This window comes from Bartonella sp. A05, from assembly GCF_026930145.1.
Lineage (GTDB): Bacteria > Pseudomonadota > Alphaproteobacteria > Rhizobiales > Rhizobiaceae > Bartonella.
On sequence record NZ_JANHOJ010000001.1, the window covers coordinates 115,344 to 230,686 of the forward strand.

Sequence of the window (115,343 nt, forward strand, 5' to 3'; positions counted from 1 at the left end):
ACTGATTTTGTAATCAAGCACCTTCTTTATGGTGCACTTCTTTTATCAAAATCTAGGAGCTTACATTTTGCATAAAATGAATAACCTCAGCCAAAAATGCAACTCAACTTTAATTTCAGTTGTCAAGTTGCCTAAAAAACTTCAATCACTCGCCTCCCCTCACTAACAGTGTGGAAACAATGCTTTGAAGCTTCCTTAGCGTTTGCTAAAAACTCATTGGACCTCGCGATAACCTTGGCCAATTTGTTCTTTTCTTAGGTCTATGATGTGGTTTCTTCTCATGTGAGTGCGTAGTATGTGGTCTCTCATGTAAGTGCGTATGTGAGGGCGTATGTGACTTACCCAAATAGTTTAACGCGCTAAACCGTGACCATAAGCCATGCCCCCTAGCAGTATAAAAAGACCTTACTTGAACAACATCCTTCAAAAAACCATCCACCTGTCCGCTTGAGCGAAGATTTACAGAAGAAACTAAGGAAACAATACTTTGCATCACTTCTTTAAGTGTCACAAAACCAGAACCCTGAGCAGAAGAAACTGAAAACAAAGCAAAAGCAGATGCTGCAAAAAAACATTTTACGTTCATAACTTAACCTCCATATTAAATATCCAAAATGTGTTTTATTGATATACTTCATTGTAACTCTCTTTTCAAGTATCTATGGTAAAAATGATAAAATGATAAAATGATAAAAAGAACAAAGGCTCCATCAACGACAGAGCCTTTTAACAATTTAATCTCACATATAAATGGGAACTTTTAAGCTATAATAACGTGGAAATTATTTGTTTTATAACCAATCTCAAACTTATTCCTGGAAAATTCTTTGATCAAAATCCGTATAATATATTACATTATGTACACAAACGAACATGATCAATTATTGCATTCAGCATTAAACCACAGATATATAGTCAACCTGTCTCTTTGTTTATTTGTCAAATGAGCAATATACTAAGTTTCACTTAATCAAAAGTGAAATAATACCTTGAAAGGGCGCATGCCCCAAAGATTATGCTATCAGCAAAACCACATTATACCTAAGTGCTTGTCTGTCCATTTCTCTAAACATCATATCTCACTTCCATATCGCCAACTGGAATCCTGACAGCATGAAGACGCTTAGGCTTTTTAGGCTTTAATGAGCGCAACAATGGCCCCATTTTTCTACTTCATCCCCTGCTTTGCCCTTTTAACTCAACGAAAATGAAGACAGACGAAGCCACAAAGCTGCATACTTATAAATGCACTGCCCTATGCAATCTTCAAATTAAAGCGCATCATTCATAAATGAATTGCACCATAAATTGCTATGAGAGCAATAGATGATGAAACCATAAATAAAGAAAAAATATCTATGATATAAACCTTCTATTCTACAGCACCAATCATTTTCCCTGTTTTCAGATGAAAAACAAACCTTCAAGCTCAGCTATGGGCAAAAATATCAACCTCCGGCCATCCCAAAAGATCAAGTTTTGCCCTCATAGGCAAAAATTGAAAACATGCCTTTGCAACATGTTCCCGCTCTTCGCGCCTTAGACGTTCTTCCAACACATCTTTTAATCGATGTAGATATAAAACATCAGATGCTGCATATTCAATTTGTGCACGCGATAAAGTTTCTGCAGCCCAATCCGATGACTGTTGCTGTTTAGAAATATTAATATTCAGCAATTCGCTACAAATTTCTTTCAATCCATGACGATCTGTATATGTGCGCGTGAGTTTTGATGCAATCTTTGTACAAAAGACAGATTCTGGCATAACACCAAATGTATGGGCTAAAATAGCAAGATCAAAACGCCCAAAATGAAATATTTTGGTGATTGCTTGATCTTCAAGCAATTTAACCAAATTGGGAGCGCTGTTTTGTCCTTTGGCAATCTGTATAATGTCAGCAGAACCATCTCCAGAAGAAAGCTGAACCACACATAAGCGATCACGGTATGGTTGCAATCCCAAAGTTTCGGTATCAACCGCAACAGCCTCGACACAATAACTGTCCAAATTCGGTAAATCACCTTGGTGCACACGAATTTCTGTCATCTATCCTCCTATTTGCTAAGGTTGCAAGAATACGCGCCCAAGAGCGCTGTCCCTTGTGAAACGATTTTAGATTATATTTTTCATTAGGAGAATGGATACGGTCATCAGCTAATGCAAATCCAACCAAAACAGTTTCCATATCAAGAATCGACTTAAAATCTCCAACAACTGGGATTGAACCACCCATAGCAGTTAATAAAGCAGGCCTTCCCCATTCCTGTGATAATGCATCCTTCGCTGCCTCAATGAAAGGAGAATCATAAGAAACCTGAATAGCTGGAGAAGCGCCATATTCCTTAAAGTCAACTGTACAGTCAGCGGGAATAAAACGACGCACATAATTGCGAAAAACTTGACGTATTTTTTCTGGGTTTTGTTTATGAACCAAACGAAAAGAAACTTTTGCACATGCTTGAGAAGCTATAACTGTTTTAAACCCCTCACCCTCATAACCACCACTAATACCATTAATTTCTGCTGTAGGACGTGCCCACACTTGTTCTAAAACACTACGTCCCTTTTCGCCAGCAGCAATGGAAAGACCAACGGGGTTGAGAAATATATCAGCATTGCAATTAAGTTCATTCCAGGCTTGCAAAACCTGTGGAGGCGTTTCTTCTACACCATCATAGAATCCAGGCAATGTTATTCGACCATTTTCATCATGAAGACCTGCCAAAATTTGAGCTAAAATACGAATGGGATTGGCTGCTGCTCCTCCAAAATAACCAGAGTGTAAATCACAATTAGCTGCCGTGATTATGATCTCTTCTCCCAAAAGCCCCCGAAGACCAATAGCTATCGACGGTGTATCCGCATCCCACATGGATGTATCGCAAACCAACGCACAATCAGCTTTAAGTTCAGAAACATTTTCTTTTAAAAAAGGAACAAGAGAAGAAGAGCCACTTTCTTCTTCACCCTCAAATAAAACAGTCACTTTAATAGGAAGTTGACCTGTCTCTTTTTTAAACGCACGGCATGCTTCAAGAAAAGTCATAAGCTGACCTTTATCATCTGAAGCACCACGGGCACAAATGACCTTTTCTCCATCCCGCTCTTTTAAAGAAGGCTCAAACGGCCCATCTTCCCATAAATTCAGTGGATCAACGGGCTGAACATCATAATGCCCATAAAACAATACGTGCAGACAATCATCGGAAGGTCCTGGATGATGTCCAACAACCATCGGATGACCAGGCGTATCGCGGCGCGAAGCTTCAAAGCCAATAGTTCTCAAATCTTCCACGATCCAATCAGCTGTTCTACGGCATGCATCCTTATAAACTGGATCTGTAGAAATGGATTCAAAACGCAAGAGAGAAAAAAGACGTTCAAGGCTCTTTTCTATATTCTCATCAATATGTGTGAGCACTTTATTTAGCATAAAAACCTCTCCATCTTCGTGCACTCCAGATACGACTTTAAGCCTGTTGTAAAATTTTGCAAGACGTCTCTCTTCATTTTTGACACTGTGGACAGTAAAAGCTTGAACGCCCAGACTGCGAAATACGTACAATCAGTGTTCCACATTGCAAGCATTCCTTGCCTTTTCGTCCATAAACCGCAAAATTGTTTTGAAAATAACCAAGAGACCCATCCGTGTGAATATAATCACGCAAAGAAGATCCACCAGAGTCTATTGCTTCAGAAATCACATCGCGTATATTTTGTGCTAAACAATCTGCTGCTTCACGTGCATGCACTTTTTTCAGTGCCAAGGTAAACGCACCACGCTGTGGGGATAGGTGGCTGCGCCAAAGTGCTTCACAAACATAAATATTCCCAAGACCTGCAACGATAGACTGATCAAGCAAAGCCGCTTTAAGAGGTGCTTTCTTATTCATAAAAGCCTTTTGTAAATAAGCACCAGAAAGCGCATTCCCCGTAGGCTCAAGACCAAGCTTCTTTAACATTGGATGCTCATAAAGCCTCGCTGCTTCCACCAAAAGCATAAATCCAAAACGACGAATATCGTTATAAATGAGACGATAAATTTTACTGTCCTTAGCTTGAATATCCATTACAAAATGATCATGCGCCACCAATTTTCCCGTAGAACAATGCTCATCTCTTAAAAAATCATTCTCTACACGCCATGATCCCGACATACCCAAATGACTTAAAATTGTTTCATTTTGAGACAGATGGAACAATAAATATTTCGCCCGCCGACCAAGCTCTATAATCGTCTTACCCACAAGACGCTCGGAAAATGCTTCCGGAAAAGGAAACCGCAAATCTTTACGATTGAGTGTAACAGATATAATTTTTGCGCCAGTCACAACCGGTTCAAGTCCGCGACGGACAGTTTCTACTTCAGGAAGTTCAGGCATACATCTTTTTAATCATTACGCATTTTCAAACAAAGTTCTGTTGCACAAATCAACGATATTAAGCCCACTCACCTTGCCGAAACACAGGAATTCTCGTGCCAGTTTGCGTAATACCATCTATGTTTATTTCACTTGATCCAATCATCCAGTCAATATGAATCACACTTTTATTGCCACCACGCGCCGCAATCTCCTCAGCAGTGAGCGATGCCCCACTCAGAAAACACTTGGAATAACACTGCCCTAAAGCAATATGACATGCAGCATTTTCATCAAATAATGTATTATAAAAAAGTAAACCACTCTTAGAAATGGGGGAAGAATGTGGAACAAGAGCGACTTCGCCTAATCGACAAGCCCCCTCATCACTTTGTAAAACCTGTTGCAAAACTTGCTGACCTGTCGACGCACATGCATCAACAATACGCCCCGCTTCGAAACGTACCTCTATATTATCAATCAATGCTCCTTGATATGAAAGTGGCTTCGTCGAACGAACACAACCTTCAACCTTATAAGCATGAGGCGTCGTGAACACTTCTTCAGTCGGGATATTAGGATTACAAATAACACCGTTTTGAGCAGTTGAAGCACCTCCATGCCATTCATGCTCATCTGCCAAACCAACTGTTAAATCAGTACCTGGTCCTGTAAAGTGCAAAGCGGAAAAACGCTGCTCATTAAGCCAAGAAGACCGTTGCTTCAAAGTTGCATTATGCTCCTTCCATGCATGCACCGGATTTTCTCCTGTAACGCGTGAAGCAGCAAAAATCGCATCAGCTAATTTCTTAATCGCTTTATTAATTGGCAAATCAGGAAACATCGCTGCAGCCCATCCCACTGTTGGATAAGCAACAATCGACCAATTCATAGCAAATTTTGATATTTGCTTAAGAGCAGGCTGATAAGCCATAGAAGTCGCCTTATTTAAACGCGCTACCTTATTCAAATCTTGATTCAAAAAAAGCAAAGGATCATCACCAACGATCGCTAAACGCGCAGCCCCATTTGCAAAAGCTTTTGCCATCCCTTCATACAGCCACGAAGGCGCACAATCAAAACTGGTAGCATGCGCACTTTCAAAACGCATAAGCGACAGTACTTCATCACTCAAAAGTGGTGTAATAACACCAGCACCAGCTTTATAGGCATAATAAGCAATACGCCGGACTAAGGGTAAAGCCATCACCGGAGCAGTGAGAACAAGATCCTGCCCTTCTTGTAAATTCAGCCCTACTTTTATTGTTACTTCTGCAAGACGATCAAGCATTTCAGGCGAAATCGCCTCATGGATATCAAAAGACATGACCAATACCCTTCTTTGGCTATCAAAATATTACTGATTTTTATGCCGTGCCTCTAACATCGCAACAACTGCATTTAACTGATCCGGCAAAGGTGTAGCATACGCCACAATTGCTTTGGGTTCCTTTGTCATATTCATACGATCAGGTGCACGTGTAGGAATGGGAATCCTATCAAGTTGTGCAACAACAAAAGGTGTCGCGTTCGTTTTGTTCATCTGAGCAACTTCTATTGAATACGCATTTTGTATTTCCCCTGCCTTGGTTTCTCTACTTCCTACATCTGAATCTATAAAATTCGATCCATTGCTAGCATGTTCCTGAGCATATGCTACAACAACTGTGGTTTCCTGCATCATATCTATACGGTCAGGTGCACGTGTGGGAATGGGAACCTTATCAAGTCGCGCAATAACAAAAGGAGCAGCATTCATCTGCTTCATTTGTGCTATTTCTGTTAAAATTGGCGCATTTTGGTTTCCCTCTGCTTTTGTTCCCTCACTTTCTAAGTCTGAATCCATAAAATTCGGCACATTGCCAGAACGTTCTTGGGCAAAAGCAAAAGCAACATCATAAGGACGGTTATTCGCAGGAATCTGGCGTAAACCATCACGCCCCCGTTTCTCATAAAAAGCATTACCCCCAGCAACACGAACATAATGCATATTCTTATAAGGGAAAGATAAACCTGCAGTATGAAAAAACATAGCGTCTTTAACTTTTTTATCCCGCTCGCCGCGTAAAACAGCATCAGCGGCCTCTTTAACACGTTCAACAGATGCTGGTTCTGTCATAGGGCGCGTTAAAACACCCGGAGCAAACTGTTTGCGCTGACCAACAACACCACAAATTGTCTTTGGATAAGCAGTGGAATTAACACGGTTCATAACAACCGTTCCTACTGCAATCATTCCCTCACGACTTGAACGACTGGATTCAAAATACATAGCACGCATAAGGCATTGGCGCTCCGTCAATGGATATTCCACTGCTTTTGCTTTCTGATGATCTTCAGCCTTCTTACTACCCAAATGATTCGAGAAGCAACCCGCAATAACCAATTGAGCTACAAAAAAGCTCACAAAAACAATCCCCCGAGTTTTTTCCATCCTATGCAATGCGTTCCTATGTCTTTTCAGCATGAGAAATTCAAATGAAATTTGATTACAAATCATGTATGCATAAAAAAGAATAAAAAAGTCTTAATTAAAATACTGTTTGCATTTAATCGATATTGCTAGACATAATTGTTTAATATCAACATTCATACATTTCGATCACCAATAGAGTATTGCACCCCAAATATTGGGAAACGTTGTGTATGAAAAACAATACATCTTAGCGAATGAACAAAAAACCGTTGTCGAAGCAAAATGCAGTAAACCTCAATCTGTTTTCTTCCCATCTATTCCAACTTCATATGTAAGATCATCACGGGGGCGATCAGAAGACATATGATAACCTGTTACAATATAGTGCAACGTTTCAGCAATATTGGTAACATGATCACCAATCCGTTCGATATTCTTTGCACAAAAAAGTAAATGCGTACAAACTGTAATATTCCGCATATCTTCCATCATATAAGTCAAAAGCTCACGAAAAAGAGAGGTATACAGCGTATCAATTTCATCATCACGTTCGCGTACCGCCTCAATGCTATCCAATGATCGACTAACATGAGCATCTAATACTTCCTGTAACTGATTGAGCGCCAAAGCTGCAATTGTTTCAAGGCCACGATAACAGGCTGTATGTTGACGCGTTTCTGAAATAGCAACAGTCCGCTTAGCAATATTTTTTGCCATATCTCCAATCCGCTCAAGATCAGAAGAAATGCGAATGGCACCAACAATTTCACGCAGATCAACAGCCATCGGTTGACGTTTGCAGATAATGGTAATCGCTTTTTCATTAATATCGCGTTCTGCTTTATCCAAAAATAAATCATCAGCAATAACCATAGCTGCAAGCTGAAGGTCATCATGAACAATTGATGCCACAGAACGTTCAATCATCTTTGCCGCGTAACCACCCATTTCCGTAATCTTTGCTGCCAAATATTTCAGCTCTGCATCATAAGAACGGACCGTATGGTTCGTAGACATATCCTATACTCCTCACTTTACTTAAAAAACACTCTGTTTACTTAGCCAAAACGTCCTGTAATGTAATCTTGCGTACGTTGCTCTTTTGGTGAGGTGAACATCATTTCAGTTTCACCAACTTCTACCAAATGTCCCATATGAAACATAGCTGTATATTGAGAAACACGTGCAGCTTGTTGCATCGAATGTGTCACAATAGCAATTGTATAATTTTGTCGTAACGCATCGATAAGCTCTTCAATACGCGCTGTTGCAATCGGATCAAGAGCCGAACAGGGCTCATCCATCAAAATAACTTCAGGACTAACCGCAATAGCACGTGCAATACACAAGCGTTGTTGCTGCCCTCCTGACAAACTCGTTCCTGCTTCATGAAGGCGATCTTTAACTTCTTCAAATAACCCCGCCTGTATTAAACTCTTTTCAACCACATCACGTAATTCGGCACGCGACTTGACCAAACCGTGAATACGTGGTCCATAAGCGATATTCTCAAAAATAGACTTTGGAAAGGGATTTGGTTTTTGAAAAACCATACCAACACGCGCACGTAACTCTACAACATCAATCCGCGAGTCATAAATATTATCCTCATCTAAGGTAATAAGACCTGTTATTTGAGCACCTTCAATTGTATCATTCATACGGTTAAAACAACGCAAAAAAGTTGACTTTCCGCAACCTGAAGGGCCAATCAATGCAGTAACTTTATGTTCAGGGATATCAAGAGTAATGCCGTGAAGTACTTCCTTGCTTCCATAAGAAACCCTAACATCTTGACCACGCATTTTGATCTTCATTGCAGACTTAGCCTCCCTTTTTTGACGCAAAAACCTTACCGAAATTACCAACGCCGTTCAAATCGTCGACGCAAAAGAACAGCTGAAATATTCATGACAGCAAGAAAAATCATTAATACAATAATGGCACCCGATGTCTTTTCAACAAAAGCGCGTTCTGCTTCACCCATCCACATAAAAATCTGAACAGGCAAAGCCGTCGCCGGATCCATTGGGGTAGTGGGAATATTTACAACAAAAGCAACCATTCCAATCAAAAGCAAAGGTGCAGTTTCACCGAGCGCCTGAGCCAAACCAATAATCGTACCAGTTAAAATACCAGGCGTAGCCAAAGGAACAACATGATGGAAAACCATTTGTGTTTTCGATGCCCCTAAACCTAAAGCCGCCGCACGAATAGAAGGAGGAACAGCTCGCAAAGCAGAACGTGTAGCAATAATAATTGTTGGCAATGTCATAAGGATCAAGACAAGAGCACCAACCAAAGATGCTGAACGCGGCATCCCCCAAAAATTAATAAAAACAGCAAGCCCTAAAAGACCAAAAACAATCGAAGGAACAGCAGCAAGATTATTGATATTAATCTCAATAAAATCTGTAAACTTACTTTTACGCGCATATTCTTCAAGATAAATAGCCGTTGCAACCCCTATTGGCAGCGAACCTATCAATACAATAACCATCATATAAAAAGAACCAACCATGGCAGCACCTAATCCTGCAGTCTCAGGACGACTTGATGCACCAAACGTAAAAAGACCACAATTGAACGCTTGATAAAGCGTACCATCATCAGCCAAGCGCTTTATCCACTCTATCTGCCGATCAGAAACTTTGCGTTTTTGTTCTGCAATATGCAAATCAATCTGCCCCTTATAAGCTGAATCAATATTTGCTGCTGTTAAAACTTTTATTTTTTGCGTTGTCCCAATCAGCTTTGGATTCTTTGTCACCATATCACGCAACTGAACACGCACACCACTTGAAAACATGCGATTAACATCACGCATAGAGGTTCTATCATTGCGATCCACACCTAACTTTGTAGCCAAAGCATTGCGCACAAGAAGTGGGTAATTTGCAGTTATTAAAACCTTGGGATTAATCTCTCGTTGATGCATTGGATCAATGACTTTTTCATCCAAATAAATCGATAATGTCATTTCACTGTGAAAAAAAGCTGTATAACCTTGGCTAACTACAGACCATAAAAGAGTAACCAAAAAAAATAAGCCTATCACAATTGCAATCAGGCCATAAGCACGGAAACGAAGCTCAGCTCTATAACGGCGTTTCAATCCAATATTACGACGATGCGAAAGAGAAGCTCCATTCATTCATATTGCTCCCGATATTTACGCACTATGTAAAGAGCAAAAATATTCATTAAAAGTGTTAAAATAAAAAGTGTCATCCCCAAAGCAAAAGCTACAAGAGTTTGTAGAGAATTAAATTCAAAATCACCCGTCAATTGATTAACAATTTTAACCGTCATCGTGGTCATTGCTTCAAATGGATTCAGAGTCAAATTGGCTGAAACACCTGCCGCCAAAACCACAATCATCGTCTCCCCAATCGCACGCGATGCAGTCAACAAAAGCGCTCCTATAACACCTGGAAGTGCTGCCGGCATAATCACTTTTTTAATTGTTTCAGATCGCGTTGCTCCTAAGGCGTAAGAACCTTCGCGCAACGAACGCGGAATAGCAGTAATGACATCATCGGATAAAGATGAAACAAAAGGGATCAACATAATGCCCATCACCAAACCAGCGGTCAAAACACTTTGAGTCATAATAAAACCAACCCCACCAGAAAGAGAAATAGAGAGATCCCGCAAAAAAGGCCCAACAATCTTCAAAGCAAAAAACCCATAAACAATGGTCGGAATACCAGCAAGAACCTCCAATAATGGTTTTACAATCGAGCGTAATCGAGCAGGTGCATATTCAGCCATATAAAATGCAGAAAATAACCCGATAGGAACAGCAAAAAGCATTGCTACAAGCGCAATATAAAGCGTTCCAGCAAGTAGCGGTATAAAACCAAACTGTCCCATTTCACCATCCGAGCCACCGGATGAAAAACGAGGATCCCAAACCGTTCCCAAAAAGAAATTTGAAAATGGTACAGACTGAAAAAAACTAATGGTCTGAAATAACATGGAAATTGCAATGCCAACTGTTGTCAAAATCGCAACCGCAGATGCACAAACCAATCCAATAACGATCAAACGCTCAACTTTATCGCGTGCACGCTGGCGCGGAGCAATATGCATAATCCCAGAGATAAAGCCAAAAAACGCAATCATAAACAATAAAATATGACCAATAAATTTCAGCTTTTCAGCAGAAGTATACCATGACTGTGCTATTCTAACCACATCATTCGGTGCCTTTATAGGCAAAACAAAACCCTTCGCGAATAATTGTTTCTGCACATCCTCATAAGAAGCAGTGACAAGGGATCCTTCAAAGTGGTGAATAATTTTGACCAGACTACGAATAATTCCCAAAACAAGATCATGATTAACAATTTCCGTCATTTGCGTGAGGCATACCTCAATCTCCCGCGAGGCTCTATGCTCCAAATAAATTGCACTCCCACTATCCCAAAAAACTAAAAAAATAAGAGCTGGAAGAACAGTTATTAAAAATGTCCACCAGCCATAATAATGCGCACGAGAATGCATCTTGCATCCTGCATATTCAAAAAAGCGAGCACGCATATAAGAAATGCAAAAGCCGAAAAAACCAAAAATAAAGAGCAAAAAAAGAACAAAGGAAATGCGCATATATCTTTCAATTTTTATCACAATGCAGCCCAGAAAGTCCCTGCACCAAAGTTTCAGAAAATTATTTCAAAGTCATCACTGTACCAGCAGAAAAAGCATCACGTTGTAACTGCCGCTCACGTTCAGAAGCAGCCACCAAACCATATTCAGCCAAAGGGCCATCTGGACCAATCATTTGATCAGAAAGAAAAAAATCAACATATTCTCGCAAACCTGGAATGACATCTAAATGTGCTTTCTTAACATAGAAAAAAAGTGGACGAAAAATCAAATATTCACCACTGGAAATTGTTTCAACACTTGGATAAACACCATTAATCCACACGACCTTCAGCTTATCTGCATTATTTTCATAAAAAGACAAACTCAAAATACCAACAGCTGTTTTATGAGAGGTAAGACGAGCAAAGGTCTCAGAATAATCGCCATCAATATCAATGGCTTTCCCATCCTTACGCACAGCAATACAAGCTGCATGAATCTCCTTATCATTCATCCCTAAAGCTTGCATCGCCTCAATTGCACCACTGGCCTGACAACCCGCAACAAGCACCTTTTCTTCAAAAACTTCACGGGTTCCATGCTTTTCTCCGGGAATATACGCCGTAATTATCCAATCAGGAAGAGCATTATTAACTGCCTTCCATTTCGAAACTGTATTTGGCTGCAATTTCCCGTCAACAATAACCTGAGCAGCTAACGCCTTATAAATATCTACAATCTGTAATTTCCAATCAGGGGCATCAATATCTGTCGCGAAAACAATACTATCATACCCGATAAGCATTTCCTCAATATCTTTTACACCAGCATCAAAACAAGATTGTAATTCACTTGTCTTCATGGCCCGCGAAGCATTCACGATATCAATTGTATTATTCCCAATACCACGACAAAATTCCTTAATACCTGCGCCTGATCCACCCGATTCGATAACTGGAATCCTAAAATTAGGGTAAATGTCTCCAAATATCTCAGCAACAATTTTTTCATAAGGTAAAATGGTAGATGAGCCGGAAATTTGAATTTGATCGCGCGCATTGCTAACATCAGCGAACAACACAGCAACGAACATCAGCACTATTCTAACTGATACCAATTTGCTCAATCTAAAAACTCCCTAAATTACACCTCCCACAAATTCGCACTCATTTTTATTATTCATCATTGTGATAAGCTGAATTTGAATCCTAATTTACGTTTATAGCATGACAAAATAAAAAAGGGGGCATAAATAATTTCCATAACAAAATTATATTTTAGCTTGCCGTTTCAATAAATTTAATTCGAACGCTTGAATTCAATGATATCCCAAAACAAAGAAGCAATATCCGCCCCACCAAAACGTTTAATTTCACGAATTCCCGTAGGAGATGTAACATTAATTTCTGTTATATAATCTCCAATCACATCAATCCCCACAAGCAGCAAACCACGTTCTTTCAAAGATGGACCAATACGATTGCAAATCTCATAATCACGTTTTGTTAAATCAATATTTTCTGCTCGTCCTCCAACATGCATATTAGAACGGACATCCATTTCTGCCGGAATTCGATTAATCGCCCCCACAGGTTTACCATCAAGTAAAATAATCCGTTTATCACCTTTTCGCACTGCATCTAAATAACGCTGAACAATAAAAGGCTCGCGATAGCTTTGTACAAACATTTCCAATAGCGATGCCAAATTACGATCATCCTGTTTCAGATGAAAAATACCCATACCTCCATTGCCATAGAGTGGTTTAAGAATAATGTCCCCAAATGTCGCCCTAAAGTCTCTTACTTCTTCAAAATCTTTTGTAATTAATGTTTCTGGCATCAAATCAGAAAATTCCGTCACAAAAATCTTTTCTGGATTATTGCGTACCCATGCCGGATCATTCACAACAAGAGTCTTAGGATGAATGCGCTCTAAAAAATGTGTTGTCGTGATATAATTCATGTCGAAAGGTGGATCTTGTCGTAACAGCACGACATCCATATCCGTCAGTTCCGTACGCACAGGTTCCCCTAATTGATAATGGTGACCTTCTTCATCACGTACAGTCAATGGCTCTAGCCGCGCAATCACACAACCATATCGCATAGATAAGCAATCCGGTGTATAATGGAAAAGAGAGTGTCCACGTGTCTGTGCAGCCAAAGCAAGTGCAAACGTAGTATCTCCTTGGATCCGAAGCGTTGAAATATGATCCATCTGAATAGCAATTTTCATAAATAAAACCTCTTATCACTAAAAGCATACTGGTCTTAGAGCCACAAACTTATTAAACAATAAAGGAACTATGACAAGAGAGAGACTATGATACAAGAAGCTAATGAACCATTAAACTCGGAAGAAATCGAACGCTACGCACGTCATATTATTTTGCCCGAAATTGGTGGTATGGGACAACAAAAGCTTAAAGCTGCTCGTGTACTTGTCGTCGGCGCAGGTGGTCTTGGTTCCCCTGTTTTAACCTATCTTGCAGCAGCAGGTGTTGGGACCCTCGGAATTGTTGATGATGATATCGTTTCTCTTTCCAATTTACAACGCCAAGTCCTTCATAAAACAAGCGCGATTAACCAACGTAAAACCGTTAGCGCAGAAAACACTATAAAAGGCATTAATCCACATGTCACTGTTGAAAAACATAGTTTACATTTAGATGAAAATAATATCGATGAATTACTGAATGCCTATCATATCATTATTGATGGCAGTGATAATTTTGCTACACGCTATCTGCTTGCTGACCATGCTGCCTCCTGTGCCAAGCCTTTAATCAGCGGTGCTGTAGGACGGTTCGATGGCTCACTGACAGTGCTTATGCCTTATAAAGATAACAATCCTCATTATCGCGATTTATTTCCTAATCCACCCGACGCTGGCGTTATCCCCACATGTGCCGAAGTGGGTATCATCGGTGTTTTACCTGGTGTCATCGGTACACTGCAAGCAATGGAAGCCATTAAACTCATCACAAATGTTGGTGAGCCATTGGTGGGGAAAATACTCCTATATAACGGATTATCAGCGCAATTTAATATAATTTCCTATAAACGGCCAGCTTCCAAAGCAAATGCTGCAGCCATTAAAGTTTGCGTATAAGAATTCTTTGGGGAAGAAAAAATACGATCAGAAGAATCATACTCAACCATTTTCCCATGGTGCATAACAATCACCTCATGCGCGAGCGTCTTAATAACTTTCAAATCATGACTAATAAACAAATAACCCAAATGATATTTTTGTTGTAAATGACGTAAAAGATCAACAATCTGAGCTTGCGCACTCATATCAAGAGAAGACGTCGGTTCATCCAACATAATAAAACGTGGCTTCAGAATGATTGCACGTGCAAGAGCAATCCGCTGTCTCTGCCCGCCAGAAAACTCATGTGGATAACGATAGCGCGTAGCAGGATCAAGATCAACCTCATACAAAGCCTCAATCACACGATCATCACGTTCAGAATAAGAAAGCTGTGGCTCATGAATCGATAATCCCTCAGCAATAATTTCATTAACAGACATACGCGGAGAAAGCGAACCAAAAGGATCTTGGAAAACAATCTGGATATGACGACGCAAAGGACGCATCTGCTTAAAATTAAAATGACCAATATCAGTCCCATCAAAATAGATCTGACCTGTAGACGAAAGCATCCGTGTCAGAGCAAGCCCCAATGTTGTCTTGCCTGAACCAGATTCCCCCACAACACCAACTGTTTGCCCAGAACGAACTGTAATATTGATATCCTGAACAGCCTTCACATAATCAACTGTCCGGCGCAACAAGCCATTTTTAATTGGAAACCAAACGCTTACTTTCTGACCTTGCATCAAAACAGGCATATTACTATCAGCTTGAAGAGGATGACCTTTAAGCTCTGATGCTAACAATTTTTTTGTATAGGAATGTTGAGGATTTGTAAAAATTTCGTTTACTGAACCATTTTCAACGATTTTCCCCTTCCTCATTACATAAACACGATCCGCAATACGACGCACAATCGCTAAATCATGGGTGATAAAAAGCATTGACATATTGTAGCTCTTCTTAAGCTGCACGAACAGCTCAAGAATTTGCGCTTGAACAGTCACATCAAGTGCTGTTGTTGGCTCATCGGCAATTAATAATTGTGGGCTATTCGCAAGCGCCATCGCAATCATCACACGTTGTCGTTGGCCACCAGACAATTGATGCGGAAACGCACCCAAACGTTTTTCTGGTTCGCGAATTCCAACTTGTGTCAGCAAATCAATAACACGCACACGCAATGGTTTATCAGACACATTCGAATGCATTTTCAGAACTTCGCCTATCTGGCGTTCTACATTATGCAAAGGATTAAGAGCGGTCATCGGCTCCTGAAAAATCATGGCAATATCTTTGCCACGCACTTTACGCAAATCCTCTTCTTTCTGTTGAAGTAAATTCTGATTCTTAAAAAGAATCTCACCCGATTGATAAGATGTTTTCAAAAAAGGCAATAATTGCAAAATCGATAATGCTGTTACTGATTTTCCTGAGCCTGATTCTCCTACCAACGCAACAGTTTCTCCTTCCTCAATATCGAAAGAAATGTGTTCAAGAATATATTTTTTTTCTTCTTCCTGGCGAAATGCAACAGAAAAATCACGAACTGAAAGCAATTCTGTCATTGTAGTGTCTTTCGTGGATCAAATGCATCGCGCGCTGCCTCACCAATAAATGCAAGAAGCGACAACATAACAGCAATAACAACAAAACCTGTAATACCAATCCAAGGGGCGTTTAAATTCGAAGTAGCCTGACGCATCAACTCACCCAAAGAAGCATAACCAGGGGGAAGACCAAACCCCAAATAATCAAGCGACGTCAATAATGAAATCCCCGATGTTAATAAAAATGGCATATAGGTTAAAGCAGCAACCATAGCATTTGGCAATAAATGACGTATCATAATCGTGCTATTCGGGACACCTAAAGCACGCGCAGCACTAACATAAGTAAAATTGCGTGCACGCAAAAATTCCGCACGCACGACACCAACCAATGTCACCCATTGGAAAAGAAGCATAACTCCCAATAACATCCAAAAACCTTGTGCTAAAACAGCAGCCATAATAATAACCAAATAAAGCGATGGTACAGAAGACCATATCTCAATTAAACGCTGAAAGATCAAATCAACCCAACCACCGAAATAACCTTGAATCGCTCCCGCTGTAACACCAATAATCGTAGAAATAGCTGTCAAAAGAATGCTAAAAATGATCGATACGCGAAAACCATATAAAACCCGCGCAAAAACATCACGTGTCAGATCATCTGTTCCAAGCCAATTCCATCGGCTTATTGTACATTCTGGATCAGCACTTCCTTGCGCATAATTAACACAACGTTCCTCTTTGCTTTGAAGCCAAAAAGGAGGCGCTAAAGCGACAGTTTTATTCCCTACGATCGTATGATAAGAATAGTGCACAAGCGGCCACACTGCCCAACCATGTTTTGCAATTTCATTTTGAATCAAAGGATCGCGGAAATCTGCTATTGCAAGATTTCCCCCAAACTTTTCATCGGAATAGTCAAAAAAAACAGGAAAAAGCAATTCTCCTTTGTAAGCAGCGACAATCGGACGATCATTGGCAATAAACTCTGCTGAAAAAGAACAAAAACATAAAAACAAAAAGAGCCACAAGGACCATAACCCACGACGATTTTGTTTAAAATTACGCCAACGACGCGCATTCAATGGAGAAAGAAAAGGTTTTTTCTGAAATTGAGTGTCACACAATCTATTATGTTCTACTTTGTCCATCATAAATCCTTTTTGTCAAAATCAATACGTGGATCAACCAGCATATAAATAACATCAGAAATCAGGCTAACAATGAGACCAATCAACGAAAAAATATAAAGAGAAGCAAACACAACGGAATAATCACGATTGACAATAGACGTATAACTTAACAACCCTAAACCATTTAATGAATAGAGCATTTCAATCAACAACGATCCATTAAAGAATGATCCCATAAAAGTCGCAGGAAAACTAGCGATAACGACCAAAATTGCATTGCGAAAAACATGTCCATAAAGAACCGACCACTCGCTTAATCCCTTAGCCCGGGCTGTAATAACATATTGCTGGCGAATTTCTTCTAGAAAACAATTTTTTGTCAGTAAAGTCGTTGTAGCAAAAGCAGAAATGACCATTGCGGTCAACGGAAGAGCTAAATGATAAAAATAATCTAATATTTTACCTCCCAAGGATAATTTATCAAAATTATCGGATGTTAAATGCCCCAATGGAAACCAATCAAAAAAAGACCCTCCTGCAAAGAAAACCATTAAAAAAATACCAAAGAGAAAATTTGGAATAGCATAACCAATAACAATAACAGCACTTGTCCATGCATCAAAAGAAGACCCTTCTTTAAGAGCTTTACGTATTCCCAACGGTATAGAAATAGTATAGGAAATCAGCAATTGTAAAAAGCCAAGTGAAAGAGAGACAGGTAAAGCATTCTTGATAAGCTCAATCACTGAACGTCCTTGTATATAAGACTCCCCAAAATCAAAACGCAAATAATTACCAAGCATCGTCAAATAACGTTCCAAAGGCGGCTTATCAAAACCAAACTGTTTCTCAAGTTTGGCAATAAATTCTGGATCTAATCCTTGTGCACCACGATATTTAGAATTTCTATAGGTAGACGTCTCAACATGAGCAGCATCCATAACGACATCAGTAGGAGAACCAAGATCACTAGCTCCTGCCACACGTCCTACAGCGTCACCTCCTGTACCCTGTAATTGAGCAATAATGCTTTCAATAGGTCCACCCGGCGTAAATTGAACAATAATAAATGTTACTGTTAAAATACCAATCAGTGTCGGTATAATCAGAAAAAGACGTCGCAGGATATAGGTCACCATTTTTTGTTTTCACCTTTTGATAAAGTTACACCAAATCAATTCCCAATGATGCATTGATAACGGTATAACAAACCTATGGAATTAAAATGACCGAAACAATCTATTATACACGATCACTGTATAGTGGTACTTTCTGACATACACTAATCTTCCTCACCATCTTCATTATCAACGGGCAAAGAAACAGGATTATTAGATAAGCTACGCAAATAAAGTAAAAGATCGGCACGATCTTGATCATTTTTTAGTCCACGAAAAGACATAATGGTTCCTGGAATCGCTTTACGCGGTGATTGTATATAGCGATCCAGTGTCAAAAAATCCCATTTCTTATCAGAATTTGCACGCAACGCCCGTGAATAAGTAAAACCTTCTATAATCGCAAAAGGACGATCAACAATCTCCCAAAGCGTTGGACCAACGCGATGAGATTGATTACGCCCAGAAGTATGGCATGCCGCACACTGCTTAAAAATCTTACGTCCATTTTCAACATCGCCTTGTTGAAGACGCTTACTCAACATATGTTGTACTTCTTCAAGCGTATCACTTTCCACAGCATTAGGAGAACTTTGAAGCCGCGCAGAATTATTGTCAATAACACCACTGAGCATAATCATTCCTACAAAAACAATCACGCCTAATAGACAAGCAAAAATGAAATAGGTGAATACCGACCGCCTCATTAGAAATTCAAATGCCCTTATCCTTAATTATCGTTGCTAGTTTAAACTTTTTTCCTGTAACGTACAAAATATTATAAAACATCAAATACATAACATATCGATATACAATAGATCTTGAAAAAATATGCACGATTTTAACATAAAAATAATCATGAAAATCAATAAAATCTCTTTTCAGAAAAAACACAGCTTCATAATTCCTATACTGCAATCACAATGCATATCGAGATCCAAAAGAAAAAATTTCAATGATCCTTTCTATATTGTTTGTTTCTTAGCTTGATTTTTTATTTTAAATCGACAATATAGCGTTGGGAGGTTGGTAGTGGACGAACTACTCGCCAACCGGGTCAGGTCTGGAAGGAAGCAGCCCCAACGAGCCTAGTACGGGTCATTGTATCAACCTCCTAATCTCTTATGTAAATTATATTCCTATTTCCTTTAAGTGTAATATCTTGAAAGTGGTGCGTGGTATCTATTGAATAGGGAACAGGTATTTTTAGAATAAATACTTTATCCTCTTAAAAAAATAAATTGATTGAGAAAAAATCCTTTTATATTAAAGTGTATCCCTTTAACCTATGCTCTCTATTATTGAAATATCCCATAAAGAGCTTCAGATATTGGAAACCATTGATGAAAAATATGCCAGCAGAAACGGCCTATCGCGTTCTCGCTCGCAAATATCGGCCTCAAAATTTCTCCGACCTCATTGGTCAAAAAGCAATGGTGCGTACACTTACAAATGCCTTTGAAACAGGACGTATTGCGCAAGCATGGATATTGACAGGAATTCGCGGAGTGGGAAAAACCACAACAGCTCGTATTTTAGCACGTGCACTTAACTACAAAACACCAGACATCGATCAACCAACTACCATATTAAACACACTTGGTGAACATTGTGCGCAAATTATTTCAGGCCATCATATCGATGTCATAGAAATGGATGCTGCTTCGCATACTGGCATAGACGATATTCGTGACATCATTGAACAAATACGTTATCGTCCTGTTTCAGCACGTTATAAAGTTTATATTATTGACGAAGTTCACATGCTTTCAACACAAGCATTTAATGGTTTATTGAAAACACTTGAAGAACCACCACCACATGTAAAATTTATTTTTGCAACAACAGAAATTCGCAAAGTTCCTATTACAATCCTTTCACGCTGTCAGCGTTTTGATTTACGACGCATTGAAACAGCAATTTTAGTAGATCATTTGCGCAAAATTGCCCAACATGAAAAAGTTACAGTGGAAGATCAAGCACTATCAATGATTGCTCGTGCTGCGGAAGGATCCGCACGTGATGCACTTTCCATTTTTGATCAAGCAATCGCCCATAGCAATGGCAATGTGAGTGCCGCTGCAATGCGCACAATGCTAGGATTAGCTGATCAAACACGTATTATCGACCTCTTTGAATTTATTATGAAAGGAGACATTGTAAACGCACTGCATGAATTACGCAGCCAATATGATGCCGGCGCTGACCCCTTCGTTATATTAACAGAATTAGCTGATTTCAACCATCTTGTCACCCGATTACATGTGATACCAAAGATAACAGAAGATCTATCGCTTACAGAAAATGAACGACTACGAAGCTTAGAGTTTTCACAAAAACTTTCCATCCGCGTTCTTTCTCGAAACTGGCAAATGTTACTCAAAGGCTTACAGGAAGTTAATCAAGCGGCACGTCCTATTCAAGCTGCTGAAATGTTATTAATTCGTCTTACCCATGCTGCTGATCTACCAACACTTGATGAAGCTTTAAAAAATCTCACACAAGAAAAAGCACCTCTCACAATCGTTCAAAACCATTCTCATAACGAGAAAAAAAGTATAAATAATACAGTAACAGAGGAAGCGGTACCAGCTTATCATTCTTCACAAATTTTCAATTCACCGCAAATCCAACAAAATTTCAAAACATCCTCAGAAAATCAGTCCGGCATTTCCTTACAACCGGAAAAACCATTAAGAGTTCAAATTTCTGAGAATACAAACTCTCCTGAAACAACAAAAGATCTTGACGCTTCTCAACCTGTCGTATCCTCTGAAAATGCCGTAAATTCAACGTATGCCCCTATCCAATCAGACACGGAAACGACTCTATCAGAAACGAAAAATGCAAAACAAGAAACGTTGATCATAAATTCCTTACATGATCTTGTTAATCTCGCTGAGCAGCATCGTGATACGCATTTCAAATTACTTATCAAAGAATTTGTTCACCCTATTTCTTTTAAACCAGGGAATATCACCTTAAGACTTTCTGAAAATGCTCCACGTTTACTTGCTCACGATATCAAAAAAGTGCTGCATCAATGGATTGGAAAACAATGGATCATAAACTTTGTTAATGAAGGAGGTGGACCAACATTACAGGAAGAAAATGAATCTGTGCAGAAAACTCTTTTTTCCGATGCACAAAAAGATCCTGATATTGCAAAAATCCTTAACCACTTCCCAGGAGCAAAAATTGTCGATATTCGGCAAAATAAACAAGAGAGCGATCTTGTTTCGCATCTACATAACTTTAATAATGAAAAACAGTGTAATAATATACATGATGAATAAGGAAACTAATCCCTATGCGTGATATGATGGGTATAATGAAAAAAGCCAAAGAAATGCAAGAAAAAATGCAGAAACTTCAAGATGAAATGGCTAATCTGCAGATAACAGGAACAGCTGGAGGTGGGCTCGTTAATGTCACTTTAAATGGGAAAAATGCCATAACGGCCATCAAAATTGATCCTTCGTTATTTAAACCTGAAGAAGCTGAAATTCTTGAAGATCTCATCATGGCAGCTCATAATGAAGCCAAAGCAAAAATTGAAACAGCCATGGCAGAGAAAACGCAAAGCATGACAGCAGGTCTACCTATCCCACCAGGATTTAAACTGCCATTTTAATGGAAGAACTTTGATTTAATCTGTTGAAATAATATCATGTCTAAACACATTGCAGGCCCTGAAATTGAACGTCTCATTCAACTTTTAGCACGGATACCAGGTCTTGGCCCGCGTTCGGCACGTCGTGCTGCACTTCACCTTATCAAGAAAAAAGAAACACTGCTTGAGCCATTAGGACTTGCAATGCAGGAAGCCCTCAACAAAGTTTGCATTTGTTCTGTTTGCGGAAATGTAGATACAGTCCATCCCTGTTCAATTTGTACAGATCCTCGCCGAGATGATACAACAATTATTGTTGTTGAAGACATCTCTGATCTTTGGGCCCTCGAACGTGCAAGAACTTTGCTCGCACGTTATCATGTCTTAGGTGGACGACTATCTCCGTTAGATGGGATAGGTCCTGATGAACTCAACATTTCTTCCTTAATAAACCGTGTTAGCAATGGTTCAATTACAGAGATTATTCTTGCCGTGAATGCTACTGTTGAAGGACAAACAACGGCGCATTACATCACCGATCAACTCTCCGATTTCTCCATTAAAATTACTCGACTGGCCCACGGGGTGCCGGTAGGTGGCGAATTGGATTATCTTGATGATGGAACTTTAGCTGCAGCCTTACAAGCAAGAACTAATCTTTAAAACTCTCTTTTCTCATCTATCAGCTTTATCTTATTCATCATTTCATTTTCGTAAAGAAGTATTAAAATGCTGAATAAAAAATGATCTGTCATGATTGATTTTAGTTCTTTTTAATAAAATCAAAGTTTTTTGTAACAAGCCAATGAAAACGATAGATCTTAACCAGCAGATAAAAGAACATAAATCATTCTTCATTCTTGATAACAACTTTTATTCTCATTCCATTGTAGTATTTTATAACCTTCATCTCATATGTCACAGCTCAAAATTCGAATTTCTTTAGCGCCTTTATATTACCATATATTACTATGCATATCTGAGCTGTACCTCCATAGGATACGTTTTATAATGCTTTTGTACAGACTTTTCATGCCCTGTAAAAACGGATTGAATCACGCTTAAATATCTTAAAATAATATTTTCCTACTAATCCTTCCCTGTTTTCAAACAGTACAAATTGCAAAAATAAAATAAAAAATACAAAAAAAACACAGCCACCTTTTGTTTTTTACTTTATTCATATACGATAGTTTTATGCTTATTCTTGCCATAGACACTGCTTCAATTTATTGTGCTGTTGCACTTATTCATCATCAATCCGTTGTTTCATGCATCAGTGAGCGCATGAGCAAAGGTCATGCTGAAAAGCTTATTGGACAAATTGCAGAAGTCACCAACCAAGCCAACATCACACTAGATCAAGTTGACCGTATTGCTGTCAATATTGGACCTGGATCATTTACAGGTGTACGTGTAGGTGTTTCAACAGCCAGGGCTTTAGCGCTGGCATTGGAAATACCAGCGATTGGGGTAAGCGCACTGGAAGCATTAGCAGCACAAACAAATAAACAACATCCCACATCGACAGTTACTGTTGTTATAGAAGCTGGCAGAGGAATGTTTTATCATCAAAATTTCAATAATGATCTTACAGCTATGAGTGCACCTGGCTTAAAAACGCTTGAGCAGATCACCTCAGATCTGCCACAACAAACCATACTAACCGGCCCCGCAACCGATATCATTATGCTGCACCTTAAAAATAATAAGATAGATAAACTTATCTTCGATCAAATCCCATGCGAGGCAGCTGATATTGCAATCTATGCATATCTTGCTGCAAACAAACAAACCCAAACGCCACCCCACCCACTTTATCTCCGCGATGCCGATGCAAAGCAACAAACCAATTTTGCTTTACCACGAAAAAAATAATGACCAAACTTTCATTAATCAAAAAGCAATTTTGGATTGCGCCGCTACAAGCTGATGACAGTGCCTCCCTACATCAAATTCATTACGCGTGTTTTGTCCCATATTGGGATAAATACACATTTGATACTTTTTTTAAAGATCGCTCTATCTTTGGCTACAAAGCCTGCTTTATTGGGAAACCTCTCCAGATTGTAGGATTTTGTCTATGCCGTCTCATTCTGGATGAAGCCGAAGTCATTACCATTGCTGTTCATCCTCATTACCGTCAACAAGGCGTTGGCTATTTGCTGATGGATAGTATACTTCGCCATCTTCATCATGAACGTGCTACAAAACTATTCCTAGAAGTAGAAGAAAATAATTTTTCTGCTTTAGCTCTTTATCAGCGTTTCGAATTTAAAAAAATCTCCAAACGCACTGCCTACTATCAATCACAAAATGATCGTACAGATGCAATCATCATGCAAAAAACTTTTGAGCAAATAGATTGAGATTTGTGTAAAAAACGTCTAAAAACATTCTATGAATCAACCAGATCCTAAAAAAACGCTTTCCGTTATTCCTAAAAAGGTTTTTATCAAAACCTACGGCTGTCAAATGAATGTTTATGACAGTCAACGAATGAACGACAGTCTCAATACTCACGGTTATATTGCAACACAAACACCAGATGATGCCGATCTTATTCTTGTTAACACCTGCCACATTCGTGAAAAAGCAGCAGAAAAGCTCTATTCCGATCTTGGCCGTTTGCGAATGATTCGCCAAGAACGTGCACCTGAAAAACCTTTGATGATTGGCGTTACCGGCTGTGTCGCACAAGCTGAAGGAAATGAAATCTTACGTCGTGCACCAACGGTTGATCTCGTCATTGGGCCGCAAATGTATCATCGTTTGCCGGAATTGTTGGAACAAGCGAAACAAGGAAAAAAGATTGTCAAAACGGACTATGCCGTCGAAGATAAATTCGCTTATTTGCCTCCTCATAATAAACGTGCAGTACAAAAACGAGGCGTTAGCGCATTTTTAACAGTCCAGGAAGGTTGTGACAAATTTTGTACCTTTTGTGTTGTTCCTTACACACGGGGCGCTGAAATATCGCGATCAGTTGAACAAATTACTGATGAAGCTCTCCAACTCATTGAAGCTGGTGTTAAAGAAATTACGCTTCTTGGACAAAACGTCAATGGCTGGCACGGACAAAGTACTGACGGTAAGACATGGCGTCTTGGAGATCTGCTTTATCATCTTGCTAAGCTTGATGGCTTAAAACGCCTGCGTTATACAACCAGTCATCCGCGTGACATGGATGAAAGTCTTATCGCTGCACACCGAGATCTCGATATATTGATGCCTTATCTGCATCTCCCTGTCCAGTCAGGATCCGATCGTATTCTAAAAGCAATGAATCGCCAACATAAAAGCATTCATTATCTTCATCTCATTGAGAAAATTCGTACCGCACGGCCTGATATTGCATTCTCAGGTGATTTCATTGTAGGATTTCCGGGGGAAACTGATGAGGATTTTGAAGATACTATTAAACTAGTTGAACAAGTAGGCTACAGTTCAGCCTACTCTTTCAAATATTCACCTCGCCCTGGAACAGTTGGTGCAAAAATGAAAAATCATGTCGATGAAGTCGTAAAAAATATACGCCTTCAACGTTTACAAACACTGCTTCTTGAACAGCAAAATGCATTTTTACGCTCTAAAATTGGTCAAAAAACCGATATCCTCATCGAAAAAGCGGGGCGCCATTCTGGACAAATGGTGGGTCGTTCTCCTTGGCTCTTACCAGTCGTAGTCGATACACAAGCTTCTACTGGTGCTATGATGACAATTCATATAAAAAATGTAAGCTCAAACAGTTTCGTTGGAGAACAAGCGAACGTATAAAATAAGCGAATATATAAAAAACTCTTCAGATTTTATTCAAAGCATAAACTTTTAAGAAGCTATTTCACTTTCAAAGAAAGAGATTATATTTGAAATGTGAATTCTATAAAAAGTGAATATTGCTTTTTAAAGTTCATGCCCAAAAGTATGTCATACTCAACAATGTAGGAGAATAGGTTGAAAACCTCAACCGAGAAATCAAAACGCATCCAAAAGAAAATAAGTGCCTTGCCAGAAAATATAAACGTCTTTGAAAAAGCCGGTATATCGGATATTAATCACGTTGTTTTAACTTTTGAAAATAACGGCTATGCAAAAGCTGTGTTTGGTAAATTTGATGAAAATCTTGCTCTTATTGAACAAAAGCTCGGACTTGATATTCGTCCACGTGGCAACGAAATTGCAATCCGTGGAGAAGCCACTGCTATCAACTGTGCAGAATACATACTAAATCACCTCTATGAACGAGCAAAAACGCATCAAGAACTCACGTTATCAGATATAGAAGGTGCAATCGCTATGGCAAACTTGCCAAATGAACAGCAAAAATCAATCAATGCAACCCAATCTATAACAAAACGCGTACCAGCACAATTGAGTACCCACAAAAAAACAATACTTGCTCGTACCCCAACACAAGATGCATATATGCGAGCAATGGAACGTTCTGAACTTGTTTTTGGTGTGGGACCGGCAGGAACTGGTAAAACATATCTTGCCGTTGCTCATGCTGCAATGCTCCTAGAACGTGGTATCATAGAACGAATAATTCTCTCACGTCCTGCCGTTGAGGCCGGAGAACATCTTGGTTTCCTTCCCGGCGACCTCAAAGAAAAAGTTGCTCCTTACTTACGACCACTTTATGATGCTCTTTATGATATGATGCCCGCTGAAAAAGTGGAACGTGTTTTAACTTCTGGTGTCGTAGAAATTGCTCCTCTTGCTTTCATGCGCGGACGAACACTTACGCACTCAGCCATTATTCTTGATGAAGCACAAAATACAACACCCATGCAGATGAAAATGTTCCTCACGCGTCTTGGAGAAGGAGCACGAATGATCGTAACAGGTGATATAAGTCAAATTGATTTGCCTACAGGACAAAAATCAGGTTTAGTAGAAGCAATCCGTATTTTATCAGATATAGAGAATATTGTGATCGTTCGTTTTAATGAAAAAGATGTTGTGCGTCATCCCCTTGTTGCTGCCATTGTTCATGCTTACAATCGCGATTCAAGTAAACAAACAAAAAAATACAGCTCTAATGCTTCTCAGCAAAAAAATGAGCAAAATTCATCATGATTATTATTGATATGACCATTGAAAGTGCCGAGTGGGGAGAGGAGAAAGTGCTCTATAATATCGCTGAAAAAGCATTAACTGCAACAATTCAACACTGTTCATTAGATAATATCACAAGCGAACTGAGTTTGCTTTTTACTAATGACGAGCATATGGCACAAATTAACGCACAGTGGCGTAATAAAAACAACCCCACCAATGTTTTATCTTTTCCTGCTTTTCCTCTTAAAGCGGGACAAAACCCTAGATCTATGCTTGGCGATATCGTTATTGCACGAGAAACTGTTATGCGTGAAGCAAAGCAAGAAGGAAAATCATTTCATGATCATTTGACACATATGGTCGTCCATGGTGTCCTCCATCTTCTTGGTTATGATCATGAAACACATGAAGAAGCTCATCAAATGGAAGAGCTAGAAAAAGAAATTCTCCGAAAGCTTTCCATAAAAGACCCCTATACTGAGTTGCCTTAAAATGCTAGAAAATTCAATTAGCTTATTTATACATCTGTTATACAAAAGGAATTGAGAAGATTTTAAAATCATGACAGATAAAATTAATATACCAAATAATAGTCAAATATCTTCTAATCTGGAAGAACAGCCTTCTCAACGAGAAAATCATACAGAAAAAAACTCTTTACTGAGCCAGTTATTTTCTTTTTTACGGGGTCGCAATTCCACGTCACTGCGCGATGATCTGACTGATGCTCTCACTGCTGACAATGAGAAGGATACGGATCTCTTCTCTCCTGAAGAGCGTATCATGCTTTATAATATTTTGCGCTTGCGCGAAGCACGCGTTGATGATGTTATGATCCCACGTTCTGAAATCGAAGCATTGGAAATCAATACCCCTCTTGGAGAGGCTCTTGAATGTTTTGGAAAAATTGGTCATTCCCGTATGCCTGTTTATGCTGAAACCTTAGACGATCCCCGAGGCATGATCCATATCCGCGACATTCTCAACTATATAACACGCTTTATTACAAACTCAGCTCAAAATGAGAAAAAGTCCAATTCTCTTCAATTAAACCATACAGACTTAAATCACCCAATCGGAGAGCTGAACCTCATTCGAACAGTTCTATTCGTTCCTAGCTCCATGCTTGCAAGCAAATTATTAACACGTATGCAAACAACACGAACCCAAATGGCTTTGGTCATTGATGAATATGGTGGCACAGATGGTTTAGTCTCCATGGAAGATATTGTCGAATTGGTTGTTGGTGATATTGAAGATGAACATGACAATGACGATAATGCTATTGTATGCGAACATGATAATAAATGGCTTGTTGATGCAAAAACCGAATTGGGAGATGTAAAAAAGGCTCTTGGTCCTGATTTCATCGTAGGAGAATACGCTGATGAAGTTGATACAATTGGTGGTTTAATTGTTTCTATTCTTGATCGCATTCCTTCAAAAGGTGAAATCATTGAAGCTATTCCTGGTTTCCGATTCCGTATTTTAGAAGCCGACAAACGTCGGATTAAGCGATTACGTATTGTTCGTATCCAAGCAAACAAACAATCTCAGGAAAATGTTGTCCCCAAGGAATAACAATGTGTATTTAAAAAGGATAACATTTTTTCTGCTTTCCATATCGAGCTGGCAACGACAAGTCTGTGCGTTTTTATGTGGTGCATTGACATCCTTTGCGCTCCCACCCTTTTATCTAACGCCCATTAGTTTTTTAACTTTTCCTGTCTTCATTGTTTTATTGGATGCAATCAATGCCATTCAAAATAACAAAAAACGCCTTCTGAAAACTGCTCTGACCTGTGGAAACTTTGGCTTCGGTTATTTTGTTAGTAATCTTTGGTGGCTAAGCAATGCTTTATTGATAGAACCAAGCATTTTTGCTTGGACAATACCTTTTGCCATTTTTGGTCTTCCTGCCTATCTTGCTCTTTATTGGGCTTTTGCTGGTGTCATTGCTGGTTTGTTCTGGACAAAGGGAATCGCACGCTTTTTTGTTTTGGCTTTTGCACTAGGGTTAGCAGAATTACTGCGTGCTATTCTGTTCACAGGTTTCCCATGGAATTCTCTTGGTTACACAGCCATGCCAACTCCAATGCTCATGCAATCAGACGCTATCGTAGGGCTGTACGGCATGAATATTCTTGCTGTCTTAGTCTACAGTTTTCCCACTGTTTTATTAACAGGTGAAAAAAAGCGATTAGCACTTTTTCTTTGTCTTCTTCTTATATTTGCTCATTGCTGCTTTGGATTTTATCGTCTGAATGCAGCACAAAACATAGATGATTATCAAAAAAATCTCCATTGGGTGCGGATCATTCAACCTTCCATCCCACAAAACGAAAAATTGAGCCATGCTACACAAGAAGAAATATTTACAACCTATGTAAACCTAAGTGTAACTCCAACAACTGATCAGAATCCAGAGCCCGACTTTATCGTATGGCCTGAAGCATCAGTTCCGTACATTCTCAATAATTCCTCTGCTGTCACAATGCGCATCGCCTCTTTTCTGAAGCCTCAACAATGGGCTATTGTCGGTGCGACACGAGCCAGTAATGATTCCCCTAACGCTCCAACACAATTTTTTAATACAATTGCAGTCATTGATGCCAAGGGTAATCTTCTCAACACTTCTGATAAATTGCATCTGGTTCCTTTTGGTGAATATCTTCCCTATCAAAACTTATTGAATAAAATTGGACTGCATGCCCTTGCAGATAACATTGGTGGATATAGTGCCGAAACTGTGCGCAAGACTGTTACGATGCCAAACAAATTTTCTTATCTTCCATTGATTTGTTATGAAGTTATATTTCCCAATGAAATGACTTTTAAAGGTCCCCCACCTCAAGCAATTATTAATGTCACAAATGATGCGTGGTTTGGTATAACACCTGGACCATATCAACATTTCCAACAAGCACAACTGCGCGCCATAGAACTAGGGATTCCTGTTATCAGAGCAGCCAATAACGGAATATCAGCCGTACTTGATCCTTATGGACGCATTGTTGCCTCTCTTGAGCAAAATGCTATCGGCGTTATCGATTCGCCAATTCCATTACCAATCACATCCAGATGGAATAGTGAATATAGAATATTCTCTACTTTCATCTTATTCATTATTATGCTATCGTGCTACGTTAGTTTTGGTTCTACAAAACAACTTTAATGATTGGGTTCTCATGTACAATATCATTTTATATGTACCAGTAATATTGGGAAAAAGTTGATATATTATCTTAATTCTATGATAGACTAACCTCGCATGTACCTAATGTTAGTTTGGAAACGAAGTACTGGAAATAAAGAGTTGCATTATGACCGAGACTAGAAAAAAACCTGATCCCATAGATGTCTATGTTGGAACCCGTATTCGTTTACGTCGTAATATATTAGGTCTTACCCAAGAAAAACTAGGTGAGAAACTAGGCATTACTTTTCAGCAAGTTCAGAAATATGAAAAAGGTACAAATCGTGTTGGTGCGAGTCGCCTTCAAGCAATTGCAGAAATTATGGATGTCCCTGTTTCTTACTTTTTTGATAAAGGTATAGGAATCCAACCTATGGAAGGCTTTGCTGAAAGCGATAGCGATTTTATGGATTTTTGCTCTAGCAACGAAGGGATCCAGTTAATGCGCGCTTTTACCAATATATCCGATGCAAAAGTGCGTCGAAAAATAATTGATTTGGCAAGAGCTCTTTCTGAAGAAGATCCACTCAATAAGTTATAAAAATAAAAATTACTTTCTTTATATTATCTCATAAATCAGTGTTGACGATTTGTCGTAAGGTTGGCAAATAAAAAAGCCTTTAATATACAGTTAACAAACTGTCAGTTTTTTTGTCGATGGAGTTCTTATGCCGCATCAAGATTATTTTTTTACCAGTGAATCGGTATCTGAAGGGCATCCCGACAAAATTTGTGATCGTATTTCTGATGAAATCGTCGACATGATCTATAAAGAGGCTATGAGAACAGGTACCGATCCGTGGTTAGTGCGAATTGCTTGTGAAACTTTAGTCAGTGTCAATCGTGTTGTGATCGCTGGTGAAGTACGTGTTCCTGATACACTCTTAAAAAAAGATAAAAACGGGGAGTTAATCCATGATGAAGCTGGAGCTCCTATTATTAATCCTACGCATTTTCGCAAAGTCGCACGTCGTGCTATTCGTGCGATTGGTTATGAACAAGCAGGCTTCCATTGGAAAACTGTTAAAATTGATGTTCTTTTGCGGCCACAATCAGCTGATATCGCACAAGGCGTCGATAATGCCATGGATTGCCAAGGTGAAGAAGGCGCAGGCGATCAAGGTATCATGTTTGGATATGCCTGCCGTGAAACACCAGATCTCATGCCCGCACCAATTTATTACGCGCATAAGATTTTAAAGCTTCTTGCCGTGGCTCGTCATAAAAATGAAGGAGAGACCGGCAAACTAGGACCAGACGCCAAAAGCCAAATAACAATACGATATAAAAATGGAAAACCTATAGAAGTCACATCCATTGTTCTTTCAACGCAGCATTTAGATGAAAGTTGGGATTCGAATAAAGTACGTACAGTGGTTGAACCCTATATTCGTCAAGCTTTACAGAGTATTCCCATTTCTAATCAATGTAGTTGGTACATTAACCCAACAGGAAAATTTGTTATTGGCGGCCCTAAAAGTGATGCAGGAGTAACAGGACGAAAAATTATTGTCGATACTTATGGAGGCGCAGCACCCCACGGTGGTGGAGCTTTTTCAGGGAAAGACACGACAAAAGTTGATCGTTCTGCAGCTTATGCCGCACGTTATCTCGCTAAAAATATTGTTGCAGCGAATTTAGCAGAGCGATGCACCATTCAACTTTCTTACGCAATTGGCATTTCACAACCCTTATCTGTTTATCTGAACCTCCATGGAACAGGGAAAGTTGAAGAAAATGTTCTTGAAGCCGTAATCCGAAAAATCATGGATCTTTCACCAACAGGCATTCGAAAACATCTTGATCTCAACAAACCCATTTATACAAAAACAGCTGCTTATGGTCATTTCGGGCGTGAACCAGAACGCGATGGTTCATTTTCATGGGAAAAAACCGATCTCATCAATACGCTTAAAACAATGATAAAAATACCATGAGGAAACATAAATCGCGTATGAATGAAGCTTTTTTCGGTCGTCGACAAGGCAAACGGCTACGGGACAGCCAACTTGCGCGGATAAAAACGCTTCTTCCTACTCTCAATATTGATTTAAATAAACCTGTACCTCTAGAGCTAACATCTTTATTCACAAATAAAATCAAAGAAGTCCGACTTGAAATTGGCTTTGGTGGAGGAGAACATTTGCTCCATGAAATGGAGCGGTTTCCACAAACAGGTTTTATTGGCGTAGAGCCTTTTATCAATGGTATGGCAAAAATATTGACACACATTGAAAAACACAAACAATATCAAAATCATCTTCGTCTTTATGATGATGACGCCACACGCCTTCTTGATTGGCTTCCCCAAGCATCACTTGATGGAATAGATTTATTCTATCCTGATCCATGGCCTAAAAAAAAGCATTGGAAACGGCGCTTTATCAATGTAAAAAATCTCAACCGTTTTTCTCGCGTTCTTAAAACAGGTAAAAAATTTCGCTTTGCCAGCGATATAGATACTTATGTAAACTGGACATTATACTATTGCACACGCCATAGCGATTTTGAATGGCAAGCAGAAAATCCTAAAGATTGGAAAACCCCATATCCGCTATGGCCAAGCACCCGATATGAAGCAAAAGCTTTGCGCGAAGGCAGAATGCCCACTTATCTAACTTTTATTAAAAAATAAGGGATAAAATGCTTTTACCACAAACAACTTGAAAAACTTTGAATTTAAGAGTACAAAATAATCAAATTCTTGATCTTGTGGTGAGGAGTGGGTCGTTTGGATCCGCTCTTTTTTAATATCATAAGACCAATAAGAATAACCTGGATAAAGCATATGAACGAAACTGAAAGAATGGGTAACATTAACGAACCGCGTCTGTTTGAAGAAGATGGTATTGAAATGCGCGTCGCTACCCTTATCACACCATTGCTCAAACCCTTGGGTTTTCGTTTGGTTCGTGTAAGACTTCTTGGTTTAAATGGTTTAACGCTTCAGATTATGGTTGAACGTGCTGATGGTAGCATGACAATAGAAGATTGCGAAACTGTTAGTAAAACTATTTCGCCGCTTCTTGATGTGCAAAATGTTATTGAACGCAAATATCATTTAGAAATCTCATCCCCTGGCATTGACCGCCCACTCGTAAGGAAATCTGATTTTTTTCATTGGCAGGGGCATATTGCAAAAATTGAAACCAACACGATAATTGATGGACGCCGAAGATTTCGTGGTACAATTGCAAATATCACACAAAACGGCTTTACTTTAAATGCCGATAAAGCTGCCTATGGAGAAGCAATGCGTGTTTTTATTCCCTTTACGGACATTACCAATGCACGTCTCGTGCTTACCAATGAACTTATTCGAGACGCATTGAAAAAAACAAAGGAATTATATCAACAATCAGCCTCCAAAGATAATCTCAACATCTCAAAACCAGAAACAAACTGTAAAAATTAATATCACATAGAACCAATATCCCTCATGTGGCACAAAAAAGGAGAAAATCGATGGTAACAAGCGCTAACAGGCTTGAACTTCTGCAAATTGCAGATGCTGTTGCACGCGAAAAATCGATCGACCGTGAAATTGTCATTTCTGCAATGGCTGATGCTATTCAGAAAGCGGCGCGTTCTCGTTATGGTCAAGAAACCAATATCCGTGCTGAAATCAACTCCAAAACAGGTGAAATTAAATTACAACGTCTGCTGAAAATTGTTGATGTCGTTGAAGATTATACAACTGAAATTGCTTTATCTGACGCGTTAAAACGCCAAGCCGACTCAAAAGCAGGGGATTTTCTTGCCGACCCTTTGCCTCCCATGGACTTTGGACGCATTGCAGCGCAATCTGCCAAACAAGTTATTGTGCAAAAAGTGCGTGATGCAGAACGCGAACAACAATTCGAAGAATATAAAAATAAAATTGGTGAAATTCTTTCCGGCACAGTTAAACGTGTAGAATATGGGAATGTTATTGTTGATTTAGGACGTGGAGAAGCTATTGTACGGCGTGATGAATTAATCCCGCGTGAATCCTTCCGATATGGAGATCGTATTCGTGCTTTCGTCAGTGATGTTCATCGTGAACTAAGAGGTCCACAAATTTTCCTCTCACGGACACACCCTCAATTCATGGCAAAACTTTTTACCATGGAAGTTCCAGAAATTTACGATGGGATTATAGAAATTAAGTCCGTCGCCCGTGATCCAGGTTCACGTGCTAAAATCGCCGTTGTCTCACGGGATGGCTCGATTGATCCCGTTGGAGCATGTGTTGGAATGCGGGGAAGTCGCGTCCAAGCTGTTGTTGCAGAATTACAAGGCGAAAAAATCGATATTATTCCTTGGTCCCCAGATGCTGCAACATTTATCGTCAACGCACTACAACCTGCCGAAGTCTCTAAAGTCGTCCTCGATGAAGACGCTGAACGTATTGAAGTTGTTGTTCCTGATGACCAACTCAGTCTTGCTATTGGACGACGTGGTCAAAATGTTCGTTTAGCTTCGCAATTAACAGGGTGGAATATTGATATTTTAACAGAACAGGAGGAATCTGAAAACCGCCAAAAAGAATTTACTGAACGCAGTAAACTTTTTATGGAATCTTTAGATGTCGACGAAATGATCGGACAAGTTATGGCTTCAGAAGGGTTTGCTTCCATTGAAGAAATCGCTTATGTTGGTCTTGAGGAAATTGCTTCTATTGATGGTTTTGATCATGAAACTGCCACAGAAATACAAAATCGCGCACGCGAATATTTAGAACGTAAAGACAAAGAACTCGATGAAAAGCGTAAAAAGCTAGGTGTTTCTGATGAATTGCGTGCACTTCCTGGCATGACGAGTGCTATGTTGGTTGCTGTTGGCGAAGATGGTGTCAAAACGATAGAAGATTTTGCAGGTTATGCAGTCGACGATTTGGCTGGCTGGCGAGAACGCAAAGAAGGGCAAACACAGAATTTTCCTGGTATTCTGACTCCTTTTGATATTACACGCATTGACGCAGAAGCCATGATTCTAGCTGCACGTGTGCAAGCAGGCTGGATAGACCAAAATGATCTTATTACAGAAGATCTTGCAGAAAATGAAAAAATAGACAATTGAGATATGGGTACATTTTAAATGAATGAACGGACCTGCATTGTGACAAAAAAAACTGCATCAGCAACAACCCTGATCCGTTTTGTCATCGATCCAAACCGTCAAATTGTTCCAGATCTGAAAGCTAATTTGCCCGGACGTGGTGTATGGGTTTCTGCTTACCGAACAACCATTGAAGAAGCAATTAAACGCAAAGCTTTTAGCAAAAGTCTTAAAACAGATGTTGAGGTTGCTTCAGACCTTGCTAATATTGTAGACAAACTTTTTCTGAGATCCACTCTTAGCAGCTTATCTATGGCGCGAAAAGCAGGTGCAATTGTTATGGGTGCAACCAAAGTGGATGCAGCAATCCGCTCTGGTCGAGTTGCTCTTGTGCTTCATGCACAAGAAGCAGCTGAAGACGGAAAACGAAAAATTGCGCAAGCGATCCATGCAATAAAGCAAAAAACAAATCAGGATGTAAAAACCATATCTTTATTAACAAGTGATGAAATGAGTATGGCTTTCGGAGCTAATCCTGTGATACATGCAGCCTTGTTGAATACGAAAGCTGCCGACGGGTCTCTCAAAACGATATACAAACTGGTCTCCTATCGTAATGGCAAACACTATAAGCCTAGTGAAATGACCGCAAAAGCCGTGAAGGAAATACAATGAGTGAAGATAATAATGACAAGCTAACAGTCAAGAGAACACTTACCCTAAAACGGTCGGGCCTAGAAACTAATACGGTCAAACAAAATTTTGGTCATGGTCGTAAAAAAGCGGTTGTTGTCGAAACCAAACGACGTAAAATTACGCGTCCAGATGAAAAAGTTGAGGCACCGCAGTCAATTACTAAACCACATGTAGCACCTCGTCCAAAACCACGATTCGAAGAAGTGGCACCAGAGAAAACTGTAACGCAAAGCAATCTTTCATCAGCTGAAATAGAAGCAAGGTTTCGCGCTTTAGAAGAAGCACATATCCAAGAACAGATAATGCGTAAACAGGCTGAAGAAAAAGAAAGACTCGCTAAAGAACGTGAAGAAAGCTTGTCTTTGCAAACTGTTCAAGAAACAAAAATAGAACAAGAAAATCAAGATACCATAATACAAACTCCAATCCCTGCCCCTGAAATCATACCGATAGAGCCTGTAGAATCAATAGAAACTGTTCTTCCTGTCAAAAATACAACTGGAGTTGAAAAACGCTCCATCAATGAAAAAGATAATGAAGATAAACATGGCCGACGCGCTAATCTTTCCAAATCAGAAATGCGTGCACCCAAAGCTGTAAAAGGTGCAGAAGAGCGTCGCCGTGGGAAAATTACTCTTAATAGTGCATTGGATGAAGAAGGCAACGCACGTGGTCGTTCCATGGCTGCAATGCGTCGCCGACAGGAAAAATTTAAACGCGCACAAAACCAAGAACCACGGGAAAAAATTTCTCGCGAAGTTGTGCTTCCTGAAACCATTACCATACAAGAACTTGCACAGCGTATGGCTGAACGCTCTGTTGATGTTATTAAATTTCTGATGAAACAGGGACAAATGATGAAACCCGGTGATATCATCGATGCAGATATTGCAGAAATCATCGCCGTTGAATTTGGCCATACGGTTAAGCGTGTCTCAGAATCTGACGTAGAAGAAGGTATCTTCAATATAGAAGATGATCCTCAAAAAATGCGATCACGTCCACCAGTCGTAACAATTATGGGGCACGTTGACCATGGCAAAACCTCTCTTCTTGATGCAATTCGTAAAGCGAATGTTGTTTCTGGTGAAGCAGGTGGCATTACACAACATATCGGTGCTTATCAAGTAGAACAAAACGGTCAGAAAATTACCTTTATCGATACACCTGGACACGCCGCATTCACAGCAATGCGTGCTCGTGGTGCTCATGTTACCGATATTGCCGTTCTGGTCGTGGCTGCTGATGATAGTGTCATGCCGCAAACAATTGAATCAATTAATCATGCAAAAGCTGCTGGTGTACCTATTATTGTTGCCATCAACAAAATTGATAAGCCTGCTGCCGACGCTCAAAAGGTGCGTACGGAGTTACTGCAACACGAAGTTTTTGTTGAAACCATGGGTGGTGAAACTTTGGAAGTCGAGGTTTCTGCTAAAACCGGTCAAAACCTTGCCAAACTTCTGGAAGCCATTCTCCTGCAAGCGGAAATTCTTGATCTGAAAGCAGATCCAGAACGAACTGCAGAGGGTATTGTTATTGAAGCCAAGCTTGATCGGGGACGTGGATCTGTTGCAACTGTTCTCATTCAAAAAGGAACATTACATCCTTCCGATATTATCGTAGCCGGCAATGAATGGGGTCGCGTTCGTGCATTGATTGATGATCATGGTCGTCATGTCAAAGCAGCAACTCCTTCTACACCAATTGAAATCTTAGGGATGCAAGGAACACCACAAGCTGGTGACCGCTTTTCTGTTGTTGCAAATGAAGCAAAAGCGCGCGAAATCGCCGAATATCGCCAACGATTAGCACGGGATAAAGCTGTAGCGCGTCAAACAAGCTCACGTGGCTCTCTTGAACAAATGATGACAAAATTACAAACCACCGGTGTCAAAGAATTCCCGCTTATCATTAAGGGAGATGTTCAGGGATCAATAGAAGCAATTATTTCAGCCTTAGAAAAATTAGGAAATCAGGAAGTGCGTGCCCGCATCGTTCATTCTGGTGCCGGAGGAATTACTGAGAGTGATATTTCTCTCGCTGAAGCTTCCAATTCTGCCGTTATTGGTTTTAATGTTCGCGCCAATAAACAAGCGCGTGATTCAGCAAAAACGCAAGGAATTGAAATTCGCTATTATAACATCATTTATGATCTTGTTGATGATATAAAAGCAGCTATGTCAGGGTTACTTTCTCCTGAGCATCGTGAAACTTTCCTCGGTAGTGCTGAAATTCTGGAAGTCTTTAATATTACAAAAATTGGAAAAGTTGCTGGCTGTCGGGTCACAGAAGGAAAAATAGAAAGAGGCGCAGGCGTTCGCCTTATCCGAGACAATATTGTCATTCATGAAGGGAAGCTTAAAACACTCAAACGTTTCAAAGATGAAGTCAATGAAGTACAAGTCAGCCAAGAGTGTGGGATAGCATTCGAAAATTATGAAGACATTCGTGCAGGTGATACCATTGAAACTTTCCGAATCGAGCAGATTAATCGCACATTATAAAATCAACCAACAGCTTTCCTTTCTGTCGAATTAGGAAAGTGAGTGAACTTTACGTATCATGCCTCTATCTGTCCTTATCCTTTGAAATAACAGAGCAAGATGGCTTGTAACAAAGGTATCTTCCAATGAAAAATACAGGCCCATCACAACGGCAATTAAGAGTAGGAGAACAGGTTCGCCACGCAGTTGCCCATACGTTGCAACGAGGTATTTTGTTTGATGATGTTTTAAAAGGTGTTGTTCTTTCTATCTCCGAAGTACGCATGTCACCAGATCTGAAAATTGCCACCTGCTTTGTTTCCCTTCTCAGTACTGTTGATAACGCTTCTAATGTTGCTATCATTAAAGTCTTTAATAAACATAGCCGTTTTATCCGTAGAGAAATTAGTCATCAGTTGCGGCAAATGAAATATATGCCAGAGCTACGTTTTCAGCTTGATAGCAGTTTTGATAATTTTTCAAAAATCGATGCCCTGCTCCGATCGCCTGAAGTAGCACGCGATCTTCTTAATAATAACGTTGAGCCTATTGAGCCTATTGAGCCTATTGAGCCTATTGAGCCTATTGAGCCTATTGAGCCTATTGAGCCTATTGAGCCTGAGGATAAAAAAATATGACACAACAACACAAGAAAAAAGGTCGTTCTATCTCTGGCTGGATAATCCTTGATAAACCAAAAGGAATGAAATCCACAGAAGCTGTTTCACAAATAAAATGGCTTTTTAATGCACAAAAAGCAGGACATGCAGGTACACTTGATCCCCTAGCTTCTGGTTTATTGCCTATTGCATTAGGTGAAGCAACAAAAACTGTTCCCTATGTTATGGAAGGCATGAAAACTTACCATTTTCATATAGCTTGGGGAGAAGAGCGTTCTACAGATGATCTAGAAGGCGATATTACAAGAACGTCTATTAAACGCCCAACCCAAGAAGATATCCTTGCTCTTTTACCGAAATATACAGGTGTTATTTTGCAAACACCTCCGCAGTTTTCAGCAATTAAAATTGCAGGCAATCGCGCCTATGATTTGGCACGTGAGGGTAAAACTGTTGAAATTCCCCCCCGCCAAGTAGAAATTGATACGCTCAAGCTTGTTGGAGCCTCCCCACAAGGACATTCTATCTTTGAAATAACGTGTGGAAAAGGAACCTATGTACGCTCTTTAGCACGCGATATGGGACGTGACCTTGGTTGTTATGGATATATTGCTGACTTGCGCCGTATCGCAGTGGCACCTTTTGATGAAAATGATCTTATTACGTGGAATGAACTAAAAGAAGCAGCATTCCAAAAAAATAAAACAGATGAACAGTGTGAATATGCCACACGAAACTTTTCCGCACTTGATGAACTCTTAATTGGAACAGACACCGCATTAAATTGTCTTTCTCATTATGCACTCAACGAAATTCAAGTGCAGAAAATAAAAATGGGAAATTCAGTACTCCTCTATAATCAAAATACACCTATTGATGAAAATGAGGTTTGTGTAACCTACAAAGGCCAACTCCTTGCTATAGGTTTCATTGACAAGAGTCAGTTTAAGCCTAAACGGATTTTTACAATTTAATGAGCTATTGCCTAAAACAACAGCTTTTGCGGAAAAATATTTTTTCGCACAAATAAGCGATGAAGCCAATTCTCATTGCCCAAACTTGTTCTTACCACAAAAAAAATATTATTGGTCAATGGAAAGTTTCACATGCATCTCATTGGCGTGAGGAATTGTTTGTCGTTCAATCATACGGCGTACCTTTATACCGCTAGATGCACGGTTTAATCGATCAAGATGCTTATGCACCTCTGCATCTGCTTTTGTGTGACGATGATTATGACGCACATAATCCACCCAAGTTGGCATATGATAAGCTTCTGTCCAATATTCTGGCTTTTCAAGATCACGTAATAAAACCCATTGGCGTGCACCATCGCGTCTACGGATGTGGCGACGACGCGCCATAATTTCAAGAAATTCTTTGAGATCCTCTTCATTGATTTTATAATCAATCATAATCATAATTGGACCACTTCGTGCTTCTAGGTTGAGTAAAAGTTCTGGTTCTCTAAATTGATCAAGCGGCTCAAGATTTATCTGTGGGATTTCTTGTATCTTAAACTTTATCCCCGCAAATGCTCCAAAAATCAAGAATAGTGCACAAACACTCAAAGCGACAGTTGGAGAATAACCATCAGCCAATGTCCCCCAAATTGCACTTCCAACTGCCATACCACCAAAAGATGCCGTTTGATAAATCGCTAAAGCGCGTGCAACAACCCAACGTGGTGTGGAAAGCTGTACAGATGTATTAAATAATGATAACGCCAAAACCCAACACACACCAGCAGGAAATAAAATAAGATGGCTTACAATCAATGAACGACTTATTGCCAAAAAAAAGCAGGAACAGGAAAAACCAACAAATGAGCTCGCAATAATTGTTTCTGAACTAAAATGTTTCCGTATATATGAATTAATAATACCCGCTGTAATCGCTCCCAGACCAAAACAACCAAGCAATGTACCATAAAGAGGAGACCCTCCCCCAAGGATTTCACGCGTCACAATTGGTAACAAGGCTAAAATCGAAATGGCTCCAATACCAAAAAGAAACGCCCTAGTCATAATACTCAGAAGATTTGGTGACATCGCAACATAACGCAAACCATCTGCTACAGCCCCAAACAGTTTCTCTCGTGGCAATGTGTTATTTTTATAATTTGGCTTCCATAAAAACAAAGCACTAATTAAAGGAATATAACTCATAGCATTGAACAAAAAAACAGCAGATCCACCTAGAATAGCAATAATAACGCCTCCTATAGCAGGGCCTATACTGCGCATGAGATTGAGACCAACACTGTTTAAGCTTACGGCAGCAGGAATATTTTCTCTGTCCACAATATCCCCTACTGTAGCCTGCCAAGAAGGATTATAAAAGGCGCTTCCACACCCAATCAAAAACGTCAAACCCAATAAAAGCCAAGGTGTCATCAATCCCACATAAGATAAAATTGCCAAAATGATTGATACAATCATCATCATAATCTGTGCACAAAACATAATATGACGACGATTAAAATTATCAGCTAATGCTCCTGCCATCAGAGAAAACATAACAAGCGGTAATGTCGCAGCACTTTGAACAAGTCCGACCATAGAATGCGAAGAACTAATTAACGTCATCAACCAACCTGCTCCCACCGCCTGCATAAATCCTCCTAAATTAGATACAAGGGTGGCTAACCATAACCTTCGAAATGTTGAATTATGAAAAAGCTCTAATGTTGAAATTTTCTGCATCCTTCACCTCCAAATTGACAGTTTGTTCTTCTCCTGACCATAAACACACCGTATAAACGACAACTTGTCCATTCAACAAATGCATAATTCTTTTTAAATCTTTCACATAACATCACTAAATTAAATATTTTCAAAATAAAGACTTGCTAAAGCAGATCTACGAGATACTTTCGAGGGCTAGCATTTTAACTTTCTTTCCTATATAAGCATCAAAAATAAATAGGAGTGCCTCCACTCTTCTTATAAATTCACAGGCCCTTGCTGAACGACATCTCGGCGATGGGCGACCTTATATTTCTTTGTTTTTTTGAAAGGATAATACGATGTCGATTACAGCTGACCGTAAACAAGCTCTTATCACAGAATATGCAACGAAGGCCGGTGACACAGGATCGCCAGAAGTGCAGGTTGCTGTTCTTTCAGAGCGCATCGCTAATTTGACTAATCACTTTAAATCTCACAAAAAAGATAACCATTCCCGTCGTGGTCTTTTAAAGATGGTTTCTCAACGCCGTCGCCTCCTTGATTATCTTAAAGATGTTGATCAGGCTCGCTATCAGAAACTTATCGAAAAGTTAGGATTGCGTCGCTAAAACAAAGTGGGTGGGTGTTCTCAACAAAAACCCATCCGCTTATTTAACGCACTGCTTTCAGTCAATGACTGTATAGAAAACTATTATGGGACAGGAGTGCTAGTTGCTTTATGTATAAAATTGCAATTTTTTGTTCTCTGCAAAAGACACAAGCACCTCGTTGTCTTGTCCATAGATCTGAAACATAATGCACAAAACCAGAATGTAAACACTGGCCATTAAGGATAAAAAATGTTTAAAATCCATAAGGTAGAAATTGAATGGGCCGGTCGGCCACTGATCCTAGAAACAGGAAAAATTGCGCGTCAAGCCGACGGCGCAGTCATTGCCAGCTACGGTGAAACCGTTGTATTAGCAACCGTTGTTTCAGCAAAGAGCCAGAAACCAGATCAAGACTTTTTCCCACTCACCGTCAATTATCAAGAAAAAACCTACGCTGTCGGTAAAATACCGGGTGGCTATTTCAAACGTGAAGGTCGCCCAAGTGAAAGCGAAACTCTGATTTCACGTTTAATTGATCGTCCAATCCGTCCTCTGTTTGTCGACGGTTATAAAAATGATACACAGGTAATTGTCTCCGTTATACAGCATGATTTAGAGAATAATCCTGATATTCTTTCCATGATTGCATCTTCTGCTGCATTAACCCTATCAGGAGTTCCTTTTATGGGCCCCATTGCCGGTGCCCGTGTTGGCTATTGCAATGGGCAATATGTTCTCAACCCAAACATTGATGAAATGACTGAATCAAAGCTTGATCTTGTCGTTGCTGGAACCGACAGCGCTGTGTTGATGGTGGAGTCAGAAGCACACGAATTGCCTGAAGATGTGATGTTGGGCGCTGTCATGTTTGGGCAAAAGAGTTTTCAACCCGTTATTGATGCCATCATTAAGCTTGCCGAAGTAGCCGCAAAAGAACCACGCGAATTTGTTCCAGAAGATCTGTCTGATCTTGAAAAAAATATGCTTGAAATCATCGAACAGGATCTGCGAAAAGCTTATGAAATCACAGATAAACAAGAACGTAACGCTGCAATTGACGCTATAAAAACAAAAGTCAGCGATAAATTTATGCTAGAAAAAGAAGAAAACTGTGCTTTTAGCGCAGATCAAATAGCAACTGTTTTCAAGCATTTGCAAGCAAAAATTGTGCGTTGGAACATTCTTGAGACAGGTAAACGTATTGATGGACGGGATCTCTCAACCGTGCGTCCAATTCTATCAGAAGTTGGTATTTTACCACGTACACATGGATCAGCATTATTTACACGTGGTGAAACACAAGCACTTGTCGTTGCAACATTAGGAACCGGTGAAGATGAGCAATATATCGACACATTAACAGGAACCCATAAAGAAACATTCCTACTCCATTACAATTTTCCACCTTTTTCAGTAGGCGAAACAGGGCGGATTGGTTCTCCTGGACGACGTGAAATTGGTCATGGTAAGCTTGCATGGCGAGCAATTCATCCAATGTTGCCAACACAGGAAGCCTTTCCCTATACCATTCGCTCTGTATCAGAAATTACTGAATCAAATGGATCTTCTTCAATGGCAACCGTTTGTGGCACTTCACTTGCATTGATGGATGCTGGTGTTCCTTTGGCACGTCCCGTTGCTGGTATTGCAATGGGCTTGATTAAGGAAGGTGAACGCTTTGCTGTTCTGTCCGATATTTTAGGTGATGAAGATCACCTTGGTGATATGGATTTCAAAGTAGCGGGCACGGAAAAAGGTATCACTGCTTTGCAAATGGATATCAAAATTGACGGTATTACTGAAGAAATTATGAAAATTGCTCTTGAGCAAGCCAAAGGCGGTCGGATCCATATTCTCAGTGAAATGGCAAAAGCATTAACCAGTGCACGGAATGAACTCAGTGAATTTTCTCCACGTATAGAAATAATGAGTATTCCTATGGAAAAAATCCGCGATGTTATCGGCTCTGGCGGTAAAGTGATCCGAGAAATTGTTGAACAAACTGGAGCTAAAATTAATATTGAAGATGATGGAACAATTAAGATTGCTTCTGCGAATACTAAAACCATTGAAGCAGCAAAACGTTGGATCCATTCGATTGTTGATGAACCTGAAATCGGTGCCATCTATCAAGGAACGGTTGTGAAAACCGCAGATTTTGGTGCATTTGTTAACTTTTTTGGCTCGCGCGATGGACTTGTTCACATCTCCCAACTCGCCTCAGAACGCGTAGCAAAAACAACTGATGTCGTCAAAGAAGGCGATAAAGTATGGGTCAAATTAATGGGTTTTGATGAACGTGGGAAAGTCCGGTTATCAATGAAAGTTGTTAACCAACAAACTGGAGAAGAGATTTCCCGTACTGATTCGACAAATACAGAAAAAGACAGTAGCGCTGATGAAAACATGCAACCTGAAAAAAAGCCTCGTCGTAAGAAAAAAGAAGATTAATCTTTTTATCCTATCATAAAACAAAATGCCATTCCAATGTCGGAGTGGCATTTTTCTTTGAAAGAACCAAAAATGTCGCTGTTTTTGCCCTTTAAAAGCTACGACCTCCCTCAACCTAATTCGGGTCAGTCTTGGTTGGGCTTTGGTTTAACTGAAGTCCCAGATGAGCAATGGACACAAAGCCTTGAAATTATAACCCCTTGGCGACCAGATTTCTTAAAATTTACCAATGCCAAATTCCGCTGTTATCCCCAAATAGATCAAACTTACACCTATGATGGGGCGCTTTTACAACTTAGCAAATATCGTGGTCTCAATCAGAATCGTTTCCTTGATTTATTAGAATGCGTTAAACCCAACGGATGGATTGTCATTAGTGGCGACAAAACTGTTGGAGCAGCCTCAATGATGAAATGGGTCAAATCCATTGTTCCCATCAACGATAAATTATCCAAAAATCATGGCGTCGTGTTCTGGATTCAAGTGCCTCAACAAATAGATAAACAAAATATTTTATATTTCCGCTCACCACCTCTCAGTTTTGAAAATAAATTTCAGACAACTTCTGGCATGTTCTCTCATGGTCGTATCGATCCAGGATCTGCTATGCTTATTCCTTATCTGCACAAAATTATTTCTGGAAAAACTGCTGATTTTGGTGCCGGTTGGGGTTTCCTTTCTCACGCTGCACTTGAAACGAGCAAGAATTTAACTGCACTCGATCTGTATGAAGCCGACTATAATGCTTTAGAAGCAGCAAAAAAGCATATGAAACACATAACAACTTCTCTTCCAATCAGTTTTCACTGGCATGATTTGATTCATGAACCTATCAAAGGTCTTTACGATACTGTTATTTCAAACCCACCGTTTCACACCCAACGAACTACAGATGTTGCTTTAGGGAAACATTTTATTACAAAGGCAGCACAACATCTCAGATCAGGAGGCAGCTTGCTTCTCGTTGCTAACCACCACCTGCCTTATGAAACATTATTAAACAATATCTTCCGTACAGTTACTATCCATGAAGAAGCACAGTGCTTCAAAGTTATCGAAGCATGCCGATAAACAAAGATAGTAATCTAACTCCTAAAGAATGAAACGTGAAAGGTCAATATCAGAAGCAAGATCACCTATTGCTTGTCTGACATAGGCAGCATCAATTCTAAACGATGTACCAGCTTTATCAGGTGCCGTGAAAGAAATTTCATCCAAGACACGTTCCATTACTGTTTGCAAACGACGTGCTCCAATATTCTCAATCCTTGCGTTTAAGTCAACAGCGATATCTGCTAAAGCATCAATAGCATCATCTGTAATTTCTAGATGAACTTCCTCTGTTGCCATTAAAGCAATATATTGCTTAATCAGACTAGCTTCAGGTTCGGTAAGAATGCGCCTTAAATCTTCCCTTGTTAAAGCATTTAATTCCACACGGATAGGTAAACGACCTTGAAGTTCTGGCAACAAATCAGATGGCTTAGAGACATGAAATGCACCAGAAGCAATAAAAAGGATGTGATCTGTTTTAATTTGCCCATATTTGGTTGCAACGGTTGTTCCTTCAACCAAAGGCAAAAGATCTCGTTGAACCCCCTCACGCGAAACAGCAGCACCAGCACCACCATCTCGGGTTGCAATTTTATCAATCTCATCAATGAAAACAATCCCATCATTTTCAGTGACACGCAATGCCTCTTGAATGATTTGATCCTGATCAAGAAGTTTTTCAGATTCATCGTCAATTAATGGTTTAAAAGCATCCCGTACAGTCGTTTTGCGTATCTTTGTACGACCACCCATTTTGCCAAAAATATCTGATAAATTCATAATACCCATTTGTGCACCAGGCATACCAGGAATATCAAATGTTGGAGCGCCATTATTGCTATTATCGGCTACTTCAATTTCAATCTCTCTGCTATCCAATTCACCTTCACGCAATTTTTTACGAAAACTATCACGGGTAGCAGGACTTGCCGTTTTACCAACAAGAGCATCTAAAATCCGCTCTTCAGCATTAATGTGAGCCTTCGCTTTGATCTCATCTCGTTTTCTCTCGCGAACAAGAGAAATCGCTATTTCAACAAGATCACGAATAATTTGCTCAACATCACGTCCAACATAACCAACTTCGGTAAATTTAGTCGCTTCGACTTTAACGAAAGGTGCCCCAGAAAGCTTTGCTAATCGACGTGCTATGCCTGTTTTACCGACACCGGTTGGTCCTATCATCAAAATATTTTTTGGCATAACCTCTTCACGCATAGATTCTTCAAGTTGTTGCCGACGCCATCGATTACGCAAAGCAATAGCAACAGAACGTTTCGCATCCGTTTGACCAATAATAAAACGATCGAGTTCAGAAACAGTTTCGCGAGGAGAAAATACAACACACATTCAAATAGCTTTCTACAAAGAAGATAACTCAGCATCCAACGTTTCAATCGTAAAATTGTCATTGGTGTAAACACAAATTTTAGCGGCAATACTCATGGCTTTACACGCAATGGCTTCTGCATCTAAATCCATATCTATAAGTGCCCGCGCAGCTGACAAAGCAAAATTGCCTCCAGAACCAATTGCCATAACGCCATCTTCTGGTTCCAATACATCACCAAGACCTGTCAAAGCCAAAGTTACTTTTTTATCAGCCACCAGCATCATAGCTTCAAGACGACGTAAATAACGATCAGTGCGCCAATCTTTTGCAAGCTCTACGCATGCACGCATAAGCTGATCAGGATATTGCTCAAGCTTTGTTTCTAACCTTTCCAACAATGTGAAAGCATCTGCTGTAGCACCAGCGAAGCCAGCAATCACTGCTCCCCCCTTTCCAAGACGGCGCACTTTGCGTGCGTTGCCTTTCATGATCGTTTGCCCAAGTGAAACCTGACCATCGCCGGCTATAACCACTTTATCACCTTTTCGTACAGTAACAATGGTCGTACCATACATTATGTCAGGCTTATGTTCTGCCATAAGAAAACTCCTTAATATTGCTTTCCCTTATTATACTGAATAGAATCTAATAATCACTTTCTCTATTTAAAAACATATACTGCAAAACACAATAACTTAGCACAAACTTAGCACAACTCAATTTGTTTAAATGTGAGAGAAAATGATATCATTGTTATAAATTTAAATTGTTGCTACATAACTTTTGTAAGAAGTTGTCAATATCTGCATCTTTAAAGGAAAAACCATGAAAAAAATAACCATAGGAACATTGGGAGGAACGATTGCAATGGCCCTCGATGACTTTGGCCAAACTCAACCGACTCTAACTTCAGATGTGCTCATAAAAAATGTTCCTGGTTTACAAAATATTGCTGATATTCATACGCAAACATTACAACAATTGCCAAGTGGATCTTTGACTTTTAAAGTTCTTTTTGAAACAATAGAATGGGCGACTCAGCAAATCAAGTCCGGTGCAGATGGTATCGTCATAACACAAGGCACTGATACATTGGAAGAAACAGCTTTTTTTCTTTCACTTTACTGGAATCATGCCGAACCACTTATTGTGACTGGTGCTATGCGTATACCATGTGAAGCAGGCGCCGATGGTCCTGCTAATCTTTTGGCTGCAACCCGCGTCGCTTCCGATCAACAAAGTCGCAACAGAGGTGTTTTGGTTGTCATAAACGACACAATTCATTCACCCTACTGGGTACAGAAAAGTCATACCGTTAAAGTCGAAACATTTCAGTCAGGTCTAGTAGGATCTTTAGGAACAATTTTGGAAGGAAAACCAATTTATTTCAATGATCGAAATTTCTTCCCTACAGCTTTTGCACTACCCCAAAAAGATAATCACAAAGTCGCACTCCTGCATTCCTCCCTATCATCTGATACGCATTTATTAAGGTTCTGCCTTGAAAGTGGATATTATGCAGGTCTTGTTATCGCTGGTTTTGGTGCAGGACACTGCAGTTTTCAAGAAGCAGATATTGTGCGACAATATGCTAGAAAAATACCAATTGTTATCGCTAGCCGTTCTTATAATGGCTCAACAGTCCGAACAACTTATGGTTATAAAGGCGCAGAAATCGACCTGATCACTTCTGGTGCCCTGATGTCTGGCTATTTATCAGCAGTGAAAGCACGCCTGCTTTTATGGGCTTTTCTAGCACAAGGCCTATCGCAGAAACAAATTAATACGCATTGGAATAATTGGACTATAAGCTGAAAAACATTATTTATCTTGAAGAAAACAACATGCAAAATACAATCTTTTTGGCCATCAAGCAATCCACCTTTTCATCCCTAAGCATCACTATGACCAGAAAAACACTCTGTACAAAAAACGCTTACCCCACAAGAAATCATTAACGTTATTATGTCACAAGTCAATCACGACAATCATCTTGTCAATCGCAATTCTGAGCACTATTCCCCCTATAGTGTCTTTACAGCAAAAGAATGGTCTCTGTTTCGTGCAGATACACCGCTTACTTTGACCTTGGATGAAATTAAGCGTTTACGATCAATGGACGATCCAATTGATCTTGAAGAAGTGCAGCGCATTTATCTCTCTTTATCCCGTCTTTTATCATGCCATGTTGAGGCTATGCAGAGACTTTTCCAAAAACGTAAACAATTTTTGCATCAAGAAAATACAAGAAAAACTCCCTTTATTATTGGAATTTCTGGCTCTGTCGCAGTAGGAAAATCAACCACTGCACGCATTCTCCAAGAACTTCTAAAACGTTGGACATCCAGTCTTAAAGTCGATCTGATTACAACCGATGGCTTTCTCTATCCCAACGCAGTGCTGCAGAAAAAAAATCGTATGAATCGCAAAGGTTTTCCTGATTCCTATAACATTAAAAAATTGCTCCATTTTCTTTCTTCTGTAAAAGCTGGCATTAGCAATATCACCGCACCACTTTATTCGCATATGACCTATGATGTTTTAGAAAATCAACAAATTATCATTAACCAACCCGATATTTTAATTGTTGAAGGTCTCAATGTGCTTCAGGTTTGTGATTGTCCAAAAGATGGAAAAATCGTGCCTTTCGTTTCAGATTTTTTTGATTTCTCAATCTATGTAGATGCTGAAACAGAAATCATTCGCAGCTGGTATCTGAAACGTTTTAAGCGTCTACGAAAAACAGCTTTTCAAAATCCTGAATCTTACTTTCATCGTTATGCGTTATTAAATGAAGAAGAAGCCACTCAAATCGCTGAAAACCTTTGGCAAACGATTAATCTAAAAAATTTACAAGAAAATATACTACCAACACGGCCGCGGGCTGACCTTATTCTACGAAAAGGGAACAACCATTTGGTTGAATATGTCGCACTTCGAAAATTATAAGGATACAATAATATGCACAAACCCCAAATCAATTTCACCTCAACACGTGCTAACAATAGCTGTCCAATCCTCTTAGTTAATCAAAAAAATCTTGCTGATTTATCGTTTGATACATCAACAACTGCATGGATGACAGTCAATAATTTTACCGGTAAAGCAGGGCAAATATTATTTGTTCCTCACGAAACAGGGCAATTAAAAAAAGTTTTATTTGGTCTCGGCAATGGTGAAGAAGCTTTTATCACTGGTCTCCTAGCCAAAAACCTTCCCACCGGCCATTGGCACTTAGAAGGAACAGCCGCAAATCAAATAAATACCTATCTTGGATTAGCATTGGGAAGCTACCAATTTAACCGCTATCGCAAAAATCCTTCTCTCAAATCATTGTCCATCCATGTACATGACACAATTGATCTAGATGAACTCAAACGAATTTATGAAACTGTTTTTTTGGTTCGTGATCTTATTAATATTCCAGCCAATGATATGACCCCTGAAACCATCGAGATAACAGCGCACCAACTGGGACAGGTTTATAACGCTCATGTCAAAAGCATTTGTGGCGATGAACTTTTAACACATAATTTTCCAATGATTCACGCCGTAGGCCGAGCAAGCAGCTCCGCTCCACGCCTCATTGAGCTCGAATGGGGTCAAGAAAACCATCCTCAAATAACATTGGTTGGAAAAGGAGTAACCTTTGATACTGGAGGATTAGACATTAAATCAGCAAATAACATGCTCTTAATGAAAAAAGATATGGGTGGTGGAGCACATGTTTTAGGACTAGCTAGACTTATCATGGATGCAAAACTTCCCTTCCGTCTACGTGTACTAATCCCAGCTGTGGAAAATGCAATTTCTGCTAATGCTTTCCGGCCAAATGATATTCTTCAAAGTCGGAAAGGCTTAAGTGTTGAAGTTGGCAATACAGATGCTGAAGGTCGACTTATTCTTGCTGATGCATTAACCTATGGTGATGAACAAAGCCCGCAATTCATGCTTTGTATGGCTACTTTAACAGGTGCAGCGAACGTAGCATTAGGTCCTGATCTTCCTGCATTTTATTGTAATGACTCAATGTGGGCACAAAAAATTTCTCAATCTGCCAATGCCGTTGCCGACCCTCTTTGGCAAATGCCCCTTTGGAAGCCCTATAAGAAAGCATTATCATCACCGATTGCTGATCTCAATAATATAACAGGACATAGCTTTGCTGGTTCTATAACAGCGGCTTTATTTCTTAATTCTTTTGTTGAAAAAACTGAATATTTTGCTCATTTTGATCTTTATGGATGGACCCCAAAAGAAAAACCAGGCTATCCTGTCGGTGGTTCCGCACAAGCTATCCGTGCACTCTATAACCTTTTCAAAGATCAGGTTGAATACAAATGACACGTAAAGAGGATCGACAATTGTACACATCTAGGGATGATCTCACTGATCCGCACATTGAAAAAGAAATGACAGTTCTACCCTGTGTTCAAGGAGAAAAAAAACGCATCAATACAGCTGTTGCGGGCTTATTCAAAGAGAGAAGTAAAACCAGTGAAATGCAAACGGAATATCTATTTGGAGAAGAAATACTCATCTTTGAACCAGAAGAAGCTATGTCATGGAGCCAATCACTCAAAGACGGATATATGGGATATATTGATACAACAATTCTGAGTACACCAACTACAAAACAAACGCATATTGTTTCAGTGCCGCGTACCTTTCTATATTTACAAGCCGACCTACGTGGATCAGTCAAAAGCGCTTTATCTATGGGCAGTAAAATAAGTGTTGTTGAGGAAACTGAAATACGGGGCACAATGTATTCTATCCTTGAAAATGGACAAGCCATTGTTTCTTGTCATCTCAACCCTATAGGATACGTATTTGAAGATTATGTCACAGTAGCACAAACTTTTCTTCTCACACCTTATCTTTGGGGTGGTGTCAGTGGTTTTGGCATTGATTGCTCAGGGCTAGTTCAACTTTCCATGATGATGGCTGGCCATATAGTTTCACGCGATACCAGCATGCAGCAAAAAACGATAGGAAAGCAGCTCGCAGAAAGTGATACTCTTCAGCGAGGTGATCTCATTTTTTGGGAAGGTCACGTCGCCATTATGGTTGATCATATCAATATTATTCACGCAAATGGCCATTCTATGAATGTCATAATCGAACCTCTAGAAAAAGCAATCACACGTATTGCTATGATGCATAAATATCCCGTAGCAAAACGTCGTCCCATTCAAGCAACATAATATATCTCAGCATATAAAATTATATACGCATATCTTTCTGTTATACATTGCGCTATAAAGATCCACTCCCCCAGTAGCTGGCAAAATGTCATACGCGATCATTACTGCTCTCATATGCAAAAAAAGAGTGATTTTTCTTAACACACATTTCCGCAAAACTAGATTAATTGGTAATATTTCTTCACATCACATCTATAGCGCGTTAAAAGTCTCTAGAAACAGATCAACCAAAGCATTTCTCTGATCCTCTCATCCCATGCCGCATTTCCAATATAGACGACTGACTATATAAAAATCTACAAACTAGAAAGATGTGATGTTGTATATTTGAATTATTTTATAAGTATCTACAAATTTGTTTAGATATCTTTAATAAGCAGTGCGCTATAACTTGAATGAAATTTTGAGTATATTATCTGAATTTTGGATAACAAACATACAAAAAACAATAGGTTTAATTGTGAAACGTTCTAACTTGTTCCGATTTTCAGCACCTTTATCATGTGTGTTAATAACAGGATTATTTTTGTTAAATTTTCTCGTTTCTCCGCACGCACAAGCACGCAATAATAATTTGGGATCAAGTGGTTTACCACTTCCACGATTTGCTTCAATTAAACCTGCTCGCGTTAATGTACGGGTCGGACCAGGAAGCAATTATGCTATTGTCTTTACTTACCAAAAGCAAGGCCTGCCTGTTGAAATCATCCAAGAATATGATCAATGGCGCAAAATTCGCGATGCTGAAGGCGACGAAGGATGGGTTTACCAATCGCTTTTATCAGGAAAACGGACAGCAATAACTATTCCGTGGCAAAAAGATAAAACAAAAAGACTTAAGTTTCGCAAAGCCCCAACAGATGATGCGAACCTTATTGCAGAGGTAGAACCCAACATTATTGGGAACATTCACCAATGTAACGGACTCTGGTGCGAACTTGATATTCATAACACCCGCGGCTGGCTTCCCCAAACCCAATTATGGGGAATTTATCCTGACGAAAAAATCAAAAATTAAAGAAGCTTCAAATCAACCGCGTTTGATTTTTATCCTTTATCGAACAACTTCATTCTTAAAGTTAGGCAAGACTCTTTGATTTCACTCGAATGATTAGATCAACATGCGAAATTTCCATACCTTCCGGTGGCTGAGGTAGATTCTCGATAATAGGAAATTCATCCAAATTATAAGGAATATCAAGAATACGATTTTCGCCCTCAATGTAAAAGTGATAATGGTCAGACGTATTGGTATCAAACCAAGTTTTTGAACCTTCTACAGCGATAATTCGTAGCAAGCCAGCGTCCGTAAATTGGTGAAGTGTATTATAAACCGTCGCTAAAGATACAGGAACACCAGATTGTATTGCCTCTTCATATAACTCTTCAGCGGCAATATGACGATTTCCCTGAGAAAAAATCATATTGGCAAGTTCTAATCGCTGACGCGTTAGCCGTAAACCATTTTGACGCAAATGTCTTTCTAATTCAGATGCGGAATAATAATTCACAACTTTCTTACGGCCTTTCATGGACCGCTCCTCTTCATTCAATATTAAATCATTTGCATTCACTAATATATTCAAACCGCACTATATTTACATCTAAACAAAGTTAAAATTCAGCAAAATTGATAAAGTATAGAATATAAATTTTTTCTATTAACAAAGGCATACGGTATAGGATACATAAAAAAGGTTTTTTGTCATTAAAAATGAGATAAAATCATTTCCCTCTCCTAAAAATTTGCTCTAAAAGCGAATTGGTAAAAAGCGTAGAGGTAAAAATATACGTAAATAAATGGAGTAATAATGGCTGAACAAAAGTCTCGCTACACTTACGAAGAGCTTCTCTGTTGCGCTCGCGGCGAAATGTTTGGTACAGGTAATGCGCAGTTACCTGCACCACCAATGTTGATGGTTCATCGAATCACTCAAATCAGTGAAACTGGTGGTGAATATAATAAAGGAATGGTTCGTGCAGAGTTTGACATCACTCCAAACCTGTGGTTTTTTGATTGTCACTTTATTGACGACCCTGTTATGCCAGGATGTCTGGGCTTAGATGGTCTGTGGCAATTAACAGGTTTTTTTCTTGGTTGGTTAGGTGAACAAGGAAAAGGGCGAGCAATATCAACAGGTGAAGTGAAATTATCAGGTATGGTAACTCCACAAACTAAACTGCTTGAATACGGAATAGATTTTAAACGTATTCGACGTGGGAATTTGGTCTTAGGAATAGCCGATGGATGGGTAAAAGCAGATGGAGAAGCCATCTATAAAGCGAGTGACTTACGCGTTGCTTTGTTCAAAGAAAACTAAGCATTATTTCAATCAGAAAAGACGTTTTGTTACTCTGTATGAAACAAGGAGGTATAAATGCGTCGAGTTGTTGTAACCGGAATGGGAATCGTTTCTGCAATTGGAAATGAACCTCAAACCGTTTTAACTAATTTGTATGAAGCAAAATCAGGGATTTCTTACGCACCTGAATATGCTGAATTAGGCTTCCGTAGCAGAGTTTATGCCAAACCAAATATTAATATAGAAGACTTCGTTGATCGACGAGATTTGCGTTTTCACGGCCGTGGTACAGCCTGGTGTCATATTGCCATGCAACAAGCAATTACTGATGCAGGTCTAGAACCTAGAGAGGTATCCAATGAGCATACTGGTATTATTATGGGCTCTGGGGGGCCGTCAACTCAGTCAATCGTTGATGCTGCTGATATTACACGCCAAAAAGGCCCCAAACGCATTGGCCCTTTTGTGGTTCCTAAAGCGATGAGTTCCACAGCCTCAGCAACTCTTGCAACTTTTTTCAAAATTAAAGGTGTGAACTATTCAATCTCTTCGGCCTGTGCTACATCTAACCATTGCATTGGCAATGCTTATGAGATGATACAATATGGCAAACAAAATCGTATCTTTGCAGGAGGCTGTGAAGATTTGGATTGGACATTGTCTGTTTTGTTTGATGCCATGGGTGCTATGTCCAGTAAATATAATGACACGCCGGAAAATGCTTCTCGAGCCTATGATATCAATCGTGATGGATTTGTCATTGCTGGTGGTGCAGGCGTTTTGGTTCTCGAAGAGATGGAATTAGCTAAAGCACGTGGCGCAAAAATCTATGGAGAAATTATTGGTTATGGTGCTACATCTGATGGACACGATATGGTTGCTCCTTCTGGTGAAGGTGCTGAACGTTGTATGCGTATGGCTCTCGCAACCGTCAAAAATAAAATCGATTACATCAATCCCCATGCGACATCAACGCCCGTTGGAGATCCTCCTGAAATAGAAGCAATTCGTCGTATCTTCGGAACAGGCGATCAGTGCCCTCCAATTTCTGCGACAAAATCTCTAACTGGCCATTCCTTAGGTGCAGCAGGTGTTCAAGAATCAATTTATACACTGCTCATGATGAATCATAATTTTATTTGCAAAAGCGCTCATATTGAAGAACTTGATTCAGCTTTTACCGATATGCCAATTGTACGTGAACGTCGAGATTATCAGGAACTTAATACTGTATTATCAAATACATTTGGTTTTGGTGGAACCAATGCAACGCTCGTTTTCCAACGTTATATATAAATGTTTTTTATAGTAAGTGATTTTTTAGCTAATTGAAATTAGTACGGTCTTTACGGAGAATAATATGAAAGGTTTGATGGTGGGCAAACGTGGCCTTATTATGGGGGTTGCAAACGACCATTCAATTGCTTGGGGTATTGCATGTCAGCTCGCACAAGCAGGAGCTGAGTTAGCATTTACTTATCAAGGAAGTGCTTTCGGAAAACGCGTTCAACCATTGGCAGAAAAGCTTGGTTGTAAATTATTGCTTGAGTGTGATGTTGAAAAAATTGAAGATATTGACCGTGTTTTTGAACATCTTGAAAAAAAATGGAAAACGATTGATTTCGTCGTTCATGCTATTGGATTTTCAGATAAAACACAGCTAAAAGGGCGTTATGTTGATGTTACAACGCGTGAAAACTTTAATCGCACAATGGTCATTTCAGCCTATTCTTTCACTGAAGTTGCTCAACGCGCAGGTAAACTCATGCCCAACGGCGGTGCACTTTTAACGCTCACTTATGGAGCTTCGCAGCAAGTTGTTCCTAATTATAATGTTATGGGTATCGCTAAAGCGGCTTTAGAAGCAATGGTACGCTATTTAGCTGCAGATTTTGGCCCTCAAAATATTCGTGTCAATGCTATTTCAGCTGGTCCTGTCCGAACCTTAGCGGGCAATGGTATTGCAGCTGCACGCGTAATCTTTTCATATCAACGCCGTAATGCACCACTACGTCGTACTGTGAACATTGATGAAATTGGTAAATCTGCTCTTTACTTGCTTTCTGATTTATCATCAGGCGTTACTGGTGAGATTCATTATGTTGATTCAGGCTATAACATTATGTCTATGCCAACACTTAAAGAACTAAAGCAAAGCGAAGAGGCTCAGGAAGAATAACTCCTAAAAAACTATAGAACCGCTTGCTTTAAGAAAAGCTATAAATTCTGAATAATATTTAAATTTACAAGATGTCAGCTCTAAAATAACTTCGCAAGCAGCGAAGCTGGTTTCCTATTTTTAGAATTAACACTCTTTTTTTATTAAAAAATGATACATCTCTCGACAATGACCGTAAATACTTGCGTTTCCGATAGTTGTTCTACAGGCACTTACTGCACATCAGAGGGCTGTTCCAGCGGCACTTGCGTTTCTGATGATTGTGATCCTGGTAAAATCTCATGCACTTCTTCTGAGATTTTTGGCTCAACAATTCTTCCTGAGCCACCCATCATATTATAATTCAAATAGGAAATAGCCCACCACGTGCCTCCAATGATAATGAAAACACACATAGCCCCAAAACACAAAGAAATCAGATTCCACTTAGCATCTGGACCAGAATTCAAGTGCAAAAAGAAAACAATCTGTATAACGATCTGGATGAGAGCCATCCCAATAAGATAAATGACTTTCGTACTAACTGCCCAACCTTCTAACATCCCATACATGACTGGGATGAAAGAGGCCAAAGTAAAAATGACAGCAAGAATAAAACCAACGATATAGGAACCTGTACTTGGATCATGTGTTTTATGATGTGTACTCATTTACATTGCTCCTAATAAATAAACCATGGTAAAAACACCAATCCAAACAATATCAAGCAAATGCCAGAAAATTGAAAGGCATGCTAAGCGTGTCTTGTTATCTTGATCTAAACCTTTACGACACAGATGAAAAAACATCACAATCATCCAAAGCAAGCCAGCACTCACATGAAGACCGTGAGTACCAACCAAAACAAAAAATGCTGACCAATAAGCGGATAAAACTTCTCGTCCAAAAAACTGTACACCCGTTACAGGATCAATCCCGGCATAAGCACCAGAATCGTAATAGTATACCTCGTGCAAAAGTTCATGGAATTCATAGATTTCCATGGCAATAAAACAAGCTCCAAGCACAAAGGTAAGAGCCATCCATAAGCGAACACCAGAAAGATTGTTTTTATGGACTTGTACCATTACGAATCCATAAGTAATTGATGACAATAACAAAATAGCGGTTTCAACCAAAACAAAATTTAAATTAATAAATTCATTTCCAGCTTTACCTCCACCATAAGAGGCAGAAAACACTGCAAAACTTGAAAAAAGTGTTGCGAACAAGATTAAGTCAGAAAGGATGTAGATCCAGAACCCAAATGTCATTATTGAGCTACTGTCATGATGATGATCCATATCAGCGTTATTCTCAGCACTATTCATTGTTACCACGCTCATGCTTTGACTCCCTGTTGTTCAAGAACAGCTGTAAAGGCATCTTCTGTTTTCTGCACCTCTTCAGCTGGAATATAATAACCATGGTGATCACCTGTTAATGAATGACAAATGATCGTTGCCATAAAGCCAATAAATCCAATCGCAACAAGCCACCAAATATGCCATACGAGCGCAAAACTAAGAACTAAGGAGAAAAAGCCTGCGATAACTCCAGCCGATGTATTGGATGGCATATGGATTTTTGCAAATCCACTTGTTTGACGCTGAACACCTTTCTTTTTCATATCCCAATAAGCATCCTCATCATTCACCTTTGGAATAACTGCAAAATTATAAGCAGGCGGAGGTGAAGAGACAGACCATTCAAGCGTACGTGCATCTCCCCAAGGATCATTCGTTGTTACTGGCAAGCATCCTTTATGCTTAATACCATACCAAACCGCTAAAACTACTTGCAGAATAAAGCAAACTATACCAAGAAAAATAATGAAAGCACCTACCGCAGCAACAATAAACAATGGCTGCCAACCAGGCTCAACATAATGTTGAAGACGACGTGTAGCTCCCATCAAACCAAGTGCATAAACTGGGAAGAATGCAAGGTAAAAGCCAATAAACCAGCACCAGAAAGATGCAATACCCAATATACGGTTTGGTTTAAAGCCAAAAACTTTCGGGAACCAAAAAGCCAACCCAGCCAAATAAGCAAAAATCACACCTCCGATAATCGTATGGTGAAAGTGAGCTATCAAAAATAAGGAATTATGGAACTGCCAATCAGCAGGCACAATCGCCATCAAAACACCCGTTAACCCACCACCAACAAATGTAAAGATCATTCCAAGACACCAAAGCATTGGAGGCTCAAAACGAATGCGCCCCTTGTACATAGTGAACAACCAATTAAAGACTTTAACACCTGTCGGCACTGCAATTATCATCGTTGCAACCCCAAAAAAGGTATTTACAGCTTCACCTCCACCCATTGTGAAAAAATGGTGACCCCAAACCACAAGAGAAAGAAGTAAAATAACCAAAATAGCCCATACCATTGAGGGGTAGCCAAACAAGCGCTTTGAAGAAAAGGTGGGGACAATTTCAGAAACAATTCCAAAAGCAGGAATGACCAAAACATAAACCTCAGGGTGACCAAAAATCCAAACATAATTAATCCACACCATCGGATTACCACCAGCAGTATTGGTGAAAAAATTCATGCCCAAATAACGATCACCTGTCAACAATGCAAATGCTACAGTCAAAACAGGATAAATAATCAAAATAAGAACATTACTAACAAAAGCAGCCCAACAAAAAACGGGCAATCTCATCATTGTCATTCCAGGAGCACGCAGTTTAATAATGGTTACGACCATATTGATCGCTCCCATTGTTGTCGCGATACCAGCAAGCTGAAGCGACCACAAATAATAATCCACTCCTGTATCTGGACTATTTTGCAACTCTGAAAAAGGTGGATACATCAGCCAACCACCACGACCAAAATTACCAATACCTAACGATATATTAATTAATATCGCTGCCGCAACCGTCATCCAAAACCCTAAATTATTTGCAAATGGAAACGCAACATCACGAGCACCAATCTGGAGCGGTAAAAGATAATTGAAAAGACCAAATAAAATCGGCGTAGCCATAAAGAAAATCATAATAACGCCATGAGCAGAAAAAATTTGGTCGAAATGCTCAGGTGGCAAATAACCTGCCGTTTCATTCCCAAGCGCCAAAGCCTGATGTGTTCGCATCATAATTGCATCAGCAAAACCACGAACAAGCATAACAATACCAAGAATGATGTACATAACACCGATACGTTTATGGTCAACGGTCGTAATCCAATTTCGCCAAAGCGCTCCCCACCATCCCAGCACTGTTAAAGCAATAACAGCGAATAAGCCACCTAAAACAATTGCAATACACGTGTAAAGAACGATTGGCTCATGTGTAAGTGCATGAAAAGCACCAGCCGTAGGATCTGTAAGTCTTCCAAACATTTCTTAACCCATATCAAATGAATTTCATTTAAAAAAAACCTTATTGTTAAAAAAGGGATCTTTCTCGATTGATACTCTCTAAATAACACTCGGATCAAAAACAGAACAAAGTGTACCCCAAAGTGTCTGCGCTGCAGCACGCTTCATTAAATCTTCATTACATGTCGTATTTTCATCAACACACCGATTGACAATCCGATAATAAAGCCGCTTTTCAACAGGCGCAAAATAACGTACTTTAGCATCCTTTTCTTTTGCAGCAATATCACCCATACGCGGCGAGATAGAAAGCTGACGATAAGATACGCGATCAAGTTTCTGACCATTGGCTCGAACCTTAGCAATCCAATCATCGAAATCCTTCAAAGATACAGAATGCCATAGGAAACGCATATTTGCAAAACCATCACCACTATAATTCGCTGAGCTTCCCTTGAATACCCCTGTTTCATCAGCCACCAAATGCAACTTAGAATTCATCTGTGGCATAGCATAAAGAACCGTACCAAGTTTTGGTACCCAAAATGCATTAACAGAACTCTCTGATGTTAACTGCAACAATACTTGACGACCTTCTGGCACATACATTTCATTGATCGATGCAACACCATATTCAGGGTAAATGAATAACCACTTCCAATCGAGAGCAACAGCATTTACTTGCAGCGGCTTCTCTTCACCGGCAACATCCACTGGAAGCGCATTCGAAGGCTCAAGCTTATAAGTATAATAGGCTGTCAATAAACCTAAAACCGTTACAATTATAATCGGGACACCCCACATAAAAGCTTCAATCTTATTTGAATGCCCCCAATCGGGTAAATAGTCTTCTGTTGTTTTAGACGCTCGATATTTAATAGCCAAAAATACCACCGCAATCATCACTGGAATAACAACGCAAAGCATAACAACAACACACACAATAATTAATGTAAGTTGTTGGCGTGCAACATATCCCGCTGGCTGAAGAACATCAATATTACAACCAGATAAAAGCAGTGCTGCCACTAAAACTACGAGTATCCTTATTTGTTCAACAAAGTTTCTCATTCTTATCTGACCCACTATATGCACTAGAAATTGCCCTTCAACATGTAAATATAATGATAGCACCTTATAAGCACCACTACTTATCCGAAACAATCATTCAGTAAATTTAATACCTATATTATCCAATTTCTGATGCCTTTATAGCACACTTAAACCGCTTAGCAATATATTCAAGTGCAAACCGATATCCTTCACTCCCACATCCAGCAAGAACTGCATCCACGGCCATGGAAACATAAGAATGGTGACGAAAAACTTCACGCTGATAAATATTCGACAAATGCACTTCTACTATCGGTCCTGAAAATGCCTTTAATGCATCAAGAATAGCAATAGACGTATGACTATAAGCAGCTGGATTAATTACCAAACCAGCACTTACTCCAATGGCTTCCTGTATCCAATCTATTAATTGACCTTCGCAATTACTTTGGTGGAATTGCAACGTAATACCTAGTCTCGTTGCACACTCCTTGCAAAGTTGTCTAATATCTTCCAAAGTTTCAGTGCCATAAATTTCTTGCTCACGTCTACCAAGATAATTCAAATTAGGACCATTTAAAACCGTTACAATAGTAGACACGATAAGCCTCTTCTTCTCAATCACTACCCCATCAAAAAACGATTAGCATGTTTCGAGCTGAAATAAAGCTCCATTCTCAATCTCAAAGAACTCTGCCCGCCCTTTCAAAGAATCAAATAAAATGCGATCCGTTCCTGTCATAAATGTTTGCCCTCCTAAATCATCAAGAATATCAAATAAAGCAGAACGCCGATAAGAATCAAGATGAGCAGCAATTTCATCAAAAAGGAGAATAGGCGCCATATTTGATATCATACCTGTTAAGCGTGCGTGACACAAAATCAAACCTATCAGCAAAGCTTTCTGTTCACCCGTTGAACAAGATGCCGCAGCTATATTCTTATCTGCATAAAAAACCTGCAAATCTGTACGATGTGGCCCCTCCAATGCTCGCCCTGCAGCACAATCCACCGCACGATTGTTACGCAATCGATTAAAAAATTGCTCTTCAACCTCAATCGCCGACATCTCTTCAAGAGCTATTTCCAAAAACCCATCAATTTGTAGAAAAGCCCGTGGAAAAGGTGTACCAACCAATGTTGGTGCAAACATATCATTTAAAAGGCGAATCACATCAATTCGTGCTGCTGCAATAGCTGTTGCAAGTTCAGCCATCTGCATTTCTAAAGCCTCAAACCAAGCACGATCTCCATTTCCATCCGCAAATAAACGATTGCGCGCGCGCATAACTTTCTCATAATCCGCTATACGACGACCATGTGAAGGATCAATAGACAAAACCATACGATCCAAAAAACGGCGTCGATCAAGCGAAGCCCCAGTAAAAAGACCATCCATAGCAGGAGTCAATACACTAATATGACAATATTCTGTTAAACAATCACTTGCCCCATATACACCGTTGATATGTATTTTTCGACCGCTATCACCATCCTTTAAAGCCGTACCAATATCCACTTCACCATAAAGCGCACATTGAAGATGAGCAAACACAACAAACCCTGCACCTCCACCCTCAGAAAAATTGACATCAGAATAAGCCGCACGCCGCAAACCGCGACCAGGTGAAAGAAAAGATAATGCTTCCAAAAGATTGGTCTTACCAGCACCATTATGACCAGTAAAAACGACATGCTGACCTGAGAAATGAATATTGAGAGAGCAATAATTGCGATAATGCGCTAACTTTAACTGCCTTACTGACACCTTATGCACATGGTCAGTAATGCATTGCAAAACGTATCACCCTTAAACACGAATGGGCATAAGCACATAAAGCGCATCTGCATCACCATTATCACAAATCAGAGCTGGCGCTCCAGGCTCAGCCAGCATAAAAACGATCTCATCACTTGAAAGTTGCGCAGCAATATCCAAAAGATAACGTGAATTAAAACCTATCTCAAGCGGATCAGATGTATAATCTGCAACCAATTGATCCTCTGCACTTCCCGAATCTGGATTACTAACCACAAGCTTCAACAACCCATTTTCAATCGTTAATTTCACTGCACGCCCGCGATCACTTGAAATTGTTGAAACACGATCAACTGCAGAAGAAAAATCCTGCCGATTTACAGTCAATTTCTTATCATTTCCATGAGGAATAACACGCTGATATTCCGGAAATTGCCCATCAATTAATTTTGATGTCAGAATCACAGAGCCTACGGAAAAACGAATCTTCGTTTCTGATAGCTCTATACACACGTCGCTATCAGCTTCCTCTGCAAAAAGCTTTTGTAATTCTCCTACAGTTTTACGGGGGATGATAACACCCGGCATATCATCAATCCCTGAAGGTGCATTCATATCAACTTGCGCTAAACGATGACCATCAGTAGCAACCAAACGTAATTTTAAAGCGCCATCGTCAACAACGTGAAAATAAATACCATTAAGATAATAACGCGTTTCCTCAGTAGACATCGCAAATTGTGTACAATCAAGCAAACGCTTTAAACTCGATGCCAATAAAGCAAAACGGCTATTAAACTGCCCCGGAAGCGACTCCGGAAAGTCTTCCTTAGGAAGACACTGTAGATGAAAATTTGCACGACCAGAGACCACAGACATTGTCTTCGCCTGTTTTTTTTCGTCAACGGCTAACGTAATCTCACTACCATCAGGAAACTTACGAACAATATCATAAAGCAAATGCGCAGGAACAGTCGTCGCTCCTGACTGCTCAATATTAGCAACGCAAGACTCTATTACTTCCAGATCAAGATCTGTCGCTTTTAATTGCACACCGTCATTGCCTGCATCAATCAGTACATTCGACAAAATAGGAATAACATTACGACGCTCGACCACACGGTGAACACGACCAAGAGATTTGAGAAATCGACTGCGATCAACTGTAATGCGCATAAAAATCCCTCTTTAACACTTCCACAACACCTGTAAACAACCCAAAATCAATCAATTCACTTAAAAGAATCAGAATTTTAAGTCTATTCAACCTGCACAAAAATGGCAACAGAAAACCCTATAAACAAAAATCATTCCCTTTATCCATCTCTCCAGCATTTTCGATAGATGAATGAACAAAAACAAATCCTATGCAACCTGTTCTCCAATCAAACGCTTAAGCAATTCAAGCTCCTTAGCTAAAGTTTGATCATCACAAACCAAATCTTCAATTTTGCGCACAGCGTGTAAAACTGTCGTGTGATCACGCCCTCCAAAACGACGTCCAATTTCAGGCAATGAGCGAGACGTCAACACTTTGGCCAAATACATTGCAACTTGTCGCGGCTTAACAACTGTACGCGTTCGACGATTAGATAATAAATCCTGCTTAGAAACATTATAATGACGAGCAACCGCACGTTGAATTTCTTCAATTCGAATACGCTTAGGCTCACCTGAACGCGTTAAGTGACCCAATAATTCATCAATCCGCTCTAAAGACAAATCAGACTCAAACGACTGACGGAATAATAGCTGATTAAATGCTCCTTCAAGATCACGACCCGATCCTAAAACTGCTTTAGCAATATACTCCAAAATATCATCAGAAATTGCTACCGTATTGTCATCTCGCTGTGCTACCTTCAACCGTTGGCGCAACATTCTCAAACGCATTTCATAATCTGGTGCTTCAATTTCAAGGGCAACTCCCCCCTGAAGACGAGACCGAACTCGAAGATCAAGCGATTCTAGCTCTGCTGGTGGACGATCAGCAGCAACAACAACTTGCTTTGCACTATCAAGCAACATGTTGAGCAAATGGCAAAATTCATGCTGAATCGACTTCCCTTGTAAAAATTGCATATCATCAATAATTAAAATATCAATGTCACGAAGCTGCTCTTTAAAAGAAAGAGCATCATTATCACGAATAGCCGTAGCAAAACGCCACATAAAATATTCAGCGGTCAAATAAATAACTCGAACAGATGTCAAACGTTTTAGTGCAGCAGCTGCAATAGCTTGAAGCAAATGCGTTTTTCCCAAACCAACAGATGCATGGATAAAAAGAGGATTAAATCGCAAAGCACTTTTATGTCCCTCTGCAATCGAACGCGCTGCAGCTAAAGCAACACGGTTAGAAGCTCCTTCGACAAAACTCTCAAAAGTATAGCGAGAATCAAGCGGTGAACCAAAAACGCCCATTTGAACATCCTTCACTGAAGGCTCAGAATAATTCTCAACAAAAGATGAAGGAACCCGCTCTTCAGAATCAATAACAACAGGATTCCCAACCGTCCCACAGACAACATCTTTTGAAACGCGCTTCATACCCCGAACAATAACTTCAACGCGTAGAACCGCTGAATTCTCCTGTTTCCATAAATTGGTTAGAAGAGAACCGTAATGATTATTAATCCACGAACGCAAAAATGCTGTAGGAACAGAAAGCTTCACAAGGTTACGATTATACTCGGCAAGCTTCAAACGACCAAACCAACTGGTATAAGCCTCAATGCCAACTTGCACTTTTAATTGCGCCATCACACGCGCAAAAGCAGCTGCACCTTCCTCTTCGGAAACAACCGTATGTCCTACAGCCGGGCTTGTGCTAACTGTTTCATTCACATTTGTCATTCTATTTATCATTCTCTCTGTCGACAGGAGATCCATAGAAACCTTTTTAAAGGAACTAGTTTTAACGTCTAATTTATCCACCATATTTCATCCCGATAAAAACTACAATCTTGTCCTGCCAAACAGCTAAAAATCCACTTAGCGAAGGCAAACACTCCTTCCCAAATAAGATTTATCCCCCCCTTAGGATAGACTCATTACAATCCAACGAACAAAAATACCAATAAAATTCATTTTGCACTGATTGTATAATATGTCCCTCAGAATGGAACACACCAACAAAAGAAACCCAAAAAAACCGTTATAGAACCCAACCCGCTTAAAGATTTACACAGTTTACAATTCACGTAAACTAAAACTCTTACGTATAATTTTTACGTATAGCGCTTAACTGATTAAACTTTGTGATTTTTCAGTTTCCATAGGAACAATACAAAACAGAACAGGTAAAATGCAAGAGGTTCAAATACAGTCAAAATGCCACAAAAAATCATCATAAGCATGCAAGAGTAAAAGACAAATGGGAAAGCTAATTGATTCAATTCACTTTTTTTGCACCAAATTTACCAACCATTAAAGAATCCAATTCATAAAAAAAAAAATAAAAAAAAGCTTGACAGAAAAGACTCTTTTAAAATCCACAGAGCTTGTGGATAACTATCTAAATACTATAAATTTCCTGTATTTTTCAGTAAAAATAACTCTGGGTAGTCCCTTACAAAATGACTACAAAAAAAAATAAAAGCCAGCATCCATATGAATACTGGCTTAACCTATAGAAGGTATTAAAGCTTAAATGCTAAGAGTTTTCAAGCGTTTTGCCAAACGTGACACTTTTCGTGCCGCAGCATTTTTGTGAAAAACCCCCTTAGAAACCGCACGCATGATTTCGGGTTCAAAATTCTTAAACGCCGCTTCCGCAAATGCCCTATCTCCACCAGCTAAAGCGTCATCAAATTTACGAATAAAAGTACGAACGCGTGAACGGCGGGCCTTGTTGACCTGCGTGCGCGCTGCGACCTTGCGCACAGCTTTCTTGGCCGAAGGTGTATTCGCCATAAATCTATCTCTTTCTTTCAAACTGACTGGCAACAACATCTCCAGAGACATTGATACCATAATAAAACAAATTCAAATGATAAAGCTATTTATCTCCAGCGAGCTTATAACGTAACCATAAAGCTGACGTCAATTGAATTCTCACAAATAAATACAAAAAATCAACAAAGCCCCTCCCCTTAATACCCCCTTTATACAAGCTCTTAAGCAGATAAAATGGTCTAAACTGCTAAATTACGCAAAACATATTGCAAAATACCACCATGATGCAGATAATCCAACTCATCCTCAGTATCGACACGACACAATAATGGAATCGTTTTTACAACTCCATCAGAAAAAGTAATTGTAGCGATAGTCTTCTGACGAGGCCTCAAATGGTTGATCCCTTCAATCGTTACCTGCTCATCCCCTTTCAAACCAAATGATTGCCAACTTTGACCTGCTTCAAACACAAAAGGAACGATTCCCATACCAACAAGATTAGACCGATGAATACGCTCGAAAGATTGAGCAATCACTGCCTTGACACCAAGAAGATTAGTGCCTTTAGCTGCCCAATCACGAGATGACCCATTCCCATATTCAATACCAGCGAAAACAACAAGCGGAACCTCTTCACGCTTATAGGCCATTGCGGCATCATAAATTGTTTCTTCATTCTGCGATGGATAATGAACTGTATAGCCTCCTTCACAACCATTTTCGCCCAACATAAAATTACGAATACGAATATTGGCAAATGTTCCACGCATCATAACTTCATGATTCCCACGACGCGTTCCATACTGGTTAAAATCAGCCACTTTAACACCGTGATCGGTCAAATATTTTCCAGCAGGCGAATCGACCTTAATGGATCCAGCAGGAGAAATGTGATCAGTTGTAATTTTATCCCCAAACAATCCTAAGATCCGCGCATTCTTAATATCTGCTAATGCGCCAGGAACTTTCAGCATACCATCGAAATAAGGTGGATTACGTACATAAGTTGACTGATCATCCCAAGCATAGGTAACCCCCGCAGGGACCTGAACTTTTTGCCAGTTTTCGTCTCCCTTAAACACATCTGCATACTTCTCAACAAAAATATCACGAGTGACATTGTTTTCAATGAACGCCTGTATTTCTGCAGAAGTTGGCCAAATATCTTTTAAGTAAACTGGTTGACCATCCAAACCTTGGCCTATAGGTTCCTTGGTTAAATCCTTACGCACTGTTCCCACCAAAGCATGCACCACAACTAACGGTGGTGAAGCCAAATAGTTCGCCTGTACATCAGGCGATACACGCCCTTCAAAGTTACGGTTGCCAGAAAGAACGGCCGCAGAAATTAAACCATTCTCATTAATTGTTCTGGAAATGGCTGGATGCAAAGGACCAGAATTCCCGATACACGTCGTACATCCAAACCCCACCAAATTAAATCCTAATGCATCTAAATCTTTCTGCAGACCTGAATTGAGAAGATAAGCCTCAACCACCTGCGAACCAGGAGCAAGAGAAGTCTTCACCCACGGTTTGCTTTTGAGACCTTTCTTCACAGCATTACGCGCCAAAAGACCTGCTGCAATAAGAACACTTGGATTTGATGTATTGGTACAAGAAGTAATGGCAGCGATCACCACATCCCCATGACCAAGATCATACCCCTCACCTTCAACCTTATAACGGTCATTTTGCCCTTTTGTCTTCTTATAATCAGTGACCAATGCCGCCTCAAACCCCTGCCCGACATTTTCCAATGCAATCCGCCCTTCAGGTCGTTTAGGCCCAGCCATAGAGGACACAACACTTCCCATATCTAATTCAATTGTGTCACTAAAGATAGGATCAACCGTTTTCTCTTCATGCCACATCCCCTGTGCCTTAGAATAGGCTTCCACCAAAGCAATCCGATGTTCATCACGCCCCGTCATACTAAGATAACGCACTGTTTCTTCATCAATTGGGAAAAAACCACACGTCGCCCCATACTCAGGTGCCATATTCGCAATTGTCGCCCGATCAGCGAGCTTCATATGTTCCAGACCAGGACCAAAAAATTCAACAAATTTGCCAACAACACCTTTTTTGCGCAACATTTGCGTAACGACTAATACCAAATCGGTAGCCGTTACACCTTCCTTAAGTTTACCTGTTAAACGAAAACCAATAACTTCAGGTAATAGCATTGAAACTGGCTGCCCTAACATTGCTGCTTCTGCTTCAATACCACCAACACCCCAACCCAAAACACCCAAACCATTCACCATAGTTGTATGCGAGTCAGTTCCTACACATGTGTCAGGATAAACAGTTTTACAAACGCCATCATCTTTCATCCATACACATTGTGCTAAATATTCCAGATTGACCTGATGGCAAATTCCTGTACCCGGAGGAACAACGCGAAAGTTTTGAAAAGCCTGCTGTCCCCACTTAAGAAAACGATAGCGCTCACTATTACGCTCATATTCGTGATCGACATTCTGTTTGAATGCCATCGAATTTCCAAAATTATCAACGATAATTGAATGATCAATGACGAGATCAACGGGAATAAGCGGATTAATCTTTTTAGGATCTTCCCCAAGATTAACCATAGCATCCCGCATCGCAGAAAGATCAACAACGGCAGGAACACCGGTAAAATCTTGCATTAGAACACGCGCAGGTCGATAAGCAATTTCAGCACCAGCACTGCCTTTATCATTGAACCACTTAATGACATTTAAAATATCTTCTTTCTTGACAGTACGACCATCTTCAAACCTTAATAAATTTTCAAGAAGAACTTTCATTGAAAATGGCAAACGGGAAGCACCTTCAAGTCCATTCTGTTCTGCTGCGATCAAGCTATAATAAACATATTCCTTGTCACCAACTTTTAAAGTTTTGCGACAATTAAAACTATCAATTCGAGACATGACGTCCGCCCTTATATTACAAGCCACCCATTTCCTGGAATGAACAACACAAACTACACATCACTATCACAGCTTGAGCGCGGGTGAAATCATCTTCACCATCCATTCCCCGTCTTTTCATCGGCATATTCGGAGATCAACATAAAAATCCATTTTATACCGGATACAGATGTAATATACGCTTTATAGAACTATTCCTAGAATTATTCTAGATACAATTGCATAAAAATTAACGTGTTTTTTGCCTTATAATACAATAAATGTCATACGAAATAACGGACAACAGATAATTACATGATATTATCGGGCAAAAATCTGACGGTACACAGAAATGAAAAAATCCTTTTTCAAGATCTTTCCTTTTGTCTACTCCCACAACAACTTATGACAATCACAGGCCCTAATGGTATCGGAAAATCGACATTACTTCGAATCATTGTCGGTCTTCTTAAAGCCACTGAAGGTCATGTCATGCTTCAGGATAATGAACAAACATACCCTTTAGCAGCAGCATGTCATTATCTCAGCACACAAAATGCCATGAAATCCTCTTTATCCGTTATCGATAATTTGCAATTTTGGGCTGCGTTCTACGGACAACAACTTCGTCATCCTTATCAAGCTCTCGCAGATGTTGGCCTTGCTGATCTTGGACACTTACCCTTCAGAGTTCTATCAAACGGGCAACAAAGATGTGTTGCCATCGCCCGCCTTTTACTATCCTATCGCCCTATTTGGATTTTAGATGAACCAACATATGGACTGGATAACCATGCTCAAGCTCTCTGTACCAATCTTTTCCAGAAACATCTTAACCAAGGCGGAATGATTATTGCTGCAACCCATATGCCCCTCGGCCTTCCAGAAAACCGTGCGATCGCTCTAGAACATTTTCTACCTTCTCAAGAGGGAATAAAATGAAAGCACTCTTCTGGCGCGATTTTAAATTAGCTTTAACGCCACAAGCTTCTTTGTTCACAGAACTCTTATTTTTTATTGCCGTCATCCTGATAACCCCTTTTGCAATTGGGCCAGATTCAAACATTCTTGCACGAATAGGCCCTGGAATATTATGGCTTGGCGCCCTTCTCGCAAGTCTTCTCAACCTTAATACACTTTTTCAAAATGATCGTGATGACGGAAATCTCGACCAATTCATCCTCTCCGATCAAAGACAAAGTCTAACACTGATTGTTTTCATAAAATGTTTTGCTCATTGGGCAGGAACTATGCTTCCTCTTATTTTTGTTACTCCGATCTTGGCGTTTATGCTCCATTTAGATGCCACAACAACTTTTGCAACAATGCTGACCCTCTTATGTGGAACACCTGCCATCACTTTTATCGGAGCTATTGGTGCAGCATTAGCAACATCATTGCTACACAATACTCTTCTCATCTTTATTATCATCTTACCATGGGCAATTCCAATCATCATTTTTGGCGTTTCGGCTGCTAGAGCTCCAACAATGCCCAATGTTTCCTTTCTCTCTGCTTTAGCTCTTCTTCTTGCTTGTTCTCTCTTTTGGAGTATCTTCAGCTCTTTTGTTACCGCTATAACACTCAAATATTTATCCGAATAATAAAAGATAATTGCCGCAAAACTAAAGTCTGCTTATTATAAATCCATGAATGAATTATCATACACACAAAAAACGAAACCTTCCCTCATAAATTCCAACCGTTTTATGAAAATAAGCAGTTTTGCTTTACCTTGGTTAACCGGCACCACATTATTTTTTCTGAGCTTAGGGCTTGTCTTGATTATAAACTCCCCCGATGACTATCAACAAGGAATCACCGTCAGAATTATGTATCTTCATGTACCATTCGCGTGGCTATCCCTATTCTGTTACACTATGATGAGTGTCGCCGCACTGAGCAGTCTGTTTTGGGATTATTATCTTGCTGATATAGCACTCAAATGTGGTGCACCCATTGGAGCAATGTTTACAGTTTTAACTTTGATAACAGGAGCTCTATGGGGCCGTCCCACATGGGGAACATGGTGGGTATGGGATGCGAGACTAACATCGTTTTTGATCCTGTTTTTTATCTACCTTGCCATCGTCTCACTTTCATGTGCTTTCGATAACCGAATCAAAGCTGCACGCGCCACAGCAATTCTAACACTGGTTGGATCAGTCAATATCCCCATTATAAAATTCTCCGTTAATTGGTGGAACACGCTTCACCAATCAGCATCACTTTTACGTTCAGGTGGCACCACCATTGATAAAACCATGCTATGGCCGCTTATAGTCATGATGTTTTGCTTTACCTTTCTATTCATCCTATTGCATCTCATGGCTATGCAAAATGAAATCACCCGTCGTCATATCCAAATGCTTCAAACCAAAGCAGCTCATCGCGCCCGACACCAGGATTCCTAATCATCATGCCCAACATAAATAACAACCAAAGCGAATTTTTAGGAAATTTCTCCCAGAGAATTGATTTTTTCCTTGGAACCCTTCATCATGAGCAAATTGTTGTTTTAAGTTACATGTTATCTGCAATTATTCTGCTTTGTTTTGTGGGGCATATTCTTCATAAAGGTATACGCCAAAAAAAAATCCTAAGACAGCTGCAGACAAAAGAGCTGACTTGGAAAGCCAAATATAGTGAAAATCACACATCTAAAACTTAAAAAAAATATACCTTTACCAATTTTATGTGTCCTGTTTGGACCGTTTTTTCTTTTTCTCCTTTTGATTATGCTGCTCTTTAAATCTATGAACAGCCAACATACCTATGATCGTTCTATCACCCAAAATGCATTAGAAGGAAAACCAGCTCCAAAAATCAATCTCCCCTTATTAAACAATGAGGGCTTTTTAAATTTAGAACAATTTAAAGGACACGTGACACTCATTCATTTTTGGGGTTCTTGGTGTCTATCCTGTCATGAAGAACACGCGACTCTTATGCAAATTGCAAAAGATAAACGCTTTAATCTTATTGGAATTAATTACAAGGATAACAAAAATAATGCTCAACGTTTTTTAACCAATTTTGGCAATCCTTTTAAATTTATTGGTTTGGATGTGTCAGGTCATACAGGCATTAACTGGGGTGTATATGGACCACCAGAAACCTTTATTTTGAACAAAAAGAATATCATCATCGCTAAACATACTGGCCCCTTAACTTGGCAAACTTTTCAGCAACAACTCCTGCCCAAAATTGAAACAGCTCTTATAGAAAAAATTTCAACAATCAATAACCCATCGGGAAAAAACAAGTAAAAATACTCTAACACATATTGAGAAATATATCTCTATACCCCCCAGAAATCATAAATCTTGATTATAAAAACAATGACGCAATATTTTTAATGTTTGGTTTTATTACGGAGCAAGCCACAGTTTTGTGTTAGAAGATAGCGTGATTTAAAGCGGCTTGCTGATGTTTACTTTAAAGAGTCTGATCAAAATCGGAGCTGATTTATCATTTCATAAAACAGAAATTTTATACTCTGAAATAAAAGGAATTATGAAATATATTCCAATACTAAACATCTTTTGAAATATTATATTCTCATCCGGCGTCTCTCTGAAAAAGGCTGAAATGCTAGTTTAGCATGAAAAGCGCAATAAGGATTGCTTTCACCAGAATCAGCACCACAAAAATGAAAATCTGATAACAAAGGGTCTCCAACTGGCCATCTACATGTATGCTCACTCAGTTGTAAAAGATTCAAATGGCGCGACACAGGCATAACAACATTTGATTGTACAGGAACATCACTTTCTACCACCTCTTCAGCGATAAAATCTATCTTTAAAGCCATATCTTCAGAGCTAGTAGAGAGAGCATTTTCTGGCAATACTGGTGGTACAGAACGGCGTGTTCTAGGCACTGTTGAACTGACACCAGAGAGTATTTTTTGCGTGCGTGATACGACTTGTGTTGTTTTACCACGTCCTGGCAATTTCAGCCGGTGCACCTTACCAATCACTGCATTTCTACTAACCCCACCTAATTGAGCTGCAATCTGGCTAGCACTTAAACCTTCACTCCAAAACTTCTTAAGAAGCTCAACACGTTCATCTGTCCAACTCATACAGAACTCCATCTTAATCACCGCATTGAGATGCTCAAGTAGCACTTCAAATGCCTTAACTCTATTTTAATCGCCAAGTGAAAAACTCTATGCTCTAGCCAAGCACCATCAGACCTCATTCAACCCATGGAATTTACAAACAGAAATACAATCCTCATTCAGTTGCTTAAACTACAATATGCACTCACTCTATGACAAGAGTATTTACTCCTCGAAGAGTACTTTTAAAAATGTTTTCCCCAACTTGCGAATCAAGCATAGAAAAAATCTCTTACTCTTGCTCTGAAATTTACATACAAATACACATTTTCGAAACCTTAAATTGATTTTTATAAATTGGAGCGATAATCTATTACAGCGCGGCACTGACCACACACTACGAAAATAAATTTAGCGTTGTTTTTTTGTTGTGTTGCAGCACTTAAAAACAAAGGAAATAATAATGTGTACAACCTCTATGCAATCACTTTATAATGTCTTTGCTCGACGCAATTTACATTTCGAACGCGGGCATGGAGTATGGCTTATTTCTAATAAAAGAGAGCGTTATCTTGATTTCACATCTGGTATTTCTGTCAATTCTTTAGGGTATGCTCATCCGAAACTGATTGATGCTATTAGAGTACAAGCTGAAAAACTTTGGCATGTTTCCAATCTTTTTCAATCACCTGAACAAGAAATATTTGCTGCGCGTCTTTGTGCAAACAGCTTTGCGGATAAGGTTTTTTTCTGCAACTCTGGAGCAGAAGCATTGGAATGCGCATTCAAAACAGCTCGTCGCTATCATTATGCATCCAATCAGCCAACACGCGTTGAAATCATCACTTTTGAAGGTGCATTTCATGGCCGGACGCTCGCAACAATTGCAGCCAGCGGACAAGACAAATATCTTGAAGGTTTTGGTCCCAAAGCAGGTGGCTTTATTCAAGTTCCCTTTGGGGATGAAAAAGCTTTACGTGAGGCCATCAATGAAAAAACTGCTGCTATCCTTATTGAACCCATTCAAGGAGAAGGAGGCATTCGGACAGTATCTCATGAAACTCTAAGACTTTTACGCAAATTATGTGATGAAAATAATCTGTTATTAATTTTAGACGAAGTACAGACCGGCATTGGACGGACAGGAAAACTTTTTGCCTATGAATGGAGCAATATTACACCTGATATTCTTACTCTCGCAAAAGGATTAGGTAGCGGATTTCCATTAGGAGCTTGTCTTGCAACCGAAAAAGCTGCAAAAAGCATGACACCAGGAACCCATGGCTCAACATTCGGAGGAAATCTTCTTGGCATGGCTGTGGGCAACAGCATTTTGGATATTATCTCAGAACCAAGCTTTTTGAATCATGTTCAAGACATGGGTAATAAGCTAAAACAAGGACTTTCCATCATCCTCGACTCTTATCCTGACGTTATTTGCTCAATTCAAGGTATGGGGCTTATGGTGGGTATTCAGTGCGTAGTTCCCCAAAATGATGTCATCAACGCATTAGAAAATGAATATATTTTGAGTGTTGGTGCCGGTAATAATATAGTACGCTTATTACCTCCTCTTATTATCACTGAAGAAGAAATGTGTGAAGGCTTGCACCGTATTGAAAAAGCAATTGCTCATCTTTCGCAGACAAATAAAAAAAGACAGAAATATGACTGAAAAATACGAAACAGCCCATAATGAAGCCTCTTTTAATAAAGTCTACTTAAATAGAGATGATGCCGTTGTTCCCTTTCAAGTTGAAGAACTAGATACCCGTGGACGTGCTGTACAACTTGGAGACACTTTAAATTCTATCCTCACAAGGCATCAATATCCTGAACCTGTCTCTTACCTTCTAGCAGAAACTTTAGTTTTAACCGTTTTGCTTGGGACATCACTTAAATTTGAGGGAAAATTCATTTTACAAACCCATTCTGATGGACCAGTAAGCATGTTGGTCTGTGATTTTACCACCCCCTTCAGTCTCCGCGGATACGCTCATTTTGATAAAGAAAGATTAGAACAAGCAATTACCACTGGCCAAACATCACCAGAAATGCTCCTTGGAAAAGGAACTTTGGCCTTCACAATTGATCAAGGTGCCTATACGCAGAATTATCAGGGGATCGTTGCATTAGATGGATCAAATCTACAGGAAGTTGCCCATACCTATTTTAAACAATCAGAACAAATTCCTACCAATATCCGCCTCGCAGTGGCAAGATTAATTGATCGTGATCAACAGGGAAAACCAAAAAAAAGTTGGCGAGCCGGAGGTATTTTGACACAATTCTTACCCCAAGCATCATCCCATCATAAAACACACGAAGCCAATCAAAAATCAGCAGAACCCAAAACCCGTACCCAACTTGAAGATCAATGGCGAGAAGTTAAAGCGCTCATTGGAACCATCGAAAATGCAGAACTTACTGACCCCCAAGTCAACACGGAACAATTACTGTTCCGTCTCTTTCACGAACGGGATATCAAAGTTTTTAAAACCTCTATTATTACGGATCAATGTTCCTGTTCACGTGAAAAAATTAAAAACATCCTAGACAAATTTTCCACTGAAGAACGTTCCAAAATGATCGAAAACCAAAAAATTTCCGTTACGTGTGAATTTTGCTCAACAATCTATCATTTCAAACCAGAAGAACTTTCTGAAGAAAAAGCATAATTCCCCCTCCTTTTATGATAAAGAAGTGCTCTTTCTCTTAAATAATCGCTTTTACTTTTAGAAACGACAAAGCTGTTAAAAAACAGTTATGTTTTTCATATATTAATCAAACCCAACCATCATAAAAACAAAAAGAGATGTTTATGCATCGAATAAATAAGTAAGTAAGGCTTTGCTATTCTGTCAAAAGACTAAAATAAGGGCAATATAGTATGAAATTATATTGATGAAAATAGAGATTTTGGTCACTTTACGGAAATGCTCATGGCTTCCAACCCTAATTCAAACAGGCTACTGAAACGCAACGACAATTAAAACATCCTGCAAAACATTTCTTCCTTCCAGCGTCTGAAGCTGACCGCCCCTTCCAACTTTATACACAAGCACGAAACAACCCGCATGACATCACACCCCTTTCCTTGATGTTAAACAGCGTAACCGAATATAAAGCGCGCCACTACCGCCATGCCGTCGAGATGCTGGCTCAAATGCATGAACATAATATCGAAAAATCGGCGTTTTTAGCCAATATGGAACAAATTGATATAAAACACCATCACTTCCATATGATCGACCCCTTCCTGTTATCACTAAAACATAGCGTAACCCAGACTGTTGAGACGATTGTAAAAATTTCTTCAAAAAAAAATAGGCTTCTTCTTGCATAAGGCCATGAAGATCAAGACGTGCTTCAATAGGAAAATGACCCTTTGCAATTTTACGATACGTTGTACGATCGAATACATGTATCTTGTCTTTTTGTGCCATCAGCCTCTTTGGCTCTTTAACTATTATTGGCTTCTGCTGATTTTCTTGCGAAAATTTGATACTTCGTACAGCTTGCATTTTTTTATTGTCGATATTTTCAGTATTTTCCTGAATAAGAGGATGGAACACATCACGAAGTGGTATTGTAGTACGACAAACCATCTCCCACAAAAAACGATCCTGTGGAGTTAATCGATCATCTTTTTTGCCCCATTCACTCCTGGCCATTTGCTCCTGAAACCTCCTTTCAATACGCTACTAATCAGAAAAAATCATCTTAACTTTCATCTTCCGTTGCAAAAAGCTTCCAATTTGGATCTTGCGACATGCTATTACGCACAAAAGTCCATACATCTTTAATTTCTATAATTGTTTCGGGATCACCATCGATACATTCTTCTTGCTCATTGTAGGTTACAGAAATAATTTCACTGACAATACGCATAGTCAAAAATTCTTCTTTGTCTTGCATTTCTGCCGCAACAAACTCAACCTTATTAATCCCCACAAAAGTAAACTGAACTCTTTCATTTCTTTCTTCTCGCTGCGCAATGGCCGCACTAAAACTCTCAAAAACATCAGAAGAAAGTAATTCCTTAAGTTGACCACGATCACCTTGTGCAAAAGCTGTCACAATCATTTCATAAGCAGTCCGAACACCATTGACAAAAAATTGAGGAGAAAAATGAGGATCCGCTCGACGCACAGCACGCAAACCATCGTTTAATTCACTCCCCTCTGGTGCAATTGCATCAATTTCGCTAAAATTGTCTTTCTGTACATTCACCTGATTAGGGAATGAAACAATATCATCGGTTGTTTCTGCTTCTGTCAGTTTTTTAGAACAATCCGAATAAGGATCAAAAGGAGGCTTTTCAAAACCAACTCGTTTTCCTAATACACTACGCAGTTGCACAAAAACAACAACCATAATAATAAGAGCTATTATAAGTACAACATCAAATTCCATAAGCGCTATCAATCTCCAAGCCTAAAATGATCTATCATCAACGTCATAATTAATATCACCTATGAACCAACATGTAAAATAAGTAAATCTACCATTTAAATAATGTTCATAGAACTTTAATTTAAGTTAAAAGAAGAGCAAGTACAATGTTTACAAAAAACATTGAAAAAGGAATTTTCGTGTGACACAATTTCATCATATAAAACTTCGCTTTTTTGTAGTTACTATCCTCAGCGTTCTCTGTGTTGAAATCACTGGTTTTATCCTCGTTGGAGAAAAAATTGGGGTTTTAGCAACTCTGAGTTTAACCCTGTTAACAATGATGATTGGAATCACTTTATTGCGCATCCAAGGTGTTAGCTTTTTAAAAAATATACAACGAGATCCCATCCAAAGGCATACACCAGAATATTATATGGCCGATAATGCTCTCATCATTATTAGCGCAATTTTTCTCATTCTCCCCGGTTTTGCAAGCGATATTTTGGGAATACTACTTCTTATAAAACCAGTACAGACTGTTGTCAGGTCTCTTTTTCTATCATTGAAATACAATAAAAAGGCTAATGCTAGAACTCATCCCAATGCTCGCAATGAATCTCAAAAAATAATTGAGCTTAATGCAGAAGATTATCAAAGCTACGATGCAAAAAAATCTCCCTGGTACAAAAGTGATGATAATGATTGAAATGAAAAAAAGCTGTAAAAGACACATAAAAAGTAGAAAAGATGAGGAGAGCATTTCTTGCAACCTATTGCAAGGCATGATAACCAACTTACCTTTGAACCTAAATATAGAAATAGATGTATCATAACGAAAGGCTTTAGTATGGCTGAAGGTGAAATCAATAACAATGGTAAAGAACCGGTTTTTGCCGTATTAACTCAATATTTAAAAGATTTTTCATTCGAAAATCCAAATGCTCCTAACTCACTGCGCCCACGAGAAAAAGCACCACAAATCGATATCAACGTTGATATCAACGCTAATCCAGTTGGTGATGATAATTATGATGTTATGTTATCTCTTTCTGTCAAAGCCAATGATGACACTGGAGTGTTGTTTCATGTAGAATTGGTTTATGGTGGTATTTTTCATATTGAAAACATTCCTCAAGAACATGTTATGCCGCTTGTTTTTATTGAATGTCCTCGTCTTTTGTTTCCCTTTGCACGACAAATTATATCTGATGCCACACAAAATGGTGGATTTCCCCCTTTGTGGCTTCATCCGATTGATTTTGCAGCAATGTTTCAAAAGCGGCTTTCCGAAGAAACAAAAAATACCCAAACAAAACCATCCTAAAAACTTGTTCGCAAAATCAAGCGAGATTTATTTTTACTTCCTTCATTATAAAAATCCTAAAGTTTCGGGGGTTTTATAACGATTTTTTAAGCGGCCAGCATTGCACTATTGACGATGCTCGTTGTGTCCCACTCAACGATCCAATTTGGACAGATTTTTTCTGTCCCATTCGGATAATATCAATAATGGTCGCTTCACCAAGCTTTTGTAATATTTGGCTTAAAATTAAAGATGAGTGATACCCAGACATCACTACAATATTACTGGGTTTTATTCATCTTATAAAAAGATATTTCTGTATCAATCACCCATTGAAAGACATGTTAGCCCCATTTCTTCATCAAATACAACTGATGAACCCGCATTCATGCAAAATAGCAATAGAAACCTGAATATACACTAGAGAAAACTGCATTGTCATATAGCCAAGATATCAACTGCTAAATGCGCCGCTCGTAGCTGATATTCCAACAACACAAATAAAAAAGCCGTCTATTCAACAGTATCAGAAACAGTATAAGAACAAGCATTGATGTATCTAATCAATAGCTCTTCTCATTTCTCATTAATCACCAAGTATATACCCGCAAAAGCCTTTATAATTGTGGATCATACTTGAAAATAATCGTCCAATGCCATCCTAACAAACGACACACAATAAGTGCGATCATTTTTGATACAACAATCAGACTTTTAGCACTACATCTTTATATCAAGAGAACGAGCAACAAGCATCCATATGACAACATAGCCTGGCATTTACAAAAAATCCCTTCACGTCGAAAATCACTCCCAGCACAACAGTCTCTTCAATTTGTTCTTTACAGCACATTCCTGTTGTCTAACCCAGCCTTTAATGAACCGTAAGAAGCCTTTACTCAATCATCCTATTCCTCTTGCTTATCCATAAATCATTTTCTTTAGCATTGAACGAACATGATTATAACTCGCTCATATCGTAACCTCTGGACGTCTACTCTTCAAATCATGCTCATAAGCCCATAAATCAATATGCTTTCGCGCAACACCCGTCTCCATCGCGGCTTTTGCCACCGCGATTGAAACAACCGTAAGCAAACGTGAATCAAATGGAACGGGTATGATATAGTTTGGACCAAACTTCAATGAATGATCGCGATAAGCTTTTGCAACACTATCAGGCACCTCCTCACGCGCCAAACCTGCAATAGCTTTTGCTGCAGCAATTTTCATGCTGTCATTAATGACCGTCGCACGGACATCAAGCGCACCACGAAATATATATGGAAAACAAAGAACATTATTAATTTGATTGGGATAATCCGATCGTCCTGTTGCCATAATAGCATCATCACGTACTTGCAGAACGGCTTCTGGTGTAATTTCTGGATCGGGATTAGCCATAGCAAAAATGACCGGCTGAGGAGCCATTGATTTTACCATTTCTGGAGTTAGTGCACCTTTAACTGAAACCCCGAAAAACATATCAACGCCTTCCATCGCCTCAACCAGAGTGCGTTTATCCGTTTTTATGGCATGAGCAGACTTCCACTGATTCATCCCTTCTTCACGACCTTCATAAACAACACCCTTGGTATCACATAAAATAATGTTCTCAGCCGGAAACCCCATCGCTTTAATAAGCTCAAGACAAGCAATTCCTGCAGAACCAGCACCATTACAAACTAACCGCGTATTCTTCATATCACGCCCAGTTAAATGTAAAGCATTAAGTACACCAGCAGCCACCGCAATTGCCGTCCCATGCTGATCATCATGAAAAACAGGGATATTCATGATTTCACGCAAACGACTTTCAATTATAAAACAATCAGGCGCTTTAATGTCTTCAAGATTAATACCACCAAAAGATGGCTCCAAATGACGAACCAGATTAATAAAACTATCCGGATCATTTATATCAATTTCCAAATCTATTGAATCAATACCCGCAAAATGCTTGAAAAGTACTGCTTTTCCTTCCATCACCGGCTTAGAGGCCAATGCACCCAAATTGCCTAAACCCAAAATAGCAGTCCCATTTGATATCACAGCAACCAGATTACCTTTTGCTGTATAGTCATAAGCCAACTCTGGATTGTCAGCAATTGCGTGAACTGGAACAGCAACTCCCGGCGAATAAGCAAGCGCTAGATCATGCTGAGTTTCCAGAGATTTTGTAGCAATAACTGCAAGCTTTCCAGGCCGACCACGACTGTGAAAATCAAGGGCTTCTTGTTCACTTGCACTATAGACTATTTTCTGCTTCTGCTCACTTTTTTTCATATTACTCATTCTCTCCAAAAACAGTATAAATCCTGCTTGATAATCATGTATCGTTATTTGATTTTACAATTTGATTCATAGGTAAAAAGTCGTTATGCTCTCCTTAGTAGTCGGCTTCATTATGCCTTTCAATCCAGAAATAATAAAGAGAAACATTGAAGTAAATAAACAAAGAGCACAGGCTCTATATTGAAAGGAACAAACGCGTAAAATGGAAAAGGAGACCGAACATAAAAATAATTTAAGCTCACAGTTTTCCTACTTATCCAGTACAGCTCAAGAGCACCTTACACCCATGATGAAGCAATATATAGAAATCAAAGCCGTTAACAGCGATTCACTGCTTTTTTATCGTATGGGTGACTTTTATGAACTGTTTTTTAATGATGCAGTTGAAGCAGCTCAAGCTTTAGGAATCACACTTACAACACGTGGAAAACATTTAGGTGAAGATATTCCTATGTGTGGTGTTCCCGTTCATTCTGCAGATGATTATTTGCAAAAACTAATCGCTTGTGGCTATCGCGTTGCTGTCTGCGAACAAACAGAAGATCCTGCAGAAGCAAAAAAGCGCGGCTCAAAATCAATTGTTCAACGCGATGTCGTTCGTCTTGTTACCCCAGGAACTATAACAGAAGAAAAGCTCCTTGATCCAACACGCGCGAATTATTTGATGACACTTGCCCGCATAAAAACCCGTGATGGAGAAGAATTTGCGCTTTCTTGGATTGATATTTCCACGGGTATATTTCGTGTTACAGAAAGTCATCATGACAAACTCTTGACAGACATTATGCGTGTGGACCCACAAGAAGTAATTGTAGCAGATTCACTTTTCCATGATAAATCTCACAAATCACTTTTTAATGTCCTCGGCCGAGTTACTTCACCTCAACCAGCTAATCTCTTTGACACAGTGACTGCTGAACGCGATATTTGTCATTATTTCAAACTGTCAACTCTTGAAGGCATTGCTGATTATTCGCGCTCAGAACTTTCAGCAATTGCTGCAGCTATTCGCTATATCGAAAAAACGCAAATTACTCATCGCCCCCCTCTCATGCGACCCGAGCGCCAAAATGAAAGCGCCACTCTTTTCATTGATGCAGCTACAAGACTCAGTCTGGAACTTATTCGAACCACATCCGGCCAACGCGATGGAAGCTTACTCAAAGCTATTGATCGTACTGTTACAGGAGGTGGTTCACGTCTCCTCATCGACCGCTTAATTTCTCCTCTAACCACTCCCACAGCCATTGATCAGCGTCTTGATTCAATCGATTTTTTTCTGCGCAATACGTCCCTAGCTGAAGCTATCAAGCTTATTTTAAAAGGAGGGCCAGACATGCCACGCGCAGTTTCACGTTTAGCTCTTGGACGAGGAGGTCCGCGTGATATAGGCGCAATCCAGCGCGGTTTTAAAATCATTCATGGATTGAATCAGCTTTTTAATGATGAATTGCTTCCCCAGGAAATCAACGATGTGCGAGAAGTGTTCTCGCACTTACCCACAGCCTTACATTGTCATCTAGAACAAGCCTTAGCAGATGATCTCCCACTTCTCAAACGTGATGGTGGATTTGTTCGCTTAAATTATCATCAAGAACTCGACGAAATGCGTAGTCTACGCGATGAATCACGCTGTGTCATTGCTAAACTTCAAGCACAATATGCCCAAGAAACAGACATCAAAACGCTCAAAATTAAGCATAACAACATCTTAGGCTACTTCATTGAAGTCACAAGCCTACAGGCACCAGCTCTCACCAATAGCCCGGAAGCAAAAGCACGTTTTATCCATCGGCAAACAATGGCCAATGCCATGCGTTTCACAACAACAGAACTTGCTGAACTCGAAGGCCGTATTGCTCATGCAGCGAACCACGCCTTGACGCTTGAGCTAGAAATCTTTGACTCTCTTGTTAATGAAATTACTACTCAAGTCGACTTCATTCGTAAAGCTGCTGAAGCACTGGCTACTTTGGATGTATCCATTGCTTTAGCTCATTTAGCTGAAGAACAAGGATATTGTCGTCCCAAAGTGGATAATTCACTGACCTTTAATATCATTGCGGGACGCCATCCTGTTGTAGAACAAGCATTACGAAAGCAAGCAGAAAAACCATTCGTTGCCAATGACTGCGACTTATCTGCGCAACAAAATCATCAATATGCAGCAATCTGGTTGTTGACTGGTCCCAATATGGGGGGAAAATCAACTTTTTTACGACAGAATGCTCTCATTGCAATTATGGCGCAAATGGGTTCCTTTGTTCCAGCTGCTTCAGCCCATATCGGTGTTGTTGATCGCTTATTTAGTCGTGTCGGTGCTTCTGACGATCTTGCGCGGGGGCGCTCTACCTTTATGATAGAAATGGTCGAAACAGCAACCATTCTCAATCATGCCAGTAGCCATTCCCTTGTGATCCTTGATGAAATTGGACGAGGAACATCAACCTTTGATGGCCTTTCAATTGCTTGGGCTGCAGTTGAATATCTTCATGAAGTTAACCACTGTCGTGCCATTCTTGCCACACATTTTCATGAAATGACAGCACTCACTAAAAAGCTTGACCGCCTGCATAACGTAACGATGAAAGTAAAAAATTGGGATGGCGATGTTATTTTTCTTCATGAAGTCATTAAAGGAGCCGCTGACCGATCCTATGGAGTGCAAGTTGCGAAGCTCGCTGGGCTTCCTGCAGCCGTTATTACCCGTGCTACAGATGTTTTACACCAATTGGAACAAGGTGAAATAGCTGGAAAAGGACATCAATTCATTGATGATTTGCCGCTATTTACTCTTAAAACAACACATCTCAAAAATGACGAAACAAACGAATGTTGCGCAATCAAAAAGGCTCTTAAAAATATCCATCCTGATGAATTATCGCCCAAAGATGCTTTAGAAGAACTCTATCACCTCAAACAACTTGATAAACAATGAACATCTTATAACACATCAAAAATAGAATCCACTATAATTATTCACTCTATATTCTAAAGGTAGCCCACCTGAATTTCAATCTTTTGATTGTTTGATCTTCACAAACCTATTGTTTTGCTCATTTCTGGTATTTATCGATACGATAAACGAAATAGGCCATTTTAATGAACGCATCCCTCTGTTTCATAAGAATCAAAGAAGGCACACTCTCATTATGGCTAACGCATACCTGCAACATATATTGTTTACACTGCTTTAATATCATTCAATTTATTAGGATAAGCACAGCTTATATACAGACAAAGCTTATTGATAACCTTTTCGTAGAAGCTTGCTTATTTTTCTACGCAGTAAAAACAAAAAATATGCAAAATCCTAAAAAGCGTATCACAACATCTTTTAATTCCAAAAATCCTTAATCAGAATGGCTCAAAATAAGACGACAAAGTCTATGATTCTATTAACTCAAAATATTATAAAAAACGCAAAAGGCTCAGAAATCTTCTCTTATTCTTTTTCTTTTTCTTTCTCAAAACGCGATTCTTCACTCATAAAATATTACGAACTGCACCCTTAGCGGCAGAAGTCGTCATCGCAGCATAAGCTTTAAGAGCCTTCGAAACTTTGCGTTTACGCTCCTCAACTGGTTTCCAAGCTGCATTTCCCTTTTCTTCCATCTTGGCACGACGGCGCATAATCTCAACATCATCAACCATTATATCAATGGTACGGTTAGGAATATCAATTTCTATGATATCGCCCTCTTCCACCAGAGCAATAGCCCCTCCTTCAGCAGCCTCTGGCGAAATATGACCTATAGATAACCCTGAAGACCCTCCAGAAAAACGGCCATCTGTCACAAGTGCACAGACCTTCCCTAACCCTTTAGATTTAAGATAGCTGGTTGGATAAAGCATTTCTTGCATTCCAGGTCCACCGCGTGGGCCTTCATACCGAATCAATACAATATCACCCGATTTAATTTGATCGGTCAAAATCGCTGAAACAGCGGAATCCTGACTTTCAAAAATCCTTGCAAAACCTTTAAAGGTTAGAATTGACTGATCAACACCTGCTGTCTTCACAATACAGCCATCTTGCGCAATATTCCCATAAAGAACCGCCAATCCTCCATCTTTTGAATAGGCATGTTCAATATCACGAATCACACCTTTTTCACGATCCAGATCAAGGGTATCATAGCGACAGAACTGACTAAATGCCTTCTGTGTTGCTATACCACCTGGTGCAGCACGATAGAATTCATGAATGGCTGTTTCATCAGTCTGTTTCACATTCCACTGATAAAGAGCCTCTTTCATCGTTTTTGCATGCACTGTATAAGTCGATGTATCAATAAGTCCAGCTGCATCCAATTCACCTAGAAGTCCCATAATGCCACCCGCACGATGAACATCTTCCATATGCACATTGGCAACAGCAGGCGCAACCTTGCACAAAACAGGAACATGACGCGAAAGACGATCAATATCCGCCATGGTAAAATCGACCTCACCTTCCTGTGCTGCTGCTAAAAGATGCAATACAGTATTAGTTGACCCGCCCATGGCAATATCCACAGCCATTGCATTTTCAAAAGCTTTGCGCGAAGCAATAGAACGCGGTAAAACTGTCTCATCATCTTGTTCATAATAGCGCTTGGTCAATGTCACAATTCTTCGTCCTGCTTCTTCAAAAAGCATTTGACGATCTGCATGTGTAGCCAACATTGAACCATTTCCTGGGAGAGAAAGCCCTAATGCTTCGGTAAGACAATTCATAGAATTAGCCGTAAACATTCCTGAACAAGAACCACATGTCGGACAAGCAGCCTGCTCCATTTCAAAAACTTCTTCCTCTGAATGCTGATCAGAGGCCGCAACAATCATTGCATCAACTAAATCAACGGCAATATCCTGATTTTTCCATTTAATTTTACCGGCCTCCATAGGACCACCTGAAACAAAAATCGTTGGAATATTTAACCGCAAGGAAGCCATTAACATGCCTGGCGTGATCTTGTCGCAATTAGAAATACACACAAGAGCATCCGCACAATGGGCATTGACCATATATTCAACAGAATCTGCAATAATTTCACGTGAAGGCAAAGAATAAAGCATACCATCATGCCCCATAGCGATCCCATCATCGATTGCAATCGTATTAAATTCTTTTGCAACACCGCCAGCAGCCTCTATCTCTTGTGCCACCAGTTGTCCAAGATCTTTCAAATGGACATGCCCCGGCACAAATTGTGTAAAAGAATTTGCAATTGCAATAATGGGCTTACCAAAATCAGCATCTTTCATTCCTGTTGCACGCCAAAGACCGCGTGCTCCAGCCATATTGCGGCCATGAGTCGATGTTCTCGAACGATAATAAGGCATGATTTTCCCCCCCTAGCATAATTCTACTTTTCTCTGCTGTGCTACAACATAATCTTAAAAATAAAGAGATTTAACGTCAAAAACAGAAAAATGCACACTATCTAGATATTCGAACATAGATTCTAAACTATTACTGTTCGCCATAAATTTTGAACTGTACATATATAATTATGAAAAAATATATAGATCTTTGGTGGAGCTAAGCGGGATCGAACCGCTGACCTCTTGCATGCCATGCAAGCGCTCTCCCAGCTGAGCTATAGCCCCTTACAAAAAGACGAATGACTTTCCCTAAAGGAAGATAACAATCTATAGATTTTTTAGAATGAGAAAAACTCAAGATCAAGAGAAATTTATATTCGATGAAAAGAATACAACTTCCTCTTGCTTTGTCTTAAGCATCATCATCGTTAGAAACACCACCACCGAGGATATCAGTCACATCGTCATCTTCATCGCCTTCATCGTGAGATAAGAATGCATCATCATCATCTCCGAGATCCACATCACTATCCCCCAAATCAGGTAAATCATCATCTTTAGAATCGTCAATATCCTCTTCAAGTAACATGAAGGCTGACTTTTCAAGCGCTGTATCAAGTTCTTCAGCGTCAACTTCTTCTTCGTTATTAGCTTCTGCTGCCGCAACCTCAAAATAAGAGCGCGGATAAGAAAGCCCTGTATAAGGTGACACAATAGGGTCACGATTTAGATCATAAAATTTTTTCCCCGTTTCTGGGTCAACACGTTTGGTTCCAAGTTCTTGCTTTGCCATGGACCGTGCCTCTTTAAGTTAGTTATAATTTCATTTTAAGGACGAATTTTAAGGTGCTTAAGCGAAAAACAATGCATTTGTCAAAGATAAATGCACCGTTCTACACGGATTTTCTCATGACGCTTATTACAGCATATGATAAAAAATGCTTAAATTTTGTAAAATTTAGATTAAGTTTAGAAGCTTCTATGCAAAAAGCAATATCCACAACTGCTCACAAATCTACCAATCTTTCTGGCAAAATTAAAGTGCCAGGCGATAAATCAATCTCCCATCGATCTCTTATATTGGGGGGACTCGCACATGGTGAAACGCGTATTTACGGACTTCTTGAAAGTGATGACGTATTGCATACAGCTGTGGCCATGCAAGCTATGGGCGCACATATTCATAAGGAGCACAACCTTTGGATTGTTCATGGAACAGGGAATGGCTGCCTATTACAAGCACAAACACCACTAAATTTTGGCAATTCTGGAACAGGTGCCCGCCTGATTATGGGGATGGTCGGCTCTTATCACATGAAAACAACTTTTATCGGTGATACCTCCTTGTCCAAACGTCCAATGGGGCGTATTCTTGATCCATTGCGTTTAATGGGTGCAGAAATTGAAGCAACATCTGAAGATCTATTGCCTGTAACGCTGTGTGGTCCCAAAACAGCCAACCCAATTCGCTACCGTGTCCCTATGGCTTCCGCCCAAGTTAAATCAGCAATTCTTCTTGCTGGCCTCAACACTCCTGGCACCACAACTGTTATTGAATCAACACTCACGCGAGATCATACAGAAAAAATGTTAAGGACATTTGGTGCTGAACTTGACATCGAAATGGATAAAAAAGGCTCACATTTCATTCATCTGAATGGCCAACCATATCTTACCGGACAAATTATTGATATTCCGGGCGACCCTTCTTCTGCTGCTTTTCCACTCATTGCAGCACTCCTTGTGGCAGATTCCGATATCATCATTGAAAATGTTCTCATAAGCAACTCCAGAATGGGGCTTATTCAAACATTGTGGGAAATGGGAGCTAAGATTGAACTTTTGAATCAACGAAAAACAAGTGGAGAAGATGTTGCAGACCTGCGAATCAGATCATCAGAGTTAAAAAGCGTAACTGTACCAAAAGAGCGTGCTCCATCAATGATTGATGAATATCCCATTTTAGCGGTAGCCGCAGCTTTTGCTGAAGGCACAACGATTATGCTCGGGATTGAAGAATTACGTGTTAAAGAATCTGATAGACTTTCTGCTATCGCCCAAGGACTAAAAGCCAATCATGTCGACTGTAAAGAAGGCATGGATTTTCTCATTGTCCATGGGAATAGCGCAACAAAAAATTTAGGTGGAGGACACATCACCACACACCTTGACCATCGAATTGCGATGTGCTTTCTTATTTTTGGTTTAGCATCAGAGAAACCCGTTACCATCGATGATACAAGGATGATCGCCACCAGTTTTCCTGATTTCATCCCCTTAATGCAGCAGCTTGGAGGTCAAATCCGTTGAAACCTTTTGTCATTGCAATTGATGGACCAGCAGCCTCTGGCAAAGGAACATTAGCCCGCAAAATTGCTGCCCATTATAATCTTCAGCATTTGGATACCGGTCTTACTTATCGTGGCGTTGCCCACGCACTTTTACAACAAGGACTATCTCTTGATGATGAAATCAGCGCGATTGCATACGCCAAAAAACTTGACCTCAACACTTTAAATCCCGCTCTTCTCTCAGCCCACGAAATTGGCGATGCAGCCTCAAAAATAGCAATCATACCCGCTGTACGTGAAATTCTTGTCGCAAAACAACGCAACTTTGCCAAAATCTTACCCGGCAGTGTGCTTGATGGCCGCGATATTGGCACTGTCGTATGCCCCAATGCGAATATCAAACTTTATGTTTTAGCCAACGTTCAAATACGCGCACAACGCCGTTATCAAGAAATCTTAGCACAAGGAATACCGGCAGATTATAATGAAATCTTAGCGAATCTTGAACGGCGCGACATACGCGACATGACACGCAAACAAAGCCCCCTCAAACCAGCGCAAAACGCCCTCTTGCTTGACACGACAGAATTGAGTATAGAAGCTACATTAATAGCAGCTCGTGCCTTTATTGATCCTGTCATAAAAGCTCACGCTGTTAAATGAAACCGTCAAGGTGATTTCAACCTAGCGCTAATTTCTCTTTAATAAAGAGAAAGGTATGGAATGACCCTATATTAACACTAACCCAGCGCCTATACCTTTTCCCGTAAAGGTATATATTTAGGAGTTCTTATGTCACAATACAATCCCACAACAGCGGATTTTGAAGCTCTTTTAACAGAATCATTTCAAACAAACGATCTCAATGAAGGATCGGTTGTTAAAGGTCGCGTTATTGCAATCGAAAAAGATATGGCCATTATTGATGCTGGTCTTAAAGTAGAAGGGCGTATTCCACTTAAAGAATTTGGAACCAAAGGAAAAGATGGTTCTTTGCAAGTTGGTGACGAAGTGGAAGTTTACATTGAGCGCATTGAGAATGCGATGGGTGAAGCTGTTTTATCACGCGAAAAAGCACGCCGCGAAGAAAGTTGGATTCGTCTTGAAGAGAAATTCAATGCTGGTGCACGTGTGGACGGAGTTATCTTTAGCCAAGTTAAAGGCGGCTTTACAGTTGATCTTGATGGTGCCATTGCTTTCTTGCCACGCAGCCAAGTTGACATTCGCCCTATTCGTGATGTTGCACCTTTAATGAACAACCCACAACCTTTTGAAATTCTGAAAATGGATCGTCGTCGTGGAAATATTGTTGTCTCACGCCGCACAGTCTTAGAAGAAAGTCGAGCTGAACAGCGTTCAGAAATCGTCCAAAACCTTGAAGAAACCCAAATTGTTGAAGGTGTTGTTAAAAATATCACTGATTATGGTGCTTTCGTTGATCTTGGTGGAATTGACGGACTCTTGCATGTCACCGATATGGCTTGGCGGCGTGTTAACCACCCATCTGAAATCCTCACAATTGGTCAAACAATTAAAGTTCAGATTATTCGTATTAACCAAGATACTCACCGCATCTCTCTCGGAATGAAACAGCTCGAAAGTGATCCTTGGGATAGCATTAGCGCCAAATATCCAATCGGTAAAAAAATCACTGGTGCTGTCACCAACATTACTGATTACGGTGGTTTCGTTGAAATTGAACCAGGAATCGAAGGACTTATCCACGTTTCCGAAATGAGCTGGACAAAGAAAAATATCCATCCTGGAAAACTTCTTTCTACATCACAAGAAGTGGAAGTTGTTATTCTTGAAGTTGATCCTTCTAAACGGCGTATTTCCCTTGGATTAAAACAAACATTTGAAAATCCATGGGTAGCTTTTTCTAATAAATTCCCCGTAAATTCACAAATCGAAGGAGAAGTTAAGAACAAAACAGAATTTGGTCTCTTCATCGGTCTTGAAGGTGATGTGGACGGCATGGTTCATCTTTCTGATCTTGATTGGAACCGTCCTGGTGAACAAGTTATTGATATGTACAACAAAGGTGATGTCGTTAAGGCTGTTGTTTTGGATGTTGATATTGAAAAAGAACGTATCTCTCTCGGAATTAAACAACTTTCCGATGATAAGGTAGGAGAAGCAGCAGCTTCTGGTGAATTGCGCAAAGGTGCTATCATTACCTGTGAAGTCACTGGAATTAATGATAATGGCGTTGATGTGAAATTAATTGACCATAATCTTGAAACAACCATTCGTCGTTCTGATTTAGCGCGTGATCGTGATGAACAACGCCCTGAACGTTTCTCGATTGGACAAAAAGTTGATGCCCGTATTACTGTGTTCGACAAAAAAACGCGTAAGCTTTCTGTATCCATCAAAGCTTTAGAGATTGCAGAAGAAAAAGACGCGGTTGCTCAATATGGTTCAGCGGATTCAGGTGCTTCTCTTGGTGACATCCTTGGTGCAGCTTTGAAAAAGCAAGAACAAGATTAATCGTTCACTCAAGGCCGTTCATTTTTCTGACGGCCTTTTTTATTTCTCAATAAAATCACTATTTTGATTCCATCAATCATTTGGTAAAAAATTCAAACACTTTTCGAATAAAAAACTTATTTTTTTCTATGAACCGCTCATTATTAGGATAAAATGCCAACAGTCTGTTTTTGAATCAATAAAAATGCTGCATAATTGCATAACAATAGAATATGATGGCATCCACAATATCTTACGTGAGACATTTTTTTTCTCAGAAAATAAAAACCTGCTCCTTCACCAAAACCGTTTATCCCATTCGTTCAACAGATAAAACGCAAGAAGAGCTTTATAAATTAGGCCATGATATAGCCTATGGCAAAGAAATAGTACTTCCTGCATATGAAGAAGAAAGCAATTTCCATGGACGATTAATAGAAAACGCTAAAATTATTCTCCATGCTTTTCGCACCAATGACGTTGCAGCACGTAACAACGAAACTATTGCACCATCTGCCCAATGGCTTATCGATAATCATTATACCATTGACCAAACTATACAACAGCTACGCTGTAACTTCTCAAAATCTTTCATTAAACAGCTCCCCCCTTATGAAAAAAAGGCAGAAATTCCACGTATTTTCGTTTTAGCTTGGCTGTATATCGCCCATACAGATAGCAGATTTTCACAAGAAACACTCACAGCTATCATCAATGGCTTTCAAGAAATTTGTACCCTCAACATTGGCGAATTATGGGCACTGCCTTTTGTTATTCGCATGATTTTAATTGAAAATGTCCGTCGCCTTTCATTGCGTATTGAGCAAGCGCGACATATGTCCCTTTTTGCCAATCAAGCAGCAGATAAAATTACTCTTGCGGAAGACGAATCCCAATTATCCAATCTTTTCACTTTTTATGAAAAGTTAACTGCCGATCCAATTTTTTCATCTCGTTTGTTTTATCGTTTGCGAGGCACATCCGTTGATTCAACGGTGGCATTGACTTGGCTTGAAAAGCAGTTGCATCACCATGGCAGCAGTCCAGAAATGGCAACAGCTCATGAACATACCTGTCAAGTAAAAGACGGAATGACCATGGGACATATTATTCGCTCTCTCAAAACCATTAATGATATTGATTGGACTGTATGGTTTGAAACTGTCAGCTGCGTAGATTTTGTCTTGCGTAATAACAGTGATTTTGCCGAAATTGATTCTCATTCACGCAATGCTTATCGGCAAGTGATCGAAAAAATTGCACGCCATTCACCTCTTAGTGAACTGGAAGTTACACATAAAGCTATAGAAATAACGCAATCCTTCTCTGAAGAGACTCCCCATTACAACAATTCTTCTATTGGATGGTATCTTGTTGATGATGGGCGTTATGCTTTTGAAAAAGCCTGTCAATACAATCCATCCCTTTTCATGCGATGGATACGTGCCTATCGTCGCTTAAAGATAGGAATCATTGCAATCCCTGTCTCTCTTTTAACGCTCGCTTTTTTGCTCGCAGTTTACACGCTACTACGAACATCTGGTCTAACACCATTGATGACTTTTATCTTTACCGTATTGGCACTCTTTCCTGCAATGGATGCTGCCTTTTCTTTCTTTAACACTGTCATTTCATGGTTTGTACCACCCCATCAGCTCATTGGTTATGACTATAAAGAGGGTATTCCTAAACACGCCCGTACAATGGTTGTTGTCCCCACTTTAATCACATCACATGATTATATTGATGAGCAAATACGCAATCTTGAAGTGCACTATCTTTCTAATCCTCAAGGCGCTATTCATTTTGCGCTTATCACAGACTGGGCAGATGCATCGTTAGAAGCAACACAGGACGATCTTGATCTTCTACAGTACGCACAAAAGGGTATTGCTGAACTTAACCACCGCTATCATAGGGATGATATTCCTTTATTTTTTCTTCTACACCGCCGGCGTCTTTATAATGCCGGTGAAAAATGCTGGATGGGATGGGAACGTAAACGCGGTAAACTTCATGAACTCAACCTCTTATTACGAGGCAATCAAAATACAAGCTTCTATACTCCAGATCCACGTCTTCCCATGGATTGCCGTTTTGTTATGACACTTGATTCAGATACACGTCTAACGCCTGAAAGTGTCCCTAAACTCGTCGGGAAGCTCAACCATCCGCTCAATCATCCCATTTTTGATCCCAAAAATGGAAAGATTGTTAAAGGCTACAGTATTTTACAACCTCGTATTACGCCTTCTCTCTCAGCAGGAGAAAACACATCAATTCTGCAACGGGTTTTTTCTACCAATCGCGGCATCGATCCTTATGTCTTTGCCGTATCTGATACCTATCAAGATCTTTTAGGAGAAGGAACTTTTACCGGCAAAGGCCTTTATAATATTGATATATTTGAACAAGCTCTTGAAGGAAAAATCAAAGAAAATACTGTTCTCAGTCATGATCTTTTGGAAGGAAGTTATGCGCGTGCCGCACTGGTAAGTGACAGCGAAGTAATTGAAGACTATCCAACAGCCTATAATGTTGATGTTGCTCGTCATCATCGTTGGGTTCGCGGTGATTGGCAATTATTGCCCTATCTCATTAACCGACGTCAAATTAACCTCACGGCACGTTGGAAAATGCAAGATAATCTGCGTCGTTCCCTCACACCACTTATGTGGTTGATCGCAACAATCACGGGGTGGTCTGTTTTGCCATTTAAAACAGCAATCATCTGGCAAACATTTTTGTTTCTTAGCCTATTTATTTCCCCAATTCTAGGTGTACTTCAGACACTCATTCCAATCCGTATCCATTATTCTTTGCGCGGTCATTTGCAATCGATTTTAAACACTATTGCATCCACGATAGCGAATATCTTTCTTAGAATTACGTTTATTGCCCATTCAGCTTATTTTATGACTGATGCAATTGTCCGCACGCTTTATCGTATGATTATTTCGAAACAACATCTTCTTGAATGGAAAACATCAGCCGCAACAAAATCAATCCCTAATAGTTTAGGCTTCTATGTTTTCACAATGTGGCCAGCATCGCTTATAGGCATTATCGCTGTAGCAATCCCTGTATCCTTTTATAATCTAACAAGCTTTATCGCTTTACCTTTTGGGATAATGTGGTTCTTTTCACCGCTGATTGCATGGCTTGTCAGCCAACCAACCACATTTCAAGATACTCTTGATATATCTCAAGAAGATAAAAGAGCGCTACAGCGTATTGCACGACGGACATGGCTTTATTATGTAACTTTTGTTAATGCACAAAGCAATTATTTGCCACCCGATAATTTTCAAGAAGATCCTGAACCCCTTGTTGCCCAACGCACATCACCAACTAATATTGGCGTTTATCTTCTTTCCACTATTGCCTCACGTGATTTTGGCTGGATCAGCTTTGAAGAGACGATTATACGCATCGAGCACACGTTAAGCACTCTTGAAAAAATGGAAAAATTCCGTGGTCACCTCTATAATTGGTATGAAACGGATACACTTAGACCTTTATTACCTACCTATGTTTCAACTGTTGATTCAGGGAATCTTGCCGGCCATTTGATAACACTCTCCTCTGCCTTAAGGGAATGGGCTGAAACCCCGAGTCTTTTTTTACAAAGCAATCTAACGGGCCTATTAGATGTCAATGATATTCTTAAAGAAACTTTAGAAGAAATTCCAGATAGTCAAAATATTGTGTGCTCCTTACGCCGACGGATCAGAGAACATATTGCCAATTTTCATCGTACCATCAGTACTCTCATAGAAAAACCAGAAACTATAACTTTACAGACTACGCATCTTTTGCCAACAGTCCATGATATTGTACAACTAACAGATGAACTCAATCAAAAAATTCAAACAGCCGAATCCGCTCGTACTCTGTCTTGGGCCACATGCCTTTTAGAAACGTGCAAAATCCATAATCATGATGCCACTGGTAGCGACAATACCAAAAAACTGTACAAAAAATTAACTGCTTTAGCTGAAAAAGCACGGCAAATAGCCTTTGATATGAAATTTGACTTTTTGGAATGTCCTGAACGACAACTCTTATCCATCGGCTACCGTGTTCAAGAAAATAAATTAGATGAAAGCTGCTATGATCTTCTGGCTTCAGAAGCACGTCTCTCTAGTCTTTTTGCCATTGCGAAAGGCGATATCAAATTAAAACATTGGTTTCATTTAGGCCGATTGCTCACTCCAATTGGTTGGAAAGGTGCTCTCCTCTCATGGTCGGGATCCATGTTCGAATATCTAATGCCCTCGCTGGTTATGCACGAACCCTTAGGATCCATACTGGATCAAACCAATCGATTAATTATTCGTCACCAAATACAATACGCTCACACACAAGGATTACCTTGGGGAATTTCAGAAGCTGCATTTAATGCCCGCGATCACTTAATGAATTACCAATATTCAAATTTTGGTGCCCCAAGTCTTGGACTCCAACGCGGATTATCACGCAATGCTGTTATTGCTCCTTATGCCAGCCTCTTAGCTGCACAATATATGCCAACCCAAGCCGTAACTAATTTAAAACGCCTGCGTGAGCTCGGCGCTTTAGGAGAATATGGTTACTATGACTCCGTTGATTTTACCCCTTCACGTGTGCAAGAAGGGGAAGAATACGCTATTGTGCGTAATTATTATGCACACCATCATGGTATGTCCATTCTTGCTGTCAACAATGTCATTTTTGAAGGTCGGATGCGTAATCGTTTTCACCAAGATCCCATCATTGAAGCAGCACAGTTATTATTACAGGAAAGAGCTCCGAGCCAAATCCCCATCATTCATACAAAAGTTGCCAATCCTCTGTGCAATCATTTTGGAAAACTTGATGATGCTCCTATCCGCATTATCACAAATCCGCTTCTCAAACCCCGTGAAACTTTACTCTTATCAAATGGTGCTTATTCCGCCATGCTAACAGCCAATGGTTCCGGCTATAGCCGTTGGCATGATTATGCTATCACGCGTTTTATCCCTGATGCTACAGAAGATCAACAAGGCACTTTGTTTTTCCTGCGTGATATACAAAGCGGACATTGGTGGTCTGCCACCGGTGAACCAACACGTGTTTCCGAAGAAGAATTGATCAGCATTTTTACGGATGAAAAAGCGGAATATACAAAAATAGTTGATGGCATAAAGTCAACTCTCGAATGTCTTGTTGCATCTGAAGGTAACGGCGAAGGAAGACGTCTCCAACTTACAAATACAACCAGTCAAGATCGCCTGATTGAAGTTACTTCTTATGCTGAACTGGCGCTCGCAACAATGGAAACTGATTACGCTCATCCTGTTTTTTCACGTATGTTTATAGAAACAGAAATCGCTGATTTAGGTCAAACAATTTTTGCTAAAAGACGCAAACGTGCTCCCAGCGATCCTGATATCCATATTGCCCATTTTATTACCGATACATCGAATATCATCCAAGAAACAGAAGCTGAAACAGACCGTTATCTTTTTATAGGCCGTGGACGATCAATCCACCATGCTGCTGCATTTGATCAGAATACTCATTTCAAAAGTCGTCAGGGATGCGTCCTTGATCCGATTATATCAATCCGCTGTCGCGTAAAAGTCCCAGCACATGAAAAAGTAGAACTTATCTTTTGGACTTTCGCGGACAATTCAAAAGAAACTCTGCAAAATCATATTAGGTATTATCGACAACCCGATATATTCCAGCGTGAATTGTCGATGGCATGGACACGTTCGCAAATTTCAATGTACCAAAGCGGTATCCAGCCAAGAGAAGCTATTGTTTATCAAAAATATGCAACATCTCTTATCTATCCTGATAGAACATGGCGTCTTCCTCCTGAAATCTTGGCAAAAACCCTTGGCAAGCAATCTGATCTCTGGCCAATGTCTCTTTCAGGAGACTATCCTATCTGCCTTCTTAGAATAGATAATGAAACAGATATAACTGTGCTCCGTGAACTACTTAAAGCACATGAATATTGGCGTATGCGGGGCCTCATTGTTGATCTAGTCATTCTTAATGAGCGGACATTTTCCTATATACAGGATACGCAACACTCCGTTGAATGGGTGTGCGAATCTTACCGTCATCATGCCAAGGACAAAAATGGATGCCAACATATTTTTACCCTGCGGCGTGATCAAATGAATGAGCAAAGTTTTAAGACACTTCTTGCATCAGCCCGCATTGTCCTTCATGCTCAGAATGGATCTCTGTCTGAACAGCTCAAACATATTGAAAATAATGATTCCGATCTAACAACCCGCAAGTACAGTAAAGAATCCAATTATTGCTCGCACCGCAATCAGCATCACAAAAGCAAGCAAACAGCCACCACCACTGAACGAAGCCATTTTTCCTCCATTGGCACTGAGCAACAAAAGCCACCACTTCCCCTCGTCAATGGCGAAGATTTGCAGTATTGGAATGGTTATGGTGGTTTTAATCACGAAAACCATTATGTTGTGCGTCTTAACGGACAGACAACCACACCGCATCCATGGATTAATGTCATTGCCAATAACGGCTTTGGCTTTCATGTATCGGCTGAAGGTGCAATCTTCACCTGGGCTAACAATAGCAGAGATTATCAATTAACCCCTTGGACAAATGATCCCGTTTCCAACCGCCCTGGGGAAGCGCTGTATATTGTTGATCGCCATTCTTTGAAATGTTTTTCTCCAGTTTCCGCTGTTGAATGTGATGATAGTGTTGTTTACGAAGCCTGCCATGGCTTTGGATTCTCAACCTTTCAATCCACTCATTCGGATATCGCGTTGCATTTTACCCATACCCTCGACCATAAAAGGCCTGTGCGCATTTCACGTCTCATCATCAAAAATGAGGGAAAAACACAACGCAGCCTACGCCTTTATAATTACGTTGAATGGGTTTTAGGCAATATTCGTACAAAATATGCTCCCTTTATTGTCCCTTATCACGATCCTAAACGTGGTGCACATTTTATTCGAAACCCCTACCACACCGAGAGATCTGAACAAGTCACTTTTTTATCAGCATCTGAAATGCCAACCAGCGTTACCACAGATCGCACCGAGTTTATTGGTCCGACAGGAACTGTTCACCATCCACGTGCTATTCGTCAAGCTGAAGCTCTTTCAAATCTCGTTGAAGCAGGTCGCGATCCTTGTTCAGCATTAGCCTATGATCTTGATCTGCTCCCCGGCCAAACAAAAGAAATCATCTTTTACCTTGGCAGTGCTGAAAATATGCAAGAAGCTGAAAAACTGCTGGATCAAGCGCGAATAGACGACTTTAATGATCTTCTTGCGCAACAAAAACAACAATGGGATGATCTTGTTTCATCGCTACAAGTTAAAACCCCTGATCCCTCTTTTGATATTATGGTCAATCGCTGGCTCCCTTATCAAATCTACGCCTGCCGCATACTGGCTCGCACAGCTTTTTATCAAGCCAGTGGTGCATTTGGTTTTCGTGATCAATTACAAGATAGCTTGTCTTTATTACTGCTGAAGCCACAACTCGCACGTGAGCAATTATTAAATGCTGCAATGCATCAATTTCCTGAAGGAGATGTACAACATTGGTGGCTTCCGAACACTAATTCTGGTGTTCGAACCCTTATTTCTGATGATATTGTCTGGCTTGCGTATGGAACAGCTCTTTATGTAAACACTACTGGCGAATATACATTTCTTGATACCTTAATTTCCTTCATTGAAGGAGCTCCTCTAGAAAAAGGGCAACATGATTCTTATTTTCAACCTACACAATCTGTAAAAACTGCAACCCTCTATGAACATTGTGCTTTAGCCTTAGACCTTGCCATCAAACGCTGTGGCCCACACAATCTTCCACTCATTTTAGGCGGTGATTGGAATGATGGCATGAATTTAGTGGGAATTGAAGGAAAAGGAGAAAGCGTTTGGTTGGGATGGTTCCTTGGAACGACACTAAAAGAATTCATTCCTCTAGCCCAAAACCGTGGTGACCACAGTCACGCTGAAACGTGGCATACATACCTTGAACGTTTGACCAAAGCTTTAGAAGAAAGCGGTTGGGATGGTGCTTGGTACCGACGTGGTTATTTTGATGACGCCACTCCTCTTGGCTCCCAAAAAAATGTTGAATGCCAAATTGATACCATTGCTCAATCTTGGGCTGTAATTTCTAAAATGGCCTCTCCTCACCGTCAAAAACAAGCAATGACATCGATGCTTGATCTTCTATGTGACGAAAAAGGCAGACTTTTACGCCTTTTCTGGCCACCTTTTAACAAAAGTCCTCTTGAACCGGGTTATATTAAAGGTTATCCACCAGGAGTTCGTGAGAATGGTGGCCAATATACCCATGGTGCTGTTTGGAGCATTATAGCATTGGCTGAAATTGGTGAAGTAGACAAAGCCTACTCTTTGTTCTCTATGATAAATCCTATTACTCATGCTCACAATCCCGAAATTTATCGTGTCGAGCCTTATGTCATGGCCGCAGATATCTATGCCGTTGAACCACACCGTGGACAAGGCGGTTGGACATGGTATACAGGCTCAGCAGGCTGGTTTTACCGAGCCGCAATACAGACGATTCTTGGAATCCACTGCCAAGCTGATCAGTTATTTTTACGCCCACACTTGCCCTCTGACTGGCCTGAATACGAAGTAAAAATGAAGTTCCATAATGCTGTTTATACCATTAAAGTTAAATGGGCAGAAGACAATATACTTAGTATTAATGGAAAGGTATATGCAAAAATTGATACCGGAATACAACTAAAGAAAACAGGACACCATGAAATTGTACGCACCCTAAAATCTAAAGATAACAACAAGTAAAAAACTTTTTTATATTGCTCTAAGCTGTTATATTTGTTACATTTTTATATTGTTCGTAATATATCACCTTAGTATGAAAACAATATTAGATCTCATTAAACCGAAAGAGAAGAGATCATGAATCGTACAGATATTGCTAAACGTGTTTATAACCATACATGGAAACTTGATCCGATCATTCGTTCGCTTCTCGATACGGATTTTTATAAGCTTCTTATGGTGCAGATGATTTGGAGGCTTTATCCAAATGTTCATGCTACTTTCTCGCTCATTAACCGTACCAAAACAGTTCATCTTGCCAATGATATTAATGAAGGTGAGCTGCGTGCTCAACTTGATCATGCCATCAGTTTGCGCTTTACAAAAAAAGAAATGATATGGCTTGCTGGCAATACATTTTATGGTCGCAAAAAAATTTTTAAACCGGATTTTCTTAATTGGCTTGAGAAATTTCAACTTCCCGAATATGAGCTAACCCAGAAGGATGGCCAATATATTTTACATTTTTATGGCCCATGGGCATACAGCTCTATGTGGGAAATTCCTGCCCTTGCTATTATCAATGAATTACGCTCACGCGCTGCTCTAAAAAACCTTGGTCGTTTTGCACTGGATGTGCTTTATGCCCGTGCAAAAGCAAAAATGTGGAGCAAAATTGAACGCCTTCAAAAACTTCCTGATATTAAAATATCTGATTTTGGCACCAGACGTCGCCATTCTTTTTTATGGCAACGCTGGTGTGTTGAAGCATTAAAAGAAGGCCTTGGAAATTCTCTTATGGGCACTTCTAATATCCTTCTAGCCATGGACACAGATTTAGAGGCCATTGGTACAAACGCACATGAACTCCCTATGGTTATTGCAGCTCTTGCTGAAAATGATGATGACTTACGCAATGCACCTTACCAAGTTCTACGAGATTGGAACCAATATTACGGTGGAAACCTTTTGATTGTTTTACCAGATGCTTTCGGCACAGAAGCATTTTTACGTAATGCGCCAGAATGGGTGGCAGACTGGACAGGTTTCAGACCCGATAGCGCTCCACCTATTGAAGGAGGTGAACGCATTATCAAATGGTGGCAAGAAAAAGGAAAAAAACCACGTGAAAAATTATTGATTTTTTCCGATGCGCTCGATGTAGATACAATTGAAAAAACCTATCATCATTTCCATGACAAAGTGCGTATGAGTTTTGGCTGGGGAACCAATCTCACCAATGACTTTGAGGGTTGTGCACCCAAAAAAATCGCAAACCTTGATGCTATTTCTCTTGTCTGCAAAGTCACCCAAGTAAATGATCGACCAGCTGTAAAACTTTCAGATAATCCTGAAAAAACTATGGGTGATCCTCAAGAAATACAACGCTATCTCAATCTTTTTAGCAATTAAAACATACTCTTTAGGACTGAAATATAAACTAATTCGTATAAATGAGAGACAAACTCCTGTGAAATAAATTAATTTCCAAACAATACAACATACAAAGACTATTGATTTCTCTTAGTACACGAAAAGAATGTGATATTCTGTGAGATAGTCTTTTTGTGCGCGATCTATCCTATCATGCTGTAAAAGTATTTCTAGCATCCTTAATAATATACGAACATATAGTCTCTCCGTGCCAATGCTTTCACCCGCATATCATCCTAGCCAATGAATACATAACTATTATAACATAACATTTTGCGAAAATGCACGAGCTAAATATTATGGATAGTATCCTAGTTATTATTTGCCCCACAACCTTCTATCAAATTCCCATAACATAAAATGCGTTTGATTCATAAATTTTCTATTCTGGTATTGATGAGGATGATGACATAGGTGAAGATGGGCGTGTAATCATATAAATAGCAATGGCCAACAAAACAGTTGCAACCAATAAGGCAAGCCACAAAGCAGGATGCACCACTATCAAAAACAATAAAAAGCCTACAGCCATGCTAACCGTAGCAAAAATTTTAACAAAAAGCGGAATAGCTCCATGTTCTTCCCATTGTTTAATGTGCTGACCAAAAACACGGTGATGATACAACCACTGGTGAAAACGCGGTGATGAACGAGCAAAACACCATGAAGCAACCAGAAGAAAAGGTACTGTCGGCATAATAGGTAAGACTGCACCGATAACACCCAACACAACCATTACCCAACCCAATATCAAACAACAAATACGCACAGTGCGGGACATCTTAAGTCTTTTTTTCATCCTCTAGCGCCAACACTCCTCTTATTCTGCAAATATTATATATAAAGCTTTTTTATATAAAATCCCGTAGACAAATCAACTCCCTGTATTTTGCACACAATCACTGCTCAATCCTCTCGTTCATTCATAAGCATACTCTCAATCAGCAATTTTCAGTAACGACTCTTGCAAAAGTATAAAGCAGTTTCGTGATATAATAATCATTTCAAAATTTTTAACTACCAAAACAAGTCTTTCAATGAAGAAAAAGATAAAAAGGCTGCATAATAAATAATGCAGCCTTTTAATTACGAATGCAGCGTTGGGAGGAGGAAATACTGCATCCATCCGCTAGATGTTGGGAGGAAAATAATCTAGCGCGCAATTCTTTAATAATAAAAAACCATCGAAACAATATACAAAAACGCATGACTGCTATGCATAAATTACTACACTCAAATTTTCTGAATCGCACTCCGATGAAAGAAAATTGACGTAATAATGATGATAAAAATAAGCGTTAAAATTAATACAATCGTGGAAGCAGAATCAGAACCAATGAATAAGCTTAAATAAATACCTAAAAAACTAGAAACAACTGCAACACATATAGAAATCAAAAGCATAGAAGAAAAGCGCTTTGTGACGAGATAAGAAATTGCTCCTGGTGCAATCAGTAAAGAAATAACTAAAATAATGCCAATAGCTTTTAAAGCTGCAACAATCGTAAGAGAAATCATTGTTAAAAGGGTATAATGAAGCAGTGATACCCGTAACCCAATCGCACGTCCCTGCACTGAATCAAAAATGTACAACATAAAATCGCGCCATTTTGCTCCCAGAATCAAAGTAACAATTGTAGAAATTACCGCTGTCTGCGTAATATCAAGCCAATTAACGCCCAAAAGATTTCCAAATAGAATGTGGTTTAGATCCACATCACTATAAATCGCCGTTGCCAAAACAAGCCCCAAACCAAACATAGACGAAAAAACGACTCCCATGACTGTATCCTGCTTAATACGGCTATTGCTCCCCAAAAAGCCTGTTATGATGGCACAGATCATACCAGCAACAAAAGCACCGCAAGCAATCAAAGTCATTGTGACATTGTTCGGATTCATATGCTGAACATAAGCAAACGGTAAAGAAGCCAAAAATGTCATCACCCACGGCGTTACCATATAACCCATAACTACACCTGGAAAAACGGCATGGGAAATTGCATCTCCTAAAAGCGCCCATCCTTTCAAAATAAGAAAACAGGAAAGTACAGCCATGGGAATAGCAAGAATAATGGTAATAATGATACCCTTAATCATAAAAGAAAACTGGAAAGGAAGCAGTAATTGATCAATCATGATATCATCGCACCTTTTTTCGCTGCTCTTACACGTAAACGTGCAGCAATAAAACCGTGTTTAGGAGCAAAAACAAAAGCCAAAATAAACAAAAGAGCTTGAAAAAGCACAACAACACCACCGGTTTGTGCATTTAAAAAATAACTCACATAAACACCCAATACACTTGTAATTGTTCCAATCACAACCGCAATCACCAAAAGGTTTGCAAAGCGATCACTTAAAAGATAGGCAGTTGCTCCAGGTGTCACTACAAGACAAATAACCAGAAAAGCTCCTACCGTCTGCATTGCAGCAACAGTGCAAGCCGCAAGCAATGTAAAAAAGAGAATTTTTAAGTGCTTTACGTTCAACCCAACGGCGCGCGCATGATTTTCATCAAACAAAGCAAGCAGTAAATCTTTCCACTTTAAAAGCAATATAAATAAAGAAATAAAGCCTATACAAGCCAGCTGTATAATATCTAATGAACTCACTGCTAAAACATTTCCAAGAACAATCGTATCAATATTGACAGACATTGGTTTGAGTGATTTTAAAAACAATCCAAAAGCAAAAAAGGATGAAAAAATTAAACCAATAATAGTGTCTTCCTTTAATTTTGTTCGATGATTAAAAAATAACATCGCTGCCGCAGCTAATCCACCAGAGAAAAAAGCTCCAAACGAAAAAGGTAATCCTAAAAGATAAGCTCCAGCTACTCCGGGCACAATTGAATGAGAAAGAGCATCACCAATCAGAGACCAACCTTTCAACATTAAAAAAGCAGAAAGAAAGGCACAAACACACCCAACCAACCCCGAAACCCACATCGCATTAACCATATATTGATAGCTAAATGGCTCAAGCAACCACAAAATCATACAATGCGCTCCAAATTCTGATTGCCATCACACAATACAGGCTTGTCGTCATCTGTCAAAACATCATTTGTTTTTGCACCTTGGAGATCAAAAATATGATGATGCAAAGTACCATCAAAAGTTTGTTCAAGATTTTTTTGTGTAAAGACTGCTTTGGTTAATCCAGAAGCCAAAACGGTTCCCTTTATTAAAACCGTGCGATCACAAAATTCACGAACAGAGCCTAGATTGTGGGTAGAAACCAATATCGCAGCACCTTCTGTTCGCAATTCTCGCAATAGAGCAATGATCTTATCTTCTGTCTTAACATCAACACCGGTAAACGGCTCGTCTAATAAAATAGCTTTTGCTTGTTGTGCAAGCGCACGTGCCAGAAAGACACGCTTTTTCTGACCGCCAGAAAGTTCACCAATTTGCCGCTTAGCAAACTCCCACATATCAACACGTTCTAACGCAACACGGACAGCTTCATAATCTTGCGGCCGTGCATAGCGGAAGAAATTCATATGGCCATAGCGTCCCATCAATACAACATCTTCAACAAGAACAGGAAAATCCCAATCAACGTCCTCACTCTGTGGTACATAAGCGACAAGGTTTTGTTTCAAAGCCTTTTCAACCGGCAAATCAAAAATGTTAATTTTTCCTTTTGAAGGCTGTACAAATCCCATAATGGCTTTAAATAACGTTGATTTTCCAGATCCATTAACGCCAATCAATGCCGTAATAGAACCAACCGGACTCTGAAAACTGACTTCACGCAAAGCGGTATGCCCATTGCGATAAGTCACCGTTACCCCTTGAGCAGATATTCCAGATTTAGTCATTGCCCCTTTGCCCCATCGGATAAGACAGCGGCAATACGTGCGCTGGTAACACGCAACAAATCAACATAGGTCGGAACCTCACCATCTTGCTCACTCAAGGAGTCAACATAAAGCACACCGCCATATTTAGCGCCTGTTTCTCTTGCAACCTGCTGAGCAGGTGCAGGAGAAATGGTACTCTCAGAAAAGATCGCTTGAATATTATATTTCCGAACCATATCAACAACATGCTTAACCTGCTTCGGTGTTCCCTGCTGATCAGCGTTAATTGGCCATAAATAGAGTTCTTTTAAATTAAAATCACGCGCCAAATAACTAAATGCACCCTCACTTGTCACAAGCCAACGTTTATCTTCTGGCAATGCTTCAAATTCAGCTCTTATCGGATCAATGATTGAGCGAATTTTTTGCTTATAGTTTTCAGCATTTTCTTTATAAGTGGCAGCATTCTCAGGATCGTATTTGACAAAAGCATCGCGAATATTATCCACATAAATCAAAGCCGCAGTCGGTGACATCCAAGCATGGGGATTCGGTTTACCACTGTAAGGTCCGTCACCAATGTTGATCGGCACAACACTTTCTGAAACAACAACACTTGGAACATCTTTGATATTTTGGAAAAATTTCTCAAACCAAAGCTCCAACCCTAACCCATTCCATAAAATAAGATTAGCTCCTTGCGCACGCATAAGATCACGCGGCGTAGGCTGATATTCATGAATCTCAGCACCAGGTTTGGTAATGGATTCAACCTCAGCAGCATCACCAGCCACATTACGCGCCATATCAGCAATGATTGTAAAAGTTGTAACAGCTTTAAATTTGTTCGCACTCAAAGCTGAGCCAGGTGCAAAAAAAACTATCCCACAAAAAACTGTGGCAAAAAACGCTTTTAATGGCATTGATTTTCTTTCTATTGCTAATGATTTGCATTAACATCTATAAATAGCAGCTAATTTTCTCCTTGGCAATAAAAGATTATTTCAAAATGATAATTTCTTTCGCCACTTAAAATTATATCTTTACTACTTTCAAAAATGCTTATGATTGAACTGTTTTTCTGTTGGATAAAAATGGATAGGTGGCTAATTTCAAAAAACCACTCAGATCTTAACGCTCATACTGACTGCATTTATATTTAAATGCATATCCTATTCATAACATCCTAAAAGAATGATGTGCAGCTCGATAAGAGCTACAATCATCAACAACGCAAATGTCCACCTGTTGCTTTAGCGACGCTCTCCACAACCTTCAAAGCAAGTTCCTCAAGATCTTCATCTGTCAAAGTTCTTTCAATGGGCTGAAGTGCAACTTCAATTGCTACCGACTTCTTATCATCACCAAGAATGGGATCTTCAAAAAGATCAAAAACCTGCACTGAATGAATAAGCTTTTTATCCGCCCCCTTCGCAGCGCGAACAATGAGAGAGGATGCAACAGCTTTATCAACCACAAATGCAAAATCACGTCGCACCATTTGAAAAGGTGCTAGATTTAAAGGAGGACGATTCTTAGTTGCCTTTTTCTTTGGCTCTGGAATCCGATCAAGAAAAACTTCGAAACCGCATAAAGGACCACTAACATCTAATTTTCCCAATGTCTCAGGATGAAAAACACCAAAAAAGCCCAAAATAACCTTTGGCCCAAGCTTGATAACCCCTGAACAACCCGGATGATACCAATTGGGCGCACCTGCCTCAATTTGCACTTTGCTGATATCCATACCACATGCTTCCAAAACTGCAAATGCATCTGCTTTGGCATCAAAAACATCAACGACTTTTGCATTTCCATTCCAAAAACGTCCAGCTCCTTCAAATCTTTCTGTACCACGACGAATACCACAAGCAACAGACTGTTGCTTATCGGGTGTATCACCTTCATAGATGCTTGAAACTTCAAACAAAGCCATATCCGAAAAACCACGATCAACATTTCGCTGTGCAGCCATAAGCAAGCCAGGTAAAAGAGAAGGACGCATTACCGACATATCCGTAGCAATAGGATTCACCAATTTCAGTTGCGCCTGATCACCTCCAAAAGTAAGTGCCTGATTTTCAGAAATAAATGACCAGGTTACAGCTTCCATCATACCCCGATAAGCTAAAACCTGACGCGCAGCACGTGAACAAATCTGCGAGAAAGTTAAAATCGGACCTTTTCCCTCTGTAAAGTCTTTCAACGGTATAGGCTCAATCTTATCCAGCCCATGAATTCGCATCACTTCTTCTACTAAATCAGCTTTACCAGCAAGATCGTGGCGCCATGTCGGTACTTTAACCGTCACCACATCCCCTTCTCCTTCAACGCTAAATCCAAGCTGTGCTAAAATAGTCATAGCTTGTCCATGATCTATATCTAAATTCGTTAAACGTTTTATTTCAGCAAAGGGAAAAACAATCTCTTTGATTTCTGGCTTCTGATAACCAATGACCTGCGCTACCGACGCCTCACCGCCACAAAGACGCAGGACCAACTCTGTTGCAATCTCAAGCCCTGATTCCATAAAAGCCGGATCAACGCCACGCTCAAATCGATAACGCGCATCGCTAATAATTCCTAATGCACGACCCGTCTGCGCAATACTCTGCGAATCCCAAAGCGCTGATTCAATAACAACGCGACGTGTCGTTTCATCACAGCGCGTTCTTTCACCACCCATGATACCAGCAATGGAAACAACCCCCTCTTCATCGGCAATGACACAATCTTTATCTCCCAAACGATAGGTTTTTCCATTAAGCGCCTGAATTTGTTCACCTTCACGACCACGACGGATACTTAAATGTCCTTTAATCTTATCTGCATCAAAAACATGAAGCGGACGACCAAGGTCAAAACTGATATAGTTTGTCATATCAACCAATGCATTAATCGGCCTCAAACCGATTGCGATCAAACGCCGTTGCATCCATTGCGGCGATGCCCCATTGTGCACATTGCGCACTTCACGCCAAGCAAAACCTAAACATAATGATGCATCCTGCACAAAATCCAAAGACACTTGAACCGGCGTTTCAAAGGAAGTGGTCAATTGCGGCAAAGACAATTTTTTTAATCGCCCAATTCCAGTTGCAGCTAAGTCACGAGCAATTCCGCGAACACCTGTGCAATCAGAACGATTGGGCGTTAAACCAACATCAATCACTGGATCATCTAAACCCGCATAAGTCGCAAATGAGCCCCCAATAGGTGCATCTTCTGGAAGTTCAATAATCCCATCATGCTCATCCAACAACGCAAGTTCTGATTGTGAGCACATCATACCAAAACTTTCGACACCTCGAATTTTTCCCACAGATAATGTCACATCAAGCCCAGGCACATAAGTTCCTGGCAATGCAAGAACGCCAACAAGCCCAGCACGTGCATTTGGCGCTCCACAGACAACTTGTACAGGTGCACCAGAGCCGTTATCAACTGACAAAACCTGTAATTTATCAGCATCAGGGTGCTTAGTGGCCGTTAAAACCTTGCTAATCACAAAACCTGCTAAAGAAGAACGATCCTCAACATGATCAACCTCAAGGCCAATAGCTGTTAGTTTATCGCAAATTTCATCCAAAGATGCATCTATATCTAGGTGATCCTTCAACCAGGACAATGTAAATTTCATTTTAAAACCTCACATGAAAACCGTTACAAGATCACAAATTGCGTAAACCAGCAAAAAGACTGGGTATATCAAGACAACGAAAGCCATAATGATCCAACCAACGCAAATCAGCATCAAAAAAAGCCCGCAAATCAGACATGCCATATTTTAACATTGCAATACGATCAATACCCATACCCCACGCAAATCCTTGATATTCATCAGGATCAAAACCAACATTTTTCAAGACATGCGGATGCACCATTCCACACCCTAAAATTTCTAGCCAATCACGACCTTCCCCAAACTTCACTTCCGAACCAGAACGGTCACATTGAATATCCACCTCCATAGATGGTTCAGTAAAAGGAAAGAAAGAGGGACGAAAACGCATCTTCACCGAAGATACTTCGAAAAAGGCTTTACAAAACATTTCATGCAGCCACATCATATTTGCAATGTTCGAAACTTTATCAATCACCAATCCTTCCACCTGATGAAACATCGGAGAATGTGTCGCATCAGAATCCATACGATAAGTTTTTCCAGGAATAATAATGCGTATCGGTGCCTGCTGCTTTTCCATTGTGCGAATTTGAACAGGCGATGTATGCGTACGCAACAATTTCCGATTTCCTGTTTCATCTACGTCAAAAAAGAAAGTATCATGCATTTCGCGCGCAGGATGACCTTGAGGAAAATTTAACGCTGTGAAATTATAATAATCCGTTTCAATATCTGGCCCCTCTGCAATCGAAAAACCCATACCTGCATAAATGGCTATGATTTCATCGATCACATGCGAAATAGGATGAATACGCCCCCTTTCCATAGGTGAAGAGCGAACAGGCAAAGTCACATCAACTGTTTCACTAGAAAGCTGCAAAGCCAGTGCTTGACGTTTAAAAAAATCACGCTTTTGCGCATATAATGCTAAAATGCGGTTTTTTAATCCATTAAGTACTGGCCCAATTTGATGACGTTCATCAGCGCTCATAGTTCCCAGCGCTTTTAATTTTTCAGAAATGCTGCCTTTTTTACCCAATGCCGCAACACGCACCGTTTCAAGTTCTTGTTCATCCTGTGCTGCTTCTAAAGCTAAACAAATTTCTTGTTCCAGACGCTTAATATCGTTCATATTTCTATATTTCTGCCTATTTTTAAATAAAAAAACCGCGCCAGCAATAGCCAACGCGGGATCCCGAATAAACAATGCTTTAAGAGAACGCGGCTGGCTTACTTGACAGCGCTTTCAAAAGCATTAGGCGTTGTATCTTTCAAATATTCTAGAGCTTTCTTTGCAGAAGCCACCAAAGCAGAAAACGCTGTAGGCTCATGAATAGCTATATCAGAAAGAACCTTACGATCGACTTCAATACCAGCCTTTGATAAGCCGTCAATAAAACGCCCATAAGTTAAGCCTTCCATACGAACAGCCGCATTAATCCGCTGGATCCACAAAGCGCGGAAAGTGCGTTTGCGGTTTTTACGATCACGATAAGCATATTGCTTCGAACGATCAACTGCTGCTTTGGCTGCACGAATCGTATTTTTACGCCGACCGTAAAAACCTTCAGCCTGTTTAAGAACTTTTTTGTGCTTAGCGTGAGCTGTAACACCTCTTTTTACACGTGCCATATGACAATCTCCTAAAAATCAAAAGCGCAAGGCTTAAAGGCCATTCGGCAAATAACACTGAATGACTTTTTTAGCATCTGGCTCAGAGAGAACCATTGTTCCACGTGCATCACGAATAAACTTATTAGAACGTTTAATCATGCCATGACGTTTACCAGCAGCTGCTGCCTTAACTTTGCCTGTCGCAGTGATTTTGAACCGCTTTTTAGCGGATGATTTGGTCTTCATTTTGGGCATTTTGCTACTCCATACATTAAATTTCATCAAGCGGACCAAAGCTTGAATAAGCAACTCAACAGCCACGGCATGCCCTGCCGGGCGGTTAACCTTATTCTTAATAAGCCAGTGTGCATAAAATAGCAAGGGGGCATATCACAAAAAAACCGGTGCTCCATTACCTTTTACCTCAATTAAAGGCGCTGGAATTGCATTCGTTTTAATTGCAGCCTTGCAAAGATCAGCAATAATGCACTGCATGCACTCTGCTTTACGCGCTTTACAAATGTAACGGCCATGTAGAATGAGCCAATGATGTGCATGATGCATATAATGCGCAGGAATAATCTCCACCAACTTTTCTTCAACCTCCTCGGGTGTTTTTCCCGGAGCTAAACCAAGGCGATTTCCAAAACGAAAAATATGTGTATCCACCGCCATAGTGGGCTGGCCAAAAGCAACATTTAAAATTACATTGGCAGTTTTGCGCCCTACACCAGGCAACGTCATAAGAGCTTCACGACTACTCGGCACTTGACCGCCATATTGGTCAATCAAAATACAACAAAGTGCATAAACATTGCGCGATTTTGCACGCCAAAGACCAATAGTACGAATATAATGCGCAATTCCCTCTTCTCCTAATGCAGCCATTTTTTCAGGTCGGTCAGCAAGACGAAACAATTCTTGCGTTGCTTTGTTAACACCAGAGTCTGTGGCTTGAGCAGACAGAATAACCGCAACCAAAAGAGTGAATACATTTGTATATACAAGATCGCTTTTAGGGGAAGGACGTTGTACAGAAAAACGGCGAAATATTTCTTCAATCTCAGCGTTTGTATACAATGTTCCGGCAATTGTTCGCGCTTTTTGCAATTTTGTTTTTCTTTCAGTCATTAAACTCTCTGGCTTCTCTCTTGAAATCGTTTAAGCCTGCCATACGGGAAGAGAACATGCAAATTTAAAGTTTTGTCAAATAGTTGCTTTGAAAAGAACGATCACAATGATACATTGATAGCTTTCACCAAACCCATTATTTTAGAGTTTAAAATAATGAAAAAAGCGGTCAACATATTGGAATAAAGAACAAAGCTTATCCAGCATATCATATTCAAAGTCGTTACAAAAATGATAACAAAATCATATGTGTGTAGCTTACGTTGTAGCATCACTTTACCTGCATTCCAATATACCTATTGACACAGAGTATATGCATAGCGCAAATGCTAAGTTGCAAAATAATCTCAGATCAGTTAATCTCTACTAAGTGAATTGAGTAAAATATACGATGAGAGAACATAAACAAACCTTGTCATTACACGATATGAGCTTGTCTGATGAAGGACAAATTGCGTATTTAAAAAAAGTGTGTACGGATGATCTAGCTAAAAGTTTTCCAGATCTCCCGCCAATGACACCAGGTATTACATTATGGGCTATTTTTGGCGAAACGGGTTATCCGATACTTTTGTCTGATGAACGTTCTGCCGCTCTCGCAGGAGCTAATGAGCATGAGTTACAAATCGTAACCCTGCACTAAAGTCTCTTTAAGAAAAACTATAAAATCATCTTTCTATGCGTGAGGGTGATGTCTTTTTGTGTGACCAGTCAATTACCGAGTTCCACCCGCAACGCTTATTGTTATTTATCTACCACCCAAGCAAAGAAAAAATCACAGACAGAAAATAGTTTCAGAATAGAAACTCTAAAATAATGACGAAACCTTAACTCTCATTCGATATAAGCTGAATCTACAGATATATTCAGTATCTAAAGTATCTAATGAAGAATGAATTATTTGTTATCATCAGAATTGTTATTGATTTTCTTTTTAATTTTTTGTTCAATTTTTCTAAGACAGTATGGGATAAGTAGTATTAATAAAATATAATAGGAAGTGATAATAAAAACCTCAGAATTAATAAACTTAACAATATTAATAAACTTAACAATACCTTCTCCAAGCAAAAATGTTATAAATACCAGACTAGCAATAACTGCAGCAATAACTGCAATACCCAGTATAATAGGTGCACATGCAAGTATTATAACCGCTAATATGATTCCGCCTGCAATAGTGAGCATATTGTCCCCCCTGCTATTAGCTCTTCCAATAAGTCTACGGTAGTTATTAATGTTCTGTCTCTTCTGTCAATCACGTTCAGAAAAACAACACCGTTATTTTGTAAAGAAATCAATCAGCCAGTCGATCTTCCTTACCTAAACGATATCCGATCAGATTTGATAACCTTCTCTAGCGCCGTCCACATGCTTTTAACTGCTGATCATAAAGTCTAGACATTTTTTCCATACGTTGTGCAGCCGCTGCAAGCGCCGCAGTTGGGCGATTTCCACGCGCATAACCACCATGTCCCATATGATAATTTAAATAAAGATTATATGCATCATGAGGGTGAACGCCATTGCGTCGAACACTTTGACTATGATACCAAGCAACAAAATCCGCTGAATCTGAAAAACTTGTACGCCGCGCAGAAGACTTTCCTGTGGAACGGAGGTACATTTCCCATGAACCATCAAGTGCTTGAGAATAGCCATAAGCCGTCGAACGACGCTTCCATGGAATAAAACCAAGGAGTTTTGTACGTGAAGGACGCGCATCATGACGAAAGCTTGATTCCATATTAATGGTTGCAAGAATAATGGGCATAGGAATCCCATGACGCATTTCTGCATTCTTAGAAGCTTTTTCCCAATTATCAAAAAAACCATCTTTCTGAGCAAAAACAGCGCAAGCATTATTTGTATGCATAGGAGGTTTTGTTGCACAAGCACTCAGCAAAAACGCTAATGCTCCTAAAAACACAAGGTATCGCACAATTTTTTCCTCTGATTAGAGAGCAAACCAAGCCTAAATACTCAAAAATTCTTACGAATAAATGAAGGATATCACCACACTCTGTATCTTATGAATTCTATCTAAGCATTGGCTCTACTCCTCATCAATGAAACGCAATTTTTGCGGCTGAACAGGAGCTGTTACCGGCATTGAGGTTGTATCATTTTCTTTTAAATCGAAAGCGTCTATGCGACTACCCCGCTTCATAATTTTAGAGGAAGATATCAAAATCGCCTCGATATCTTCACCCATTTTATAAAAATGTTTCTGCAAAGCACGAACACGCGTATCCATCCGCCCGAGATCTTCCATCAATTTTGCCACTTCAGACTGGATCAAATGCGTTTGTTCACGCATTTTCGCATCCTTCATAATTGTTTGTACAACTTGAACAGATAACATCAGCAAAGAGGGCGATACAATAATTACATGTGACCGATTGGCTTTTTGTACCAGTGGCTCAAAATCTTCATAGATTGTTGCAAAAATCGATTCCGATGGAACAAAGAGAAAAGCGGTATCATGCGTTTCGCCAGGAATTAAATATTTTTGCGCAATATCACGAATATGAACATCCATATTGGTGCGAAATTGACGTTCTGCTTCCTGGCGTTCCTGAGATGATGCGGCCTGACGAATTGCATTCCAAGCCTCCAGAGGAAATTTAGCATCAACAACAAGAGAAGGTGCCTTATTAGGCATATGAATGAGACAATCCGGGCGTTTTCCGTTTGAGAGAACCGCCTGAAAAACATAAGCTTTGGCTGGTAAAGCATCGGCAATGATCGCTTCCATTCGCCCCTGACCAAAAGCACCACGCGTCTGCTTATTGTTTAAAATGGCCTGTAGCTGAACAACCTGCCCAGTAAGCGACTGAATATTATTTTGCGCAGCATCAATCACCGCTAAACGTTCTTGCAAACGAGCCAAATTTTCATAAGTAGATTTGGTTTGCACCTGAAGAGTTTGACCCAAATTGGTTGTCATCCCATTGAGTTTCTCACAGATAGACTGATTGAGTTCAGCCTGTCTTTGACCAAAAATTTCTGTCATTGTCTGCATACGCCCTTGCATTTCAGCCTGCGTTTTCA

At 39.8% G+C, this 115,343-nt stretch carries 94 protein-coding genes, 1 tRNA gene, 1 other RNA gene and 3 pseudogenes (1 of these 99 only partly in view); 48 read left to right on the forward strand and 51 right to left on the reverse strand.

Annotation, left to right across the window (positions count from 1 at the left end):
* Positions 1-205 precede the first annotated feature (205 nt).
* The 12 genes and pseudogenes from NPX98_RS00425 to gshB form a co-directional block, all read right to left on the reverse strand.
* Positions 206-586, reverse strand: a complete 381-nt coding sequence (locus tag NPX98_RS00425) for a hypothetical protein (protein WP_269021982.1) — start codon at positions 584-586, stop codon at positions 206-208.
* An 843-nt stretch (positions 587-1,429) separates the two neighbouring features.
* The gene (locus NPX98_RS00430; protein WP_269021983.1) at positions 1,430-2,050 is read right to left on the reverse strand and encodes a ribonuclease D; all 621 of its coding nucleotides are present in this window, start codon (positions 2,048-2,050) and stop codon (positions 1,430-1,432) included.
* Positions 2,022-3,437 carry a M20/M25/M40 family metallo-hydrolase gene (locus NPX98_RS00435; protein WP_269022411.1) on the reverse strand — a complete coding sequence of 472 codons (1,416 nt, stop codon included), beginning with the start codon at positions 3,435-3,437 and terminating at the stop codon, positions 2,022-2,024. Before NPX98_RS00435 ends, NPX98_RS00430 begins: the two co-directional genes overlap by 29 nt.
* 73 nt (positions 3,438-3,510) lie before the next feature.
* Positions 3,511-4,386 carry a bifunctional DNA-formamidopyrimidine glycosylase/DNA-(apurinic or apyrimidinic site) lyase gene (gene mutM, locus NPX98_RS00440; protein ID WP_269021984.1) on the reverse strand — a complete coding sequence of 292 codons (876 nt, stop codon included), beginning with the start codon at positions 4,384-4,386 and terminating at the stop codon, positions 3,511-3,513.
* Positions 4,387-4,444: 58 nt separating this feature from the next.
* Complete coding sequence (locus NPX98_RS00445; RefSeq protein WP_269021986.1) at positions 4,445-5,692, reverse strand: aminopeptidase; 1,248 nt, start codon at positions 5,690-5,692, stop codon at positions 4,445-4,447.
* Between the two features lie 324 nt (positions 5,693-6,016).
* Positions 6,017-6,799: pseudogene (locus NPX98_RS00450) on the reverse strand (cell wall hydrolase); the annotation flags it as partial.
* A gap of 276 nt (positions 6,800-7,075) precedes the next feature.
* Positions 7,076-7,798, reverse strand: a complete 723-nt coding sequence (phoU, locus tag NPX98_RS00455; protein ID WP_269021987.1) for a phosphate signaling complex protein PhoU — start codon at positions 7,796-7,798, stop codon at positions 7,076-7,078.
* Between the two features lie 41 nt (positions 7,799-7,839).
* Positions 7,840-8,598 (reverse strand): phosphate ABC transporter ATP-binding protein PstB, encoded by a 759-nt coding sequence (gene pstB, locus NPX98_RS00460; protein ID WP_269021988.1) that lies wholly within the window; start codon positions 8,596-8,598, stop codon positions 7,840-7,842.
* A gap of 44 nt (positions 8,599-8,642) precedes the next feature.
* On the reverse strand, positions 8,643-9,935 hold the full coding sequence (pstA, locus tag NPX98_RS00465) for a phosphate ABC transporter permease PstA (protein ID WP_269021989.1): 1,293 nt from the start codon (positions 9,933-9,935) through the stop codon (positions 8,643-8,645).
* Positions 9,932-11,392: a phosphate ABC transporter permease subunit PstC gene (gene pstC, locus NPX98_RS00470; RefSeq protein ID WP_269022414.1), complete on the reverse strand. Its 1,461-nt coding sequence runs from the start codon at positions 11,390-11,392 to the stop codon at positions 9,932-9,934. Before pstC ends, pstA begins: the two co-directional genes overlap by 4 nt.
* Positions 11,393-11,453: 61 nt before the next feature.
* Positions 11,454-12,467: a PstS family phosphate ABC transporter substrate-binding protein gene (locus tag NPX98_RS00475; RefSeq protein WP_442864447.1), complete on the reverse strand. Its 1,014-nt coding sequence runs from the start codon at positions 12,465-12,467 to the stop codon at positions 11,454-11,456.
* A gap of 206 nt (positions 12,468-12,673) precedes the next feature.
* Positions 12,674-13,612: a glutathione synthase gene (gene gshB, locus NPX98_RS00480; RefSeq protein WP_269021992.1), complete on the reverse strand. Its 939-nt coding sequence runs from the start codon at positions 13,610-13,612 to the stop codon at positions 12,674-12,676.
* Positions 13,613-13,699: 87 nt separating this feature from the next.
* On the opposite strand from gshB, the gene NPX98_RS00485 reads away from it, so the two are divergent.
* Positions 13,700-14,488: a molybdopterin-synthase adenylyltransferase MoeB gene (locus tag NPX98_RS00485; RefSeq protein WP_269021993.1), complete on the forward strand. Its 789-nt coding sequence runs from the start codon at positions 13,700-13,702 to the stop codon at positions 14,486-14,488.
* Here the strand turns inward: NPX98_RS00485 and NPX98_RS00490 are convergent.
* From NPX98_RS00490 to NPX98_RS00505, 4 genes are all read right to left on the reverse strand, one after another.
* Positions 14,434-16,044: an ABC transporter ATP-binding protein gene (locus NPX98_RS00490; RefSeq protein ID WP_269021994.1), complete on the reverse strand. Its 1,611-nt coding sequence runs from the start codon at positions 16,042-16,044 to the stop codon at positions 14,434-14,436. The genes NPX98_RS00485 and NPX98_RS00490 overlap by 55 nt on opposite strands.
* On the reverse strand, positions 16,041-17,183 hold the full coding sequence (locus NPX98_RS00495) for an ABC transporter permease (protein ID WP_442864448.1): 1,143 nt from the start codon (positions 17,181-17,183) through the stop codon (positions 16,041-16,043). Before NPX98_RS00495 ends, NPX98_RS00490 begins: the two co-directional genes overlap by 4 nt.
* Positions 17,183-18,304, reverse strand: a complete 1,122-nt coding sequence (locus NPX98_RS00500) for a microcin C ABC transporter permease YejB (protein WP_269021996.1) — start codon at positions 18,302-18,304, stop codon at positions 17,183-17,185. Before NPX98_RS00500 ends, NPX98_RS00495 begins: the two co-directional genes overlap by 1 nt.
* Positions 18,305-18,447: 143 nt before the next feature.
* Positions 18,448-18,990 (reverse strand): c-type cytochrome, encoded by a 543-nt coding sequence (locus tag NPX98_RS00505; protein ID WP_269021998.1) that lies wholly within the window; start codon positions 18,988-18,990, stop codon positions 18,448-18,450.
* A gap of 314 nt (positions 18,991-19,304) precedes the next feature.
* On the opposite strand from NPX98_RS00505, the gene ffs reads away from it, so the two are divergent.
* From ffs to truB, 20 genes and pseudogenes are all read left to right on the forward strand, one after another.
* Positions 19,305-19,401: signal recognition particle sRNA small type (gene ffs / locus NPX98_RS00510), an RNA gene on the forward strand.
* A 225-nt stretch (positions 19,402-19,626) separates the two neighbouring features.
* Entirely contained in the window at positions 19,627-21,579 is a 1,953-nt protein-coding gene (locus NPX98_RS00515) for a DNA polymerase III subunit gamma/tau (protein ID WP_269021999.1), read from the forward strand.
* Between the two features lie 14 nt (positions 21,580-21,593).
* Positions 21,594-21,917 (forward strand): YbaB/EbfC family nucleoid-associated protein, encoded by a 324-nt coding sequence (locus tag NPX98_RS00520; protein WP_269022000.1) that lies wholly within the window; start codon positions 21,594-21,596, stop codon positions 21,915-21,917.
* Positions 21,918-21,953: 36 nt separating this feature from the next.
* On the forward strand, positions 21,954-22,559 hold the full coding sequence (recR, locus tag NPX98_RS00525) for a recombination mediator RecR (RefSeq protein WP_269022001.1): 606 nt from the start codon (positions 21,954-21,956) through the stop codon (positions 22,557-22,559).
* Positions 22,560-23,093: 534 nt separating this feature from the next.
* A complete protein-coding gene (gene tsaB / locus NPX98_RS00530) occupies positions 23,094-23,774 on the forward strand; it encodes a tRNA (adenosine(37)-N6)-threonylcarbamoyltransferase complex dimerization subunit type 1 TsaB (RefSeq protein ID WP_269022002.1) in 681 nt (226 codons plus the stop codon).
* On the forward strand, positions 23,774-24,265 hold the full coding sequence (rimI, locus tag NPX98_RS00535; protein ID WP_269022004.1) for a ribosomal protein S18-alanine N-acetyltransferase: 492 nt from the start codon (positions 23,774-23,776) through the stop codon (positions 24,263-24,265). The genes tsaB and rimI overlap by 1 nt, the downstream gene beginning before the upstream one ends.
* Before the next feature lie 31 nt (positions 24,266-24,296).
* Positions 24,297-25,673: a tRNA (N6-isopentenyl adenosine(37)-C2)-methylthiotransferase MiaB gene (gene miaB / locus NPX98_RS00540; RefSeq protein ID WP_269022005.1), complete on the forward strand. Its 1,377-nt coding sequence runs from the start codon at positions 24,297-24,299 to the stop codon at positions 25,671-25,673.
* Positions 25,674-25,850: 177 nt separating this feature from the next.
* Positions 25,851-26,975: a PhoH family protein gene (locus tag NPX98_RS00545; RefSeq protein ID WP_269022006.1), complete on the forward strand. Its 1,125-nt coding sequence runs from the start codon at positions 25,851-25,853 to the stop codon at positions 26,973-26,975.
* Positions 26,972-27,448, forward strand: a complete 477-nt coding sequence (gene ybeY / locus NPX98_RS00550; protein WP_269022007.1) for an rRNA maturation RNase YbeY — start codon at positions 26,972-26,974, stop codon at positions 27,446-27,448. The genes NPX98_RS00545 and ybeY overlap by 4 nt, the downstream gene beginning before the upstream one ends.
* 70 nt (positions 27,449-27,518) lie before the next feature.
* Positions 27,519-28,538, forward strand: a complete 1,020-nt coding sequence (locus tag NPX98_RS00555) for a hemolysin family protein (protein ID WP_269022008.1) — start codon at positions 27,519-27,521, stop codon at positions 28,536-28,538.
* On the forward strand, positions 28,519-30,132 hold the full coding sequence (gene lnt / locus NPX98_RS00560; RefSeq protein ID WP_269022009.1) for an apolipoprotein N-acyltransferase: 1,614 nt from the start codon (positions 28,519-28,521) through the stop codon (positions 30,130-30,132). The genes NPX98_RS00555 and lnt overlap by 20 nt, the downstream gene beginning before the upstream one ends.
* A 148-nt stretch (positions 30,133-30,280) precedes the next feature.
* Complete coding sequence (locus tag NPX98_RS00565) at positions 30,281-30,694, forward strand: helix-turn-helix domain-containing protein (protein ID WP_269022010.1); 414 nt, start codon at positions 30,281-30,283, stop codon at positions 30,692-30,694.
* 127 nt (positions 30,695-30,821) lie between these two features.
* Complete coding sequence (gene metK, locus NPX98_RS00570) at positions 30,822-32,090, forward strand: methionine adenosyltransferase (RefSeq protein ID WP_269022011.1); 1,269 nt, start codon at positions 30,822-30,824, stop codon at positions 32,088-32,090.
* Positions 32,087-32,788 carry a tRNA (guanine(46)-N(7))-methyltransferase TrmB gene (gene trmB, locus NPX98_RS00575; protein ID WP_269022012.1) on the forward strand — a complete coding sequence of 234 codons (702 nt, stop codon included), beginning with the start codon at positions 32,087-32,089 and terminating at the stop codon, positions 32,786-32,788. The genes metK and trmB overlap by 4 nt, the downstream gene beginning before the upstream one ends.
* A 129-nt stretch (positions 32,789-32,917) precedes the next feature.
* A complete protein-coding gene (rimP, locus tag NPX98_RS00580; RefSeq protein WP_269022415.1) occupies positions 32,918-33,568 on the forward strand; it encodes a ribosome maturation factor RimP in 651 nt (216 codons plus the stop codon).
* Between the two features lie 50 nt (positions 33,569-33,618).
* A complete protein-coding gene (nusA, locus tag NPX98_RS00585; RefSeq protein ID WP_269022013.1) occupies positions 33,619-35,214 on the forward strand; it encodes a transcription termination factor NusA in 1,596 nt (531 codons plus the stop codon).
* Between the two features lie 18 nt (positions 35,215-35,232).
* Positions 35,233-35,868, forward strand: coding sequence for an RNA-binding protein (locus tag NPX98_RS00590; protein WP_269022014.1), 636 nt, complete (start codon positions 35,233-35,235; stop codon positions 35,866-35,868).
* Positions 35,865-38,396, forward strand: coding sequence for a translation initiation factor IF-2 (gene infB, locus NPX98_RS00595; protein WP_269022015.1), 2,532 nt, complete (start codon positions 35,865-35,867; stop codon positions 38,394-38,396). The genes NPX98_RS00590 and infB overlap by 4 nt, the downstream gene beginning before the upstream one ends.
* 125 nt (positions 38,397-38,521) lie before the next feature.
* Positions 38,522-38,902 (forward strand): annotated as a pseudogene (rbfA, locus tag NPX98_RS00600) (30S ribosome-binding factor RbfA); the annotation flags it as partial.
* 107 nt (positions 38,903-39,009) lie between these two features.
* Positions 39,010-39,969, forward strand: coding sequence for a tRNA pseudouridine(55) synthase TruB (truB, locus tag NPX98_RS00605; RefSeq protein WP_269022016.1), 960 nt, complete (start codon positions 39,010-39,012; stop codon positions 39,967-39,969).
* A gap of 108 nt (positions 39,970-40,077) precedes the next feature.
* On the opposite strand, the gene NPX98_RS00610 is transcribed toward truB, so the two are convergent.
* Positions 40,078-41,700, reverse strand: coding sequence for an MFS transporter (locus NPX98_RS00610; protein WP_269022018.1), 1,623 nt, complete (start codon positions 41,698-41,700; stop codon positions 40,078-40,080).
* 323 nt (positions 41,701-42,023) lie between these two features.
* On the opposite strand from NPX98_RS00610, the gene rpsO reads away from it, so the two are divergent.
* From rpsO to NPX98_RS00625, 3 genes are all read left to right on the forward strand, one after another.
* Positions 42,024-42,293 (forward strand): 30S ribosomal protein S15, encoded by a 270-nt coding sequence (gene rpsO / locus NPX98_RS00615; protein ID WP_269022019.1) that lies wholly within the window; start codon positions 42,024-42,026, stop codon positions 42,291-42,293.
* 231 nt (positions 42,294-42,524) lie between these two features.
* Complete coding sequence (gene pnp / locus NPX98_RS00620) at positions 42,525-44,726, forward strand: polyribonucleotide nucleotidyltransferase (protein ID WP_269022021.1); 2,202 nt, start codon at positions 42,525-42,527, stop codon at positions 44,724-44,726.
* Positions 44,727-44,798: 72 nt separating this feature from the next.
* Positions 44,799-45,797: a class I SAM-dependent methyltransferase gene (locus tag NPX98_RS00625; RefSeq protein WP_269022023.1), complete on the forward strand. Its 999-nt coding sequence runs from the start codon at positions 44,799-44,801 to the stop codon at positions 45,795-45,797.
* A 21-nt stretch (positions 45,798-45,818) separates the two neighbouring features.
* Here NPX98_RS00625 and hslU read toward each other — a convergent pair whose 3' ends face one another.
* Complete coding sequence (hslU, locus tag NPX98_RS00630; RefSeq protein WP_269022024.1) at positions 45,819-47,129, reverse strand: ATP-dependent protease ATPase subunit HslU; 1,311 nt, start codon at positions 47,127-47,129, stop codon at positions 45,819-45,821.
* Between the two features lie 12 nt (positions 47,130-47,141).
* Positions 47,142-47,711 carry an ATP-dependent protease subunit HslV gene (gene hslV / locus NPX98_RS00635; protein WP_269022025.1) on the reverse strand — a complete coding sequence of 190 codons (570 nt, stop codon included), beginning with the start codon at positions 47,709-47,711 and terminating at the stop codon, positions 47,142-47,144.
* 226 nt (positions 47,712-47,937) lie between these two features.
* Here hslV and NPX98_RS00640 point away from each other — a divergent pair, with 226 nt between their 5' ends.
* From NPX98_RS00640 to NPX98_RS00660, 5 genes are all read left to right on the forward strand, one after another.
* Positions 47,938-48,927 (forward strand): asparaginase, encoded by a 990-nt coding sequence (locus NPX98_RS00640; protein ID WP_269022026.1) that lies wholly within the window; start codon positions 47,938-47,940, stop codon positions 48,925-48,927.
* A 150-nt stretch (positions 48,928-49,077) separates the two neighbouring features.
* On the forward strand, positions 49,078-50,061 hold the full coding sequence (coaA, locus tag NPX98_RS00645; RefSeq protein ID WP_269022027.1) for a type I pantothenate kinase: 984 nt from the start codon (positions 49,078-49,080) through the stop codon (positions 50,059-50,061).
* A 12-nt stretch (positions 50,062-50,073) separates the two neighbouring features.
* Positions 50,074-51,456 carry a leucyl aminopeptidase family protein gene (locus NPX98_RS00650; protein ID WP_269022028.1) on the forward strand — a complete coding sequence of 461 codons (1,383 nt, stop codon included), beginning with the start codon at positions 50,074-50,076 and terminating at the stop codon, positions 51,454-51,456.
* Positions 51,453-52,319 (forward strand): C40 family peptidase, encoded by an 867-nt coding sequence (locus NPX98_RS00655; RefSeq protein ID WP_269022029.1) that lies wholly within the window; start codon positions 51,453-51,455, stop codon positions 52,317-52,319. The genes NPX98_RS00650 and NPX98_RS00655 overlap by 4 nt, the downstream gene beginning before the upstream one ends.
* A gap of 460 nt (positions 52,320-52,779) precedes the next feature.
* Positions 52,780-53,337, forward strand: coding sequence for an SH3 domain-containing protein (locus NPX98_RS00660; protein ID WP_269022030.1), 558 nt, complete (start codon positions 52,780-52,782; stop codon positions 53,335-53,337).
* Between the two features lie 61 nt (positions 53,338-53,398).
* On the opposite strand, the gene irrA is transcribed toward NPX98_RS00660, so the two are convergent.
* A complete protein-coding gene (irrA, locus tag NPX98_RS00665) occupies positions 53,399-53,851 on the reverse strand; it encodes an iron response transcriptional regulator IrrA (RefSeq protein WP_269022031.1) in 453 nt (150 codons plus the stop codon).
* Between the two features lie 279 nt (positions 53,852-54,130).
* On the opposite strand from irrA, the gene fabA reads away from it, so the two are divergent.
* The 3 genes from fabA (at position 54,131) to fabI (ending at position 56,801) form a co-directional block, all read left to right on the forward strand.
* Positions 54,131-54,640 carry a 3-hydroxyacyl-[acyl-carrier-protein] dehydratase FabA gene (gene fabA, locus NPX98_RS00670; protein ID WP_269022032.1) on the forward strand — a complete coding sequence of 170 codons (510 nt, stop codon included), beginning with the start codon at positions 54,131-54,133 and terminating at the stop codon, positions 54,638-54,640.
* Between the two features lie 57 nt (positions 54,641-54,697).
* Positions 54,698-55,918: a beta-ketoacyl-ACP synthase I gene (gene fabB / locus NPX98_RS00675; RefSeq protein ID WP_269022033.1), complete on the forward strand. Its 1,221-nt coding sequence runs from the start codon at positions 54,698-54,700 to the stop codon at positions 55,916-55,918.
* 64 nt (positions 55,919-55,982) lie between these two features.
* Entirely contained in the window at positions 55,983-56,801 is an 819-nt protein-coding gene (gene fabI / locus NPX98_RS00680) for an enoyl-ACP reductase FabI (RefSeq protein WP_269022034.1), read from the forward strand.
* 212 nt (positions 56,802-57,013) lie between these two features.
* On the opposite strand, the gene cyoD is transcribed toward fabI, so the two are convergent.
* The 10 genes from cyoD to acnA form a co-directional block, all read right to left on the reverse strand.
* Complete coding sequence (cyoD, locus tag NPX98_RS00685) at positions 57,014-57,451, reverse strand: cytochrome o ubiquinol oxidase subunit IV (protein ID WP_269022035.1); 438 nt, start codon at positions 57,449-57,451, stop codon at positions 57,014-57,016.
* On the reverse strand, positions 57,452-58,126 hold the full coding sequence (locus tag NPX98_RS00690; RefSeq protein ID WP_269022036.1) for a cytochrome (ubi)quinol oxidase subunit III: 675 nt from the start codon (positions 58,124-58,126) through the stop codon (positions 57,452-57,454).
* On the reverse strand, positions 58,123-60,141 hold the full coding sequence (cyoB, locus tag NPX98_RS00695; protein ID WP_269022037.1) for a cytochrome o ubiquinol oxidase subunit I: 2,019 nt from the start codon (positions 60,139-60,141) through the stop codon (positions 58,123-58,125). Before cyoB ends, NPX98_RS00690 begins: the two co-directional genes overlap by 4 nt.
* A gap of 78 nt (positions 60,142-60,219) precedes the next feature.
* Complete coding sequence (gene cyoA / locus NPX98_RS00700; RefSeq protein ID WP_269022038.1) at positions 60,220-61,191, reverse strand: ubiquinol oxidase subunit II; 972 nt, start codon at positions 61,189-61,191, stop codon at positions 60,220-60,222.
* Between the two features lie 118 nt (positions 61,192-61,309).
* Entirely contained in the window at positions 61,310-61,774 is a 465-nt protein-coding gene (aroQ, locus tag NPX98_RS00705) for a type II 3-dehydroquinate dehydratase (RefSeq protein WP_269022039.1), read from the reverse strand.
* Between the two features lie 42 nt (positions 61,775-61,816).
* Entirely contained in the window at positions 61,817-62,971 is a 1,155-nt protein-coding gene (gene recF / locus NPX98_RS00710) for a DNA replication/repair protein RecF (protein WP_269022040.1), read from the reverse strand.
* 12 nt (positions 62,972-62,983) lie between these two features.
* Complete coding sequence (gene dnaN, locus NPX98_RS00715; RefSeq protein ID WP_269022041.1) at positions 62,984-64,108, reverse strand: DNA polymerase III subunit beta; 1,125 nt, start codon at positions 64,106-64,108, stop codon at positions 62,984-62,986.
* Positions 64,109-64,297: 189 nt separating this feature from the next.
* Complete coding sequence (gene dnaA / locus NPX98_RS00720; protein ID WP_269022042.1) at positions 64,298-65,872, reverse strand: chromosomal replication initiator protein DnaA; 1,575 nt, start codon at positions 65,870-65,872, stop codon at positions 64,298-64,300.
* A 708-nt stretch (positions 65,873-66,580) separates the two neighbouring features.
* Positions 66,581-66,847: a 30S ribosomal protein S20 gene (gene rpsT / locus NPX98_RS00725; RefSeq protein ID WP_269022043.1), complete on the reverse strand. Its 267-nt coding sequence runs from the start codon at positions 66,845-66,847 to the stop codon at positions 66,581-66,583.
* Positions 66,848-67,068: 221 nt separating this feature from the next.
* Positions 67,069-69,756: an aconitate hydratase AcnA gene (gene acnA, locus NPX98_RS00730; protein WP_269022044.1), complete on the reverse strand. Its 2,688-nt coding sequence runs from the start codon at positions 69,754-69,756 to the stop codon at positions 67,069-67,071.
* 294 nt (positions 69,757-70,050) lie between these two features.
* Here acnA and ccmA point away from each other — a divergent pair, with 294 nt between their 5' ends.
* The 5 genes from ccmA to NPX98_RS00755 are packed head-to-tail and all read left to right on the forward strand — an operon-like array spanning position 70,051 to position 73,004.
* On the forward strand, positions 70,051-70,677 hold the full coding sequence (ccmA, locus tag NPX98_RS00735; RefSeq protein ID WP_269022045.1) for a heme ABC exporter ATP-binding protein CcmA: 627 nt from the start codon (positions 70,051-70,053) through the stop codon (positions 70,675-70,677).
* Positions 70,674-71,339 (forward strand): heme exporter protein CcmB, encoded by a 666-nt coding sequence (gene ccmB / locus NPX98_RS00740; protein WP_269022046.1) that lies wholly within the window; start codon positions 70,674-70,676, stop codon positions 71,337-71,339. The genes ccmA and ccmB overlap by 4 nt, the downstream gene beginning before the upstream one ends.
* A 45-nt stretch (positions 71,340-71,384) precedes the next feature.
* Entirely contained in the window at positions 71,385-72,149 is a 765-nt protein-coding gene (locus tag NPX98_RS00745; RefSeq protein ID WP_269022047.1) for a heme ABC transporter permease, read from the forward strand.
* Between the two features lie 5 nt (positions 72,150-72,154).
* Positions 72,155-72,406: a hypothetical protein gene (locus tag NPX98_RS00750; protein ID WP_269022049.1), complete on the forward strand. Its 252-nt coding sequence runs from the start codon at positions 72,155-72,157 to the stop codon at positions 72,404-72,406.
* Entirely contained in the window at positions 72,381-73,004 is a 624-nt protein-coding gene (locus tag NPX98_RS00755) for a DsbE family thiol:disulfide interchange protein (protein ID WP_269022050.1), read from the forward strand. The genes NPX98_RS00750 and NPX98_RS00755 overlap by 26 nt, the downstream gene beginning before the upstream one ends.
* Positions 73,005-73,288: 284 nt before the next feature.
* On the opposite strand, the gene NPX98_RS00760 is transcribed toward NPX98_RS00755, so the two are convergent.
* Positions 73,289-73,822: a GcrA family cell cycle regulator gene (locus tag NPX98_RS00760; protein WP_269022051.1), complete on the reverse strand. Its 534-nt coding sequence runs from the start codon at positions 73,820-73,822 to the stop codon at positions 73,289-73,291.
* A gap of 442 nt (positions 73,823-74,264) precedes the next feature.
* Between NPX98_RS00760 and NPX98_RS00765 the strand changes: the two genes are divergently transcribed.
* Complete coding sequence (locus NPX98_RS00765) at positions 74,265-75,476, forward strand: aspartate aminotransferase family protein (RefSeq protein ID WP_269022052.1); 1,212 nt, start codon at positions 74,265-74,267, stop codon at positions 75,474-75,476.
* Complete coding sequence (locus tag NPX98_RS00770; RefSeq protein ID WP_269022053.1) at positions 75,469-76,479, forward strand: Hsp33 family molecular chaperone; 1,011 nt, start codon at positions 75,469-75,471, stop codon at positions 76,477-76,479. The genes NPX98_RS00765 and NPX98_RS00770 overlap by 8 nt, the downstream gene beginning before the upstream one ends.
* 405 nt (positions 76,480-76,884) lie before the next feature.
* Here NPX98_RS00770 and NPX98_RS00775 read toward each other — a convergent pair whose 3' ends face one another.
* Positions 76,885-77,475: a Smr/MutS family protein gene (locus NPX98_RS00775; RefSeq protein ID WP_269022054.1), complete on the reverse strand. Its 591-nt coding sequence runs from the start codon at positions 77,473-77,475 to the stop codon at positions 76,885-76,887.
* 49 nt (positions 77,476-77,524) lie between these two features.
* Positions 77,525-78,217: a Tim44/TimA family putative adaptor protein gene (locus tag NPX98_RS00780; RefSeq protein ID WP_269022056.1), complete on the reverse strand. Its 693-nt coding sequence runs from the start codon at positions 78,215-78,217 to the stop codon at positions 77,525-77,527.
* Between the two features lie 181 nt (positions 78,218-78,398).
* Between NPX98_RS00780 and NPX98_RS00785 the strand changes: the two genes are divergently transcribed.
* Together NPX98_RS00785 and secB are read left to right on the forward strand one after the other, a co-directional pair.
* Complete coding sequence (locus NPX98_RS00785) at positions 78,399-78,905, forward strand: FxsA family protein (RefSeq protein ID WP_269022057.1); 507 nt, start codon at positions 78,399-78,401, stop codon at positions 78,903-78,905.
* 141 nt (positions 78,906-79,046) lie between these two features.
* The gene (gene secB / locus NPX98_RS00790) at positions 79,047-79,523 is read left to right on the forward strand and encodes a protein-export chaperone SecB (RefSeq protein ID WP_269022058.1); all 477 of its coding nucleotides are present in this window, start codon (positions 79,047-79,049) and stop codon (positions 79,521-79,523) included.
* A 73-nt stretch (positions 79,524-79,596) separates the two neighbouring features.
* On the opposite strand, the gene NPX98_RS00795 is transcribed toward secB, so the two are convergent.
* Both NPX98_RS00795 and NPX98_RS00800 read right to left on the reverse strand, forming a co-directional pair.
* Entirely contained in the window at positions 79,597-79,773 is a 177-nt protein-coding gene (locus NPX98_RS00795; RefSeq protein WP_269022059.1) for a hypothetical protein, read from the reverse strand.
* Positions 79,774-80,477: 704 nt separating this feature from the next.
* Positions 80,478-81,788, reverse strand: a pseudogene (locus NPX98_RS00800) (malic enzyme-like NAD(P)-binding protein); the annotation flags it as partial.
* A 211-nt stretch (positions 81,789-81,999) separates the two neighbouring features.
* Between NPX98_RS00800 and mutS the strand changes: the two are divergent.
* Positions 82,000-84,735, forward strand: a complete 2,736-nt coding sequence (mutS, locus tag NPX98_RS00805; RefSeq protein ID WP_269022060.1) for a DNA mismatch repair protein MutS — start codon at positions 82,000-82,002, stop codon at positions 84,733-84,735.
* 548 nt (positions 84,736-85,283) lie between these two features.
* Here the strand turns inward: mutS and ilvD are convergent.
* The 3 genes from ilvD to NPX98_RS00820 all read right to left on the reverse strand — a co-directional run bounded on the left by ilvD (position 85,284) and on the right by NPX98_RS00820 (position 87,900).
* Positions 85,284-87,125, reverse strand: a complete 1,842-nt coding sequence (gene ilvD / locus NPX98_RS00810) for a dihydroxy-acid dehydratase (RefSeq protein ID WP_269022062.1) — start codon at positions 87,123-87,125, stop codon at positions 85,284-85,286.
* Positions 87,126-87,316: 191 nt separating this feature from the next.
* Positions 87,317-87,392 (reverse strand) — tRNA-Ala (locus NPX98_RS00815).
* 127 nt (positions 87,393-87,519) lie between these two features.
* The gene (locus NPX98_RS00820; protein WP_269022063.1) at positions 87,520-87,900 is read right to left on the reverse strand and encodes a TIGR02300 family protein; all 381 of its coding nucleotides are present in this window, start codon (positions 87,898-87,900) and stop codon (positions 87,520-87,522) included.
* A 188-nt stretch (positions 87,901-88,088) separates the two neighbouring features.
* Here NPX98_RS00820 and aroA point away from each other — a divergent pair, with 188 nt between their 5' ends.
* The 5 genes from aroA to pncB all read left to right on the forward strand — a co-directional run bounded on the left by aroA (position 88,089) and on the right by pncB (position 102,087).
* Positions 88,089-89,417 (forward strand): 3-phosphoshikimate 1-carboxyvinyltransferase, encoded by a 1,329-nt coding sequence (gene aroA / locus NPX98_RS00825; RefSeq protein ID WP_269022064.1) that lies wholly within the window; start codon positions 88,089-88,091, stop codon positions 89,415-89,417.
* On the forward strand, positions 89,414-90,061 hold the full coding sequence (gene cmk, locus NPX98_RS00830) for a (d)CMP kinase (protein WP_269022065.1): 648 nt from the start codon (positions 89,414-89,416) through the stop codon (positions 90,059-90,061). Before aroA ends, cmk begins: the two co-directional genes overlap by 4 nt.
* A gap of 129 nt (positions 90,062-90,190) precedes the next feature.
* Positions 90,191-91,891 (forward strand): 30S ribosomal protein S1, encoded by a 1,701-nt coding sequence (gene rpsA / locus NPX98_RS00835; RefSeq protein ID WP_269022066.1) that lies wholly within the window; start codon positions 90,191-90,193, stop codon positions 91,889-91,891.
* A 215-nt stretch (positions 91,892-92,106) separates the two neighbouring features.
* Positions 92,107-100,695 (forward strand): GH36-type glycosyl hydrolase domain-containing protein, encoded by an 8,589-nt coding sequence (locus tag NPX98_RS00840; protein ID WP_269022068.1) that lies wholly within the window; start codon positions 92,107-92,109, stop codon positions 100,693-100,695.
* A 117-nt stretch (positions 100,696-100,812) separates the two neighbouring features.
* Complete coding sequence (gene pncB / locus NPX98_RS00845; protein ID WP_269022070.1) at positions 100,813-102,087, forward strand: nicotinate phosphoribosyltransferase; 1,275 nt, start codon at positions 100,813-100,815, stop codon at positions 102,085-102,087.
* A gap of 403 nt (positions 102,088-102,490) precedes the next feature.
* Here pncB and NPX98_RS00850 read toward each other — a convergent pair whose 3' ends face one another.
* From NPX98_RS00850 to nth, 10 genes are all read right to left on the reverse strand, one after another.
* A complete protein-coding gene (locus tag NPX98_RS00850) occupies positions 102,491-102,907 on the reverse strand; it encodes a YbaN family protein (protein ID WP_269022071.1) in 417 nt (138 codons plus the stop codon).
* Positions 102,908-103,341: 434 nt separating this feature from the next.
* Positions 103,342-104,247: a metal ABC transporter permease gene (locus NPX98_RS00855; protein WP_269022073.1), complete on the reverse strand. Its 906-nt coding sequence runs from the start codon at positions 104,245-104,247 to the stop codon at positions 103,342-103,344.
* Positions 104,244-105,110 (reverse strand): metal ABC transporter permease, encoded by an 867-nt coding sequence (locus NPX98_RS00860; RefSeq protein ID WP_269022074.1) that lies wholly within the window; start codon positions 105,108-105,110, stop codon positions 104,244-104,246. The genes NPX98_RS00855 and NPX98_RS00860 overlap by 4 nt, the downstream gene beginning before the upstream one ends.
* Positions 105,107-105,937 carry a manganese/iron ABC transporter ATP-binding protein gene (locus NPX98_RS00865; protein WP_269022075.1) on the reverse strand — a complete coding sequence of 277 codons (831 nt, stop codon included), beginning with the start codon at positions 105,935-105,937 and terminating at the stop codon, positions 105,107-105,109. Before NPX98_RS00865 ends, NPX98_RS00860 begins: the two co-directional genes overlap by 4 nt.
* Positions 105,934-106,842 (reverse strand): metal ABC transporter substrate-binding protein, encoded by a 909-nt coding sequence (locus tag NPX98_RS00870; RefSeq protein WP_269022076.1) that lies wholly within the window; start codon positions 106,840-106,842, stop codon positions 105,934-105,936. Before NPX98_RS00870 ends, NPX98_RS00865 begins: the two co-directional genes overlap by 4 nt.
* Positions 106,843-107,144: 302 nt before the next feature.
* The gene (gene pheT, locus NPX98_RS00875) at positions 107,145-109,559 is read right to left on the reverse strand and encodes a phenylalanine--tRNA ligase subunit beta (RefSeq protein ID WP_269022077.1); all 2,415 of its coding nucleotides are present in this window, start codon (positions 109,557-109,559) and stop codon (positions 107,145-107,147) included.
* Positions 109,560-109,590: 31 nt separating this feature from the next.
* Positions 109,591-110,676: a phenylalanine--tRNA ligase subunit alpha gene (pheS, locus tag NPX98_RS00880; RefSeq protein WP_269022078.1), complete on the reverse strand. Its 1,086-nt coding sequence runs from the start codon at positions 110,674-110,676 to the stop codon at positions 109,591-109,593.
* 98 nt (positions 110,677-110,774) lie between these two features.
* Positions 110,775-111,176: a 50S ribosomal protein L20 gene (rplT, locus tag NPX98_RS00885; protein WP_269022080.1), complete on the reverse strand. Its 402-nt coding sequence runs from the start codon at positions 111,174-111,176 to the stop codon at positions 110,775-110,777.
* Positions 111,177-111,209: 33 nt separating this feature from the next.
* Positions 111,210-111,413, reverse strand: coding sequence for a 50S ribosomal protein L35 (rpmI, locus tag NPX98_RS00890; RefSeq protein ID WP_269022081.1), 204 nt, complete (start codon positions 111,411-111,413; stop codon positions 111,210-111,212).
* Positions 111,414-111,548: 135 nt separating this feature from the next.
* Positions 111,549-112,289 carry an endonuclease III gene (gene nth / locus NPX98_RS00895; protein WP_269022083.1) on the reverse strand — a complete coding sequence of 247 codons (741 nt, stop codon included), beginning with the start codon at positions 112,287-112,289 and terminating at the stop codon, positions 111,549-111,551.
* Between the two features lie 391 nt (positions 112,290-112,680).
* Here nth and NPX98_RS00900 point away from each other — a divergent pair, with 391 nt between their 5' ends.
* Positions 112,681-112,932: a DUF1150 domain-containing protein gene (locus NPX98_RS00900; protein ID WP_269022084.1), complete on the forward strand. Its 252-nt coding sequence runs from the start codon at positions 112,681-112,683 to the stop codon at positions 112,930-112,932.
* Positions 112,933-113,186: 254 nt separating this feature from the next.
* Here NPX98_RS00900 and NPX98_RS00905 read toward each other — a convergent pair whose 3' ends face one another.
* The 3 genes from NPX98_RS00905 to NPX98_RS00915 form a co-directional block, all read right to left on the reverse strand.
* The gene (locus tag NPX98_RS00905; RefSeq protein WP_269022085.1) at positions 113,187-113,477 is read right to left on the reverse strand and encodes a hypothetical protein; all 291 of its coding nucleotides are present in this window, start codon (positions 113,475-113,477) and stop codon (positions 113,187-113,189) included.
* A gap of 169 nt (positions 113,478-113,646) precedes the next feature.
* Positions 113,647-114,231: a transglycosylase SLT domain-containing protein gene (locus NPX98_RS00910; RefSeq protein WP_269022087.1), complete on the reverse strand. Its 585-nt coding sequence runs from the start codon at positions 114,229-114,231 to the stop codon at positions 113,647-113,649.
* Positions 114,232-114,345: 114 nt separating this feature from the next.
* Positions 114,346-115,343: the 3' portion of a DNA recombination protein RmuC gene (locus tag NPX98_RS00915; RefSeq protein ID WP_269022088.1), read on the reverse strand. Its footprint extends 181 nt past the window's final position; 998 of the gene's 1,179 nt are visible here — the last part of the coding sequence; its start codon lies off the right edge, out of view; its stop codon occupies positions 114,346-114,348.

Excerpts from the sequence above, each read along its gene's own strand:
- NPX98_RS00760 (WP_269022051.1), bottom strand. The coding sequence starts at position 73,822 with ATGAGTTGGACAGATGAACGTGTTGAGCTTCTTAAGAAGTTTTGGAGT.
- rpsO (WP_269022019.1), top strand. The coding sequence starts at position 42,024 with ATGTCGATTACAGCTGACCGTAAACAAGCTCTTATCACAGAATATGCA.
- NPX98_RS00905 (WP_269022085.1), bottom strand. The coding sequence starts at position 113,477 with ATGCTCACTATTGCAGGCGGAATCATATTAGCGGTTATAATACTTGCA.
- irrA (WP_269022031.1), bottom strand. The coding sequence starts at position 53,851 with ATGAAAGGCCGTAAGAAAGTTGTGAATTATTATTCCGCATCTGAATTA.
- NPX98_RS00475 (WP_442864447.1), bottom strand. The coding sequence starts at position 12,467 with ATGTTCGTTGCTGTGTTGTTCGCTGATGTTAGCAATGCGCGCGATCAA.
- phoU (WP_269021987.1), bottom strand. The coding sequence starts at position 7,798 with ATGTCTACGAACCATACGGTCCGTTCTTATGATGCAGAGCTGAAATAT.
- pnp (WP_269022021.1), top strand. The coding sequence starts at position 42,525 with ATGTTTAAAATCCATAAGGTAGAAATTGAATGGGCCGGTCGGCCACTG.
- NPX98_RS00900 (WP_269022084.1), top strand. The coding sequence starts at position 112,681 with ATGAGAGAACATAAACAAACCTTGTCATTACACGATATGAGCTTGTCT.
- NPX98_RS00690 (WP_269022036.1), bottom strand. The coding sequence starts at position 58,126 with ATGAGCGTGGTAACAATGAATAGTGCTGAGAATAACGCTGATATGGAT.
- trmB (WP_269022012.1), top strand. The coding sequence starts at position 32,087 with ATGAGGAAACATAAATCGCGTATGAATGAAGCTTTTTTCGGTCGTCGA.
- mutS (WP_269022060.1), top strand. The coding sequence starts at position 82,000 with ATGGAAAAGGAGACCGAACATAAAAATAATTTAAGCTCACAGTTTTCC.
- rpsA (WP_269022066.1), top strand. The coding sequence starts at position 90,191 with ATGTCACAATACAATCCCACAACAGCGGATTTTGAAGCTCTTTTAACA.
- NPX98_RS00430 (WP_269021983.1), bottom strand. The coding sequence starts at position 2,050 with ATGACAGAAATTCGTGTGCACCAAGGTGATTTACCGAATTTGGACAGT.
- pheS (WP_269022078.1), bottom strand. The coding sequence starts at position 110,676 with ATGAACGATATTAAGCGTCTGGAACAAGAAATTTGTTTAGCTTTAGAA.
- pheT (WP_269022077.1), bottom strand. The coding sequence starts at position 109,559 with ATGAAATTTACATTGTCCTGGTTGAAGGATCACCTAGATATAGATGCA.
- dnaA (WP_269022042.1), bottom strand. The coding sequence starts at position 65,872 with ATGGTGGATAAATTAGACGTTAAAACTAGTTCCTTTAAAAAGGTTTCT.
- NPX98_RS00505 (WP_269021998.1), bottom strand. The coding sequence starts at position 18,990 with ATGAGGCGGTCGGTATTCACCTATTTCATTTTTGCTTGTCTATTAGGC.
- secB (WP_269022058.1), top strand. The coding sequence starts at position 79,047 with ATGGCTGAAGGTGAAATCAATAACAATGGTAAAGAACCGGTTTTTGCC.
- NPX98_RS00750 (WP_269022049.1), top strand. The coding sequence starts at position 72,155 with ATGCCCAACATAAATAACAACCAAAGCGAATTTTTAGGAAATTTCTCC.
- aroA (WP_269022064.1), top strand. The coding sequence starts at position 88,089 with ATGCAAAAAGCAATATCCACAACTGCTCACAAATCTACCAATCTTTCT.
- NPX98_RS00515 (WP_269021999.1), top strand. The coding sequence starts at position 19,627 with ATGAAAAATATGCCAGCAGAAACGGCCTATCGCGTTCTCGCTCGCAAA.
- lnt (WP_269022009.1), top strand. The coding sequence starts at position 28,519 with ATGTTGTCCCCAAGGAATAACAATGTGTATTTAAAAAGGATAACATTT.
- pstC (WP_269022414.1), bottom strand. The coding sequence starts at position 11,392 with ATGCGCATTTCCTTTGTTCTTTTTTTGCTCTTTATTTTTGGTTTTTTC.
- NPX98_RS00485 (WP_269021993.1), top strand. The coding sequence starts at position 13,700 with ATGATACAAGAAGCTAATGAACCATTAAACTCGGAAGAAATCGAACGC.
- NPX98_RS00625 (WP_269022023.1), top strand. The coding sequence starts at position 44,799 with ATGTCGCTGTTTTTGCCCTTTAAAAGCTACGACCTCCCTCAACCTAAT.
- NPX98_RS00610 (WP_269022018.1), bottom strand. The coding sequence starts at position 41,700 with ATGCAGAAAATTTCAACATTAGAGCTTTTTCATAATTCAACATTTCGA.
- fabI (WP_269022034.1), top strand. The coding sequence starts at position 55,983 with ATGAAAGGTTTGATGGTGGGCAAACGTGGCCTTATTATGGGGGTTGCA.
- coaA (WP_269022027.1), top strand. The coding sequence starts at position 49,078 with ATGTCACAAGTCAATCACGACAATCATCTTGTCAATCGCAATTCTGAG.
- pstA (WP_269021989.1), bottom strand. The coding sequence starts at position 9,935 with ATGAATGGAGCTTCTCTTTCGCATCGTCGTAATATTGGATTGAAACGC.
- gshB (WP_269021992.1), bottom strand. The coding sequence starts at position 13,612 with ATGAAAATTGCTATTCAGATGGATCATATTTCAACGCTTCGGATCCAA.
- NPX98_RS00565 (WP_269022010.1), top strand. The coding sequence starts at position 30,281 with ATGACCGAGACTAGAAAAAAACCTGATCCCATAGATGTCTATGTTGGA.
- dnaN (WP_269022041.1), bottom strand. The coding sequence starts at position 64,108 with ATGCGCATTACAGTTGATCGCAGTCGATTTCTCAAATCTCTTGGTCGT.
- NPX98_RS00490 (WP_269021994.1), bottom strand. The coding sequence starts at position 16,044 with ATGACAGAATTGCTTTCAGTTCGTGATTTTTCTGTTGCATTTCGCCAG.
- NPX98_RS00495 (WP_442864448.1), bottom strand. The coding sequence starts at position 17,183 with ATGGACAAAGTAGAACATAATAGATTGTGTGACACTCAATTTCAGAAA.
- ybeY (WP_269022007.1), top strand. The coding sequence starts at position 26,972 with ATGATTATTATTGATATGACCATTGAAAGTGCCGAGTGGGGAGAGGAG.
- NPX98_RS00435 (WP_269022411.1), bottom strand. The coding sequence starts at position 3,437 with ATGCTAAATAAAGTGCTCACACATATTGATGAGAATATAGAAAAGAGC.
- NPX98_RS00520 (WP_269022000.1), top strand. The coding sequence starts at position 21,594 with ATGCGTGATATGATGGGTATAATGAAAAAAGCCAAAGAAATGCAAGAA.
- NPX98_RS00850 (WP_269022071.1), bottom strand. The coding sequence starts at position 102,907 with ATGAAAAAAAGACTTAAGATGTCCCGCACTGTGCGTATTTGTTGTTTG.
- acnA (WP_269022044.1), bottom strand. The coding sequence starts at position 69,756 with ATGTCTCGAATTGATAGTTTTAATTGTCGCAAAACTTTAAAAGTTGGT.
- rpmI (WP_269022081.1), bottom strand. The coding sequence starts at position 111,413 with ATGCCCAAAATGAAGACCAAATCATCCGCTAAAAAGCGGTTCAAAATC.
- NPX98_RS00780 (WP_269022056.1), bottom strand. The coding sequence starts at position 78,217 with ATGGAATTTGATGTTGTACTTATAATAGCTCTTATTATTATGGTTGTT.
- cyoA (WP_269022038.1), bottom strand. The coding sequence starts at position 61,191 with ATGAGAAACTTTGTTGAACAAATAAGGATACTCGTAGTTTTAGTGGCA.
- NPX98_RS00855 (WP_269022073.1), bottom strand. The coding sequence starts at position 104,247 with ATGATTGATCAATTACTGCTTCCTTTCCAGTTTTCTTTTATGATTAAG.
- pstB (WP_269021988.1), bottom strand. The coding sequence starts at position 8,598 with ATGAAGATCAAAATGCGTGGTCAAGATGTTAGGGTTTCTTATGGAAGC.
- pncB (WP_269022070.1), top strand. The coding sequence starts at position 100,813 with ATGAATCGTACAGATATTGCTAAACGTGTTTATAACCATACATGGAAA.
- metK (WP_269022011.1), top strand. The coding sequence starts at position 30,822 with ATGCCGCATCAAGATTATTTTTTTACCAGTGAATCGGTATCTGAAGGG.
- NPX98_RS00425 (WP_269021982.1), bottom strand. The coding sequence starts at position 586 with ATGAACGTAAAATGTTTTTTTGCAGCATCTGCTTTTGCTTTGTTTTCA.
- ccmB (WP_269022046.1), top strand. The coding sequence starts at position 70,674 with ATGAAAGCACTCTTCTGGCGCGATTTTAAATTAGCTTTAACGCCACAA.
- rimI (WP_269022004.1), top strand. The coding sequence starts at position 23,774 with ATGACCAAACTTTCATTAATCAAAAAGCAATTTTGGATTGCGCCGCTA.
- NPX98_RS00445 (WP_269021986.1), bottom strand. The coding sequence starts at position 5,692 with ATGTCTTTTGATATCCATGAGGCGATTTCGCCTGAAATGCTTGATCGT.
- NPX98_RS00500 (WP_269021996.1), bottom strand. The coding sequence starts at position 18,304 with ATGGTGACCTATATCCTGCGACGTCTTTTTCTGATTATACCGACACTG.
- NPX98_RS00640 (WP_269022026.1), top strand. The coding sequence starts at position 47,938 with ATGAAAAAAATAACCATAGGAACATTGGGAGGAACGATTGCAATGGCC.
- NPX98_RS00820 (WP_269022063.1), bottom strand. The coding sequence starts at position 87,900 with ATGGCAAAGCAAGAACTTGGAACCAAACGTGTTGACCCAGAAACGGGG.
- NPX98_RS00795 (WP_269022059.1), bottom strand. The coding sequence starts at position 79,773 with ATGTCTGGGTATCACTCATCTTTAATTTTAAGCCAAATATTACAAAAG.
- mutM (WP_269021984.1), bottom strand. The coding sequence starts at position 4,386 with ATGCCTGAACTTCCTGAAGTAGAAACTGTCCGTCGCGGACTTGAACCG.
- hslV (WP_269022025.1), bottom strand. The coding sequence starts at position 47,711 with ATGGCAGAACATAAGCCTGACATAATGTATGGTACGACCATTGTTACT.
- NPX98_RS00770 (WP_269022053.1), top strand. The coding sequence starts at position 75,469 with ATGACTGAAAAATACGAAACAGCCCATAATGAAGCCTCTTTTAATAAA.
- nusA (WP_269022013.1), top strand. The coding sequence starts at position 33,619 with ATGGTAACAAGCGCTAACAGGCTTGAACTTCTGCAAATTGCAGATGCT.
- NPX98_RS00650 (WP_269022028.1), top strand. The coding sequence starts at position 50,074 with ATGCACAAACCCCAAATCAATTTCACCTCAACACGTGCTAACAATAGC.
- NPX98_RS00865 (WP_269022075.1), bottom strand. The coding sequence starts at position 105,937 with ATGACTAAATCTGGAATATCTGCTCAAGGGGTAACGGTGACTTATCGC.
- NPX98_RS00655 (WP_269022029.1), top strand. The coding sequence starts at position 51,453 with ATGACACGTAAAGAGGATCGACAATTGTACACATCTAGGGATGATCTC.
- tsaB (WP_269022002.1), top strand. The coding sequence starts at position 23,094 with ATGCTTATTCTTGCCATAGACACTGCTTCAATTTATTGTGCTGTTGCA.
- miaB (WP_269022005.1), top strand. The coding sequence starts at position 24,297 with ATGAATCAACCAGATCCTAAAAAAACGCTTTCCGTTATTCCTAAAAAG.
- NPX98_RS00860 (WP_269022074.1), bottom strand. The coding sequence starts at position 105,110 with ATGATTTTGTGGTTGCTTGAGCCATTTAGCTATCAATATATGGTTAAT.
- rplT (WP_269022080.1), bottom strand. The coding sequence starts at position 111,176 with ATGGCACGTGTAAAAAGAGGTGTTACAGCTCACGCTAAGCACAAAAAA.
- nth (WP_269022083.1), bottom strand. The coding sequence starts at position 112,289 with ATGACTGAAAGAAAAACAAAATTGCAAAAAGCGCGAACAATTGCCGGA.
- rpsT (WP_269022043.1), bottom strand. The coding sequence starts at position 66,847 with ATGGCGAATACACCTTCGGCCAAGAAAGCTGTGCGCAAGGTCGCAGCG.
- NPX98_RS00590 (WP_269022014.1), top strand. The coding sequence starts at position 35,233 with ATGAATGAACGGACCTGCATTGTGACAAAAAAAACTGCATCAGCAACA.
- recR (WP_269022001.1), top strand. The coding sequence starts at position 21,954 with ATGTCTAAACACATTGCAGGCCCTGAAATTGAACGTCTCATTCAACTT.
- fabA (WP_269022032.1), top strand. The coding sequence starts at position 54,131 with ATGGCTGAACAAAAGTCTCGCTACACTTACGAAGAGCTTCTCTGTTGC.
- NPX98_RS00555 (WP_269022008.1), top strand. The coding sequence starts at position 27,519 with ATGACAGATAAAATTAATATACCAAATAATAGTCAAATATCTTCTAAT.
- NPX98_RS00745 (WP_269022047.1), top strand. The coding sequence starts at position 71,385 with ATGAATGAATTATCATACACACAAAAAACGAAACCTTCCCTCATAAAT.
- fabB (WP_269022033.1), top strand. The coding sequence starts at position 54,698 with ATGCGTCGAGTTGTTGTAACCGGAATGGGAATCGTTTCTGCAATTGGA.
- ilvD (WP_269022062.1), bottom strand. The coding sequence starts at position 87,125 with ATGCCTTATTATCGTTCGAGAACATCGACTCATGGCCGCAATATGGCT.
- NPX98_RS00870 (WP_269022076.1), bottom strand. The coding sequence starts at position 106,842 with ATGCCATTAAAAGCGTTTTTTGCCACAGTTTTTTGTGGGATAGTTTTT.
- NPX98_RS00840 (WP_269022068.1), top strand. The coding sequence starts at position 92,107 with ATGGCATCCACAATATCTTACGTGAGACATTTTTTTTCTCAGAAAATA.
- truB (WP_269022016.1), top strand. The coding sequence starts at position 39,010 with ATGACACAACAACACAAGAAAAAAGGTCGTTCTATCTCTGGCTGGATA.
- NPX98_RS00765 (WP_269022052.1), top strand. The coding sequence starts at position 74,265 with ATGTGTACAACCTCTATGCAATCACTTTATAATGTCTTTGCTCGACGC.
- hslU (WP_269022024.1), bottom strand. The coding sequence starts at position 47,129 with ATGTGTGTTGTATTTTCTCCTCGCGAAACTGTTTCTGAACTCGATCGT.
- infB (WP_269022015.1), top strand. The coding sequence starts at position 35,865 with ATGAGTGAAGATAATAATGACAAGCTAACAGTCAAGAGAACACTTACC.
- ccmA (WP_269022045.1), top strand. The coding sequence starts at position 70,051 with ATGATATTATCGGGCAAAAATCTGACGGTACACAGAAATGAAAAAATC.
- cyoD (WP_269022035.1), bottom strand. The coding sequence starts at position 57,451 with ATGAGTACACATCATAAAACACATGATCCAAGTACAGGTTCCTATATC.
- cyoB (WP_269022037.1), bottom strand. The coding sequence starts at position 60,141 with ATGTTTGGAAGACTTACAGATCCTACGGCTGGTGCTTTTCATGCACTT.
- NPX98_RS00775 (WP_269022054.1), bottom strand. The coding sequence starts at position 77,475 with ATGGCCAGGAGTGAATGGGGCAAAAAAGATGATCGATTAACTCCACAG.